The sequence below is a fragment of the Isoptericola sp. BMS4 genome, assembly GCF_011634835.1.
Taxonomy (GTDB): Bacteria; Actinomycetota; Actinomycetes; order Actinomycetales; family Cellulomonadaceae; genus Isoptericola.
Genome location: NZ_SIRP01000001.1, coordinates 3,834,289 through 3,947,821, shown reverse-complemented (window position 1 = coordinate 3,947,821; position 113,533 = coordinate 3,834,289). Strand labels below are relative to the sequence as shown.

101 protein-coding genes, 1 tRNA gene and 2 riboswitches (2 of these 104 running past the window's edge) are annotated in these 113,533 nt (G+C 74.3%); of the genes, 55 read left to right on the top strand and 47 right to left on the bottom strand.

Features of this window, described 5'->3' with window-relative positions; genetic code table 11:
* The 7 genes from EYB28_RS17800 to mshA all read left to right on the top strand — a co-directional run.
* Window positions 1-1,183: the 3' portion of an L-aspartate oxidase gene (locus tag EYB28_RS17800; protein ID WP_166850704.1), read on the top strand. 542 nt of this gene lie to the left of the window's left edge; only the last 1,183 of its 1,725 coding nucleotides appear in the window; the start codon falls outside the window, past its left edge; its stop codon occupies window positions 1,181-1,183.
* Window positions 1,180-2,163 (top strand): carboxylating nicotinate-nucleotide diphosphorylase, encoded by a 984-nt coding sequence (gene nadC / locus EYB28_RS17795; RefSeq protein WP_240930629.1) that lies wholly within the window; start codon window positions 1,180-1,182, stop codon window positions 2,161-2,163. The genes EYB28_RS17800 and nadC overlap by 4 nt, the downstream gene beginning before the upstream one ends.
* A gap of 67 nt (window positions 2,164-2,230) precedes the next feature.
* A complete protein-coding gene (gene lysS / locus EYB28_RS17790) occupies window positions 2,231-3,766 on the top strand; it encodes a lysine--tRNA ligase (protein ID WP_166850703.1) in 1,536 nt (511 codons plus the stop codon).
* Window positions 3,767-3,781: 15 nt separating this feature from the next.
* On the top strand, window positions 3,782-3,946 hold the full coding sequence (locus tag EYB28_RS17785; protein ID WP_166850702.1) for a hypothetical protein: 165 nt from the start codon (window positions 3,782-3,784) through the stop codon (window positions 3,944-3,946).
* 94 nt (window positions 3,947-4,040) lie between these two features.
* The gene (locus EYB28_RS17780; protein ID WP_166850700.1) at window positions 4,041-4,373 is read left to right on the top strand and encodes an Lsr2 family protein; all 333 of its coding nucleotides are present in this window, start codon (window positions 4,041-4,043) and stop codon (window positions 4,371-4,373) included.
* 276 nt (window positions 4,374-4,649) lie between these two features.
* A complete protein-coding gene (locus EYB28_RS17775) occupies window positions 4,650-5,732 on the top strand; it encodes a beta-propeller fold lactonase family protein (protein WP_166850698.1) in 1,083 nt (360 codons plus the stop codon).
* A complete protein-coding gene (gene mshA, locus EYB28_RS17770) occupies window positions 5,732-7,096 on the top strand; it encodes a D-inositol-3-phosphate glycosyltransferase (protein WP_166850696.1) in 1,365 nt (454 codons plus the stop codon). The genes EYB28_RS17775 and mshA overlap by 1 nt, the downstream gene beginning before the upstream one ends.
* A 102-nt stretch (window positions 7,097-7,198) precedes the next feature.
* Here mshA and EYB28_RS17765 read toward each other — a convergent pair whose 3' ends face one another.
* Window positions 7,199-8,185, bottom strand: coding sequence for a type IV toxin-antitoxin system AbiEi family antitoxin domain-containing protein (locus EYB28_RS17765; RefSeq protein ID WP_166850694.1), 987 nt, complete (start codon window positions 8,183-8,185; stop codon window positions 7,199-7,201).
* Between the two features lie 236 nt (window positions 8,186-8,421).
* On the opposite strand from EYB28_RS17765, the gene EYB28_RS17760 reads away from it, so the two are divergent.
* The 3 genes from EYB28_RS17760 (at window position 8,422) to EYB28_RS17750 (ending at window position 12,443) form a co-directional block, all read left to right on the top strand.
* On the top strand, window positions 8,422-8,862 hold the full coding sequence (locus tag EYB28_RS17760; RefSeq protein ID WP_166850691.1) for a nitroreductase family deazaflavin-dependent oxidoreductase: 441 nt from the start codon (window positions 8,422-8,424) through the stop codon (window positions 8,860-8,862).
* Between the two features lie 150 nt (window positions 8,863-9,012).
* Window positions 9,013-9,753 (top strand): phosphoglyceromutase, encoded by a 741-nt coding sequence (locus EYB28_RS17755; RefSeq protein ID WP_166850689.1) that lies wholly within the window; start codon window positions 9,013-9,015, stop codon window positions 9,751-9,753.
* A gap of 248 nt (window positions 9,754-10,001) precedes the next feature.
* A complete protein-coding gene (locus tag EYB28_RS17750; protein ID WP_166850686.1) occupies window positions 10,002-12,443 on the top strand; it encodes a polysaccharide lyase 8 family protein in 2,442 nt (813 codons plus the stop codon).
* A gap of 92 nt (window positions 12,444-12,535) precedes the next feature.
* On the opposite strand, the gene phoU is transcribed toward EYB28_RS17750, so the two are convergent.
* Entirely contained in the window at window positions 12,536-13,204 is a 669-nt protein-coding gene (phoU, locus tag EYB28_RS17745) for a phosphate signaling complex protein PhoU (protein ID WP_166850683.1), read from the bottom strand.
* 173 nt (window positions 13,205-13,377) lie between these two features.
* Here phoU and EYB28_RS17740 point away from each other — a divergent pair, with 173 nt between their 5' ends.
* The 6 genes from EYB28_RS17740 (at window position 13,378) to pstB (ending at window position 19,599) form a co-directional block, all read left to right on the top strand.
* Window positions 13,378-14,658, top strand: a complete 1,281-nt coding sequence (locus tag EYB28_RS17740; RefSeq protein WP_166850680.1) for a cell wall metabolism sensor histidine kinase WalK — start codon at window positions 13,378-13,380, stop codon at window positions 14,656-14,658.
* Window positions 14,655-15,371, top strand: a complete 717-nt coding sequence (locus tag EYB28_RS17735; RefSeq protein ID WP_166850677.1) for a response regulator transcription factor — start codon at window positions 14,655-14,657, stop codon at window positions 15,369-15,371. The genes EYB28_RS17740 and EYB28_RS17735 overlap by 4 nt, the downstream gene beginning before the upstream one ends.
* 202 nt (window positions 15,372-15,573) lie before the next feature.
* Complete coding sequence (locus EYB28_RS17730; RefSeq protein WP_240930628.1) at window positions 15,574-16,683, top strand: phosphate ABC transporter substrate-binding protein PstS; 1,110 nt, start codon at window positions 15,574-15,576, stop codon at window positions 16,681-16,683.
* A 120-nt stretch (window positions 16,684-16,803) separates the two neighbouring features.
* Window positions 16,804-17,796: a phosphate ABC transporter permease subunit PstC gene (gene pstC / locus EYB28_RS17725; protein ID WP_166850671.1), complete on the top strand. Its 993-nt coding sequence runs from the start codon at window positions 16,804-16,806 to the stop codon at window positions 17,794-17,796.
* Window positions 17,796-18,758 (top strand): phosphate ABC transporter permease PstA, encoded by a 963-nt coding sequence (gene pstA, locus EYB28_RS17720; protein ID WP_166850668.1) that lies wholly within the window; start codon window positions 17,796-17,798, stop codon window positions 18,756-18,758. Before pstC ends, pstA begins: the two co-directional genes overlap by 1 nt.
* 61 nt (window positions 18,759-18,819) lie before the next feature.
* Window positions 18,820-19,599 carry a phosphate ABC transporter ATP-binding protein PstB gene (gene pstB, locus EYB28_RS17715; RefSeq protein WP_166850665.1) on the top strand — a complete coding sequence of 260 codons (780 nt, stop codon included), beginning with the start codon at window positions 18,820-18,822 and terminating at the stop codon, window positions 19,597-19,599.
* A gap of 207 nt (window positions 19,600-19,806) precedes the next feature.
* Here pstB and EYB28_RS17710 read toward each other — a convergent pair whose 3' ends face one another.
* Window positions 19,807-20,301 carry a hypothetical protein gene (locus EYB28_RS17710; protein ID WP_166850662.1) on the bottom strand — a complete coding sequence of 165 codons (495 nt, stop codon included), beginning with the start codon at window positions 20,299-20,301 and terminating at the stop codon, window positions 19,807-19,809.
* Window positions 20,302-20,552: 251 nt separating this feature from the next.
* Between EYB28_RS17710 and EYB28_RS17705 the strand changes: the two genes are divergently transcribed.
* The 3 genes from EYB28_RS17705 to ispF all read left to right on the top strand — a co-directional run bounded on the left by EYB28_RS17705 (window position 20,553) and on the right by ispF (window position 22,394).
* Window positions 20,553-21,035: a CarD family transcriptional regulator gene (locus tag EYB28_RS17705; RefSeq protein ID WP_166850658.1), complete on the top strand. Its 483-nt coding sequence runs from the start codon at window positions 20,553-20,555 to the stop codon at window positions 21,033-21,035.
* 118 nt (window positions 21,036-21,153) lie between these two features.
* Window positions 21,154-21,897, top strand: coding sequence for a 2-C-methyl-D-erythritol 4-phosphate cytidylyltransferase (gene ispD, locus EYB28_RS17700; protein WP_166850655.1), 744 nt, complete (start codon window positions 21,154-21,156; stop codon window positions 21,895-21,897).
* An 8-nt stretch (window positions 21,898-21,905) separates the two neighbouring features.
* Window positions 21,906-22,394, top strand: coding sequence for a 2-C-methyl-D-erythritol 2,4-cyclodiphosphate synthase (gene ispF / locus EYB28_RS17695; protein ID WP_166852713.1), 489 nt, complete (start codon window positions 21,906-21,908; stop codon window positions 22,392-22,394).
* A 151-nt stretch (window positions 22,395-22,545) separates the two neighbouring features.
* Here ispF and EYB28_RS17690 read toward each other — a convergent pair whose 3' ends face one another.
* The gene (locus EYB28_RS17690) at window positions 22,546-23,970 is read right to left on the bottom strand and encodes a D-arabinono-1,4-lactone oxidase (protein ID WP_240930627.1); all 1,425 of its coding nucleotides are present in this window, start codon (window positions 23,968-23,970) and stop codon (window positions 22,546-22,548) included.
* A 90-nt stretch (window positions 23,971-24,060) separates the two neighbouring features.
* Between EYB28_RS17690 and EYB28_RS17685 the strand changes: the two genes are divergently transcribed.
* The 4 genes from EYB28_RS17685 (at window position 24,061) to rlmB (ending at window position 29,100) form a co-directional block, all read left to right on the top strand.
* Window positions 24,061-25,248, top strand: coding sequence for an alanine racemase (locus EYB28_RS17685; protein WP_166850652.1), 1,188 nt, complete (start codon window positions 24,061-24,063; stop codon window positions 25,246-25,248).
* Between the two features lie 61 nt (window positions 25,249-25,309).
* Window positions 25,310-26,611 carry a low temperature requirement protein A gene (locus EYB28_RS17680; RefSeq protein ID WP_240930626.1) on the top strand — a complete coding sequence of 434 codons (1,302 nt, stop codon included), beginning with the start codon at window positions 25,310-25,312 and terminating at the stop codon, window positions 26,609-26,611.
* Window positions 26,612-26,620: 9 nt separating this feature from the next.
* Window positions 26,621-28,051, top strand: coding sequence for a cysteine--tRNA ligase (gene cysS / locus EYB28_RS17675; RefSeq protein ID WP_166850649.1), 1,431 nt, complete (start codon window positions 26,621-26,623; stop codon window positions 28,049-28,051).
* 68 nt (window positions 28,052-28,119) lie between these two features.
* Window positions 28,120-29,100 (top strand): 23S rRNA (guanosine(2251)-2'-O)-methyltransferase RlmB, encoded by a 981-nt coding sequence (rlmB, locus tag EYB28_RS17670; protein ID WP_166850647.1) that lies wholly within the window; start codon window positions 28,120-28,122, stop codon window positions 29,098-29,100.
* A gap of 85 nt (window positions 29,101-29,185) precedes the next feature.
* Here the strand turns inward: rlmB and EYB28_RS17665 are convergent, their stop codons facing one another.
* From EYB28_RS17665 to EYB28_RS17650, 4 genes are all read right to left on the bottom strand, one after another.
* Entirely contained in the window at window positions 29,186-30,487 is a 1,302-nt protein-coding gene (locus EYB28_RS17665) for a DUF4032 domain-containing protein (RefSeq protein ID WP_166850645.1), read from the bottom strand.
* Between the two features lie 144 nt (window positions 30,488-30,631).
* Window positions 30,632-31,756, bottom strand: coding sequence for an ABC transporter ATP-binding protein (locus EYB28_RS17660; RefSeq protein WP_166850642.1), 1,125 nt, complete (start codon window positions 31,754-31,756; stop codon window positions 30,632-30,634).
* A 228-nt stretch (window positions 31,757-31,984) separates the two neighbouring features.
* The gene (gene otsB / locus EYB28_RS17655; protein ID WP_240930625.1) at window positions 31,985-32,887 is read right to left on the bottom strand and encodes a trehalose-phosphatase; all 903 of its coding nucleotides are present in this window, start codon (window positions 32,885-32,887) and stop codon (window positions 31,985-31,987) included.
* A 169-nt stretch (window positions 32,888-33,056) separates the two neighbouring features.
* Entirely contained in the window at window positions 33,057-34,520 is a 1,464-nt protein-coding gene (locus EYB28_RS17650) for a trehalose-6-phosphate synthase (protein WP_166850636.1), read from the bottom strand.
* Window positions 34,521-34,662: 142 nt separating this feature from the next.
* Between EYB28_RS17650 and EYB28_RS17645 the strand changes: the two genes are divergently transcribed.
* The 3 genes from EYB28_RS17645 to EYB28_RS17635 all read left to right on the top strand — a co-directional run bounded on the left by EYB28_RS17645 (window position 34,663) and on the right by EYB28_RS17635 (window position 38,449).
* A complete protein-coding gene (locus tag EYB28_RS17645; protein ID WP_166850633.1) occupies window positions 34,663-36,513 on the top strand; it encodes a serine/threonine-protein kinase in 1,851 nt (616 codons plus the stop codon).
* A 90-nt stretch (window positions 36,514-36,603) separates the two neighbouring features.
* A complete protein-coding gene (locus EYB28_RS17640) occupies window positions 36,604-37,431 on the top strand; it encodes a thioredoxin domain-containing protein (RefSeq protein WP_166850630.1) in 828 nt (275 codons plus the stop codon).
* A gap of 942 nt (window positions 37,432-38,373) precedes the next feature.
* Window positions 38,374-38,449 (top strand) — tRNA-Thr (locus EYB28_RS17635).
* A 14-nt stretch (window positions 38,450-38,463) separates the two neighbouring features.
* Here EYB28_RS17635 and EYB28_RS17630 read toward each other — a convergent pair.
* Window positions 38,464-39,342, bottom strand: a complete 879-nt coding sequence (locus EYB28_RS17630; protein WP_240930624.1) for an SGNH/GDSL hydrolase family protein — start codon at window positions 39,340-39,342, stop codon at window positions 38,464-38,466.
* A gap of 50 nt (window positions 39,343-39,392) precedes the next feature.
* A complete protein-coding gene (locus tag EYB28_RS17625; protein ID WP_255461554.1) occupies window positions 39,393-40,094 on the bottom strand; it encodes a uracil-DNA glycosylase in 702 nt (233 codons plus the stop codon).
* Between the two features lie 92 nt (window positions 40,095-40,186).
* Here EYB28_RS17625 and EYB28_RS17620 point away from each other — a divergent pair, with 92 nt between their 5' ends.
* The 5 genes from EYB28_RS17620 to EYB28_RS17600 all read left to right on the top strand — a co-directional run bounded on the left by EYB28_RS17620 (window position 40,187) and on the right by EYB28_RS17600 (window position 44,932).
* Complete coding sequence (locus tag EYB28_RS17620) at window positions 40,187-40,543, top strand: DUF3263 domain-containing protein (protein ID WP_166850624.1); 357 nt, start codon at window positions 40,187-40,189, stop codon at window positions 40,541-40,543.
* A 63-nt stretch (window positions 40,544-40,606) separates the two neighbouring features.
* A complete protein-coding gene (locus EYB28_RS17615; RefSeq protein ID WP_166850621.1) occupies window positions 40,607-41,302 on the top strand; it encodes a LytR C-terminal domain-containing protein in 696 nt (231 codons plus the stop codon).
* A gap of 146 nt (window positions 41,303-41,448) precedes the next feature.
* Complete coding sequence (locus EYB28_RS17610; protein WP_166850618.1) at window positions 41,449-41,652, top strand: cold-shock protein; 204 nt, start codon at window positions 41,449-41,451, stop codon at window positions 41,650-41,652.
* A gap of 370 nt (window positions 41,653-42,022) precedes the next feature.
* Window positions 42,023-43,651: a chaperonin GroEL gene (gene groL, locus EYB28_RS17605; protein ID WP_166850615.1), complete on the top strand. Its 1,629-nt coding sequence runs from the start codon at window positions 42,023-42,025 to the stop codon at window positions 43,649-43,651.
* A gap of 222 nt (window positions 43,652-43,873) precedes the next feature.
* A complete protein-coding gene (locus EYB28_RS17600) occupies window positions 43,874-44,932 on the top strand; it encodes a LacI family DNA-binding transcriptional regulator (RefSeq protein ID WP_166850612.1) in 1,059 nt (352 codons plus the stop codon).
* 62 nt (window positions 44,933-44,994) lie between these two features.
* Here EYB28_RS17600 and EYB28_RS17595 read toward each other — a convergent pair whose 3' ends face one another.
* The 5 genes from EYB28_RS17595 to EYB28_RS17575 form a co-directional block, all read right to left on the bottom strand.
* The gene (locus EYB28_RS17595) at window positions 44,995-46,299 is read right to left on the bottom strand and encodes a glycoside hydrolase family 32 protein (RefSeq protein ID WP_166850609.1); all 1,305 of its coding nucleotides are present in this window, start codon (window positions 46,297-46,299) and stop codon (window positions 44,995-44,997) included.
* Window positions 46,300-46,463: 164 nt separating this feature from the next.
* Window positions 46,464-46,754, bottom strand: coding sequence for a WXG100 family type VII secretion target (locus tag EYB28_RS17590; RefSeq protein ID WP_166850606.1), 291 nt, complete (start codon window positions 46,752-46,754; stop codon window positions 46,464-46,466).
* A gap of 143 nt (window positions 46,755-46,897) precedes the next feature.
* Window positions 46,898-47,635 (bottom strand): hypothetical protein, encoded by a 738-nt coding sequence (locus EYB28_RS17585; RefSeq protein WP_166850603.1) that lies wholly within the window; start codon window positions 47,633-47,635, stop codon window positions 46,898-46,900.
* A gap of 129 nt (window positions 47,636-47,764) precedes the next feature.
* A complete protein-coding gene (locus EYB28_RS17580; protein ID WP_166850600.1) occupies window positions 47,765-49,228 on the bottom strand; it encodes a HAMP domain-containing sensor histidine kinase in 1,464 nt (487 codons plus the stop codon).
* Window positions 49,225-49,962, bottom strand: coding sequence for a response regulator transcription factor (locus tag EYB28_RS17575; RefSeq protein WP_166850597.1), 738 nt, complete (start codon window positions 49,960-49,962; stop codon window positions 49,225-49,227). The genes EYB28_RS17580 and EYB28_RS17575 overlap by 4 nt, the downstream gene beginning before the upstream one ends.
* 164 nt (window positions 49,963-50,126) lie before the next feature.
* Between EYB28_RS17575 and EYB28_RS17570 the strand changes: the two genes are divergently transcribed.
* Window positions 50,127-51,545, top strand: coding sequence for a hypothetical protein (locus EYB28_RS17570; protein ID WP_166850594.1), 1,419 nt, complete (start codon window positions 50,127-50,129; stop codon window positions 51,543-51,545).
* Here EYB28_RS17570 and EYB28_RS17565 read toward each other — a convergent pair.
* The 9 genes from EYB28_RS17565 to EYB28_RS17520 form a co-directional block, all read right to left on the bottom strand.
* Complete coding sequence (locus EYB28_RS17565) at window positions 51,536-52,162, bottom strand: NYN domain-containing protein (protein WP_166850591.1); 627 nt, start codon at window positions 52,160-52,162, stop codon at window positions 51,536-51,538. The two genes, EYB28_RS17570 and EYB28_RS17565, sit on opposite strands and share 10 nt — an antisense overlap.
* A 69-nt stretch (window positions 52,163-52,231) precedes the next feature.
* The gene (locus EYB28_RS17560) at window positions 52,232-52,987 is read right to left on the bottom strand and encodes a PspA/IM30 family protein (protein ID WP_166850588.1); all 756 of its coding nucleotides are present in this window, start codon (window positions 52,985-52,987) and stop codon (window positions 52,232-52,234) included.
* Window positions 52,988-53,057: 70 nt separating this feature from the next.
* The gene (locus EYB28_RS20405; RefSeq protein ID WP_240930623.1) at window positions 53,058-56,516 is read right to left on the bottom strand and encodes an AI-2E family transporter; all 3,459 of its coding nucleotides are present in this window, start codon (window positions 56,514-56,516) and stop codon (window positions 53,058-53,060) included.
* 328 nt (window positions 56,517-56,844) lie between these two features.
* Window positions 56,845-57,459 (bottom strand): energy-coupling factor transporter transmembrane protein EcfT, encoded by a 615-nt coding sequence (locus tag EYB28_RS17545; protein ID WP_166850584.1) that lies wholly within the window; start codon window positions 57,457-57,459, stop codon window positions 56,845-56,847.
* Complete coding sequence (locus EYB28_RS17540; protein WP_166850581.1) at window positions 57,459-58,139, bottom strand: energy-coupling factor ABC transporter ATP-binding protein; 681 nt, start codon at window positions 58,137-58,139, stop codon at window positions 57,459-57,461. The genes EYB28_RS17545 and EYB28_RS17540 overlap by 1 nt, the downstream gene beginning before the upstream one ends.
* Window positions 58,136-59,254, bottom strand: a complete 1,119-nt coding sequence (locus EYB28_RS17535) for a beta-ketoacyl synthase N-terminal-like domain-containing protein (protein ID WP_240930622.1) — start codon at window positions 59,252-59,254, stop codon at window positions 58,136-58,138. The genes EYB28_RS17540 and EYB28_RS17535 overlap by 4 nt, the downstream gene beginning before the upstream one ends.
* Window positions 59,251-60,678: a class I adenylate-forming enzyme family protein gene (locus EYB28_RS17530; protein WP_240930621.1), complete on the bottom strand. Its 1,428-nt coding sequence runs from the start codon at window positions 60,676-60,678 to the stop codon at window positions 59,251-59,253. Before EYB28_RS17530 ends, EYB28_RS17535 begins: the two co-directional genes overlap by 4 nt.
* Before the next feature lie 2 nt (window positions 60,679-60,680).
* Entirely contained in the window at window positions 60,681-61,292 is a 612-nt protein-coding gene (locus EYB28_RS17525) for a biotin transporter BioY (protein WP_166850578.1), read from the bottom strand.
* 382 nt (window positions 61,293-61,674) lie between these two features.
* Window positions 61,675-63,276, bottom strand: a complete 1,602-nt coding sequence (locus EYB28_RS17520) for a carbohydrate-binding module family 20 domain-containing protein (protein WP_240930620.1) — start codon at window positions 63,274-63,276, stop codon at window positions 61,675-61,677.
* A 370-nt stretch (window positions 63,277-63,646) separates the two neighbouring features.
* On the opposite strand from EYB28_RS17520, the gene EYB28_RS17515 reads away from it, so the two are divergent.
* Window positions 63,647-64,573: a formylglycine-generating enzyme family protein gene (locus EYB28_RS17515; RefSeq protein ID WP_166850571.1), complete on the top strand. Its 927-nt coding sequence runs from the start codon at window positions 63,647-63,649 to the stop codon at window positions 64,571-64,573.
* Window positions 64,574-64,658: 85 nt separating this feature from the next.
* On the opposite strand, the gene EYB28_RS17510 is transcribed toward EYB28_RS17515, so the two are convergent.
* The 6 genes from EYB28_RS17510 to EYB28_RS17485 all read right to left on the bottom strand — a co-directional run bounded on the left by EYB28_RS17510 (window position 64,659) and on the right by EYB28_RS17485 (window position 73,021).
* Entirely contained in the window at window positions 64,659-66,185 is a 1,527-nt protein-coding gene (locus EYB28_RS17510; RefSeq protein WP_166850568.1) for a sulfatase, read from the bottom strand.
* A complete protein-coding gene (locus EYB28_RS17505) occupies window positions 66,182-67,279 on the bottom strand; it encodes a LacI family DNA-binding transcriptional regulator (RefSeq protein WP_166850565.1) in 1,098 nt (365 codons plus the stop codon). Before EYB28_RS17505 ends, EYB28_RS17510 begins: the two co-directional genes overlap by 4 nt.
* 84 nt (window positions 67,280-67,363) lie before the next feature.
* On the bottom strand, window positions 67,364-69,043 hold the full coding sequence (locus tag EYB28_RS17500; RefSeq protein WP_166850562.1) for a DNA repair helicase XPB: 1,680 nt from the start codon (window positions 69,041-69,043) through the stop codon (window positions 67,364-67,366).
* Window positions 69,044-69,139: 96 nt separating this feature from the next.
* The gene (locus EYB28_RS17495; protein ID WP_166850559.1) at window positions 69,140-71,557 is read right to left on the bottom strand and encodes a helicase-associated domain-containing protein; all 2,418 of its coding nucleotides are present in this window, start codon (window positions 71,555-71,557) and stop codon (window positions 69,140-69,142) included.
* Between the two features lie 10 nt (window positions 71,558-71,567).
* The gene (locus tag EYB28_RS17490) at window positions 71,568-72,086 is read right to left on the bottom strand and encodes an OsmC family protein (RefSeq protein WP_166850556.1); all 519 of its coding nucleotides are present in this window, start codon (window positions 72,084-72,086) and stop codon (window positions 71,568-71,570) included.
* Window positions 72,087-72,097: 11 nt separating this feature from the next.
* Window positions 72,098-73,021, bottom strand: coding sequence for an NAD-dependent epimerase/dehydratase family protein (locus tag EYB28_RS17485; protein WP_166850553.1), 924 nt, complete (start codon window positions 73,019-73,021; stop codon window positions 72,098-72,100).
* A 121-nt stretch (window positions 73,022-73,142) separates the two neighbouring features.
* Between EYB28_RS17485 and EYB28_RS17480 the strand changes: the two genes are divergently transcribed.
* From EYB28_RS17480 to EYB28_RS17465, 4 genes are all read left to right on the top strand, one after another.
* On the top strand, window positions 73,143-73,928 hold the full coding sequence (locus tag EYB28_RS17480) for a TetR/AcrR family transcriptional regulator (RefSeq protein ID WP_166850550.1): 786 nt from the start codon (window positions 73,143-73,145) through the stop codon (window positions 73,926-73,928).
* 68 nt (window positions 73,929-73,996) lie between these two features.
* The gene (locus EYB28_RS17475; RefSeq protein ID WP_166850548.1) at window positions 73,997-74,380 is read left to right on the top strand and encodes a cold-shock protein; all 384 of its coding nucleotides are present in this window, start codon (window positions 73,997-73,999) and stop codon (window positions 74,378-74,380) included.
* Between the two features lie 97 nt (window positions 74,381-74,477).
* Window positions 74,478-75,413, top strand: a complete 936-nt coding sequence (locus EYB28_RS17470; RefSeq protein WP_166850545.1) for a DUF3027 domain-containing protein — start codon at window positions 74,478-74,480, stop codon at window positions 75,411-75,413.
* Window positions 75,410-78,715 (top strand): sacsin N-terminal ATP-binding-like domain-containing protein, encoded by a 3,306-nt coding sequence (locus tag EYB28_RS17465; protein WP_166850542.1) that lies wholly within the window; start codon window positions 75,410-75,412, stop codon window positions 78,713-78,715. The genes EYB28_RS17470 and EYB28_RS17465 overlap by 4 nt, the downstream gene beginning before the upstream one ends.
* A 36-nt stretch (window positions 78,716-78,751) precedes the next feature.
* Here the strand turns inward: EYB28_RS17465 and EYB28_RS17460 are convergent, their stop codons facing one another.
* Both EYB28_RS17460 and EYB28_RS17455 read right to left on the bottom strand, forming a co-directional pair.
* Window positions 78,752-79,360, bottom strand: a complete 609-nt coding sequence (locus EYB28_RS17460) for a PepSY domain-containing protein (RefSeq protein ID WP_166850539.1) — start codon at window positions 79,358-79,360, stop codon at window positions 78,752-78,754.
* 72 nt (window positions 79,361-79,432) lie between these two features.
* Window positions 79,433-79,690, bottom strand: coding sequence for a DUF2530 domain-containing protein (locus tag EYB28_RS17455; protein ID WP_205710954.1), 258 nt, complete (start codon window positions 79,688-79,690; stop codon window positions 79,433-79,435).
* A 144-nt stretch (window positions 79,691-79,834) separates the two neighbouring features.
* Here EYB28_RS17455 and EYB28_RS17450 point away from each other — a divergent pair, with 144 nt between their 5' ends.
* The 4 genes from EYB28_RS17450 (at window position 79,835) to rfbB (ending at window position 85,333) form a co-directional block, all read left to right on the top strand.
* On the top strand, window positions 79,835-81,343 hold the full coding sequence (locus EYB28_RS17450) for a sugar transferase (protein ID WP_240930619.1): 1,509 nt from the start codon (window positions 79,835-79,837) through the stop codon (window positions 81,341-81,343).
* 100 nt (window positions 81,344-81,443) lie between these two features.
* Entirely contained in the window at window positions 81,444-82,907 is a 1,464-nt protein-coding gene (locus EYB28_RS17445) for an NCS2 family permease (RefSeq protein WP_166850536.1), read from the top strand.
* A gap of 74 nt (window positions 82,908-82,981) precedes the next feature.
* Entirely contained in the window at window positions 82,982-84,295 is a 1,314-nt protein-coding gene (locus EYB28_RS17440) for a UDP-glucose/GDP-mannose dehydrogenase family protein (RefSeq protein ID WP_166850533.1), read from the top strand.
* Window positions 84,296-84,337: 42 nt separating this feature from the next.
* Window positions 84,338-85,333, top strand: coding sequence for a dTDP-glucose 4,6-dehydratase (gene rfbB / locus EYB28_RS17435; protein WP_166850530.1), 996 nt, complete (start codon window positions 84,338-84,340; stop codon window positions 85,331-85,333).
* 10 nt (window positions 85,334-85,343) lie between these two features.
* Here the strand turns inward: rfbB and EYB28_RS17430 are convergent, their stop codons facing one another.
* Window positions 85,344-85,961: a dTDP-4-dehydrorhamnose 3,5-epimerase family protein gene (locus tag EYB28_RS17430; protein ID WP_166850527.1), complete on the bottom strand. Its 618-nt coding sequence runs from the start codon at window positions 85,959-85,961 to the stop codon at window positions 85,344-85,346.
* Window positions 85,962-86,005: 44 nt separating this feature from the next.
* Here EYB28_RS17430 and rfbD point away from each other — a divergent pair, with 44 nt between their 5' ends.
* Window positions 86,006-86,893: a dTDP-4-dehydrorhamnose reductase gene (rfbD, locus tag EYB28_RS17425; RefSeq protein ID WP_166850524.1), complete on the top strand. Its 888-nt coding sequence runs from the start codon at window positions 86,006-86,008 to the stop codon at window positions 86,891-86,893.
* 1 nt (window position 86,894) lies between these two features.
* Here the strand turns inward: rfbD and rfbA are convergent, their stop codons facing one another.
* Window positions 86,895-87,758, bottom strand: a complete 864-nt coding sequence (rfbA, locus tag EYB28_RS17420) for a glucose-1-phosphate thymidylyltransferase RfbA (RefSeq protein ID WP_166850521.1) — start codon at window positions 87,756-87,758, stop codon at window positions 86,895-86,897.
* A 200-nt stretch (window positions 87,759-87,958) separates the two neighbouring features.
* Here rfbA and EYB28_RS17415 point away from each other — a divergent pair, with 200 nt between their 5' ends.
* The gene (locus EYB28_RS17415; protein ID WP_166850518.1) at window positions 87,959-89,269 is read left to right on the top strand and encodes an MFS transporter; all 1,311 of its coding nucleotides are present in this window, start codon (window positions 87,959-87,961) and stop codon (window positions 89,267-89,269) included.
* On the opposite strand, the gene EYB28_RS17410 is transcribed toward EYB28_RS17415, so the two are convergent.
* A complete protein-coding gene (locus tag EYB28_RS17410) occupies window positions 89,245-90,069 on the bottom strand; it encodes an MHYT domain-containing protein (RefSeq protein WP_240930758.1) in 825 nt (274 codons plus the stop codon). The two genes, EYB28_RS17415 and EYB28_RS17410, sit on opposite strands and share 25 nt — an antisense overlap.
* A gap of 169 nt (window positions 90,070-90,238) precedes the next feature.
* On the bottom strand, window positions 90,239-91,405 hold the full coding sequence (gene serC, locus EYB28_RS17405) for a phosphoserine transaminase (protein WP_166850512.1): 1,167 nt from the start codon (window positions 91,403-91,405) through the stop codon (window positions 90,239-90,241).
* A gap of 196 nt (window positions 91,406-91,601) precedes the next feature.
* Between serC and EYB28_RS17400 the strand changes: the two genes are divergently transcribed.
* From EYB28_RS17400 to EYB28_RS17380, 5 genes are all read left to right on the top strand, one after another.
* Window positions 91,602-92,324, top strand: a complete 723-nt coding sequence (locus EYB28_RS17400) for a metal-dependent transcriptional regulator (protein WP_166850510.1) — start codon at window positions 91,602-91,604, stop codon at window positions 92,322-92,324.
* Window positions 92,325-92,466: 142 nt separating this feature from the next.
* Window positions 92,467-92,645: riboswitch (cyclic di-AMP (ydaO/yuaA leader) on the top strand.
* 3 nt (window positions 92,646-92,648) lie between these two features.
* Window positions 92,649-93,428: a C40 family peptidase gene (locus EYB28_RS17395; RefSeq protein WP_166850507.1), complete on the top strand. Its 780-nt coding sequence runs from the start codon at window positions 92,649-92,651 to the stop codon at window positions 93,426-93,428.
* Window positions 93,429-93,697: 269 nt separating this feature from the next.
* Window positions 93,698-93,896: riboswitch (cyclic di-AMP (ydaO/yuaA leader) on the top strand.
* Window positions 93,897-94,709, top strand: a complete 813-nt coding sequence (locus tag EYB28_RS17390; protein WP_240930618.1) for a C40 family peptidase — start codon at window positions 93,897-93,899, stop codon at window positions 94,707-94,709.
* 220 nt (window positions 94,710-94,929) lie between these two features.
* Window positions 94,930-95,889, top strand: a complete 960-nt coding sequence (locus EYB28_RS17385; protein ID WP_166850504.1) for a universal stress protein — start codon at window positions 94,930-94,932, stop codon at window positions 95,887-95,889.
* A gap of 148 nt (window positions 95,890-96,037) precedes the next feature.
* On the top strand, window positions 96,038-96,967 hold the full coding sequence (locus EYB28_RS17380) for an endonuclease domain-containing protein (protein WP_166850502.1): 930 nt from the start codon (window positions 96,038-96,040) through the stop codon (window positions 96,965-96,967).
* 58 nt (window positions 96,968-97,025) lie between these two features.
* Here the strand turns inward: EYB28_RS17380 and EYB28_RS17375 are convergent, their stop codons facing one another.
* The 4 genes from EYB28_RS17375 to EYB28_RS17360 are packed head-to-tail and all read right to left on the bottom strand — an operon-like array spanning window position 97,026 to window position 100,319.
* Window positions 97,026-97,856: an ABC transporter permease gene (locus tag EYB28_RS17375; protein ID WP_166850499.1), complete on the bottom strand. Its 831-nt coding sequence runs from the start codon at window positions 97,854-97,856 to the stop codon at window positions 97,026-97,028.
* Window positions 97,856-98,908, bottom strand: coding sequence for an ATP-binding cassette domain-containing protein (locus EYB28_RS17370; protein WP_166850496.1), 1,053 nt, complete (start codon window positions 98,906-98,908; stop codon window positions 97,856-97,858). The genes EYB28_RS17375 and EYB28_RS17370 overlap by 1 nt, the downstream gene beginning before the upstream one ends.
* A gap of 41 nt (window positions 98,909-98,949) precedes the next feature.
* Window positions 98,950-99,375 (bottom strand): GntR family transcriptional regulator, encoded by a 426-nt coding sequence (locus EYB28_RS17365; protein WP_166850493.1) that lies wholly within the window; start codon window positions 99,373-99,375, stop codon window positions 98,950-98,952.
* The gene (locus tag EYB28_RS17360; protein WP_166850490.1) at window positions 99,372-100,319 is read right to left on the bottom strand and encodes a hypothetical protein; all 948 of its coding nucleotides are present in this window, start codon (window positions 100,317-100,319) and stop codon (window positions 99,372-99,374) included. Before EYB28_RS17360 ends, EYB28_RS17365 begins: the two co-directional genes overlap by 4 nt.
* 80 nt (window positions 100,320-100,399) lie before the next feature.
* Between EYB28_RS17360 and EYB28_RS17355 the strand changes: the two genes are divergently transcribed.
* A complete protein-coding gene (locus EYB28_RS17355; protein WP_166850487.1) occupies window positions 100,400-101,812 on the top strand; it encodes a serine hydrolase in 1,413 nt (470 codons plus the stop codon).
* A gap of 12 nt (window positions 101,813-101,824) precedes the next feature.
* On the opposite strand, the gene EYB28_RS17350 is transcribed toward EYB28_RS17355, so the two are convergent.
* A complete protein-coding gene (locus EYB28_RS17350; protein WP_166850483.1) occupies window positions 101,825-102,544 on the bottom strand; it encodes a GntR family transcriptional regulator in 720 nt (239 codons plus the stop codon).
* Window positions 102,545-102,935: 391 nt separating this feature from the next.
* On the opposite strand from EYB28_RS17350, the gene EYB28_RS17345 reads away from it, so the two are divergent.
* The 4 genes from EYB28_RS17345 to ehuA are packed head-to-tail and all read left to right on the top strand — an operon-like array spanning window position 102,936 to window position 106,083.
* On the top strand, window positions 102,936-103,874 hold the full coding sequence (locus tag EYB28_RS17345) for a transporter substrate-binding domain-containing protein (protein WP_240930617.1): 939 nt from the start codon (window positions 102,936-102,938) through the stop codon (window positions 103,872-103,874).
* Between the two features lie 4 nt (window positions 103,875-103,878).
* The gene (locus EYB28_RS17340) at window positions 103,879-104,625 is read left to right on the top strand and encodes an amino acid ABC transporter permease (protein WP_166850480.1); all 747 of its coding nucleotides are present in this window, start codon (window positions 103,879-103,881) and stop codon (window positions 104,623-104,625) included.
* Window positions 104,622-105,269, top strand: a complete 648-nt coding sequence (ehuD, locus tag EYB28_RS17335; RefSeq protein WP_166850477.1) for an ectoine/hydroxyectoine ABC transporter permease subunit EhuD — start codon at window positions 104,622-104,624, stop codon at window positions 105,267-105,269. The genes EYB28_RS17340 and ehuD overlap by 4 nt, the downstream gene beginning before the upstream one ends.
* Window positions 105,270-105,294: 25 nt before the next feature.
* The gene (ehuA, locus tag EYB28_RS17330) at window positions 105,295-106,083 is read left to right on the top strand and encodes an ectoine/hydroxyectoine ABC transporter ATP-binding protein EhuA (protein WP_166850474.1); all 789 of its coding nucleotides are present in this window, start codon (window positions 105,295-105,297) and stop codon (window positions 106,081-106,083) included.
* Window positions 106,084-106,296: 213 nt separating this feature from the next.
* On the opposite strand, the gene EYB28_RS17325 is transcribed toward ehuA, so the two are convergent.
* The 5 genes from EYB28_RS17325 to EYB28_RS17305 form a co-directional block, all read right to left on the bottom strand.
* Window positions 106,297-107,514, bottom strand: a complete 1,218-nt coding sequence (locus tag EYB28_RS17325) for a hypothetical protein (protein WP_166850471.1) — start codon at window positions 107,512-107,514, stop codon at window positions 106,297-106,299.
* A 267-nt stretch (window positions 107,515-107,781) separates the two neighbouring features.
* A complete protein-coding gene (locus EYB28_RS17320; RefSeq protein WP_166850468.1) occupies window positions 107,782-109,074 on the bottom strand; it encodes an aminotransferase in 1,293 nt (430 codons plus the stop codon).
* Between the two features lie 22 nt (window positions 109,075-109,096).
* Complete coding sequence (locus EYB28_RS17315; RefSeq protein ID WP_166850464.1) at window positions 109,097-109,597, bottom strand: SRPBCC family protein; 501 nt, start codon at window positions 109,595-109,597, stop codon at window positions 109,097-109,099.
* On the bottom strand, window positions 109,594-110,472 hold the full coding sequence (locus EYB28_RS17310; RefSeq protein WP_240930616.1) for a hypothetical protein: 879 nt from the start codon (window positions 110,470-110,472) through the stop codon (window positions 109,594-109,596). The genes EYB28_RS17315 and EYB28_RS17310 overlap by 4 nt, the downstream gene beginning before the upstream one ends.
* Window positions 110,469-110,960 (bottom strand): OsmC family protein, encoded by a 492-nt coding sequence (locus EYB28_RS17305; protein WP_166850461.1) that lies wholly within the window; start codon window positions 110,958-110,960, stop codon window positions 110,469-110,471. Before EYB28_RS17305 ends, EYB28_RS17310 begins: the two co-directional genes overlap by 4 nt.
* 295 nt (window positions 110,961-111,255) lie before the next feature.
* Between EYB28_RS17305 and EYB28_RS17300 the strand changes: the two genes are divergently transcribed.
* Both EYB28_RS17300 and sigJ read left to right on the top strand, forming a co-directional pair.
* Window positions 111,256-112,002: an SDR family oxidoreductase gene (locus EYB28_RS17300; protein ID WP_166850458.1), complete on the top strand. Its 747-nt coding sequence runs from the start codon at window positions 111,256-111,258 to the stop codon at window positions 112,000-112,002.
* A gap of 39 nt (window positions 112,003-112,041) precedes the next feature.
* A complete protein-coding gene (gene sigJ, locus EYB28_RS17295; protein WP_166850456.1) occupies window positions 112,042-112,959 on the top strand; it encodes an RNA polymerase sigma factor SigJ in 918 nt (305 codons plus the stop codon).
* Here the strand turns inward: sigJ and EYB28_RS17290 are convergent.
* Window positions 112,941-113,533 carry the final stretch of an NAD(P)/FAD-dependent oxidoreductase gene (locus EYB28_RS17290; RefSeq protein ID WP_166850453.1) on the bottom strand. The gene runs 781 nt beyond the window's last position, so 593 of the gene's 1,374 nt are visible here — the last part of the coding sequence; its start codon lies beyond the right edge, outside the window; the stop codon is at window positions 112,941-112,943. The genes sigJ and EYB28_RS17290 overlap by 19 nt on opposite strands.

Here is a 113,533-nt window from a genome sequence, read left to right as displayed (position 1 = left end):
CGACGTCCTCACCGGTGCCCCCGACGAGGGGGGCGCGCGCCCCGTGGCCGGGGTCACCCTGCACGTGCGCGGCGCGGGCACCCGCGACGGCGTCGGCGCGGTGCTCGCCCCCGCCGTCGTGCTGGCCACGGGCGGCGTCGGGCAGGTGTTCCGCTCCTCGACCAACCCTCCCGGCGCGACGGGCGACGGGATCGCGGCCGCGCTCCGCGCCGGCGCCGCCGTCGGCGACCTCGAGTTCGTGCAGTTCCACCCCACCGTGCTGTGGCTGGGGTCGGCGGCCAAGGGGCAGCAGCCGCTCATCAGCGAGGCCGTGCGGGGCGAGGGCGCGCTGCTGCTCGACGTCGACGGGCACCGGTTCATGCCGGCCGAGCACGAGCTGGCGGAGCTGGCCCCGCGCGACGTCGTGGCGCACGCCATCGTGCGCCGCATGGACGCCACGTCCGCCGACCACGTGCTGCTGGACGCCCGGCACCTCGGGGCGGGATTCCTGCGCGAGCGGTTCCCGAGCATCACCGCGCGCCTGGCCGCGCACGGCATCGACTGGACGGAGGAGCCGGTGCCGGTGGCGCCGGCGCAGCACTACCACTCGGGCGGGGTGGTGACGGACGTGCGCGGGCGCACCTCGGTGCCGGGCCTGTACGCGGTCGGCGAGGTGGCGTGCACCGGGGTGCACGGCGCGAACCGCCTGGCGTCGAACTCGCTGCTGGAGGGTCTGGTCTTCGCGCACCGGGCGGCCCGCGACGTCGTCGACCGGTTCGCGGCCGGCGAGCTGGGCGCGGCCCCCGCGCCGGTGGACCGGCCCGGCCCGACGGCGCTCGTGGCGGCCGCGGCGCGCTCGCGCGTGCAGCGGGCCACGTCGGCGGGGGCGGGCCCGGTCCGGTCGGCGTCCTCGCTCGCGCGGGCCGCGGCCGAGCTGGCGGGCGTGCGCACCGACGCCCACCGCGCCAGCGAGGTCGTCGCGGGGCCGCAGATCGCCGAGTGGGAGACGACGAACGTGCACCAGGTCGCCACCGCGCTCGTGCACGCGGCGGCCGTGCGCACCGAGTCCCGCGGCGGGCACTTCCGCAGCGACCACCCGCGGCGCGACCCCGCCTGGGAGCGTCGCGTCACCCTCGCCCTCGACGAGTCGGGCGCGCTCGCCGCGCCGTCGGACGTGTCCGGCCGGGTACCGTTCCCGTCGTGAACCCGAGCGACCCGCACGACCTGCCCGTGTCCGACCGCGCGTCCGCCGTCGAGCCCGGCCTCGACCCGGGCTGGGCCGCCCGCACCGTCGAGCTGGCCCTCGACGAGGACCTCGGGCCCGCCCCCGGCCGCGACGTCACCACGCAGGCCACGGTCCCGGCGTCCGCCACCGGGACGGCGGACGTCGTGGCGCGCGAGGACGGCACCGTCGCGGGGCTCGTCGTGGTCCCGGAGGTGGTGCGCCAGGTCGCCGCGCGGCTCGGCCTGCCCGCGCCGTCGGTGACTTTCCACGCCCGGGACGGCGAGGCCGTCGCCGGTGGCCGGGTGCTCGCCCGCCTCGAGGGGCCCGTCCAGGTGCTGCTCGTGGCCGAGCGCACCCTGCTCAACCTCGCCTCGCGGGCGTCCGGCGTCGCGACGGCCGCGGCGGCGTGGAAGCGCGCGCTGGCCGGCACGGGCGCCCAGGTGCTCGACACCCGCAAGACGACGCCCGGGCTGCGCGCGCTGGAGAAGTACGCCGTGCGCGCCGGCGGCGGCACCAACAAGCGCATGGGCCTGTACGACGTGGCGATGGTCAAGGACAACCACGTCGTGGCGGCCGGGTCGGTGGCGGGTGCCGTGCGCGCCGTCCGCTCGACGTTCCCCGACGTCGCCGTGCAGGTCGAGGCGGACACGACCGCCCAGGCGCTGGAGGCGCTCGACGCGGGCGCCGACTTCCTGCTGCTGGACAACATGCCGACGCCGGTCCTGGCCGCCACGGTCGCGGCCGTGCGGGAGCGCGAGGGGCGTGACGGCGTCCCCGCGCACGTCGAGCTGGAGGCGACGGGCAACCTCACCCTCGACCGCGCGGCCGAGGTGGCGGCGACGGGCGTCGACTTCCTGTCCGTGGGGGCGCTCACGCACTCCGCGCCGATCCTGGACCTCGCGCTCGACCTGCGTCCCGCGCCCTCGCGCGGGCACCCGACCGGCGCGGAGCCGTCCTGACCTGTGGTGTCCCTGCCCTGGCTCGGGGCCGGGCGGGTGTGAGCCGGGTCGCCCGTAGAATCGTGGGGTGACTTCCCCGCAGACCGCGCCCGCCGGCGCGCCCCCCGCCGACACGCCCGCCGTCGACGACCTGCCGGAGCAGCTCCGCGTCCGTCGCGAGAAGCGGGAGCGCCTCCTGGCGTCCGGCGTCGACCCGTACCCGGTCGGTGTGCCGGTCACGCACTCGATCGCCGCGGTCCGGTCGGCCTACGGCCACCTCGAGGCGGGGCAGGAGACGGACGACGTCGTCGGCGTCGCCGGTCGCGTCGTCTTCCTGCGCAACACGGGCAAGCTCTGCTTCGTCACCCTGCAGGACGGCGAGGGGAACCGCCTGCAGGCGATGCTGAGCCAGAAGGTGGTCGGCGAGGAGTCGCTGGCCGCGTTCAAGACCGACGTCGACCTGGGCGACCACCTGTTCGCCCACGGCCGCGTCGGCGCGTCCCGCCGCGGCGAGCTGAGCATCTTCGCGGACTCCTGGCAGCTCGCCGCCAAGGCGCTGCGCCCGCTGCCCGTCCTCCACAAGGATCTCTCGGAGGAGGCGCGGGTCCGCCAGCGCTACGTCGACCTCATCGCGCGCCCGGCGGCCCGCGAGATGGTGCGCACCCGGGCCGGCGTCATGCGGTCCCTGCGCGAGAACTTCCACCGGCGTGAATTCCTCGAGGTCGAGACGCCGATGCTGCAGACGATCGCCTCGGGCGCGGCGGCCCGGCCATTCTCCACGCACATGAACGCCTATGACATCGAGCTGTTCATGCGAATCGCTCCCGAGCTCTTCCTCAAGCGCGCCGTCGTGGGCGGGGTGGAAAAGGTCTTCGAGATCAATCGCAACTTCCGCAACGAGGGCGCCGACTCCACGCACTCGCCGGAGTTCGCGATGCTGGAGGCGTACGAGGCCTACGGGGACTACGACACGATCGGGGCGCTCACCCAGGACCTCGTGCAGACCGCCGCGCGGGAGGTGCTCGGCACCACCGTGGTGACGCTGCCCGACGGCGAGGAGTACGACTTGGGCGGCGAATGGGCGCAGATCACGATGTACGGCTCGTTGTCGGAGGCGCTTGGTCAGGAGATCACGCCGGCCACGCCGACGGCGGAGCTGCTCGCGCTCGCGGAGAAGGCGGAGATCTCCGTCGACGTGGCGCGGACGAACCGCGGCAAGCTCGTCGAGGAGCTGTGGGAGCACCACGTCGGCGACACGCTGCACGCGCCCACGTTCGTGCGCGACTTCCCGATCGAGACCTCCCCGCTGGTCCGTGCCCACCGCGACGTCGAGGGCGTCGTGGAGAAGTGGGACCTGTACGTGCGCGGGTTCGAGCTCGCCACCGGCTACTCCGAGCTCGTGGACCCGGTGGTCCAGCGGGAACGGTTCGCCGAGCAGGCGCGTCTCGCCGCCGCGGGCGACGACGAGGCGATGCGCCTCGACGAGGACTTCCTGGAGGCGATGGAGTACGCGATGCCTCCGATGGGCGGCATGGGCATGGGGATCGACCGGCTGCTCATGGCCCTGACCGGGCTGGGAATTCGCGAGACGATCCTGTTCCCCCTCGTGAAGCCGACCACCTGACGAATCGAGATCCACATGAGCACGTTCTGGGCCATCATCGCGGGACTCGTCCCGTCGATCGGTGTCGGGCTGCTGTTCTGGCTCGCCATGCGCAAGATCATGCACGCCGACCGCAACGAGCGTGAGGCGCTCGACCGCTTGGACGAGTCCGCGCGCCCCGGCATGATCGACGCCAAGTGAGCTGATTTCCGGGTGTGAAGATTGACATCGCGGCAGTGACAAAGGCATTCTTTGCGGGAAAGTATTCTTCGAATCGCCGGAAAGGTGCCCACCCGTGGTGCAGAAGCAGCAGATCGTCCTGATCGACGATATCGACGGCAGCGACGCGGACGAGACCGTGACCTTTGCTCTCGACGGTGTCTCCTACGAGATCGACCTCACCTCGAAGCACGCGGCGGAGCTGCGCGACGCCCTCGCCACGTGGATCGGCCACGGCCGCAAGCAGGCCGGTCGCGCCGCCGGCGCGCGCACCCCGGCCCGCCGCACGCAGACCGACCGGGCGCAGCTCGCCAAGATCCGCGAGTGGGCCCGCGAGAACGGCCACAAGGTGAGCGACCGCGGCCGCATCCCGGCGGCGGTCCTGTCCGCCTACGAGGCCGCGCACTGACCGCGGCCCCGCACGGCCGCCGACCGGCGGCCCCGACGACGCCCCGCCCGGGACACCGGGCGGGGCGTCGTCGTCCGTGCGGGCGGTCGCGTGCGCGGTCATAGAGGTCGCGCGAACAGGCAGCGTCGAGGCGAGCGGTGTCCCGGTGCGTGCCTCGCGAGGCGGACGAGCGAAGGACGGGCGGAGCCCATTCGAGCGAGGACAACGCTGCGAGGTGCGTGCCGGGGCGACGCTCGGCCGGCGTTGCCTGTCCGCGCGACCTCATAGTCTGGGGGCATGACGGAATCGACCTCGCGCGCCCTGTGGATCGGCACCTACCCGGCACCGGGTGCCGCGGCCGGGAGCGGCGAGGGCATCTGGTCCGTGGACGTCGACCGCGCCGACGGCCGCGTGCGGGGCGGGCGGCTCGCCGCCGCGGCGGCCGCGCCGTCGTTCCTGGCGCTGCACCCCGGCGGCCGCACCCTGTACGCGGTGAGCGAGACGCCCGCGGGCTCCCTCCTCGCCTTCGACGTCGAGGGGGAGCCGGGGACGGACGCGAAGCTCGTGCCGGCGGGGGCCGTCCCGAGCGGCGGCGACGCCCCCTGCCACGTCCTGGCGGGCGGCGCGGAGGTGTGGGTGGCGAACTACGGCGACGGCGTCGCGGCCGCGGCGTCGGTGGACGCCGGCTCGGGCCGGCTCGCCGCCGGGGCGCCGCGTACCTTCGCCGGGTCCGGCAGCGGCCCGGTCGCGGCGCGGCAGGGCGGCCCGCACGCGCACTTCGTGGCCGACGTCGACGGGCAGGTGCTGGTCAGCGACCTGGGCGCGGACGTGCTGAGGCGCTACGCGGACGGCGGCGACGCCGGCGTCGCCGCGACCCTCCCGCCGGGCACGGGGCCGCGCCACCTGGTCCGCCTCCCCGACGGCTCGCTCGTCGTCGTCGGCGAGCTCGACGCCCGCGCCCACGTGCTGGTGCGCGACGGCGACGGCTGGTCGCCGGCGTCCGCCGTGCCGCTGCACCCCGGCGCCGAGGCGGGCACGCATTTCGCCGCGCACGTCACGCTGAGCGCCGACGGGACCCGGCTGCACGTGACGGTGCGCGGGTCGGACGTGCTGGCGGTGCACCGGGTGCGCCGACCGGACGGTGGGGCGCCGCCGGTGCTGGAGCACCTGGCCGACGTGCCGCTCGGCGACGGCGGGTGGCCCCGGCACCACGCCGTCGTGGCGTCGCCGGACGACGGGCAGGACGCCGAGCTGGTCGTCGTGGCGCTGCAGGGCACCCGCGAGCTCGCGACGGTCGCGCTCGACCCGGTGACCGGTACCGGCGAGGTCACCTCGCGGTACGCGATGCCGACGCCACCCGCCTGCGTGCTGGAGGCGTGATGGGCGGCCCGGGCGAGGAGCACGCCACGGCGCCGGGGCGGGGCCCCCGCGTCGCGATGCTGTCCGTGCACACGTCGCCGCTCGATCAGCCGGGCACGGGGGACGCCGGCGGGATGAACGTCTACGAGCTCGAGCTCGCCCGGGGCCTGGCGCGGCGGGGCGCCGAGGTCGAGATCTACACGCGGGCCACGTCGTCGTCCCAGCCCCGGGTGGTCGACGCCGAGCCGGGCATCCGCGTGGTGCACGTCCAGGCGGGGCCGTACGAGGGGCTGGACAAGAACGACCTGCCCGGCCAGCTGTGCGCCTTCACGGCCGGGGTGCTGCGGGCCGAGGCGCACCGCCCGCCGCGATGGTACGACGTCGTGCACAGCCACTACTGGCTGTCCGGGCAGGTGGGGTGGCTCGCCGCGGAGCGGTGGGACGTGCCGCTGGTGCACACGATGCACACGATGGCGAAGGTGAAGAATGCCGCGCTCGCGCCCGGCGACACGCCGGAGCCGCTGGGGCGGGTCGTGGGGGAGGAGCAGGTCGTCGCGGCCGCGGACGGGCTCGTCGCCTCCACCCGCGAGGAGGCCGACGACCTGGTCGCCGGGTACGGGGCGGACCCGGACCGCGTGCACGTCGTGGCGCCGGGGGTCGACCTCGCCGCCTTCGCCCCGCCCCCGGAGGGCACCGACGGCCGGCGGGCGGCGCGCGAGCGGCTCGGGCTGCCGACGGACCGTCCGGTGGTGCTGTTCGCGGGGCGGGTCCAGCTGCTCAAAGGCCCGGACGTGCTCGTGCGGGCGCTCGGCGTGCTGGCCGACCACGCGGCGGAGTCGGTGCCGGCGGGCGCCGGGCCGCGCGACGCGGCCGAGGCCTGGCGCGACGGCGGCGGCCCGCACGTCCCGGCCCTGGTGGTCGTGGGCGGCGCGAGCGGGCGCCCGACGGCGGTGCGCGAGCTGGAGGCCCTGGCCCACCAGGTCGGGGTGAGCGACCACCTGGTCGTCCGTCCGGCCGCCCCGCGCGAGACGCTCGTGGAGTACTTCCGGGCGGCCGACGTGGTCGCGGTGCCGAGCCACAGCGAGTCTTTCGGGCTGGTCGCGGCCGAGGCGCAGGCGGCCGGCGTCCCGGTGGTCGCGGCGGCGGTCGGCGGGCTGCGGACGGTGGTGCAGGACGACGTGTCGGGCGTCCTCGTGCCCGACCACAGCCCGTGGACGTGGGCGCGGGTGCTCGGTGACCTGCTGGGCGACGACGCGCGCCTCTCCCGCCTGGCGGGCGGGGCGCGCCGCGCCAGCGAGAGGTTCAGCTGGGACCGCGCGGCCGTGGCCACGCTGGACGTCTACGCCCAGGCGGCGAAGGTCCACCGCACCCGCCGTCCCGGCTGACCCCCCACCCCCACGGGTGCCGAACATGTGGTTGGTCCGGGATCGACTCCTCCAGTCCCGGACCAATCACATGTTCGACACCCCGGAACCGCATGGTCGGCCTCAACGGGCACGGTTCAGGAACGACCGGACCTCCTGGGCGAGGACGTCGAGAACCTCGTACCCGTACCGGAGGACGTCGACCCGACCCGTGCTGACGATCCGGTTCTGTCGCAGGCGGTCCGCACGCACCGCCTCCGGCGCCGAGTGGAACTCCGAGCCGTCCATCTCGACCACCAGATGGCGACCACGCGGCAGCCGCCAGGCCAGGTCACCCCTGGCTCGACGACCTCCCCGGTGGTCCGCGAGCGGCAGCTGGAGCGTGTCCGGCTCCACCCCGCCGTCGACACACTCGAGCCGCGCGAAGGACTCCAGCGGTGACTCGGCACGACCGTCGGCCAGCTCGAAGAGGTCGTGTCGTGACGCGATGCCACGACGCCCTCTGGCCAGGTCGTGAGTCGCCTCGACCTCGCGCCGGGAGAGCGTGCCCTGGTGCAGGACCGAGTCGAGGACCGCGAGCCCGTTCCTGCGGGGAAGCTCCGGGACGGCCTGGGCGAGCGCCCAGTCCAGTGCTGCTGTCCGCCGGCCGCCGACCGTGACGGTCCGCATCCCGTCGTCGAACTGCCGGAGCGAGACGCCCTCCATGTCGCGCCGGTTGCTCGCCCGCGGCAGCGCCGCCTCCGAGGGGATCGTCGCCGGGAGGCCCGCCACCCCGTGCAGCACCAGGGCGCACCGGCCGACGGCGACCGCGCCGGGCCCGTACGCGAGGAGCGCGGTCCACACCGCCCGCAGTCGGCGGCGGGAGGCGACCCAGGTCGGGGAACCGAGCGCGGTCGCCGTCGAGGGCGTGCCGGGGCCGGTCCACGCGTCGCCGTCCGGGAGACGGACGTCGTAGACGCCCCGGCACACCCTGGTCCAGCGACGGTGCCGGACCAGGGCGGTCAGGGAGTCGGCGTTGATGCCGTGCGTGCGAGCCTGCACGGTCGTGACGAGCCCTGCCTGGTGGCGGGCGAGTCGTGCGAGGGAGTCGGGGACGACGGTGCGGCGCATGCCGGGGACCCTGCCGAGTCCGTGGCGTGTGTCGTGGCGATCTTGCGGCCCGTGGGGACGACGCCGGTCGGGACGGTGGCTGTGGGCAGCGTCGAGCGCTCACGCCGCCACCGTCGACCATGTCTATTCTCGCGGCCGAACATGGTCTGGATCCGGGAACGAGTCCGTAAGTCCCGGACGAACCCCATGTTCGGCGGGACGGGAATGCTGGGCCCGGGCACACGATTGCACGAGGTATGCCGATCACCGGAGAGTATGTCCCCAGCCCGTCGCAGTGGGCGGCCGACCAGGTCGCGAAGTACGAGGAGTCCGGAGGGACGACGGGCACCACGCTCCGCGGGATGCCCGTCGTCGTCCTCACCACCGTCGGGGCGAGGACGGGCAAGGTCCGCAAGACGCCGCTGATGCGGGTGGAGCACGACGGCGCGTACGCCGTCGTCGCCTCCCTGGGCGGTGCGCCGAAGCACCCCGTCTGGTACTACAACGTCCTGGCGCACCCGCGGGTCGAGCTGCAGGACGGCCCCGAGAAGCACGAGTACGTCGCCCGGGAGGTCACGGGCGACGAGAAGGCGCTGTGGTGGGAGCGGTCGGTGGCCGCCTACCCGGACTACGCCGAGTACCAGAAGAAGACCGACCGCGAGATCCCCGTCTTCGTGCTGGAGCGCGCGGACGCCTGACCATGCGGTTCCTCGCCGTCGAACATGTGGTCGCACCGGGACTGACGGCTCGAATCCCGGACTAACCACATGTTCGGCAGGCGGGGTGGCGGGCGTCCGGGATCCGGCCCGCGGTGCAGGCGCCGTGGCGGAGGAGGCAGGATGGGGCCCATGACGTACACCCTCGTGCTGCTCCGCCACGGCGAGAGCGAGTGGAACGCGAAGAACCTCTTCACCGGTTGGGTCGACGTGGCCCTGTCGGAGAAGGGCACGGCCGAGGCGACGCGCGGCGGCGACCTGCTGTCCGAGGCCGGCGTCGCGCCCGACGTCGTGCACACCTCGCTGCTGCGCCGCGCGATCATGACGGCCAACCTCGCCCTCGACACCGCCGACCGGCACTGGATCCCGGTCAAGCGCAGCTGGCGCCTCAACGAGCGCCACTACGGCGACCTGCAGGGCAAGGACAAGAAGCAGGTGCGCGACCAGTACGGCGAAGAGCAGTTCATGCTCTGGCGCCGGTCCTACGACACGCCGCCGCCCGAGATCGAGCTGGGCTCGGAGTTCTCCCAGGACGCCGACCCGCGCTACGCCGACGCGCCCGTGGTGCGCACCGAGTGCCTCAAGGACGTGCTCGAGCGGGCGCTGCCGTACTGGGAGTCCGCGATCGTGCCCGACCTGCAGGCAGGCAAGACGGTGCTCGTGGCGGCGCACGGCAACTCGCTGCGCGCGCTGGTCAAGCACCTGGACGGCATCGACGACGAGACGATCGCCGGGCTGAACATCCCGACCGGCATCCCGCTGGTCTACGAGCTCGACGAGGACACGCTGAAGCCCACGAACCCGGGCGGCACGTACCTCGACCCGGAGGCCGCCAAGGAGGCCATCGCCGCGGTGGCCTCGCAGGGCAAGTGACGGGCGGCCGCTGATCCTCGTCGCCCGGCGCATCACGACGGCCCCGCACCGCACGGTGCGGGGCCGTCGTGCGTCCCGCTCCCGGGCCGGTCCGCGGGTGACGCGGACGTCCACCGCGGCCTCGCGTGTGAGCGTTGTTGATCGGAACCTTGCCAAACAAATCGTGAGGAGGCATTGTGGCGAGCGTCTGCCGTGCACGCCGTCGTGCCCGGCCAGGCGTTTCCGGTTCGACGACGAAGGGACGCCCCATGCGAGACCAGCACCCCCCGACCGCCGCCAGGCCCGGCCTCACCCGCCGGCACGTCCTCCTGGCCGGTGCGGCCGTCCCCGCGGCCGCCGGCCTGCTCGGCGCCTGGCGTGGCCTGCCCGCCGCGCACGCCGCGGACGGTTTCGCCGCCCTGCGGACGCGGTGGGCCGACTACCTCACCGGCGGGCCCGACCTGGACGTGGACCACCCGCAGATCGCCGCGCAGCTCGCCGACCTGTCGTCCCGCGCCCGCGAGGCGCTCGCCGGCGCGGTGCCCTCGCCGTCCGCGGGCGGCGATCTCTGGCCCGACCTGCCGATGAGCGGCCCGACGGAGGGCAACATCTCCCTCACGTACTCCCGGATCCTGCTCGTCGCGACCGCCTGGGCCACGCGCGGCACCGACCAGCACGGCGATCCCGCCACGGCGGAGCGCATCGTCGCCTGGTACCGGCACATGAGCGAGCACTGGTACAACCTCACGATCCGCAAGGCCGGCAACTGGTGGTTCTGGGAGATCGGCATCCCGCGCACCCTCGGCGACCTGTCGGTCCTCGTCGACGGCGAGCTCGAGCAGGCCGATCGCGACGCCGCCGTCGCCGCGATCCGGCGCTTCACCCCGAACCCGAACTTCCGCGGCACCGGGACCTTCGCCGAGACCGGCGGCAACCGCGCCGACAAGGCGCTCGCGTGCCTGCTGCGCGGTATCACTGCCCGCGACGAGGCCGACATGGTCCTCGCGCGCGACGCCCTGAGCGACGTCGTCGGCGGCGGCCGGCGCAGCCTCTTCCGGTACGTCACGTCCGGCAACGGCTTCTACGCCGACGGCTCGTACATCGACCACTCGTACCTGCCGTACGTCGGCACCTACGGCAACGTCGCGCTCGCCGGCATCGCGCGCTCGCTCATGCTGGTCGCCGGCAGCCCCTGGGACGTCACCGACCCGGACGTCTCCGTGATCCTCGACGCCCCCGAGCGCTCGTTCGCGCCGTTCGTCCGGCACGGCCGCATGATGGAGACGGTCCGCGGCCGGGCCGTGTCCCGCGAGCACGAACGCGACTTCACCGACGGGTTCGCCACCGCGAGCTCGCTGCTCCTGCTGGCCGCCGGCCTGGGCGACCCGTACCGCACCAGGTACCGGGAGCTGGCCAAGGGCTGGCTCACCCGATGCACGGAGGACTACACGGCCTCGGCCTCGATCACCGACCTGTCCCGCGCGCTCCCGCTGCTCGCCGACGACGGCGTCGCGGCGGCGCCCGAGCCCGTCGGCCACCAGCAGTTCGGCACGCAGGAGCGGATGGTCCACCGCGGCGAGGGCTGGGCGTACACCGTCGCGACGTCCTCGTCGCGGATCGGACGCTACGAGTGGGGCAACAACGAGAACAACCTGGGCTGGCACCAGGGCGACGGCGCCGCCTACCTGTCCGTGGACGGAGACCAGGGGCAGTTCGCCGACGACTACTGGCCCACCGTCGACCCGTACCGTCTGCCCGGCACGACGGCGTCGCTCGCCGTGCGCGGCTCCGGCGAGTCGGGCGCGGGCACCGGCATCCCGCGGGCGCGCAACTCCTGGGCGGGCGGTGTCGGCCTCGCCGGCCGGTGGGGCACCGCCGGGATGGACCTCACCAACAGCCTGGAGAACCTGCGGGCCCGCAAGTCGTGGTTCCTCGTCGACGACGCCGTGGTCGCGCTCGGCTCGGGCGTGGACGTCACCGAGTCCGACGCGGTCACCGTCGTGGAGAACCGCGGGTCCGCCGTCGGCTCCCCGCCGACGTTCCTGCTGGACGGGGCCGCCGTCACCGGGCCGGTCGAGAGCGCCGCGCCGTCGTGGGCCCACGTGGCGGGCGTGGGCGGCTACGTGTTCCTCGGGGATCAGGCGGTCAGCGCCAACTCGGCCCCCCGCTCCGGGACGTGGCGCGACGTGAACTCCGGCGCCGACACCGGCGGATCCGACGTCGAGCGCAGCCGGCACTACGCGACGCTGTGCGTCACCCACCCGACAGGGACGGAGGGCGGCCGGTACGGCTACGTGATCCTCCCGGGCGCGAGCGCCGAGCGCACCGCCGAGGTCGCCGCCGACCACCGCGAGGAGCTCGGCGTCGAGGTGCTGCGGCAGGACGCGACCGCGCACGTGGTACGAGTGGTGCGCCGGGGCCGGTGGTTCCTGTTCGCCCACCTGTTCGGGGCGACCGACGAGGGGCCGGTCCGTGCGACCGGTCCGTGCGCGGTGCTGGTCTCCGGGACGGCGCGTACCGCCGACCTCGCGGTGTCCTCGCCGTCGAAGTCGATCGAGCACGCCACGATCGAGATCGACCTCGACCGGCCGCTGCACCGCGTCACCGCCGCGCACGACCGGCTCGACGTCACCGGTGGTCGCACGGTCCGGGTCGACGCGACCTTCGCCCACGCGTCCGGTGCGTCGTTCGAGGCGTCCCTGGCCGGCTGACCGGCCTGACGCGGCCGGGTCGGCACTCCGTCCTCGGGTCGGCACGAAAGTGTGCCGACCCGAGGACGGTGTGCCGGTGCCGCGGTGGAGGCTCAGGCCTCCGTGGCGGGCTCGGGCTCCGGCTCGAAGTCGCCCGTGACGAGGAAGGTGACGCGGCGCGCGACGGACACCGCGTGGTCGCCGAACCGCTCGTAGTACCGGCCGAGCAGGGTGACGTCGATGGTCTCCTGCGGGCCGCCCGCCCACCCGGGAGCCAGCAGCGCCGCGAACGTGTCCTGGTGCAGGGCGTCGAGCAGGTCGTCGTCCTGCTCGATCTCGGCGGCGAGCGCGACGTCGCGCGTCTCCAGCAGCGACGTCGTGCGCTGGGCGACGTGCACCGCCGCGTCCTGCATCCTGGCGAACGTCTCCCGCGTCGACGCGGGCACCGCCTGGCCCGGGAACCGGCCGCGCGCGACCTCGGCCACGTGGCGCGCCAGGTCGCCCATCCGCTCGAGGGAGGCGCTGATGCGCAGCGCGCTGATCACGACGCGCAGGTCCGTCGCGACGGGGGCCTGCTGCGCGAGCAGGTGCACGCACCGCTCGTCCAGGGTGCTCTCGAGCCGGTCGATGGCATGGTCGGCCGCGATGACCTCCTGGGCGAGCAGGTGGTCTGCGTCCAGGAGCGCGGTGCCCGCACGGGTGACCGCGGACTCCACGAGCCGGCTCATCTCGATCAGGTCGTCACCGACCTGCCGCAGCTCGGCCTCGAAGATCTCACGCATGGATGTTCCTCTCGATCAGGAAGGGGCTCCCTCCGAGGCTGCCACGCCCCGGGGACGAGGCGAGGACCACAAGGTGAACGCGGGGCACCTCGAAGGTGAACAGTCGACGACGGGTCGCTGAGCAGTTCGGATTCCCGACCGCTCGGCCGACCGCGCCCGCCTAGGCTGAGACGGTGGACGATTTCATCCCGGGCGTCACGGCGGTCGTCGCCGGCGTCCTCGGCGTCGTGGTGGGCGTGGTCGCGACCCTCGCCTTCCGCATCTCGGAACGGGTGCAGCGACGCCAGCCCGAGGTGCCGCCCGCCGAGCTCGACGAGGGCCTGGTCCGCGTGCTCGCCGTGCTGCGCTCGGCCGCCGTCGTGCTCGACGCCGAGGACGAGGTCGTGCGGGCGTCGCCGCCCGCCTACGCCCTGGGGGTGGTGCGCGACGACGCGCTCGCCCATCCTGCCATCGTCGACCTCGTCCGGCAGGTGCGCCGCGACGGGGTGATCCGCGAGGAGGAGCTCGAGCTCCCGCGCGGGCCGATCGGCTCCGGCACGGTGCTGCTGCAGGTCCGCGTGGCCACCGTCGGCCCCGAGCTGCTGCTCGTGCTGGCGGAGGACCGCACGGAGGCACGCCGCGTCGAGGCGATCCGCAGGGACTTCGTCGTCAACGTCTCCCACGAGCTCAAGACGCCAGTCGGGGCGCTGGCCCTGCTCGCGGAGACGGTGCAGGACGCCGCGGACGACCCCGTGGCCGTGCGGCGGTTCACCGAGCGCATGCAGGCCGAGGCCACCCGGCTGTCCGCGCTCGTGCAGGAGATCATCGAGCTCTCCCGCCTGCAGGTCGCGGGCGCGCTGCAGGAGGTCTCCGCGATCGGGGTGCGCGAGGTCGTCGACGAGGCCGTCGACCGCGCCCGCACCACGGCGCAGGGCAAGAACATCACGATCACCGCGGGCGGGGACACCGACGCCGTCGTCTACGGCGACCACAACCTCCTCGTCACCGCCGTGCGCAACCTGCTCGACAACGCCGTGTCCTACTCCCCGGAGAACACCCGCGTGGGGGTGGGCGTGCGCGAGCGCGACGGTCTCGTCGAGATCGACGTGGTGGACCAGGGCATCGGCATCGCCGCCGACGAGCAGGACCGCGTCTTCGAGCGGTTCTACCGGGTGGACCCCGCCCGGTCGCGGGACACGGGCGGCACCGGCCTCGGCCTGAGCATCGTCAAGCACGTCGCGGCGGACCACGGCGGCGACGTGCAGATGTGGTCCCAGCCCGGCAAGGGGTCGACGTTCACCCTGCGCATCCCGGCGGCGGACCTGCCGCACGACGACCTGCCCGACCCGCCGCGCGCCCTCGGGGGCGCCGGCGGCAGGGCTCCCTCCGGCGCCGCCGGGCCCCCGTCCGAGGGCGGGCCCGCCGGCACGGCATCCGGCAGTACAGGCAGCTCTGACGAGGAGGTAGGCGCGTGACGCGCATCCTGGTGGTCGAGGACGAGGATTCGTACCGGGACCCGTTGACGTACCAGCTCACCCGCGAGGGGTACGAGGTGGTCGAGGCGTCGAACGGTGTCGACGCGCTCGCGGCGTTCGACGACGGCGGGGCGGACCTGGTGCTGCTCGACCTCATGCTCCCCGGCCTGAGCGGGACGGAGGTGTGCCGCGAGCTGCGGCAGCGCGGCGACGTGCCCGTCATCATGCTCACCGCGAAGGACTCCGAGATCGACAAGGTCGTGGGCCTGGAGCTGGGCGCTGACGACTACGTCACCAAGCCCTACTCGTTCCGCGAGCTGCTCGCGCGGATGCGGGCGGTCATGCGGCGCCGCGGCCCGGGGGCGGCCGACGCCCCGACGAACGGGCACGAGGAGGACGGCGAGTCGGTCCTGGAGGTGGGGCCGGTGCGCATGGACGTCGAGCGGCACACCGTCACCGTCGCCGACGAGACGGTCTCGCTCCCGCTGAAGGAGTTCGACCTGCTCGAGCTGCTGCTGCGCAACGCCGGGCGGGTGCTCACCCGCGGGCAGCTCATCGACCGGGTGTGGGGCGCCGACTACGTCGGGGACACGAAGACCCTCGACGTCCACGTCAAGCGGATCCGGTCCAAGATCGAGACGGACCCGGGGACGCCGCAGCTCCTGCTCACCGTGCGGGGGCTGGGCTACAAGCTGGCCGACGACGAGGCCTGACCCGGAGCACACGCGGAGCCCCGCCGACCGGTCGTGTCGGCGGGGCCTCGTGCGTCGTCCCGGGCCCGCCGGGGACGGCGTCCCGCACTGTTCACCTTCGGTTCACCTGCTCCTGGGCCCCGGGCCACCTTGGCTCCCTAGCGTGCCGAGCGAGGCCGGCGGCCGCCGGCGCAACCAACGCGTGAACAGGATGGAACGACACGTGAAGCTCAGCCGATTCCCCCGTGCTGGATCCGTCGTCGCGGTCGGCGCCCTCGCGCTCACCCTCGCCGCGTGCGGCTCCGACCCCGAGGCCGACACCGGCAGCGGCGGCTCCACCGACTCGGGCGAGACGTCGTCGCTGTCCGGCGAGCTCAGCGGTGGCGGCGCGTCGTCGCAGGAGGCTGCCATGGAGGCCTGGCGTGCCGGCTTCCAGACGGCGAACCCCGACGCCACCGTCAACTACGACCCCGTCGGCTCGGGCGGTGGCCGCACCGGCTTCGGCGACGGCTCGTACGCCTTCGCCGGCTCCGACGCCGCGCTCGAGGACGACGAGATGGCCGCCGCCGAGGCCCAGTGCGGCGAGGGCGGCGTCATCGAGTTCCCCGGGTACGTCAGCCCGGTGGCCGTGGCGTTCAACCTGCCCGGCATCGACACCCTGAACATGAAGCCCGACGTCATCGCCGGCATCTTCACCGGCGAGATCACCGCCTGGGACGACGAGGCGATCGCGGCGGACAACCCCGACGCCGACCTCCCGAGCACCGACATCACCGTCGTGCACCGCTCCGACGAGTCGGGCACCACGGAGAACTTCCAGGAGTACCTGGCCGCCGCGGCGCCCGACGCGTGGACGTACGACGTCTCCGGCGTCTGGCCGGTCAAGGGCTTCGAGTCCGCGCAGGGCACCTCGGGCGTCGTCTCCGCCGTCGAAGCGGGCGAGGGCTCCATCACCTACGCGGACGCGTCGCAGGTCGGGCAGCTCGGCACCGTCGCGGTCGGCGTCGGCGACGAGTTCGTCCCGTACAGCGCGGAGGCCGCCGCCGAGGTCGTGGCCCAGTCGCCGCGCACGGAGGGCACCGCCGACAGCGTGTACTCGATCGACCTGAAGCGTGACCTGCCGGGCACCTACCCGATCGTGCTGGTCTCCTACTCGCTGGCCTGCGGCACCTACGCCGACGAGAGCACCGCGGAGCTCGTCAAGGGCTTCATGACCTACCTCGTCAGCGAGGAGGGCCAGCAGGCCGCCGCGGACACGGCGGGCTCCGCCCCGCTGTCCGCCGACATCCGCGAGGCGGTTCTGCCGTCGATCGAGGCGATCTCGGCCGGCTGACCACCCGGACGAGCCCGGACACCGACGCCGGTGGCCGGCCGTGACGACGCCCTCCGGGGCGCGGACGGACCGGCCACCGGCTCCGGCGTCGGAAGACCCCCAGCGCATCGAGGAGTACGAGTGACCACCACCGTCAGCCCACCGTCGCCGTCGGCGGCGGGGCGACGCAAGACACGTCGTCGGACGACCGACCGAGGTTTCAACCGGGTGTTCCGGTGGATCGCCGTCGGGGCGGGCGTCCTGATCCTGGCCGTCCTGGCCGCCGTCGCCCTGTTCCTGCTGCAGCAGGCGTGGCCGGCGCTGACCGCGGGGTCCGACGAGCTGGCCGCGGCCGTGCCGCGGTTCCCGGAGGGCACGTCGTTCCTCGGGTTCGTCGGCCCGCTGGTGTTCGGCACGCTCCTCGCCGCCGCGCTGGCGCTGGGCCTGGCGACGCCCGTCGCGATGGGGATCGCGCTGTTCATCTCGCACTACGCCCCGCGCCGGCTCGCGCAGGTGCTCGGCTACCTCGTCGACCTGCTGGCCGCCGTCCCGTCGGTGATCTACGGCCTGTGGGGCATCTCGGTGCTGGGGCCGGCGGCCCTGCCGCTGTGGGAGTGGCTGAACCGCTACCTCGGCTGGTTCCCGCTCTTCGCGGGTGACGTCTCGTCGGCGTCGCGCGCGATGGCGACCGTGGCGGTGGTGCTCGCGGTGATGATCCTGCCGATCATCACCGCCGTCTCGCGCGAGGTGTTCCTGCAGACGCCGAAGCTGCACGAGGAGGCCGCCCTCGCCCTCGGCGCCACCCGCTGGGAGGTCGTGCGCACCGCGGTGCTGCCCTTCGGCCGCTCGGGCGTGATCTCGGCAGCGATGCTCGGCCTCGGGCGGGCGCTCGGCGAGACGATGGCCGTGCTGATGATCCTGTCGCCCGGGTTCCTGTACTCGTTCAAGATCCTCGCGGGCGCGCAGCAGCAGACGATCGCGGCGTACATCGCGGCGGACTTCCCCGAGGCGAGCGGCCTCGCGGTGAACATGCTGATCGCCACCGGCCTCGTGCTGTTCGTCATCACGCTGGCCGTCAACATGCTCGCGCGCGGCATCGTCGCGCGCCGCAAGGACTTCTCGGGGGCCAACTGATGAGCGCGACCGCACCCGCCACCGACACGGCCGAGTCCACCGCCCGCACCCGGGCGCTGCTGACCACCCCCGACACCCGCCGCCGGCGGACCGACCGCACCATGCAGGTGCTCATCTGGGCCGCCTTCGTCCTGGCGATGACCCCGCTCGTCTCCCTCGTCTGGACGGTGCTGAGCAACGGCGCCGCCCGGATGAGCATGGACTTCCTCACCCTGTCGATGCGCAACATCTTCGGCGGGGACCCGAGCGGCGGCATCTACCACGCCATCATGGGCACGCTCGTCATCACGGGTGTCGCCGCCCTGATCTCCGTGCCGGTCGGCATCCTCACGGCGATCTACCTCGTGGAGTACGGCAAGGGGGCGCTCGCCCGCGCCGTGACGTTCTTCATCGACGTGATGACGGGCATCCCGTCGATCGTCGCCGGCCTGTTCGCGATCTCGCTGTTCACGCTGATCCTCGGGCCGGCGGTCCGTATGGGCATCATCGGCGCGGTCGCGCTGTCGGTGCTCATGATCCCGGTCGTCGTGCGCTCCTGCGAGGAGATGCTCAAGCTCGTGCCGAACGATCTCCGCGAGGCCTCGTACGCCCTCGGCGTGCCGAAGTGGCTGACGATCGTCAAGGTCGTGCTGCGCACGTCCGTGGCGGGCCTGACGACCGGTGTCCTGCTCGCTGTCGCCCGCGTGATCGGCGAGACGGCGCCGCTCCTGGTCACCGTCGGCGTCACCGACTCGATCAACGTCAACCCGACGGACGGGCGCATGATGACGCTGCCGGTGTTCATCTACCGGCAGTACATGCAGGGCACGGCCACCTGCCCGGGCGGGGAGTCGGCCACGTGCGTGCCCGACATCGCGATGCAGAGCGCGTGGGGCGCGGCGCTCGTGCTCATCGTCATGGTGCTGGCGCTGAACCTCGTCGGCCGTCTCGTGAACCGCTGGTTCGCCCCCACGCTGCGCTGACCGCGCAGGACCCCGCCCCCGGACCCTGCGCAGAACCGCAGCTGACCCGAAGGAAGCAACGATGGCACAGCGCATCGACGTGAAGGACCTCAACATCTACTACGGCGACTTCCTCGCCGTGCAGGACGTCACGATGACGATCGAGCCGAAGTCGGTGACGGCGTTCATCGGCCCGTCCGGCTGCGGCAAGTCGACGTTCCTGCGGACCCTCAACCGCATGCACGAGGTGATCGACGGCGCCCACGTCGAGGGCACGGTCGCGCTCGAGGGCGTCGACCTGTACGGGGCCGACGTGGACCCGGTGGCCGTGCGCCGCACCGTGGGCATGGTGTTCCAGCGGCCGAACCCGTTCCCGACGATGTCGATCAAGGAGAACGTGCTCGCCGGCGTCCGCCTCAACAACCGCCGGATGAGCCGGTCGGACGCCGACGACCTCGTCGAGTCGTCGCTGCGTGGGGCGAACCTGTGGAACGAGGTGAAGGACCGGCTCGACCGGCCCGGGTCGGGCCTGTCGGGCGGCCAGCAGCAGCGGCTGTGCATCGCGCGGGCGATCGCGGTCAAGCCGCAGGTGCTGCTGATGGACGAGCCGTGCTCGGCCCTGGACCCGATCTCCACGATCGCGATCGAGGACCTCATCGGCGAGCTCAAGCAGAGCTACACGATCGTCATCGTCACCCACAACATGCAGCAGGCGGCCCGCGTCAGCGACCGCACCGCCTTCTTCAACATCGCGGGCACCGGCAAGCCGGGCCGCCTGATCGAGATGGACGACACCTCGACGATCTTCTCCTCGCCGGCCGAGAAGGCCACGGAGGACTACGTCTCCGGCCGCTTCGGCTGAGGGCGGAGGTGCAGCGCAGGGTGGGGGCCGAGGGACGAGGCACCCGCCCGCAGCGGAACCGCAGACCTCGGCCGCGACAGGACGGCTGAGGCCTGCGGTCCCGCTGCGGGCCGGGACGACGAGAGGGGCGGACCACGTCGGCGGTCCGCCCCTCTCGTGCGTTCGGGATCGTGCGTCCGGGTCGCGCCGGCGGCCCGGTGCCGCGGGTCAGGACACGAGGGCGTCCGGCACGTACGGGGCGTACTCCGGCAGGGTGCCGTCGAAGACGGGCAGCCCGAACTCCTCGTCCACGCCGGCGCCCGACAGCGTCGCGTCCAGCTCGCCGCCGGGGTAGGTGTCGATCGCGCCGAGCCGGGCGTCGACGGACTGCTCGGGCTGGTCCGGGGCGCTCAGGTAGACGGTCTCCCCGGCGGGCACGACGAGGGAGACCGTGTCGTTGCCCGCGGTGGCGAGCTCGAACGACACGTCCTCGCCCGAGTCGTTCGCGAGGGCGCCGAGGAGGGCGCCCGGGGCGCCGTCGCCCTCGGACACGACCATGAGGTTGATGCCGCGGACGGAGTCGGTCAGGTTGACGCGCGCGCCGTCCGACGGCGCGTACGGCAGCACGGTGGTCGTGGGGGAGCAGGCGGCCAGCAGGGCGGCCGCGGCCACCGCGCCGGTGGCGACGACGGCGGTACGTGCGGGACGGGCGGAGCGGGACACGTGCTCTCCTTCACGGGCGTGGCCGGCGCGGGCGTGCCTTCACGCCGCGTGCACGGGACAGTCGGGGTCGGAGCCCGCAGGGGGCCCCGGGCCATCTTAACGACGACGTGACGCAGGTTTCGATCCCACCCGCTGGCAGCTCTCTGACCTGCGAAGACGTACCGTTCTGCGGGGTCGGCGCGTCGGCGGAGGCCTCGGGGGTGACACCGCCGCGTGGTAGGATCGTCCACTGGGAAAGGGGACATCTACAGATGACGTTCACAGTAGGCGAGACGGTTGTCTACCCGCATCACGGCGCCGCGCTGATCGAAGAGGTCAAGACGCGCAAGATCCGTGGCGAAGAGAAGATGTACCTCAAGCTCAAGGTCGCCCAGGGCGACCTGACGATCGAGGTCCCGGCGGAGAACGTCGACCTCGTCGGCGTGCGCGACGTGGTCGACCAGGAAGGCCTCGACAAGGTCTTCGACGTGCTGCGTGCGCCGTACACCGAGGAGCCGACCAACTGGTCGCGCCGGTACAAGGCGAACCTCGAGAAGCTGGCCTCCGGCGACGTCATCAAGGTGGGCGAGGTCGTGCGCGACCTCTCGCGCCGCGACGCCGACCGCGGCCTCTCCGCGGGGGAGAAGCGCATGCTGGCCAAGGCGCGGCAGATCCTCGAGTCGGAGGTCGCGCTCGCGGAGGGCGTCGACGAGGAGCGCGCCGCCGCGATCATCGACGAGGTCCTCGCCTCCTGACCCGGCCCGAGACGGACCGTCCAGTGTCGCCGCGCACCATCACCGGTGCGCGGCGACACTCGTCTGACGGGACCTCGGTCGCCCCGCCCGCACCAGCACCCCGCGGAGAGCACCCTCGATGACGACGCTCGCGATCCTCACCGCCGCCGGCTCCGGCACGCGGCTCGGCCGCGACCTGCCCAAGGCCCTGGTCGACCTCGGCGGGCTCCCCCTGGTGCTGCACGCCGCACGCCGGCTCGCCGCCTCCGGCACGGTCGACGCCCTCGTCGTCACCTGCCCGCCCGGCCTCACGGACGCCGTGCAGGACGTCGTCGGCCGCGACGACCTCGTCGACCTGCCCGTGCGCGTCGTGGACGGCGGGACCACCCGGCAGGCGTCCGTGGCCGCCGGGCTGCGCCACGTGCCCGCCGACACCACCGTCGTCCTCGTGCACGACGCCGCCCGGCCCCTCGCCCCGCCCGCGCTGGTGCGCCGCGTCGCCGACGCGGTCCGCACCGGCCATCCCGCCGTCGTCCCGGGCCTGCCCATGGTCGACACGGTCAAGCGGGTCGCGCCCGACGCGGACGGCGACCCGTCGCCCGCCGACGGGCCTCGCGTCGAACGGGTCGTCGAGACACCGGACCGCGCCCTGCTCCGCGTGGTGCAGACCCCGCAGGGCTTCGACCGGGACGTGCTGGTCCGCGCCCACGCCGCCGGCGCCGGCCGCGCCGCCGCCGAGCACCTCGCCGCGTCCGACGACGCCGGCCTCGTCGAGGCCCTCGGCCTGCCCGTGCACGTCGTCGCCGGCGACGAGCACGCCATGAAGATCACCACCGAGCGCGACCTGGTCGTCGCCGGCCTCCTCGTCGAGGAGGAGTCGTGACCACCGGCATGCCCCGCACCGGCGTCGGCGTCGACGTGCACGCGTTCGCCGCCGACACCGACCGCGACCTCTGGCTCGGCGGGCTGCACTGGCCGGGCGAGCGCGGCCTCGCCGGGCACTCGGACGCCGACGTCGCAGCGCACGCCGCCGCCGACGCCCTCTTCTCCGCCGCCGGCATCGGCGACCTCGGCAGCCACTTCGGCACGAGCGAGCCGCGCTGGGCCGGCGCGAGCGGCACGGTGCTCCTCGCCGAGGCCGCCCGCCGGGTCCGCGACGCCGGCTTCGACGTCGGCAACGTCGCCGTCCAGGTGATCGGGAACCGCCCCAAGCTCGGTCCCCGGCGCGCCGAGGCCGAGGCCGTGCTGTCCGACGCCGCCGGGGCGCCCGTGTCCCTCAGCGCCACCACCACCGACGGGCTCGGCCTCACCGGCCGCGGCGAGGGCGTGGCGGCGATCGCGACGGCTCTCGTCGTGCCGCAACCGCAACCCAGGGGATAGCGGTCGGGAGGTCGTGTCGAGAGGCTGGCTGGGTCTGGCAGGAGGGCGCGAGGAACGAGCGGCCGAGCGGCGTGCCTCGCGACACGACCTCCCGACCGCTGTCCCGGCGCCACCCAGGCCCAGCCGGCCTCGCGACCGGGCGCCGTCCGCGTCAGTGCGCGACGCCGAGGACGGCGTCGGTGTAGTCGTTGCGGAAGATGCCGTCGGGGTCGGCGGCGGCGCGGACGCGGGCGACGTCGGCCAGCGGGTAGTGGGCGGCGAGGTCGTCGGCGGTGCGGGTGTGCAGCTTGCCCCAGTGGGGGCGGCCGCCGGCCGCCGTGAAGATCTGCTCGGCCGCGTCGAACCAGCGGTGGCGCGCCATGGCCGCGTACTGGTGGACCGCGACGTACGCGGTCTCGCGCCCGCGCGCGGTCGACAGCCAGACGTCGTCCGCGGCGGCGAAGCGCACCTCGACGGGGAAGGGGACGGGCTCGCCGGAGGCGGTGAGCCAGCCGTCGAGCTCGCCGAGGGCGTCGCGCAGCGCGGCGCGCGGCAGCGCGTACTCCATCTCGGCGAAGCGCACGCGTCGCGGATGGACGAACACCTCGTGCGACGGCGCGACGTACGAGCGCGCGCCCAGGGCCCGCGCGCTCACCGCGTTGAGCCGCGGCACGAGGCTGGGTGCGGCGACCGCCAGCCGGTTGACCATCCCGAACGCGCCGTTGGACAGCACCTCCTCGTCCACCAGGGTGCGGGCCCGCGCCGCCGCGCCCCGCACCGTGCCCAGCACGCCGGAGCGGCGAGCCCGGAGCGCGGCCACGTCGTCGGCCGACGCGCGGTCGTTGCGCAGCGTCAGGGCGCGGCGCGTGCCCGGGAACCAGTAGAACTCCGCGTGGTCGTGGTCGTCGGCGAACCCGTCCAGGTCTTCCAGGACCGCCTCGAGCGGCCACGGCTCCTCGCGGGCGTGCAGCCAGAAGGCGGGCACCACCTCGAGCGTCACCGCCGACAGCACCCCGACGGTGCCGAGCCCGAGCCGGGCCACCTCGAACAGCTCGCGCTCCGCGGCCCCGGCCGGGTCCGCCTCGCCGACGGTGCGCACGCTCCCGTCGGCGCCGACGACGCGGACGCCGCGCACCTGCGTCGCCAGCCCGCCCAGCCGCGCGCCGGTGCCGTGCGTGCCCGTGGAGATCGCGCCCGCCACCGACTGGCGGTCGATGTCGCCGAGGTTGCGCATCGCCAGCCCCAGGGACCACAGGAGGCGGTTGAGCACGTGCAGGCGCGTCCCGGCGCGCACGGTGACGTGCGAGGTGCCGTCCGGCTGCGGCACGACCGCCTCGATCCCGGCCAGGGCGTCCAGGTCCAGGTGCAGCCCGTCGGTCTGCGCGGCCGGGGTGAAGGAGTGGCCGGCGCCGATCGCGCGCACCCGCACGCCGTCGTCGGCGGCGCCCCCGACGACGGCGGCGAGCTCCGCCTCGTCGTGCGGGGCGGCGCGGCGGGCTGGCCGCCACGAGGCCGTGCGTCCCCAGGTGCGCACCGGCGGCGCGGCGGGCGCCGCGGCGGACGAGGGCGGTGTGCTGGCGACGGTGCTCTGGCTCACCGTGCACACTCTGCCACGCCCCCGGTGCCGTGCGGGAGAGGGGCGTCGGCGCTGGTGGGGGCCGCCCGGGCGAGGTGTAGCGTGCGACCCATGAGCCTCACCGCGCGGCTGGGACGTGCGACGGCGCACCTCCCGGCACCGGTCGCCGTCGTCGACCTGGACGCCTTCGACGCCAACGCCGCCGACCTGCGCCGCCGCGCGGGCGGGGCCCCCGTCCGCCTGGCGAGCAAGTCCGTCCGGGTGCGCGCCCTGCTCGACCGGGCGCTGGCGTCGGGGTTCACGGGCGTCATGGCGTACTCGGTGGCCGAGGCCCTGTGGCTGGTGGGCACCGGGGTGCGGGACGTGCTCGTCGGCTACCCGAGCGTCGACCGCCACGCCCTGGCGCGGCTCGCCCAGGACGTCACGGCACGGCGCGAGATCACCCTCATGGTCGACGACGTCGCCCAGCTCGTGCCGCTGCGGGACGCGCTCGCGGCCGGTGACGGCGAGGCACCGCCGGTGCGGGTCTGCCTCGACGTCGACGCGTCGCTGCGGGTCGGCCTCGGGCGGTGGCGGGCGCACCTCGGGACCCGTCGCTCGCCGCTGCGCACGCCCGGCGACGTCGCGACGCTCGCGGCCCGCGTCGGGGCCGTGCCCGGCGCCCGCCTGCGCGGCCTCATGCTCTACGAGGCCCAGGTGGCGGGCCTGCCCGACACCAGCCCGGCGGTCCGCGTCGTGAAGCGGTGGTCGGTCGCCGACGTCGACTCGCGCCGCGGCGCGCTCCTCGCCGCCGCGGCGGACGCCGCCGGGCACGGCCTCGACCTGGTCAACTCCGGCGGCACCGGGTCGCTCGAGACCTCTGCCGCGGGCCCGCACGTCACCGAGGTGACGGCGGGGTCCGGCCTGTTCACCCCCGGCCTGTTCGACGGCTACCGGTCGTTCCGGCCGCGGCCCGCCGCCTTCTTCGGGCTCGACGTCGTCCGCGTGCCGGCCACCGGGTGGGCGACGGCGTTCGGCGGCGGCTACGTGGCCTCGGGCCCCGCGGGCCGCTCCCGGCTGCCCCGCGTCGTGACGGACGGCTGGGCGCTCACCGGTCCCGAGGGCGCGGGCGAGGTGATGACGCCGCTGCGGCGCCGGTCGTCCGGCGCGCGGCCGCTGCGCGTCGGGGACCGGGTGTGGATGCGCCACGCGAAGGCCGGCGAGCTCATGGAACGGTTCGCCGAGGTGCACCTCGTGCGCGGCGACGAGGTGGTCGACATCGTGCCGACCTACCGCGGCGAGGGCCGGGTCTTCGGCTGAGGCACCCCCTCCCGGCGTGCCGCCGCGTGCCCGCGAGGTGTGCCGCCGCGATCATGAGCCCATGACCGACCCCCGCCAGGGCCACCCGTCCAGCCGTCCGGCGGCGCCGCTGCCCCGGGTGCGCCGCATGTCCGGCCGCGACCCGGGCGACTCGCACCGCCCCGCCACCCCGCTCGAGCTGCTGTTCGACCTCGCGTTCGTCGTGGCGTTCGGCGTCGCGGGCGAGCAGGCCGCGCACCTCGTCGCCGAGGGGCACGCCGCCTCCGGCGTCGTCGGGTTCTGCTTCGCGATGTTCGCCGTCTGCTGGGCGTGGATCAACTTCTCCTGGTTCGCGTCCGCGTTCGACACCGACGACTGGGTGTACCGCGTCACGACGATGGTCCAGATGACGGGCGTCATCGTGCTCTCCCTCGGGCTGCCGGAGATGTTCCACTCGATCGACGAGGGCGATCAGGTCCACAACGAGGTCATGGTCGCCGGGTACGTAGTCATGCGGCTCGCGATGCTCGTGCAGTGGCTGCGCGCGGCCCGGCAGTCGCCGCGGTGCCGCCGCGTCTGCCTCACCTACGCCCGCGCGCTGGTGATCGCCCAGGTGGGGTGGGTCGCGCTGGCGGTCGCGCCCGTGTCCGTGGGGACCTTCTTCGCGCTCGGCGCCCTGCTGGTCGTGGTGGAGACGGCCGGCCCCGTGGTGGCGGAGCGGCTGCCCTCGGGCGACGACGGACGGCGGGGGACACCGTGGCACCCGCACCACATCGCCGAGCGGTACGGCCTGCTCGCGATCATCACCCTCGGCGAGGGCGTCATCGGCACGGTGGCGTCGTTGACCGCCGTCGTGGAGGGCCAGGGGTGGAGCCTCGACGCGGCCGTCGTGGCGCTCGCCGGCACCGGGCTGACCTTCGGGCTGTGGTGGACCTACTTCATCACCCCGGCGGGAGACCTCCTCGCCCGCCACCCCGAGCGGTCGTTCGGCTGGGGGTACGGGCACATCGCCCTCTACGCCTCCCTGGCCGCCGTGGGTGCCGGCCTGCACGTCGTGGCGTACGGGCTCGAGGGGCACACCGAGCTCGGCCCCGGAGCGGTGATGCTCTCCGTCGCCGTGCCCGTGGCCGCGTTCCTGCTGGTCGACTACCTGCTGTTCTGGTCGCTCGCCCGGCGCGTCCACCGGTTGCACCTGGCCCTCCTGGGCGGGGGAGTGGCGACCGTCGTCCTCGCCGTCGCGCTGGTGGAGGCCGGGGCGCCGACGTCGCTCGGCCTGGTGGTCCTCATGCTCGCGCCCGCGGTGAGCGTCGTGGGGTACGAGGCGCGCGGCCACCGGCACGTCGCCGCCCTGGTGGGTGGGCCCGGGCCGGAGGGTGGCCGGTAGGCTGGACCGGTGAGCCTGCGCCTGTACGACACCGCGACGCGCGACGTGCGCGACTTCGTCCCCCGGACCCCCGGCGAGGTCGGCATCTACCTGTGCGGCGCGACCGTCCAGGCGTCACCCCACGTCGGGCACCTGCGGCCCGCCGTCGCGTTCGACGTGCTGCGCCGCTGGCTCGAGCGCAGCGACCTGCGGGTGACGCTGGTGCGCAACGTCACGGACATCGAGGACAAGATCCTCGCCAAGGCCGCCGCGGCCGGCGTCGAGTGGTGGGCGCACGCCGCCACGTACGAGCGGGAGTTCGCCCGGGCCTACGACGCGCTGGGGGTGCTGCCGCCCACCTACGAGCCGCGGGCCACGGGCCACGTGCCGGACATGACGGCGCTCATGGAGCGCCTCGTCGAGCGAGGCCACGCCTACACCACCGGCCCCGGGGACGTGTGGTTCGACGTCCGCTCCTGGCCGGCGTACGGCGAGCTGACGCGTCAGCGGCTGGAGGACCTCAACCCGGAGCCGTCCGACGACGACGGCCAGTCCGCCGGCGCCAAGCGGGACCCGCACGACTTCGCGCTGTGGAAGGCGCCCAAGCCGGGCGAGCCGGCGACGGCGGCCTGGGACACGCCGTTCGGGCGGGGCCGGCCCGGGTGGCACCTCGAGTGCTCCGCGATGGCCCAGCGCTACCTCGGCGACACGTTCGACATCCACGGCGGCGGCCTCGACCTGCGGTTCCCGCACCACGAGAACGAGCAGGCGCAGTCCCGCGCCGCCGGGTTCGGGTTCGCGCAGCGGTGGATGCACTCCGCCTGGGTCACCCAGTCGGGCGTGAAGATGAGCAAGTCGCTCGGCAACGGGCTGCTCGTCTCGGAGCTGCTCGCCCAGGTCCCCGCCCCGGTCGTGCGCTACGCGCTCGCGGCGGTGCAGTACCGGTCGATGCTCGAGTGGTCGCCCGACACCCTGGACGAGGCACGCAGCACGTGGGAGCGGCTTTCCGGGTTCGTCGAGCGCGCCACGGAGCGGGTGGGCGCGGTCGCCGCCGAGGAGGTGCGCAAGGCGGAGCTCCCGCCGGCGTTCGTCGCCGCGATGGACGACGACCTCAACGTGCCCGCGGCGCTCGCCGTGGTCCACGAGCACCTGCGCGCCGGCAACTCGGCGCTGGCGGAACGGGACGACACCACCGCGAGGACCGAGCTGGTCGCGCTCCGTGCGATGCTGGACGTGCTCGGGCTCGACCCGGCCGACCCGCAGTGGGCCGCGGGGGCGGGCGACTCGCGGGCGCGCGCGGCGCTCGACGCCCTCGTGTCCGCCGAGCTCGAGGCGCGGGCCGCGGCCCGCGCGGCGAAGGACTGGGCCACCGGCGACGCGATCCGCGACCGGCTGGCCGCGGCCGGCGTCGTCGTGCAGGACTCCGCCGACGGCGCCCGCTGGACGCTCGAGAACGACTGAGCCGCGCTCTCGGGCGGAACCGCAGCCTCGGGCGACATTGACACGACTGATCGAAGGGGGACCACCCCATGGCAGGTAACTCCAGGCGCCAGGGCGCCATGCGCAAGCCCGGCAGCAAGAAGGGCGCGCAGGTCGGCACCGGCGGCCACGGCCGCAAGGCGCTGGCCGGCAAGGGGCCGACCCCGAAGGCCGAGGACCGCACCTACCACCCGGCGCACAAGCGCAAGGTGGCCGCGGAGAAGCGCAAGGAGACCCAGGCGGGCAAGGGCGCGGCGAAGGGCGTGGTGCGCGGCACGCGGCGTCCCACCGGTGGCGCCGAGGTCGTGGCGGGGCGCAACGCGGTGCTGGAGGCGCTGCGCACCGACATGCCGGTGACGGCGGTGCACCTCGCGGCCCGCATCGACCACGACGACCGGACCCGCGAGATCCTGGAGCTGGCGTCGGTCAAGGGCGCGACCCTGCACGAGTCGACCCGCACCGAGCTGGACCACCTCACCGAGGGGTCGGTCCACCAGGGCGTCGCGGCGCAGGTGCCCCCCTACGACTACGCCGACGTCGACGACCTGCTCGACGCCGCGGCGCAGGCTGGTGTGGCGCCCCTGTTCGTGGCGCTCGACGGCGTGACCGACCCGCGCAACCTCGGCGCCGTGCTGCGCTCCGCGGGCGCGTTCGGCGCGCACGGGGTGATCGTGCCGGAGCGTCGCTCCGCGAGCGTGACGGCCTCGGCGTGGAAGGTCTCGGCCGGTGCCGCAGCGCGCGTTCCCGTGGCCAAGGTGAAGAACCTGTCGCGCACCCTGGCCGAGCTGAAGAAGTCGGGTGTGTTCGTCGTCGGGCTCGACGCCGGCGGGGACAGCGAGGTGCGGGACCTGGGGTTCGCCACCGACCCGCTGACGCTCGTCGTCGGGTCCGAGGGCAAGGGGCTGTCCCGCCTGGTGCGGGAGACCTGCGACGCCGTCGCGTCGATCCCGATCTCGTCGGACGTCGAGTCGCTGAACGCCGGCGTCGCCGCCGGCATCACCCTGTACGAGGTCGCCCAGGCCCGCCGCTGACCCGGCCGCTCGCTGTGGGTACACACTTGGCGTGGATTCCCCGGGGAATCCACGCCAACTGTGTACCCACAGCGCCGGGGCGGGGTCAGGTCGAGAGGTGGAAGTGGTCGTCCTCGGGGGCGGCGTCGGGGCCCGAGCCGAGGTCGTCGTCGAGCTCCGGGTCCTCCTCGCCGGGGGCGAGGCCGAGGATCGCCTTCTCGTCGGGCCGGTGCCGCAGCACGTTCTCGACGTACGACGTCGTCGTCTCGTCCATCGGCACGTCGCGGCCGGCCCGCTCCGAGATGAACCACCGGTGGTCCAGGATCTCGTGGAACAGCTGGGCCGGCTCGAGCTTGCGGCGCAGCTCGCGCGGGACCGCGCGGATGGTCGGGTGGTAGACGTTCTGCAGCCAGTCGTGCGCGACGAGCTGCGGGTCGTCCTCCTGCCGGTCCGTCGCGGCCTGGTAGGAGTCGAGGTCGTTGAGCAGCCGCCGGGCCTGGTTGTCCTGCACGTCGAGGCCGGTGAGGCGGAACAGGCGGCGCGAGTGGTGGCCGGCGTCGACCACCTGCGGCTGGATGCGCACCGTGGTGCCGTCGATGTCCGTGGTGATCGACAGCTCACCGACGTCGAACCCCAGGTTGTTGAGCCGCTCGATGCGGGCCGCGACGCGCCAGCGCTCGTCCGAGGCGAACGACTCGACGCCGGTCAGCGCCTCCCACAGCTCGGTGTATCGGGACACCAGGGCGTCCCCGATCGCGAGCTCGTCGACGTCGTCGTCCAGCAGCTCGCCGGCGGCGAGGTCCATGAGCTCGCCGATGATGTTCGTGCGGGCCAGGTCGACGTCGTACGTGCGCTGGCCGCTACTGAGCTCGCGGTGCAGGTCACCGGTCTCGGCGTCCACGAGGTAGGCGGCGAACTGGTGGGCGTCCCGCCGGAACAGGGTGTTGGACAGGGAGACGTCGCCCCAGTAGAAGCCCGCGAGGTGCAGGCGCACGAGGAGCACGGCGAGCGCGTCGATGAGCCGGGCGGCGGTGTCGGGCCGCAGCGCCTGGCTGAACACGGCCCGGTACGGCAGCGAGAACGCCAGGTGCTCGGTGACGAGCGCGGCCTCCAGCGGTTCGCCGTCGTCGTCGACCCGCCCGGTGACGACGCCGAGGGGCATGACGCTCGGGATCTCCAGCTTGTGCAGCTGGCGCAGCAGCCCGTACTCGCGGAACGCGACCTGCTCGCTGATCTCCTTGATGGCGAGCACGCGCCCGTGCAGGCGCACGAAGCGCACCACGTGGCGCGAGATGCCGCGCGGCAGGGCGGCGAGGACGTCCGCGGGCCAGTCCGCCAGCGGGACGCGCCAGGGCAGGTCCAGCAGCGCGGAGTCGGGGGTGGCCGACGTGATCTGCAGCTGTTCCACGTGGCCTCCGTCCGTCGTGCGCGGCGGGCGTCGCCCGTCGCGGTCCCCGCCGTCGTCGGGACGGCGGATCGCAGGTCAGCGTAGACGACGGGCGGGCCCGGCTGCTCGCCGGACCCGCCCGTCGTTCGCGCGACAGCCTGCTGGTCAGACCAGGCGGTTGCCGGTGGACGGGGAGAACAGGTGCTCCTGGTCCGGCTGGATCGCCACGTGGATGGTGTCGCCCTTCATGGGGACGTCGCGCGGGTCGATGCGCACGATCACGTGGTTCTCGCCGGCGCCGGACTGCACGTGGGCCTCCGACGCCGCCGGGCCCACGAGGGTGCCGTAGACGAACGCGTCGGAGCCGAGCTCCTCGACGAGGTCCACCGCGACGGGCATGGCGCCCACCTCGTTCTCCGAGACGCGGTTCAGGGCCTCCGGGCGGAAGCCGACGACGATCTTGCCCTCGTCGGCGTCGGTGAGCTGGTCGAGCGCCTCGCGCTTGAGCGGCAGGCGGGCGGCGCCCACGTGGGCCTCGCCGCCCTCCACGTTGAACGTGGCGATGTTCATCGCCGGCGAGCCGATGAAGCCCGCGACGAAGACGTTCGCCGGGGTGTCGTACATCTCGCGCGGGGTGCCGACCTGCTGGAGCAGGCCGCCCTTGAGCACGGCGATGCGGTCACCCATGGTGAGCGCCTCGGTCTGGTCGTGCGTCACGTAGACGGTCGTGACGCCGAGGCGGCGCTGCAGCGACGCGATCTGCGTACGGGTCTGCACGCGGAGCTTGGCGTCGAGGTTCGACAGCGGCTCGTCCATGAGGAACACGCGCGGCTGGCGGACGATCGCACGGCCCATGGCGACACGCTGACGCTGACCGCCGGAGAGGGCCTTCGGCTTGCGGTCGAGGTACTCGGTGAGGTCGAGGATCTTCGCGGCCTCCTCGACGCGCTGGCGGATCTCGGCCTTCGGGGTGCCGGCGATCTTCAGCGCGAAGCCCATGTTGTCCGCCACCGACATGTGGGGGTACAGGGCGTAGTTCTGGAAGACCATCGCGATGTCGCGGTCCTTCGGCTGGACGTCCGTGACGTCGCGGTCGCCGATGAAGATGTGCCCGCCGTTGACGTCCTCGAGACCGGCGAGCATGCGCAGCGAGGTGGACTTGCCGCAGCCCGACGGGCCGACGAGGACGAGGAACTCGCCGTCCTCGACGTGCAGGTTGAGCTGGTCGACGGCGGGGCGCTCGGTGCCCGGGTAGATGCGCGTCGCGTGGTCGAAAGTGACCGTGGCCATGTTGGTTCCCTCCACCGGCAGGTACGTGCCGGACGATCCGTTGTAGACGGGTGCCGTTGCTTCCACGACTGGCGTGTCGGCGGTGACACATTCTGTTGTCGTGCGCGTCCGGTGCGCCTCACGTCGCCGTGAGCCTCGCCGGAGCGTGCGGGTCGATCGTACATGCCTGTGACGTGGGTCATGTCATCGCGCTGGTCAGGGCACGGTCAGAGCGCGGTCAGGCCGGCGTCACGGCGCCGACCCGGGCGTCGGCGGGCCGGGCGGGACCTGCCGTTCCAGGGCGTCGGCGAGCCGCTCGAGCGCCTCGGCCAGGGCGTCGGCGTCCTCGACCCGGTGCGCGGCGACCGTGGGGCCGGGCCCCACCTTGATCCCCAGGTCGTCGGGGCCGAGCACGCCGAACGCCGCCTCGTCGGTGGTGTCGTCCCCGGCGTAGAGCACGAGCGCGGGCACGTCGGAGCGGTCCGTCAGCGCGTCGCGCAGCGCCTCGACGGCGAGGCCCTTGGACGTGGGCACGACGGCGACCTCCACGACGTCCTTGCCGTGCATGGCGTGCAGCCCCAGACGGTGCGCCAGGTCGTCGACGTCCGCGGCCGCGGCGCGCGCGTCGTCGGCGCCGGCCAGCCGGGTGTGCAGGACGGCGGCGCTCGGCTTGTCCTGCACCCACGTCCCCCGGCGTCCGTCGACGGCGTCCTGCATGCCCTCGCGCAGCCGCTCGAGCGTCTGCGCCTGCTCCGGGGTGAGGTGCAGCGGGACCGCGTCCACGCCGTCCGCCGTCATCCGGCCGGTCTCGGCACCATGGCTGCCGACCAGGTAGGTCCCCGGCGGCACGCCGGCGCGGCCGGCGAGGTCGGTGAGGTTCCGTCCCGACACGAGGGCGAGGCGCAGCACGTCGCCGCCCGCCCGGGAGGTCAGGGCGGCCAGGCGGTCCACGGCGGCGCGCGCCGCCGGGGTCATGACCGCGGCGAGCGGGTCGTCGACGAGGGGTGCGAGGGTGCCGTCGTAGTCGAGCGCGACGAGCCGCGCGCACCGCGGTGCGCGCGGTGCGGCGGGGCCGGCGAAGGCGCGCAGCGCGTCGGACGTCGTCGGCGGTGCCGCGGTGGGACCGCGGCGGGTTGTGGGTCGGTCGTTCACTGGCTCCTCGTTCACAGGTCGTCGTTCGGGGCGCCGGGCACCGTCGCGCCGGCGCGCGGCGGGCCACCCGGCTCAGCGCCCGGCCGGCGCCGCTCGGGCACGCGGCCGGGGACGGCGCGGCCCCGGACATGGTGGCCGCCGGAGGCCGGTCCCGTCGAGGGCCGCCCGGTCACACGTGGCTCGTCCGCGGCGGCATCGCCGTCAGGACGCCGAGGAAGCTCTGCGACCACTTCGCGACGTCGTCCGCCACGACCTTGCGCCGCAGCCGCCGCATGCGCCGGCGCTGCTCCTTGGGGTCCATGTGGGCGGCCGCCACGATGATGTCCTTCATCCCGTCGATGTCGTGCGGGTTGCACAGCAGCGGCCCCGGGGCGAGCTCGTCGGCGGCGCCGGTGAACTCGGAGAGCACGAGCACCCCCCGCTCGTCCGACCGGGCGGCGACGTACTCCTTGGCCACGAGGTTCATGCCGTCGCGCAGCGAGGTGACCAGCATGACGTCGGCCGCGAGGTACAGGGCCGCCATCTCCGCGGGCGGGTACGAGTGGTGCAGGTAGTGGATGGCCGAGTGGCCGAGCTCCCCGAACTCGCCGTTGATCCGCCCGACGAGCACCTCGACGTGCTCGCGCAGCTCCTGGTACGCCTCCACGTTCTCGCGGCTGGGGCTGGCGACCTGCACGAGCGTGCAGTGGCCGACGTCGAGCCGGCCGTCCTGCAGCAGCTCGCCGTACGCCTTGATGCGGTGCCGGATCCCCTTGGTGTAGTCGAGCCGGTCGACGCCGAGCATCATCACCTCGGGGTCGCCGAGGTCCGCACGGATCTCCTTCGCGCGGGCCTGCACCTCCGGGGACCGGGCGAGCCGGTCGAAGTGCGCCGAGTCGATGGAGATCGGGAACGCCGCCGCGCGCACGTGCCGGCCCGGGCGGCCGTCCTCGTCGTTGACCGTGATGATCGGGCCGCGCGTCGTGTGCTTCGTCAGCCGGCGCACCGACCGCACGAAGTTGGACGCGTCGCCGCCGCGCTGGAACCCGATGAGGTCGGCCCCGAGCAGGCCCTCGACGATCTGGTGCCGCCACGGCAGCTGCTGGAACAGCTCCACCGCGGGGAACGGGATGTGCTCGAAGAAGCCGATGCGCAGGTCGGGCCGCAGGTCGCGCAGCATCCGCGGCACCAGCTGGAGCTGGTAGTCGTGCACCCACACGACCGCGCCCTCGGCCGCCTGTGCCGCGGCGGCCTCGGCGAACCGCTGGTTGACCCGGCGGTAGGCGTCCCACCACTGCCGGTGGTACGCGGGCGGGGAGATCACGTCGTGGTAGAGCGGCCACAGCGTGTCGTTGGCGAACCCCTCGTAGTAGCCCTCGATCTCGGCGCGGCTGAGCGTGACCGGCACGAGGAGCATCTCGTCCGCCTCGAACGGCTCGTGCTCGAGGTCGGGTGCACCGGACCACCCGACCCACGCGCCGTCGGCCTCGCGCATCACGGGCTCGAGGGCGGTGACGAGGCCACCGGGCGACCGCTGCCACGACACCCCTCCCGAGGCGTCGACCGTGACATCGACGGGCAACCTGTTCGCGACCACGACGAGGTCGTAGCCGGGCGAACTGTCAGATTTCTTTGACGATCCTTGACCAGACAACGGAGCCCTCTCCACGAGTCTTTGAACAACGTCTTCCCTGGACAGGGTAGCGAGGTCGCTCTTGGCGCCACTGTAGCGACGCGTGTCGGCACCCGCGCTCGCACGGCGCGCCGCACCGTGCTACGGCCGCTACGGTGAGCCCATGGGAGAGGTCGACACGGTGCGGGTCCCGGGCTCGGGGCAGGACGCCGGCCTTCCGGCAGGCGCCGAGGTCGGTGGGTACACCGTGGTGCGCGCCCTGGGTCGCGGCGCCATGGGAGCGGTCTACGAGGCCGTCGACGGCGGCGGGCACGCCGTCGCGCTCAAGGTGCTGCACGCGCACGTGGACGCGGACCCGGCGGGCCGGGAACGGCTGCGGCGCGAGGCCGCCGCCCTGCAGCGGCTGCGCCACCCGGCGGTCGCCCAGGTCCTCGACGCCGAGCTCGACGGCCCCTATGCCTTCGTCGTCACCGAGCTCGTCGACGGCGTGACGCTCGAGGACGAGGTCGACGCGCGCGGCCCGCTCGACGCCGCCGACCTGTTCTCCCTGGCCGACCAGCTCGCCGACGCGCTCGAGGCCGTGCACGCCGCCGGCGTCGTGCACCGCGACCTCAAGCCCTCCAACGTCATGGTCACGGCGGCCGGCCCCGTCCTCATCGACTTCGGCATCGCCCAGGGCCCGGGGGACGCCCGCACCACCTCGACCGGGTTCGTCATGGGGACCCCCGGCTACATCGCGCCCGACCTGCTCGACGGTGGCGACCCCGCCGAGCACACCGACTGGTGGAGCTGGGCCGCGCTGCTCGCGTTCGCGGCCACCGGCCGCTCACCGTTCGGCGTGCGGCCCACCGAGCTCGTCCTGCGCCGTTCCCGCGAGGGGAGGGCGGACCTCGTCGGCCTCCCGTCGCGCACCGCGCGGGCGCTCGCGGGCGCGCTGCAGGCGGACCCGGGCGTGCGCTGGGGGCCCACGGACGTGGTCCGGGCGATGCGCCGCGACCTCGACGACGCGCTCGCCGCGTCGGCCGAGGGCCCGCCGGCGGACGCGGACGCGACCCAGCGGATCGTCCAGGGCGACGAGACGCAGCGGGTGGGGCTGCCGACGCAGGCGGTCGGCGGCGCGGCCGCGGCCGGCGCGGCGGCCGTCCCGCCCCCGCCCCCGCCGCCCCCGGCGAGCTACGCGCCGGCCACCGGCGCGACCCCCGCCGTCGACCCCGGCGACCCCGGCGACCCGACCCAGACCATGACCGCGCTCGAGCGGGACCGCCTCGCGGCGCAGGACGGGGGCACCCGCGCGCTCCCCGTCGGCGACGTGCGCTACAAGGGGTACGAGGAGCTCGTCCAGGAGCTGCCCGCCGAGCCCCGGGCCCCCGAGCCGTACGTGCGGCCGGAGCACCCGCGGCGCCCCGGCTCCGCGTTCGCCCTCGCCCTGCCCCTCGTCGCGCTCGCGGCGACGCGGCCGCTCATCGCGTTCGGTGTGCTCCTGGTGATCGTCGTCGTGTGCCGCATGGTCGCCACGTCGGGCGACGCGCTGCACCGCCGGCGTGAGCGCCGCGGGGTGCGCGGGTCGGACGGCGTCGTCGCCACCCTGCTCTTCCCGTGGCACGCGCTCGTGGGGGCGCTCGGCGTCATCCCGGCCGCCCTGGTGGGCGCGTGCGCCGCCGGGCTGGCCGTGCTCGCGAGCTGGTGGCTGTTCGGCGCGGGGCACCTCATCGTCGTGCCGCGCACGGACATCGAGGCCAGGTCCGTCGGCGGGATGAACGAGGACATCGTCTTCAACGCGCTCCTCGCCCTGGCGATGGTCATCGCCCTGGCCGCCACCTGGTTCGGCCCGGCCGGACGCACGGCGCGCGAGGGCGGCCGGGCGCTCCTCGCCCGCGTGGCGCCCGGCAGGTGGGGCGCCCTGGCGTTCGTGGTGGTGTGCCTGGTCGTCACCGGGGCGCTGGCTGCGCCGCTCCTGGACGCCGCCCCGACGATCACCTGGTGGCCGCTCGAGGGGCCACCCGAGGTGCTGTAGCGCGGGTACGCTGGGGACCGCCCTGCTCCTGCTCGACGCGGCCCGCGGGCCGCCGTCACGCACCTGCCCGAAGGGATCCCCGAGGACACGATGTCGACGAAGAACCCGAACATGACCAAGGCGCAGCGCCGTGAGGCCGCGCGCGCCGAGGCCCTCGCCCTGCGCGAGAAGGAGCAGCAGCGCGACAAGCGCAACCGGATCATCACGCTGAGCGTCCTCGCGGCCGCGCTGGTGGCGCTCGCCGTCGTCGTCTGGTTCATCCTGCGCGAGGGCGAGAAGAAGACCGTCGACGAGGTCCCGCTGTCCGAGGTCTCGATGCCGGCGACCGCGCAGGACGACGGCGGCATCCCCGTCGGCGCCGACCGGGTGGCGGGCTCCACGAACGAGGGCGCCCCCGTGGTCGACGTCTACCTCGACTACATGTGCCCCGTCTGCGGACAGTTCGAGCAGATCAACGCCGCCGACATCGACACGATGATCGACGACGGCGACGCCACGGTCGTCTACCACCCGGTGACGATCCTGGACCGCCTGTCCCAGGGCACGGAGTACTCCACGCGCTCGGCCGCGGCGTCGGCGTACGTCGCGGACCAGGCGCCGGAGGCCTTCGCCGAGTACAACGCCTTGCTCTTCGCGAACCAGCCGGCGGAGAACTCCGAGGGCCTGACGGACGAGCAGCTCGCGTCGTACGCGGAGGAGGCCGGCGCGGACTCGAGCATCGCCGACGCCATCGCTGACGGCACTGCCCGAACGACGTTCGGCCAGTATGTGTACTCCGCAACGAAGGAAATATCCGACTCGGTTGATCGGTTCGGGACGCCCTACGTGTTGGTCGACGGAGAAGTGATCGGCATCCAGACGTGGAGTGAACCCGGGGCGCTCGCAGATACCGTAGCAGCAGCATCTTCAGAGGGTTAGGTTAGAGAAGACTCTTGAATGCCGTGGGTCGCAGATCAGGGCACGGAACGCTTCGGTAAGCTCCCAAAGTGGGAGGCCGAAGGGTCCCGTGCCCTGATTCGCTTCAGCAGCTAGCCGATGACCTCGTAGGAAACAGGTCCAATGATTGCTCCCCATCCGCAACTGAACGGAAAGAGTTGGCTGCCGCCAGGCGCCGTCCACTTCTTGGAGAATATGGCGTCAGTTCCAGGAGTGCACTTGACTGTGTAGCGCACCGTGCCGCTTCCGGAGCACGAGTGGACCACGTAATCCTGCCCGTTGAAGTTGTCAAGTGCCGCGGGGCCGCACGATAGAGATGCCGCATTTGCTGGTTGGGCTACAGCCAGGGTCCCCAATGCGAAGAGTCCGGCCAGTGCGATTCTGATCGTCTTCATATCTTCTCCAGTCACACAAACACGTAGGTGCTCAGGCCGATGATCGGATTTGCTTGCCCGCATGAGACTCGAAAACGCGTGGACTCGCCAGCAGGTCCAAAGTAGTGCGTGTACTGTACGTCTGGTCCTACGCAGCTGATCTTGTATGTGACAGTAGTGCCGCCATCGCACGAGTGGGTGATGTACCCGTTGTATAGCCCGTCGCGCTGGAAATCTGCTTGGCCACAGACGTTCTTGGCCTCGGCAGAAGGGGCCGTTGCGGTCGGTGCGATGGCGATAAACCCGAGGGACAGTATGAATACGGCGGTGAGTATTGCGATCCGCTGTCGTGCGTGCACCATTTACTACTCCTTCACGAGGTGGTTGCCCCCTGTGAATCGTTACACTACAAGCCACCTCGTGATGTGCAACACGTAGCGCACTGGACGCCGTCACCGGCGGATCCGAGGGCTGAGCCCGCCCTCCCGCACCGGAGCGCGGCCCGGCCGCCCGGCACCGCAGGTGACCGGGTAGGCTGGGCCGCGCTTCCGCCGCCTTAGCTCAGCTGGTAGAGCACTCGCCTTGTAAGCGAACGGTCGCCGGTTCGAATCCGGCAGGCGGCTCCATCCCGACCGACGGCTCAGTCCGTGCGGTCCGACGGCGGCCAGGCGATCGGCGTCGGCCATTTGGGGGAGAGCCCGTCCCCGCTGGAGACGTGCCTGATCCGGCGCTGGACCCACGGCACCACGTGCGTGCGGGCCCACTTGGTGTTCGCCTTCGCGCGCTCGACGAGCGCCAGCGGCGGCGTCGGGTCGAGGGGGGTGCCGTACGTGTCGTCCTCGGGCGCGAGGCCCAGGCCGACCAGGGCGGCGTCGGCCACGCGGCGGTGTCCCTCCGGCGTCAGGTGGATCCGGTCGTCCGACCACATGCGCAGGTCGAACAGCGGATCCAGGCCCCACAGGTCGAGCACGTGGGCCCCGTGGCGCCGGGCGATCGTCCAGATGTTCGCGTTGTACTGGCCGACGCGGCCGCGCGTCCAGCTCAGCGCCCCGTCGGCCTTGAATCCCGTGCCCATCAGCACGTCGGTGCCCGCGGCTCGGATCGTCGCCACGGCCCCTTCGAGCTCGGCGGAGAGCACGTCGATGTCGGCCTGCGGCCGCAGGATGTCGTTGCCGCCGCCGACGAGGGAGATCAGGTCGGGCTTCGCCGCCAGGGCGACGTCGACCTGCTCGTCGAGGATGTGGTGCAGCAGGCGGCCGCGGATGGCGAGGTTCGCGTATTGCAGCGGCGCCGCGCCGGCGGCGGTGCGTCGGGCGGACAGGGCGTCGGCGAGGCGGTCGGCCCACCCGCGCTGCGTCGCGGTGGACTCGGTGCCGGCGGGCGCGGGGGTCCCGTCGTCGAGCGGGTAAGGGTCCCAGAGGCCCTCGGTGAAGGAGTCGCCGATGGCGACGTACCGCGTCCAGCGCGGGGCCGTGGGAGTGGTGCCGTCGGGGTGCTCTGCGGGTGCCTGCGTGGTCACCTCGTCATTGTGCCCCCGCCGCGGCGGGGGTTGCTCGGGGCGACGAGAGGTCAGGGCAGGTGCCAGTCGACCGGGGCCGCGCCCTGTTGCTCGAGCAGCGCGTTCACCCGGGAGAACGGGCGCGAGCCGAAGAAGCCGCGGTACGCGGACAGCGGACTGGGGTGGGGGCTCTCCACGCAGGGCACGTCGCCGAGCCACGGCTTGAGCGACGACGCGTCGCGGCCCCATAGGATCGCGACCAGCGGGCCGCCGCGCGCCACCAGCGCCTTGATGGCGGCCTCGGTGACCTGCTCCCAGCCCTTGCCCCGGTGCGAGGCGGGCGCGCCGGGGCGGACCGTGAGGACCCGGTTGAGCAGCATGACGCCCTGGTCGGCCCACGGGGACAGGTCCCCGGTGGTCGGCGGCGGGGCGCCGACGTCCTCGGCGAGCTCGGTGAAGATGTTGACGAGCGACTTCGGCAGCGGCCGCACCTGCGGCTGCACGGAGAAGGACATACCCATGGGGTGGCCCGGGGTGGGGTACGGGTCCTGGCCGACGACGAGCACCCGGACGTCCGCGAGCGGCCGGCGGAAGGCGGCGAAGACGTTCTGCCCGTCGGGCAGGTAGGTGCGGCCGGCGGCGACCTCCGCGCGCAGGAAGTCGCCCATCGCGTGGATCTGCGGCTCGACGTGGGACAGCGCGGCCGCCCAGTCGGGCGCCATCACCGTCTCGAGGGGTGGGCGGGTGCTCGGGCCGGCCGTCGTCGTGTCCACGTCCGCGACGCTAGCGCACCGACCCGCCGGACTTGCGGCACGCCCGGCGGCGTCGTCGGTCCTGGGCGGTGGGTCGCGCATACTGGGACGTCATGAGCGAGATGCTGGTCCAGGAGGTCCAGCCGGACCCCGAGTCGGCGTCCGGCACGACGACGGACGCGCCTGCCGCGGGCGACGGGGCGGGCGAGCTCTCGGACAGGGACCGCGAGATCCTCGCCTTCGAGCGCCAGTGGTGGAAGTACGCGGGCGCCAAGGAGCAGGCGGTCCGTGAGCTGTTCGACATGTCCGCGACGCGTTACTACCAGGTGCTCAACGCGCTGCTCGACTCCCCGGCGGCGCTCGAGCACGACCCGATGCTGGTCAAGCGGCTGCGACGGATGCGGTCGAGCCGTCAGCGCGCCCGGTCGGCGCGGCGCCTGTCCGACGACAGGGCGTCCGGACAGGGCTGATTTCCGGCCCCGGTTGGAGAGGGCCTGGACTTCGCGGCAGGCAGAGCGGCTACCCTGTCCGCCGTGAGCAAGAGCCATTACTCCTACCCGCCAGACGAGTTCGACGTCCGCGGGCCCGAGGGCACGCCGGTCGGCGTGCATCGCGAGCCGCGCAGCGGGTGGAGCTCGGTGTGGCCGTTCCTCCTGGTGATCGTGATCTGCGGTGGTGTCGCCGTCGGAGCGGTGACCTTCCTGTCGCGGGACGGAGAGCCTTCCACGCCCCCCGCCGCGGAGCAGAGCGGCGGCGCGGCGGCCGGCGACGAGGGCTCCGGCTCGGGTGACGAGGCCACCGACGGGGCGACCGACGAGGGCGCGTCCGACGAGACCTCCGAGGAGCCCGCGGACGAACCGTCCGAGGAGTCGAGCGAGGAGCCGTCCGACGACGCGAGCGAGGAGCCGTCCCAGGACGTCGCCGCGCTCGTGGACGCCGCCGACACCAGCGCGTACGTGCGCGTGCTGAACGACGGCGGGCCCAGCGGCGAGGCCGGCCGCGGCGCCGAGGCTCTCGAGGCGCAGGGCTTCACGACGGTGCAGGCCGACAACTACCCGGACGACTCGGGCCAGACGGCGAACGTCGTCTGGTACGTGGCGGGCCGCGAGGACACGGCGGCGGCGGTGGCGGCGATCCTGGGCGTCCCGGCCGAGGAGACCTCCGAGCAGGCGCTCGGGGACGGCGACGTGATCGTCGTCGTCAACGAAGAGCTTGCCGTCGCCGAGTGATTCCCGGCCGTCCCGAGGAATGAGCAACGGAACGGTCATATCCGACACTCCGGACACAAGTCCTTCCCTCGGTGCGACGCGCGCCACTAGGCTCGCGGCACCGTAGGGCGCCGGCCCTGCGGGCGAAGATGCACAAGGAGAGGTACATGGCCCAGGGCACCGTCAAGTGGTTCAACGCGGAGAAGGGGTACGGGTTCATCACCCCGGTCGCGGGCGGCCAGGACCTGTTCGTCCACTACAGCGCCATCCAGTCCGACGGGTACCGCACCCTCGACGAGGGTCAGCAGGTCGAGTTCGAGGTCGGGCAGGGGCAGAAGGGGCCGCAGGCGGAGCAGGTCCGTCCCCTCTGAGGGTCCGGTGGGAGGCCGGTGCCGGTGACGCGCGGACGCGTCGCGGCACCGGCCTTCGTCGTCCCCGGACCGGCCCGCCCTCGTGTCGTGGGGCCCTCATCGCCCGCCCCCGCCCCGGGCCGCCCGGGGCGCGGTCACGCCGTGGGCGAACGTCTTGCACTCTCATGCCGAGAGTGCCAATAATGGCTTAGCACTCTCGACCGTCGAGTGACAGTCGCCCTCGGGCGGCGGGCGCGACGGTCGGGCGTGGAAGTACTCGGGTCGACAGGTGAGGCCCCCCGCGCGTGCGTGACCTGAACGCCGCTCGGGCGGGTCGTCCGTCGCGGGCACCGGCCGGCCACTGACAGCCACCAGCGGAGGATCAGTCCCCATGGCCAAGATCATCGCGTTCGACGAGGAAGCTCGTCGGAGCATGGAGCGCGGGCTCAACCAGCTCGCCGACACCGTCAAGGTCACGCTCGGCCCCAAGGGCCGCAACGTCGTCCTGGACAAGAAGTGGGGCGCCCCCACGATCACCAACGACGGTGTCTCCATCGCCAAGGAGATCGAGCTCGACGACCCGTACGAGAAGATCGGCGCGGAGCTCGTCAAGGAGGTCGCCAAGAAGACGGACGACGTCGCGGGTGACGGCACCACCACCGCGACCGTGCTCGCCCAGGCGCTCGTGCGCGAGGGCCTGCGCGTCGTCGCCGCCGGCGCCAACCCGATCGCCGTCAAGCGCGGCATCGAGAAGGCCGTCGAGTCGGTCACCGAGCAGCTGCTCAACGCCGCCAAGGAGGTCGAGACCAAGGAGCAGATCGCCGCCACGGCCGGCATCTCCGCGGGCGACCCCGCGATCGGCGAGCTCATCGCCGAGGCGCTGGACAAGGTCGGCAAGGAGGGCGTCGTCACGGTCGAGGAGTCCAACTCCTTCGGCCTGGAGCTCGAGCTCACCGAGGGCATGCGCTTCGACAAGGGCTTCCTCGCCCGCTACTTCGTCACCGACGAGGAGCGCCAGGAGGCCGTGCTCGAGGACCCGTACGTCCTGATCGTCGAGTCCAAGATCTCGAACGTCAAGGACCTGCTGCCGCTGCTCGACCAGGTCATGAAGGCCGGTCGCCCGCTGCTCATCATCGCCGAGGACGTCGAGGGCGAGGCCCTGGCCACCCTGGCGCTGAACAAGATCCGCGGCACCTTCAAGTCCGTCGCCGTCAAGGCCCCGGGCTTCGGCGACCGCCGCAAGGCCATGCTGCAGGACATCGCGATCCTCACCGGTGGCCAGGTCATCACCGAGACCGTCGGCCTCAAGCTGGAGAACGCCACGCTCGAGGAGCTGGGCACCGCCCGCAAGGTCGTCGTCACCAAGGACGAGACCACGATCGTCGAGGGTGCCGGCGACGCCGACCTCATCGAGGGTCGCGTCAAGCAGATCCGCGGCGAGATCGACAACTCGGACTCGGACTACGACCGCGAGAAGCTGCAGGAGCGCCTCGCCAAGCTGGCCGGCGGCGTGGCCGTCATCAAGGCCGGCGCGGCCACCGAGGTGGAGCTCAAGGAGCGCAAGCACCGCATCGAGGACGCCGTGCGCAACGCCAAGGCTGCCGTCGAGGAGGGCATCGTCGCCGGTGGTGGCGTCGCGCTGCTGCAGGCCGGTGCCGCCGCGTTCCCGAAGCTCGAGCTCGACGGTGACGAGGCGACCGGTGCGCAGATCGTCGCCTCGGCGATCTCGTCCCCGCTCAAGCAGATCGCGATCAACGCCGGCCTCGAGGGCGGCGTCGTGGCGGAGAAGGTCAAGAACCTCCCCGCCGGCGAGGGCCTGAACGCCGCGACCGGTGAGTACGAGGACCTGCTCGCCGCCGGCGTCAACGACCCGGTCAAGGTCACGCGCTCCGCGCTGCAGAACGCCGCCTCCATCGCGGCGCTCTTCCTCACCACCGAGGCGGTCGTCGCCGACAAGCCGGAGCCCCCGGCGGCCCCGGCCGGCGACCCGACCGGCGGCATGGGCGACATGGGCTTCTGATCCACGGATCAGGACCCGCGCGCCAGCGCTGACGACGGCCCGTCGCTCCCTCGGGGAGCGGCGGGCCGCCGTCGTCACCCCCCCGTGCTGTGGGTACGAAGATGGCGTGGTCTCGGCCCCGAGACCACGCCATCTTCGTACCCACAGCGCTCCGGGCGGGTGGCGGTGGATAGGCTGCGGCCAGGGTGACACGTGTGATGTGAGGACGGGTGAAGGAGGGCGATGCAGCGGCAGGTGACGTCGGCCGACGTGGCGCGGCACGCGGGGGTCTCCCGCAGCGCCGTGTCCCTGGTGCTCAACGGCCGAGCAGGCGGCAACATCTCGGAGGAGAACCAGCGGCGGGTCCGCGCCGCGGCCGCCGAGCTGGGCTACCGGCCGAACGCGTCCGCGGTGAGCCTGCGCCGGCAGCGCACCGCGACCGTCGGGCTGGTCGCCGACGAGATCGCGACCTCGCCGTTCGGGGGGCGGCTCGTCCAGGGCGCCCGCGACGCGGCCCTCGAGCGCGGCTACCTGCTCTTCCTCATGGACACGGGCTCGGACCTCGAGCGCGAGGACGAGGCGGTGCGGCTGCTCCGGGCGCGGCAGGTGGACGCCTTCGTGTACGCGGCGATGTCGATGCGACCCACGACGGTCCCCGGCGCCATGGCCGAGCTGCCGACCGTGCTGGCCAACTGCTTCGACGAGCGCGGTGCCGGCATCGTGCCCGACGAGGTCGGCGGCCAGCACGCGGCGACCCGCGCGGTCCTCGACGCCGGGCACCGGGACGTGACGTACCTCGCCGGGTCGGAGCCGCCCGGGCGCCCGCCGGTGCCGGCCGTGGCGCGGCGCGTCGAGGGCTTCGAGCGCGCCCTGGCCGAGGTGCTCGGCGACGGGGCGGGGTCGACCCGTGTCGCGGGGGAGTCGCGCGTCCAGCGCGTCGGGTGGGACATCGACACCGGCTACCACGTGGCGTCCCGCCTGCTGGAGCGCCCCGACCGTCCGACGGCGATCCTGTGCGCGAACGACCGCCTCGCCCTGGGGGTGGCGCTCGCCGCGACGCGGCTCGGGCTGCGCGTCCCGCAGGACCTCACCCTGGTGGGCTACGACGACGAGGAGCGGATCGCGTCGCGCGCGGTGCCGCCGCTGACGACGGTCGCGCTGCCGCACGCCCGCATCGGCGCCGTCGCGGCGGAGATGGTGCTCGACGCCGTCGCCACCGGGGACGAGACGCCTCTGCGCGAACGGGTGCTCGTGCCCTGCGACCTCGTGGAACGGGAGTCGGTCGCGCCGCCGCCCTGCTGACCGCCGCACGCCCGTGAGCGCCGACGCGCCCGTCACCCCCGCGGGGGTGACGGGCGCAGTGCTCAGCGAGCGTCCGGGAGCCCGAGCCGCCAGGCGGCCACGGGCACGTCCGCCTCGACGAGCCAGCGTTCTCCCCGTGCGGGGTAGGCGCGCAGCGTGTGCGGCACGGGCCCGGCGAACACCTCGACGACGCTGCCGTCGACGAGTGTCCGCCCGCCGGCCGCCACGTCGCCGGACCACACCGGCCGCACGCCGTCCGGCCCCGACAGCGACACCGAGACCCGGCCGGCCGTGGCGGCCTCGACCTCGAACGCGGGCGTGTCGACGTCCAGCCCGCCGGCCACGGTGCCGTCGTGCAGCACGTCGCGGCGCAGGCCGGTCAGCTCTCGCGCGGGACGGCTCGCGAGGCGGCCGCCGTCGAGCGACACCTCCCGGGGGAAGGTCAGCGCGCCGGCCCACCCGGCGGCATCCACCTCGTCCTGGCCGCGGCCCTCCCACGTCCAGCCGAGCAGCAGCCCGCGGCCGGGCTCGGCGAGCACCTGCGGGGCGTAGAAGTCGGGGCCCGTGTCGACGGGACCGCCCGACGCCGGCACGAACCGCGGGCCACCGCCGTCGGCGACGGCGGACAGGTCGAGGTCGCCGACGAGCGCGGCGACCCCGCACAGCTGCTGTGGCCCGTCCCGGTGCCACTGCGAGACCACCAGCGTCCAGGCGTCGCCCGTCTCCACCAGCTGCGGGCACTCCCAGACGTCGGCCTCGGCGACCCGTGCGGCGGTCGAGCCGGGGCGCCCCTCGACCAGCACACCGCGGTACTCCCACGCGTGCAGGTCGTCGGCGAGGTAGACGAGCACGAGCGGGGTGCCGTCCGTCAGGCCGGCGCCCTGGACCGCCCAGCGGTGCCCGCCGGCGCGGAACAGGAAGGGGTCGCGCACCTGGTCGATGCCGTCCACGGGCGGCATCTCCTCGACGGGCGCGGGCTCCGCCGTCCAGGAGGCCAGGTGCGGGTCGGCCGGATCGTCGGCGGGCGCGAGCACGACCGCCGAGCCGGTCGGGGTCTCGCGGATCGCCGTGTAGACCAGTGTCGGCACCCCGTCGTCCACCGTCGCGACGCCGCTCCAGCAGCCGACGGCGTCCGGGCCCTCCGGCCGGGGCCGCAGCGCGACCGGTTCCGGCTCCCAGCGCAGCAGGTCGGTGGAGCTGACGTGCCCCCAGCAGATCGCCTCGTGGCGCGGGCGGTCCGGGTTGTGCTGGAAGAACACGTGGTAGCGGTCGCCCACGCGCAGCAGGCCGTTGGGGTCGTTCACCCAGCCGCGCTCGGGGCGCACGTGCAGGCAGGGGAACGGGTCGAGCGACTGGCCCACGGTCATCTTCACTCCTCACACGTGTCAGGGACTCACACGTGTGAGGACTATGCGCCTCGTCGGCCGGCGATGTCAAGAAGTGCGCCCGCTCGGCCCGGCGGGGACGACGAGGGGTCGTGACGCGAGCCTCGCGACACGACCCCTCGCCGTCCCCGCCTCGCTCCGGACGCTCAGCGGGTGCTGAACAGGCGCGTGGCCTGCGCCTCCGCGTCCGCGTAGGTGCTCGACGCCGCCGAGAGCGCCGCCGTCACCGAGTCGAGCGCCGCCTCCACCTGGGTCTGCGTCGCCTGCCACTGGCCCATCACGCCCGCGAACGACGTCGCGGCGCTGCCGTGCCAGCTCGTCTGCAGGTCCTGCAGGTGCCGCATCATCGCGCCCACCTCGGTGCGGATCACGCCCACCGACCCGCTGACCGCCGCGCTCGCCTGTGCCACCCGCTCGCTGTCGACCTCGTACCGCACGTGCCCTCCTTCGTCGTCGTCTCCCGTGGCCGGGATGCCGACGACGACGCTAGGCGGCGCAGGACGACCGAGGGCGGGCGGCCGCCGGGCCTGTGGACAACCCTGTGGACGGCGGCGGGGCGGGCCCCGCGTCGCGGCCCGGCTCAGTCCTCCGGGCGACGCTCCGGGCCGGAAGGCGTCTGGTCGGCGAGCTTCCGGCGTTCCTTGAGCAGCCGGTGCAGCTCGGCGTCGACGTTCTGCCGTGCCGGCTCCTCCCACGCCGACCCGAGCGGGCTCCAGTACAGCGACGGGCGCTGGAGCAGCTTGGTCAGCACCCGGATCCGGGCGTCGAGGTAGTCGGGCAGGGGGATGTGCGCGTACTCGGCACGGACGTCCGCGGTGTACTCGCGGTAGCGCTGCGGCTCGGAGGCCAGCATGCCCAGGTCGGCGTCGTTGAGCACCGCGGAGTCGACGTCGCCGGCGATCGGCTTGTGCCGGGCCACCGAGTCCACCAGCCGTGCCACCCGCTCCGCCCTGGCCGCCGGGATCCCGAGCCCGTTCAGCTGGGTCCGGGCGAGCTCCGCGCTGACGGTGGTCTGCTCCCCGCCCTGCGTGGCGTACGCGACCTTGCGGTCGGCGTCGAACACCGCGCCGTGGTACCAGGCCGCCAGGCGCACCACGTCGGGCTCGTGGGTCTCCTCCGCGAGCTCGTCCACCCGGTGCAGCACGTCGGCGAGGTGCCGCAGGTTGTGGAACCGGCGGTCCGGCGCGGTCCAGCGCGCCACGAGGTCCTCCCCGACGGCCCGCAGCGCCGCGTCGTCGGCGGTCGCCCCGGCACCGTGCGCGGCCCGGAGGAAGGCAGAGAGGAACCACGCGGGTGCGTCGGCGTCGATCACGCCCATGGCAATCAGGCCTTCGGTCGTCGGACTGGGTCGGCCGCTGCATTCTGCCCTACCTCAAGCCAGATTACGACCGTCCGCCGACATCTCCTCCGGACGGCCCGCGACGGCGACGACCAGGGATGACGCCCGTCAGTCGGCAGGCAGCCTCACCTGGACGGTAAGCCCCCCGCCCGGGGTCTCGCGGACCGAGACGTGGCCCGTGTGGGCGCCCACGATGGCGGCCACGATCGCCATCCCGAGCCCGGACCCGCCGGACGAGCGGTTGCGAGACGAGTCGGCCCGGTAGAAGCGCTCGAAGACCCGCTCGGCCTGCTCAGGGGTGATCCCCGCGCCGTGGTCGCGGACCTCGACGACGGCCTGCCCGTCGGCCGCGCCCACGGCGAGCTCGGCCGGGGACCCCGCCGGAGTGTGCCGCGCCACGTTCCCGACCAGGTTCGTCAGGACCTGGCGCAGCCGGTCCTGGTCGCCCGTCACGGTGAGGGACGACGGCACGTCGGTGCCGTCCAGCCCGGTGACCGCGACGGCGCGCTCCGGGTCGAGCGCGTGCAGGTCCTGGGCGGCGTCGTGGGTCATCGCCACCAGGTCCACGGGGTCGCGGCGCAGGGGGCGGCCCTCGTCGAGGCGCGCGAGCACGAGCAGGTCGCCCACCAGGGTGCTCATCCGGCGGGCGGAGTCCTCGATGCGGCCCATCGTGTCGTCGACCTTGTCGCTCGTGTCGAGCGCGCCCATCCGGTACAGCTCGCCGTACCCCTTGACCGTCGCGAGCGGCGTGCGCAGCTCGTGGCTCGCGTCGGAGACGAACCGGCGCATCCGCTGCTCGGACTCCTCCTGCGCGGCGAACGCCCGCTCGATGTGCGCGAGCATCGTGTTGAGGGACGCGGAGAGCGACCCCACCTCGGTCGACGGCGGACGCTCGGGGACGCGCTGGGAGAGGTCACCGCCCGCGATGGCGGCCGCCGTCGTCTCGATGCGCCGCAGCGGCCGCAGCGAGCGGTGCACCAGCAGCAGCGCCGTCCCGCCGCCGAGCAGCACGATGCCCAGGCCGGAGACCAGCAGCGACCGGGTGAGGAACGAGACGGTCTGCTCCACGTCGCTCAGCGGCAGCGCGACGTACACCTCGCCCTCCACCTGGCCGTCGACCGAGTAGATGGACGGCACGACGCGCCACGAGCTCGGCGTCTCGCCGCCGGTCGCGTCGACGGTGAAGGGTTCGCCCTGGCGGTCGGCGACCTCGCTCAGCGTCTCGGCAGGAATGGCCGGGGTTCCGAAGCGCGCGATCGTCTGGGGCCATCCGATCGTGTCGCCGACGCCCTCGGTGTCGCGGATCGTCACGGCGTAGTCCGTGGGCACCCGCGGCGACGGGGAGTCCGGCTGCTGGAGCGTGACCTTCGCGACCTCCGTCGCGGACCGCTTCAGCTGCTGGTCCACCTGTTCTACCAGGTAGTCCGACACCACCGTGCGGGTCACGATCGTCGCCAGGATCAGGCCCGCCGTCAGGAGCAGCACCGTGATCGTCACCAGGCGCGTGCGCAGCGGGACCCGCTCCAGCAGGCCCCAGCGGCGCGGTGCGGCGGGCGGCGAGGGCGTCGTCATCGCGGCGTCTGCGGTGCCCGCAGCAGGTAGCCCACGCCACGCTTCGTGTGGATCATGGCGGGCAGCGTCACGTCGTCCCCGTCCGGCCCCGTGACGACGAGGTTGTCGAGCTTGCGCCGCAGGTAGGAGATGTACGACTCGACGATGTTCGCGTCCCCGCCCCAGTCGTACTGCCACACGTGGTCGAGGATCTGCGACTTCGACAGCACGCGGCCGGCGTTGAGCATGAGGTACCGCAGCAGCTTGAACTCGGTGGGGGACAGGTCGATCTCGACCCCGGCGCGCCGCACCTCGTGCGAGTCCTCGTCGAGCTCCAGGTCGCCGACGTGCAGCACGGCTTCGTCCTCGGGCTCCCCGGCGTGCGTGCGACGCAGCACGGCCCGGATGCGTGCGACCACCTCCTCGAGGCTGAACGGCTTGGTGACGTAGTCGTCGCCGCCGACCGTGAGCCCCTGGATCTTGTCCTGCGTGTCGTCCCGCGCGGTGAGGAAGAGCACGGGCGTGTGCCGGCCGGTGGACCGCATGCGCCGCGTGACGGTGAAGCCGTCCATGTCCGGCAGCATGACGTCGAGCACCACCAGGTCCGGCTCGGTGTCGCGCACCAGCTGCAGGGCACCGTTGCCGTCGGCCGCCGCGTGCACCTCGAACCCCGCGAACCGCAGGGAGGTGGACAGCAGCTCACGGATGTTGGGCTCGTCGTCGACCACGACGAGACGTGCCTCTGGTGTGCTCATGTCGTCCAGTGTGGGACGCAGGCCTGAGAGGCGCCTGGGAGAAGCCTCGGACGTTCCCTGGACGTCCGCCCCCGCTCGCCGGGCGCGACGCCCCCCGCCTCCCTACACTCGGCAGCGTCCGCGGATCCGCGGTGCTCGTCGGGTACGCAGGGAGGACGTCGCGCGTGGCACAGGCACAGGGCACGCAGGGAGAGGCGCCGCGGGGCGCGGGGAGCGCCGCCCGGCCCCGGCGGCACCTGGTGCGCCGCTGGGTCGCGGGGGTGCTCGTGGTGGTCACCACCCTCCTGTTCGTCGGGTCCTCGGTGGCCCTGTGGGCGCACCGCACCGTCCTCGACACCGACCGGTTCATGGCCACCGTCGAGCCCGTGCTGGACGACCCCGCCTTCTACGACGCGCTGAGCGAGACGGTCAGCGAGCAGACCCTCGTCGTCCTCGACCTCGACACGCGGGTCTCCACCCGGCTCGAACAGCTCGACGAGGTCGTCGCCGGTGCGGTGGCCGGGCGGCTGGCCGACGTCGACCGCCCGCTGCTCGAGGGCCTCCTGGACCGCGTCGACCGGCCGTCGCTCGCGGCGCTGACACCGGTCGTCGTCGACCGCCTCGAGGGGCGGGTCGAGACGATCGTGGACCGCCTCGTGCACTCGGACGCGTTCGTCGAGCGGCTTCCCCTGCTCGTCGAGCGGGCGCACGCGGGCGCGATGGGCCTCGCCCGGGGCGACGTCGCCGACTACCCGAACGTCTACCTCACCGACGACGCGCTCATGCTCGACACGCTCCCGATCGTCGGGGACGCGCTGCGCGAGGTGGTGGGCGAGTTCGGTGACCTGCTGCCGGACGTGACCCTGCCCGACGTGATCTCCGAGCGCGCCGACGACGCGCGCGCCCAGCTCTCCGAGGCTCTGGGCGAGCAGATCCCGGCGGATGCCGGCCAGGTGCGCCTCATGGACCGGGAGGTGTTCGACACCGTCCAGCAGTCCGTGCGCGTCGCCGACCGGGCCGTGGTCGCTCTCGTCCTGGTGACGGTGCTGCTCGCCGCCGCGACCCTGGCCGTCGCGCCGAGCACCCGCCGCGGCGCCGTGCAGCTCGGCCTCGGGGTCCTGGCGGGCCTGCTGCTCACGACGGCGCTGATCGGGCAGCTGCGCGGCCTCGTGGTCGACGTGGCGCGCCAGCCCGACGGCCGCCACGTCGCCGGCGTGCTGTTCGACACCGTCTCCGGCGGCCTGCACGACATCTTCTGGCTGGTCGGCATCGTCGCGGCCGGGGGCGTGGTCGCCGCGCTCCTCGTCGGGAGCCCCCGCTGGCTCGACACCGCCGCCCGGCGGTACCCCTGGGTGCGCACCGCCACCGGGCGCGACGGACGGCTGCCGCGCTGGGTCGCGGCCCGCGCCGACCTGCTGCGCGTCGTCGTCGCCGTGCTCGCGGCGCTCGTCGTGGTCGTCACGGGCTTCGCGTGGGTCGCGCTGGTCCTCGTGGTGCTCGGCGCCGGGCTCGCGCTGTGGGGGATCTCGGCCGCGTCCCGCCTGGCACGGGTGCCCGGCGGGTCCGGGGCGGACGAGCCGCCCGCCCCGGCCGCTCAGAGGTAGCGCAGCGGGTCGAACTCGTCGAGGGGGATGATCCGCACGCGCGGCAGCGGCGTCGTGAAGGCGTCGGCGTCGCCCTCGAGGTCGAACATCTCCAGCCCCTGCTCGGCGAGCTGGCTGAACTGCGCGTTGACGAACTCGCGGAACGCCAGCAGCCCGACCCGGCGGTCGTGGCCGAGCAGCTCGGTGATCTGCGGCAGGAAGTCGCCGTCGTGGCTGGCGAGCAGCACGTCACCGTCGCGCTCGGCGAGCGCCTCCAGCGTGCGCTGGATACCGACGTCGACGACCTTCTCCGTGCCCGACGACGACAGCGGGATGGGCCGGTAGCCCATGGCGAGAAGCGCCTGGATGAACGGCATCGGCATCTGGCCGCTGCTGGCGTTGAGGAAGAACAGCGGGACGACGTCCTGGTCCCACAGCTTCTGCGCGAAGGCGGAGATCCGGTCCCAGCGGGGCCGCTCCTCCGGGTTGGGACGCCGGTTCAGCACGTTCATGCCGAGCGTCGCGTCGATGTTCTCCCCGTCGACCAGCAGGTACGTCCGCCGTGCGGAGGCGTGCGGGGACGACGGCGGGGGAACAGCGGACGCCGACGGCGTCGGGCCGGCGAAGGAGGGGGTCATGGGCTCAGGGTATCCGCCCGAGGGGGCGCGCTCCCCGCTGGCCGGGGCGAGCGCGCCGCCTCGCGGCGGTCAGGCCTCGTCGGAGGACGGGGCGATCTGGGGGGCGGGGGCGTTGCCGGACTTCAGCGCGGCGAGCCGGGCCTCGAGCTCGAGCTCCTCGCCCGCCGACTCGAGCTCGGCGAACTGCGACTCGAGCGACGACGCGGCGATCTCGGCCTGGCCCATCGCGAGCGCCTCCTCGCGGCGCACCGTCTCCTCGAAGCGGGACAGCTCGCTCGTGGGGTCCAGGACGTTGATCGAGGCGATGGCGCCCTGCACCGTCTGCTGCGCCTCGGCGGCCTTCTGCCGGGCGACGAGCTGGTCACGCTTCGACTTGAGCTGGACCAGCTTGTCCTTCATCGCGGCCAGGCCCGTCTTGAGCTGCTCGACGGTCGCGCGCTGCGACTCGATCATCGGCTGCGCCTGCTTGGCCTCGGACTCGTGGTCCATCTGCTTGCGCAGCGCGATCTTGGTGAGCTGGTCGAACCGGTCGGCCTCGCTCGAGTTGCCCGCCGCGCGGTACTCGTCGGCCTTGCGCGACGCCGCGAGCGCCTTGGCGCCCCACTCGCGCACCGACTCGACGTCCTCGTGGTAGTCCTGCTCCGCGAGCCGCAGGTTGCCGATCGTCTGCGCGATCGCCTGCTCGGCCTCCGCGATGTTGTTGGTGTAGTCGCGCACGAGCTGGTCCAGCATCTTCTGCGGGTCCTCGGCCCGGTCCAGCAGGGCGTTGATGTTCGCCTTCGCGAGCTGGCTGATCCGTCCGAGGATGCTCTGCTTCTGGGTCATGGTTCGTGCTTCCTTCCACCTGGTCACAGTCGTCGTGGGGACGTCGTCCCGGCCGGCGGGGCCGCCGTGGTCAGAACCGCCCACCCCGGGAACGTCCGCCGCGCCCCGTCCGGTTCCCGCGCCCGCCGGACCGCCGGGAGCCCCGCCCGGCGCGGTGGCCGCCGCGGGCGCCCCCGGAGCCGCCGAGGCCGAACCCGCCGAGACCGGCGGGCATGCCGCGCGACCGCCGCCGGCGCGAGCCGCGCCCGGAGGACCGCAGGACGGTGTCGAGCAGGATCCCGCCGAGCACCATCCCGGTCGTGCCGCTGCCGGAGCCGCCCTGCCGCATCTCCCAGGTCGCGGTGTCCTGCCGCGCGAGGTCCGCGGCGGCGCGGGCGCGGCCCTCGGCGCGCCGTGCGGCGTCGAGCGCGGCCGCGGGGTCCTGCGGCCGCAGGCGGCGGGCCTCGTCGGCGAGGCGGACGGCCTCCGCCAGCCGGGTGCGCGCCTGCGGGCCGACGGCGCCGCGCCGGGTCGACACGTAGTCCTGGGTGGCGGCGACCTGGGCGTCCACGCGGCCGAGCACGTCGCGCAGCAGCGCGTTCGCGCGGGCGTCGGCCTCGGCGCGCTGCCGTGCGGGGGCCAGGGCGGCGTCCAGCGACGCCTCCGCGGCGGTGAGCCGGTGCACGGCGGCCAGGGGGTCGCCGCCGCGCTGCGCGTCGCGCGCCTGGTCGACGGCAGCGCGTGCCTCGGCCACCGCGGCCTCGACGGCGCCCACCGCCGCGGGGCCGGCGTCCTCGGGAAGGCTGAGGCGGCCGGCGTCGGAGATGTCCTGGCTGATCGAGGCGATGCCCTTGACGAGGTCGGAGCCCGCGGACGCGAGGTCGCCGCCGGCCCGCTCGACGGCGTCGAGCAGCACGGTCGCCTGCTCCAGCGCGTAGCGCGCGGTGCGCAGGTGCCCCACCGCGCTGGTGCGCGTGCGCTCGTCCAGGGCGCCGCGGCCCGCGGTGACGGCGTCGCGCGCCTGGGAGACGAGGGCGCCCGCCTGGTCGGGGTTGCCGCGCACGGACCCGAGCGCGGACGCCGGGTAGGTGGCGGCGAGGGTCGCGAGGCGCTCGCGGGCCACCTCGACGCGGTCGGCGACCTCGTCGGCACGCTCCAGCGTCGCGGTCAGCAGCTCGGGGGCCCGGTCGTGCAGGTCCCGCAGGTCGTCGAGCGCCGCGACCTGCGCCTCCAGGGTCTCGGTCGCGCGCTCGCAGCGGGTGAGGATCTCGCGCAGCAGGGTCCGGCGGCGGGCGTCGTCGGCACCGTGCCGCGCGGGCGTCCCGCCCGTGTCGTCGAGCTCCTGCTGGCTGTGGAACGCTGCGGTCGCGTCCTCGCGTGCCGCGCGCAGCGCCGCGGCGAGGTCGCGCGTGGCGTCGTCGCCGAACTCCGCCCGGGCGAACGCGAGCTCCTGCTCGCCCGTGCGGACGGCGTCGTCGACGGCGACGAGTGCGGTGCCGGCGCGCCGGGCGAGCTCGTCGAGGTCGAGCGCGTCCAGCGGGTCCTCGACCGGCTCGGCGCCGGCGTGCGCCACCCCGTGCCGGCCGACCGTCGCCGGCCCGCCGCCCCCGGACGTCGTCGCGCGTCGCCGTCGCGCCCGCAGCCAGAGCCAGCCGGCACCCACGAGGACCGCGACGACCAGGACGACGAGGAGGCCGCCGGGGCCGCCGCTCGTCCCGCCGTCCCCGAGCGCCGCGTCGACCGCCGCGACGACCGCGCCGCCCCAGTCGCCGTCGCGCAGCTCGTCCTCCGCGGCGGACTCCACGGCGTCGAGCCGGGCGTCGCTCAGCCCGACGCCGGAGTCGACCGACAGCCCGTACAGGCCGTCCTCGACGGCGACGGCGAGGAGGAGGTCGTCCGCGCCGAGCGCGGCCCGGTTGGCCGTGGCGTTCGCCCAGTCGCGGCCGGAGGACCCGTCGAACGTGTCGACGAAGACGACGAAGAGCTGGTACGGCGTCTCGTCGGCGAGCCGGTCGAGGGACTCCTGGACCTCCGCCCGGTCGTCGCCGAGGACGCCCGCGACGTCCGTGATCTCGCCGTCCAGCTCCGTCAGCGGCGCGGCGGCGCGGGCGGCCGTCGTCGCCGCGATCGTGACCACCAGCGCGAGCACCAGCAGCAGGGCGGCGCCGACGGCTCTCGGCGTGCGGAGAGGTGCGGCCTGTCCGGCGGGATTCACGAGGTGATGGTGCCGCGTGGTGGCTGCCGACGCAATCGCGCCCACGCGCCGAGATGCGCCCGGCGCGTGCTCACTCGACGCCGTCCTGGTGGCGCCGGTCCACGGTGCGGGCGGCCTCGCGCGCGGCACGACGGTTGGCGGCGGGCCGGTCCCGGCGTGCCGCGCGGGCCGCGCGCCGCCCCCGGACCCGCTCTCCGGCGCCTCCGGGTCGTGCAGCAGGTGGGACTCGACCAGCTCGTGCCGCTGCAGGTAGGTGTTGCCCACCGCCTGGATCGTGGCCGCGATCGGCAGCGCCAGGAAGGCGCCGAGCGCCCCGAACACCGCCCCGAACGCGAGGACGGCCACGAAGCTCACCGCCGGGTTCATCTCCAGGGCCCGGGCGGACACCTTGGGGGAGAAGTACAGGTTCTCGAGCTGTTGGTACGCGATGACGAACGCGAGCACGCCCACGGCCTGCGGCAGGCCCTGCGACGTGAGGGCGACCGCGACGGGCAGCGCCCCGCCGATGTAGGTGCCGATCGTCGGGACGAACTGGGACACGACGCCCGTGAACAGCGCCAGCGGCAGCGCGTACGGCGTCTGCAGGATCATGAGGAAGACGGCGGTGAACGCCGCGGACAGCGCGGCGAGCACCACGCGCGAGCTGATGAAGTCCGACACCTTCACCTGCGTGATCTCCCACAGGCGCAGCACCTCGGTCTGCTTGGACGGGCTGAGCCAGCGGCACACGGCCGCCCGGAACCGCGGCCCCGCCGCCATGAGGTAGTAGGTGACCAGGCCGATCGTCAGGGCGGCGAAGACCAGCCCGACCACCGTGGTGCCGATCGCGACCGTGCCCGAGGCGACGTCCGTGCCGTACCGGGACACGAGCTGGGACACCAGCTCGTCCGACGGCGGCAGGTCGACGTCGAGGCTGCCCTGGACGGTCTCCCGGAGCCGGGCGTACATCTCCGGCAGGGCGCGGAGGAGCTGGATCAGCTGCTGGACGAACAGGTTGCCGAACATCGCCAGGACGACCACGCCGACGATCACGGAGCCGAACAGCGCCACCGCCGCCGCGGCCCCGCGCCGCCAGCCGTGCCGCACCAGCCACACGACGACCGGCTCCAGGGCGAGCGCGACGAAGAACGAGATCAGCAGGTAGACGAACAGCGTCGTGAGCTGGCCCAGCGCCTCCCACGTCCACGCGGCGACGAAGACCGCGACGGCGCCCATGACCAGCACGCGCGGCACCCAGCGGGGCGGGCGTCGCGAGTCGTGCAGGACGGGGCGCCCCTCGGCCTCGTCCGCGGTGGTGCCGCGCGGGTCGGCGGGCGGGGCGACGTCGTCGGCCATGCTCGCACCGTATTGCCTCGGCGCGGCGTTGTCGCCGCGACTTCCGACGTCGCCGCCCGGTACCTCAGTCGATCCTGTTGGCGCCTGAGCCTGCGGTTCCGTTCCGGGCGGGTGCCTCGTGCTGGTGGTCAGCCTGTCCCTGCGTTCTGTTTCGGGCGGGTGCCTCGTGCTGGTGGTCAGCCTGTCCCTGCGTTCTGTTTCGGGCGGATGCCTCGTTCCTCGGCCTCCACCCTGCACGTCACTACGGGCAGGCTTCACCCTCGGCCCCCACCCTTCACCGCACCTCCGCCTCAGTCGATCCTGTCGACGCCTGGGTCTGCGGTTCCGTTCAGTCGTCGAGGCCGCGGGCGCGCAGGGCCTCGCCCAGCGCGTCGGCCTGCCGCAGCGCCCCGACGACCAGCGGCACGGCGAACGCCCGCAGGTCGCGCTCGCGGCCGCGGGCGCGCTGCGCCTCGCGCACGCGCGTGGCCAGGGCGCCGAGCACCGGCACCGTCCGGACGGCCAGCGCCAGCACGAGTGCGGCCCGTTCCGGGTCGGCGCCGACCCGCCGCGACGGCCCGAGCGCCCGTTCGAGCGCGCCCAGGACGGCCGTCGTGGCCGTGGTGAGCGTGACGAGCCCGGCCAGCGCGACCAGCACGACGAGCCGGGTGGTCAGCACCCCGGCGGCGAGCGGCCCGACCAGCCACCACTGCACGGCGGCGACGGCGGCGACGGCGGGGACGAACCAGCGCAGCGGCCGCACCTGCGACCACAGGGCGCGCGGGCCGAGGCCGGCCAGGGCGTACAGGGCGGCGACGCCCGCGACGGCGGCGGCGATCCCGGCGGGGGAGCGCACCGCGAGCAGCGCGACGGAGCACGCGCACAGCCCGAGCAGCTTCGGCCCGGCGCCGATCCGGTGCAGCACGGCGGCGCCCGTCGTCGCGGGCGGCGCGAGGGCGGCCATCAGCAGCCCATCAGCCGGCGGTAGGCGGGCACCGCGACCTCGGGCACGTCGTCGACGGCGACGCGGCCGTCGTCGACGACGAGCACCCGGTCGAAGCCGGCGACGAGGTCCAGGGCGTGGGTGACGAGCACGACGTGCTGCTCCAGGGCGGCGAACCGCTCGGTGACGGCCCGGGCGTGACGCAGGTCGAGCAGGGTTGTCGGCTCGTCCGCGACGACCAGCCGCGGGTCCGCGGCGAGCACGCTGCTCAGCGCGAGGAGCTGCTTCTGGCCGCCGGAGAGCAGGTGGGCCGGGTGGTCGGCGTGGTCGGCGAGGCCCTGCCGCTCCAGCTCGGCGACGACCCGGGCGGCGACCTGCCGCTTCGACAGCCCGGAGCGGCGCAGCGAGTAGGCGACGTCCTCGGCGACGGTGGGCATGACGATCTGGGCGTCGGGGTCGGCGAACACGAACCCGACGCGGCGGCGCACGTCCCGGCCCCGGCGCCGGGTGTCGAGGCCGTCGACGAGCACGCGGCCCGACGTCGGCAGCACCAGCCCGTTGAGTAGCCGCGCGAGCGTGGACTTGCCGGAGCCGTTGGCCCCGATCACCGCGACGCGCCGCTCGGTGATCTCCAGCGTGACGCCGCGCAGCACGTCGCGGCCGCCGAGCCGCACGTGCACGTCGTCCAGAGCGACCCTCACCGGACCACCTCCACCAGCAGGGCGACGCCGACCCCGCCCGCGGCGGCGGCCGTCGCGAGGCCGAGCGCCCCCGCGGGGGCCCCACCGGCCACGAGCCGGGCGTACAGCCGCACGACGGCGACGGCCCCGCTCGCGCCGAACGGGTGCCCGTACCCGAGGGCGCCGCCGTCGGGGCACCAACGGTCGTCGTCCAAAGGATCCACGCCCAGGTCGTGGGCGACGGCGAGCGCCTGCACGGCGAACGCCTCCACGAGCTCGATCGCGGCGACGTCGTCGAGCCGGGCGCCGGCCCGCTCGCAGGCGGCACGCGCGGCGGCGACGGGGGCGAGCGCGGGGCGGGCCGGGTCGGTCCCGCGTGCGGTGGCGGCGAGGACCCGCAGCCCGGGGGCGCCGTCGGGGCGCAGGACGACGGCGGCCGCCCCGTCCGCGGCGGGGGCGGCGGACGCGGCGGTGACGGACCCGCCGGTGCCGAAGGCGGCGGGGAGGCGGTCGAGCACCACGGGCGGCAGGTCGCGGGCGTGCTCGTCGCGGTCGAGGGCGCCGACGGCGACGGTCTCGCCGGCCAGCCGCCCGGCGGCGTGCGCGGCCCGCACCCGGGCGTGGCTGCGGGCGGCGTACCCGTGCTGGCGGCGGCGGGTGATCCCGCGCTCGCGGGCGAGCGCGTCGGCGGCGGCGCCGAGCCCGGGGTCGGCCCACGGCGGCGGGGCGAAGGACGCCCGGTCGTAGGCCAGCGGCCCGTGCGCGCGGGCGGGGGCGCGGGAGGCGGACTCGACGCCGCCCGCCACGACGGTGTCCGCCTGGCCCGCGTCGACGAGGGACGCGCCGACGGCGACGGCGGCCAGCCCGGAGGCGCACTGCCGGTCGACGGTCAGCCCGGGCACGCTCGGGCCGAACCCGGCGGCGAGGGCGGCGCGCCGCGCCACGTTGCCGCCGTGGCCGGCGGCGTTGCCGAGGACGACGTCGTCGACGGCCGGGCCGCGTGTGCCGCGGGCACCGTGGGCGTCGCGGGCGGCGGCGGACAGCACGGCGGCGGCGAGCCGGGTCTCGTCGTGGCGCGCGTGCCCGCGCCCGGGCACGCCGACCCAGGTGCGGCGGGCCGCGACGACCACGCTCACGACAGGACCCCGAGGCGGCCGACCTCGGCGGCGGGGTCGGTGCCGGCGACGGCGGCGCCGAGGGCAGCGCGGTGGACCTTGCCGTTGGAGGTCCGGGGCAGGGTGTCGAGCCGGTACCAGCGGCGGGGCCGCTGCGCGGGGGCGAGGGTGGCGCGCGCGACGCGTTCGAGGTGCGCGCGCAGCCCGGGCCGGTCGTCCGCCTCGACGACCGCCACGACCACGGCGCCGAGCCGCCGGTGGGGCGCCCCCGCGACGACGACGTCGCGCACGCCGGGCACGGGCCGCAGGGCCGCCTCGACGTCCTCGGGCACGACGGTGGCGCCGGCGGTGAGGACGGCGCCGTCGCCGCGGCCGCGCAGCACGAGCGGCGCGGCGGTCCCCGTCCCCGTGCCGGAGCCGTCGGCGCCGGCCGGGTCGGGGACGTCGGCCAGGTCCCCGACGGTGCACCAGTCGCCGTCGCGGCGCAGCGGCCCGCGGGCTCCGGCGAGGTAGCCGAGCGACGTCCACGGCGAGCGCACCCACACCTCGCCCAGGCTGGTGCCGGGCTGCGGGCGCACCTGGACGTCCACCTCGGGGAAGGGGCGCAGCCCGTCCCCGGTGTCGACGGCGACGAAGCTCAGCTCGACCGCGCCGTAGTAGGCGACGACGTCGACTCCGAGGGCCGCGGCCCGCACCCGCTGGTCGGCGTCCGTGCCCGCGCCGCCGACGACGACGGTCCGCAGCACGGACGGCACCCCGGCCTCGAGGGCGTCGAGCACGTCGTCGAGGCGGGACGGCACCAGGTGCGCGACGTCGCCGCCGGCGAGGGCCTCCGTGGTCGCGGTGCGGCCGGGGGTGAGGTGGGCGCACGCCCCGGCGGCGAGCGCGTGCACGGCGGCGAAGCAGTGCAGCGAGCTCGCGAGCGGGCCGGTGACGAGCACGGTGTCCCCGGCCCGGGTGCCGGTCAGCGCGGTGACGTGGTCGAAGGACCGCGTCCACGACCCGCGGGTCCGCAGCACCGCGCGGGGCCGCCCCGTGCTGCCGGACGAGAAGCCCGCCCAGGCGGGGGCGTCGTCGTCGGGGGTGGGGCCCGGCGGCGACGCGGCACCGTGGCCGCGCGGGAGCGGCAGGGGCAGGACGGTGGCGGGGGAGAGGGCGCGCAGCACCTCGGCGCGCTGGTGCACCGGCCAGGCGGGGTCGCCGACGAGCCCGACGGCGCCGGCGAGGTCGACGGCGAGCAGCGCGACGAGGGTGTCGAGCGGGTCGTCGAGCGTCAGCGCGACGAGGTCGCCCGGCCGGGTGCCCGTGGCGACCAGGTGGTCGGCACCGGCGCGCACGTCGGCGGCGAGCTCCGCGTAGGTGCGGGTCCGCTCGGCGTGGCTCAGCGCGGGCCGGTCCCGGTCGGGACCGGCCCCGCGGACGAGGACGTGGTGGGCGACCGGCACGCTCAGCCCTCCCGGCGGTACCGCAGCGCGGCCGGGTAGGCGCGGGCCACGGCGACCGTGATGCCGGCGCAGGCGAGCGCCTTGGCGACGTCGCCCGGCAGGAACACCGTGGACAGCAGCGCCGTCTCCGCGAGCGGGACCCCCGTGACCAGCGCCTGCACGGGCACGCCGACCGCGTAGACCACCACGACGCCGCCGGCGAGCGCGGCGCCGAGCACCCCGAGGAACGACACCCGTCGCAGCCGCCCGACCAGCAGGCCCACCACGGCCGCGCCCGCGACCCAGCCGACCAGGTACCCCGCGGACGGGCCGACGAACACGCCGAGCCCCCCGCGGCCGCCGGCCAGGAGCGGCAGCCCGGCGGCGACCAGGGCCAGCAGGGTCAGCACCGCCAGCGCCCCGCGCCGGGCGCCGAGCACCGCCCCGGCGAGCATCACCCCGAAGGTCTGCAGCGTGACGGGCACCGCCCCGCCGAGCAGGCTGACCGACCCGGGCATGCCGAGGACGGCGATCAGGGCCGCGAACGTGGCGACGCGGGCGGCGTCGGTCGCCGTGAGGCCGGGGCGGGCGCCGGCGTGGTCGTCCTCGGCGGTGGTCGCGGTCGCGTCGGTCATCCTGCTCCTCGTGCTCGTCCCGGGATCGTCCGGGCCCGGTGCTCGGTCGCCACCACTCTGGCCGCCGCGGCCGGGCCGGGGCGCCGGTCCCCGCGCCCAGTCGCGCGCGGCCGTCGTGCACGAATCCCACAAGCCGTTGCGGGAACCGCCAAACCCGCCGCGTCCCTGACTGTGCTTCCGGCCAAGGATGCCCCGTCCGCGGGACACCCCGGTCGGTTCGACGCCATGCACCGGGGCGGTCCGGCGAACGACCGAACCGGCGACGTGCGACCGAACCGGCGACGTGCGACCGAACCGACCCGGGCACGCGCCACGCTCCGACTCAGCCGGGGTGAGGCACGACGGGGCGCGGCGACGAGCCCGGGCCGCCACGAGCGCCGCGCTACGACCGCCAGGTGTCGTCGAGCGTCAGCGATCCGTCGGCGCCGACCGTGGCGGTCCGGTTGGCGCCGGACTCCCACACGACCTCGCTGCCGTCGACCTTGACGTACTTGTACTCGAACGTCGTACCGGCCGGCAGGTCGACGGTCCCGTGCCACACGGGGTAGGTGTCGGGCGACAGCACCACGCCCGAGGCGGGGTCCCAGGAGCCGAGCCCGGGCTGGTTCCCGACGATCCGCACGTCCTGGCCCCAGGCGGTCGTGGCGTTCACCGCGACGTCGACGTCACCGTCGGCCGGCGGGGGTGTGGTGCCGGAGGTCGCGCCGACGTGCAGCGCGAGCGCCCCGTACGCGGGGACCGTCGCGGTGAACGTCCCGTCGGCGGCGACGGCGACCGTCCGGGAGCAGTCGTCGGCCGCCACGACGTCGCAGTACGTGCCGGCGGGCAGGTCGGTGGCGTAGGTGCGGGTCACGGCCGACCCGGTGTTGTTGAGGGTGACGTACCCGGACGAGCCGCGGCCGTACGCGACGTGGTTGCCGCCGTCGTCCCACCAGCGGGTGACCGCCGCGTCACCGACGGTGTTGCGGAACCCGACCATGCCCCGGATCTCGGTCCACCGCTGGGTGCACGTCCACGAGGTGGCCGAGCAGTCGGCGTCGGGCACCTGGTTCGACGTGGCCCCCGGCGCGCCGGCGTCGTAGTCGGAGAAGCGGTAGCCGGAGTAGACGGTGGGCGATCCGTACGGCCAGGAGAGCAGGAACACGTTGGCGAGCGTGTACTTGGCCCCCCACGTCTCGTTCATCGTCTCGCCGTTGCGCTCGGTGTCGTGGTTGTCGACGAAGACGCCCGCCCGGTCGCTCGGCAGCAGACCGTCGGCGATGTCGCGCAGGTCCTTGATCTGCCCGTCGAACCGGGCCTTGAGGCGGCGGGCGTAGTCGAACTCGTACGAGTCGCCGCTGCCGAGGTACTCGGACGGCTGGATCGGCTCGCCGGCCGCCCCGATGACCTCGTGCACCCAGTAGACGTCGGAATGGGTCATCGCGGCCTTGATCGCCTCGAGGTCCTCGGCCGGGACATGCTTCGCGGCGTCGATGCGGAAGCCGGCGACGCCGAGCGACACGAGGTCGTCGAGGTAGTCCGCGATGGTGTCCCGCACGTAGGTGCTCGACGTGCGCAGATCCTGCAGGCCGACCAGACGGCAGTGCTGCACCTCCCAACGGTCGGTGTAGTCGCTGATGTCGGTGCGGCAGTCGTTGAAGTCCCAGGACGAGTAGGTACCGGGGAAGGAGTCCTCGGCGTACTCGCTGCCGGCGACGCCGTAGCCCGACGAGTCCGCCCCCGCCATGTGGTTGACGACGGCGTCCGCGATGACGCCGACGCCGGCCGTGTCGCACGCCTGGACCATGGCGGCGAACTCGGCGCGGGTGCCGAGCTTGGACTCGACCTGGTAGCTCACCGGCTGGTAGGAGGTCCACCACTGCGTGCCGGGGACGTGCTCGGCCGGCGGTGAGACCTGGACGTAGCCGAAACCGGCCGGCCCGATGGTCGAGGTGCACTCGGCGGCGACGGAGTCCCAGGTCCACTGGAAGAGGTTGAGGATCACGGAGCCGCGTCCGTTCGGTGAGTCGACGACCGGCGACGCCGGCGGTGGCGTCGAGGCGTGGACGGGTGGTGCCCCCGGGAGGATCGCGAGGGCCGCGGCGAGGGCGGCTCCGACCACGGCGAGGAACGCGTGGCGGGGGCGGGCTTGTGGAAGGACGCGCATCGTTGCTGCTCCTGTCGCTCGGGCTTCTCCGGACGTCGTTGCACGGAGTTGCTGGATGTTGCAGTAAGAACTTACACACGATGACGAGTCGCGGCCAGAGGTGCGGTGCCGGCCGTCCGAGCGTCGCCGTCCGCCCGCCCTCGGGCGGCGGGAGGCGGGCCTGGTGACGCGGGTCGGGTCGTCTCGCCCTCGTCGTACGATCGAGGGCGTGACGGACGACGACGCCAACCTTCCCGCCTGCTGCGCCCCCTCGCCCGCCCCGCTGCGGCTGTCGACGCCGTCGGCGCAGGAGCGGCCCGACCGTGACGGCGACGCGGCGCGGAGCGTCGTCGGGGGCCTGGTGGCGCTCCCCGGCGGCACGTTCGACATGGGCAGCGAGGACGCGGACGTCAACCCGGGCGACGGGGAGGGCCCGATCCGGCCGGTTCCGGTCGACCCGTTCCGCGTGGCGCCGACGGCGGTGACCAACGCCGAGTTCGCCCGGTTCGTCGAGGCGACGGGGTACCGCACGCAGGCCGAGGAGTTCGGGTGGAGCTTCGTGTTCCACCTGTTCGTGGCGGAAGGCGTCCAGGTGCGCGGCTCGGCGGCGGGCACGCCGTGGTGGCTCGCCGTCGACGGCGCCGACTGGAACCACCCCGAGGGCCCGGGCTCGTCCGTGGACGACCGTGCCGACCACCCGGTGGTGCACGTCTCGCGCGAGGACGCCCTGGCGTACTGCTCGTGGTCGGGCACCCGGCTGCCTACCGAGGTCGAGTGGGAGTACGCGGCCCGCGGCGGGCTGCACCGGCAGCGGTACGCGTGGGGCGACGAGCTCACCCCCGGCGGTGAGCACATGTGCAACATCTGGCAGGGCACGTTCCCGCGCGTCAACACGGCCGAGGACGGGTACGTCGGCACGGCGCCCGTCGGGTCGTTCCCGGCGAACGGGTACGGGCTGTACGACGTCGCGGGGAACGTGTGGGAGTGGACCGCCACGGCCTGGGCGCCCGAGGCGTACGACGTGTGGGTGGTGCGCGGCGGCTCGTACCTGTGCCACGAGTCGTACTGCAACCGCTACCGGGTCGCGGCGCGCACCCGCAACACCGGCGACTCGTCGTCCGGGAACACCGGGTTCCGGGTGGTGGCCGACTCCTGACCGGCGACCGTCCCGGTGCTGCGGGATATCCCGCCGGAAGCACGCACGAGCGGGACGGTCGCCGTCGGCCGCCGCCCGTCCCCGGTCAGCTGGTCGCCCGGACCTGGGCCACGTAGTGCTCGACCTGCGCGAGGACCTCCTCGTCGTGGGGTCCCCAGACGGGTCGGGGGGTGTCCGGACCGGTGTAGGGGTGGTCGGCGTAGTGCCGCTGGCACTCGGCGAGCCTGGCCTCGAGCTCGGCGCGGACGCCGGCGTAGGCGGGGTCGTCGGCGACGTTGGTGACCTCGGTGGGGTCGGCCCGCAGGTCGAACAGCTCCCACTCGGTCTCGAAGACGCGGTCCGAGGCGCCGGGGACGCCCAGGCCGGCGCCGTAGTAGCAGATGAGCTTGTGGTCGCGGGTGCGGATGCCGTAGTGCGCAGGGGCGTGGTGGATGGGGTCGTCGTGCTCCCAGTACCGGTAGTAGACGGCGTCGGGCCAGTCGGGGACGTCCTCGCCGCGCAGCAGGGGCAGGAAGCTGCGGCCCTGCGACGTGGGCAGGGCGCCGGGGTCGATGCCGCAGGCGTCGAGGAACGTGGCGGCGAAGTCGACGTTGGTGATGGTCGCGTCGCAGCGGCTGCCCGCGGTGACGTTCCCGGGCCATCGCATCAGCATGGGCATCTGCAGGGACTGGTCGTACATGAGGCGCTTGTCGAACCAGCCGTGGTCGCCGAGGAAGAAGCCCTGGTCGGACGTGTAGACGACGAGGGTGTTCTCGGCGAGGCCGCGCTCGTCGAGGTGGTCCAGCAGGCGGCCGACGTTGTCGTCGATCGACTGGATGCACTGCAGGTAGTCGCGCATGTAGATCTGGTACTTCCACCGCATCCGCGCCTCGCGGTTCTCCTCGCCGCGCAGGTGGTCGGGGACGTCGGTCTTGAGGTCCTCGGCGCCCATGTCGTCGGCGATGGTCATGTGCACGCCGCGCACGGCCTTGGACCGGGTGGTGTGGTCGTCGAAGAACGTCTCCGGCTCGGGGATGGTCCCGTCGGCGTACAGGTGGGCGTGCTTGGAGTCCGGGACCCAGGGGCGGTGCGGGGCCTTGTGGTGCACGAGCAGGCAGAACGGGTCGTCGCCGTGCTGATCGAGCCAGTCGAGGGCCTGGTCGGTGACGATGTCGGTGGCGTACCCGGGGACGGTCTCGCGGCCGTCGGGCCCGTACATCTCGGGATCCACGTAGTCGCCCTGCCCGGGGAAGATCTTCCAGTCGTCGAAGCCGCGGGGCCGGGCCTGCTCGGACTCGCCGAGGTGCCACTTGCCGAACAGGGCGGTGCGGTAGCCGGCGTCGTGCAGCACGTCGACGAACGTGGGCAGGCGGTGGTCGATCTCGGTCCAGATCGACGCCACGCCGTTGACGTGGCTGTACGTGCCGGTGAGGATCGACGCCCGCGACGGCGAGCAGATGGAGTTCGTGCAGTACACGGCGTCCATGCGCGCGCCCTCGCGGGCGAGGCGGTCCAGGTGCGGGGTGCGGTTGACCCGGCTGCCGTACGCCGAGATGGCGTGCGCGGCGTGGTCGTCGGACATCACGAACACGATGTTCGTCGGACGGTCCGTGGAGCCGGCAGGGACGGTCATGGGCGCTCTCCTTCGTCGCTTCGCGTGCTGCGGGCCGCGGGCGCTGCGGCCTCGGTCGTCGGCGCGGTCCCGCTCAGCGTCGGCGCCAGCAGGACGTGCTCGTGGCCGGCGTCCGGATCGAGCGCGGCCACGACCAGGCGCGCGCACTCGCGGCCCGCCTCCTGCAGCGGCAGCCGTGAGCAGCACAGACCGGGCCACGCGTTCTCGTCCAGCGGTCCCGCGGCCAGCGCCGCGACCTCGATGCCGGCGTCGTGGCGCCGGGCGACGCGGTACGCGTGCTCGGAGTCCGGGCCCCAGCTGCACAGCACGGCCGTGCGCGAGGCGTCGGCCCGGCCGCGGAGGACCTGGCCGAGCGCGGCGTCGAGCCGCTCGGCCAGCACGGCGCCCGGATCGCGGTCCTGCCGCTCCGGCGGGGTGTCGGTGAGTCCGGTCGGGACCACGTGGAGGGTGACGTCGGGGTGCGCGGTCAGGGCGGCCACGACCGCGGCCTCGCGCAGTCGTTCGGAGCGGGCTGCGACGTCGGGCCGCGTGTAGAGCAGGGTGCGCGTCCCCTGCGCGACCAGGTGCTCGACCATCTGTCGTGCCCCCGCGGGGTAGTCGAAGTCGACGGTCGAGTACGGCACGGAGGTGCCGCCGCTCCCGCAGTCGAGCGCGACGAACGGGATGTCGTGGCGGCGCACGGCGTCGGCCATGTCGGCGGGCACGGACTCGTCGTCGTGCCCGACGAACACCAGCCCGTCGAGCAGGCCGCTCCGGCAGTCGTCGAGGTAGGTCTGGCCGGTCGGGTCGGCCACGACCGACAGGCGGAAGCCCCGTGCGGCCAGGCCGGCGCTGGCGCCCTCGACGATCGCCGCGTAACGCGGGATCGTCAGCGGCATGGTGAGGACGACGCCGATCGCGCGGCTCGACCGTGCCTGCAGCGCCCGCGCCATGCCGTTCGGCAGGTAGCCGAGCTCGTCGGCGATGCGGCGCACGCGGGCGCGCGTCTCCTCGGCCAGCTGGACGGTGCTGGCGTCGTTGAGGGCGTACGAGACCGTGGAGATCGAGACGCCGGCCCGCGCCGCCACGTCCTTGAGGGTCACCCGGGTGGTCACGACGGCGACGCTAGAGAACTCAAACGTTTGAGGCAAGGCTTCAAACGTTTGAGTCTGACGGGGTCCGCCGCGGGCGCGGACGGGTCAGGCGACCGTGTCGAGGTCCTCCGCGTCGACGATGCGGTAGGCGTACCCCTGCTCGGCCAGGAAGCGCTGGCGGTGGGCGGCGAAGTCCTGGTCCACGGTGTCGCGGGCGACGACGGCGTAGAAGTGCGCCGTCCGGCCGTCCGCCTTGGGCCGCATGACGCGCCCCAGCCGCTGTGCCTCCTCCTGGCGCGACCCGAACGACCCGGACACCTGGATCGCCACGGACGCCTCCGGCAGGTCGATGGAGAAGTTCGCGACCTTCGACACGACGAGCCGGCTGATCTCGCCCGAGCGGAACGCCTCGAACAGGCGCTGCCGCTCGCGGACGGTCGTCGCTCCGGTGATGAGCGGCGCGTCCAGGTGCTCGCTCAGCTCCTCCAGCTGGTCGAGGTACTGCCCGATGACGAGCACCTGGTCGTCCGGGTGGTCGGCGACGATCCGCTCGACGACGCGGTTCTTGCCCGGTGCGCACGCGGCGAGGCGGTACTTGTCCTCCGGTTCCGCCGTCGCGTAGAGCATCCGCTCGTGCTCCGGCAGCGTGAGGCGGACCTCGACGCAGTCCGCGGGGGCGATGTAGCCCTGCGCCTCGATGTCCTTCCACGGCGCGTCGTACCGCTTGGGGCCGATGAGGGAGAACACCTCGTCCTCGCGGCCGTCCTCGCGCACGAGGGTCGCGGTGAGGCCGAGGCGGCGGCGGGCCTGCAGGTCCGCCGTCATGCGGAAGATCGGCGCGGGCAGCAGGTGCACCTCGTCGTAGACGACGAGGCCCCAGTCGCGCGCGTCCAGCAGCTCCAGGTGCGTGTAGACGCCCTTCCGCTTGGTCGTGAGCACCTGGTAGGTGGCGATCGTGACGGGCTTGATCTCCTTGCGGGAGCCCGAGTACTCGCCGATCTCCTCCTCGGTGAGGGTGGTGCGCCGCACCAGCTCGTCCCGCCACTGGCGTGCCGAGACCGTGTTGGTCACGAGGATGAGCGTGGTCGTTCCGCTCTTGGCCATCGCGCCCGCGCCGACGATCGTCTTGCCGGCGCCGCACGGCAGTACGACGACGCCGGAGCCGCCGTGCCAGAAGCCGTCCACGGCCTGTGCCTGGTACGGCCGCATCTCCCAGGTGTGCGGCTCCTCGGTCTCCGTGCGCGGGATGGTGGGGGAGGTCAGGTCGATCGGGTGCTTCTCCCCGTCGACGTACCCGGCCAGGTCCTCCGCCGGCCAGCCGAGCTTCACGAGCACCTGCTTGAGGTGGCCGCGCTCGGACGGGTGCACGGCCACGGTCTCGTCGTCGACCCGCTCGCCGACCAGGCCCGCGGTCCGCTTGGACTTGAGCACCTCCGCGAGCACCGCCCGGTCCGCGGCCTGCAGCACCAGCCCGTGCGACGGGTGACTCGCGAGCGTGAGCCGCCCGTACCGCCCCATCGTCTCGGCGACGTCGATGAGCAGCGCCTGCGGCACCGGGTAGCGGGAGTACTCGATGAGCGTGTCGACGACCTGCTCCGCGTCGTGCCCCGCGGCGCGCGCGTTCCACAGCCCGAGGTTCGTCAGCCGGTAGGTGTGCACGTGCTCCGGCGCCCGCTCCAGCTCGGCGAACGGCGCGATGGCGCGGCGCGCGTCGTCGGCGCGCGGGTGGTCCACCTCCAGCAGGATGGACTTGTCGCTCTGCACGATGAGCGGGCCGTCGGGCATGCGGTTCCTCTCGCGAGTGGTCGGGTTCCAGCATGCCAACACCGCGCGCCGGCCGTGTGTTCCGGGCCCGGCCGAGCGGTCGGCCTGCCCCCGACCTCAGTCCGCCGGCTCGACGCCGGCGATGCGGTGCACCGCGATCGTCAGCTCCGCCTCGCGGTCGGGGTCCAGGGCGCGCAGGCGGCCGCCGTCGAGACGCAGGGGCTTGAGCCGGCGCCGCTCCAGTGACCCGCTGCGCCCCACCATCTCGACCCACACCCGGCGGCCGTCGCGGAGCGCGTCGCCGAGCACCGCCACCGCGTCCCCGGGACGGGCGGCGGGCGGGTGCGCGGCCGGCGGGCGCGCCGGGGCCCCCGGCGCCGTGGGTCGCGCCCCGTCGCGCGCCCGCGCCGCGAGCCGGTCGACGGCGGTCGGGTCACCGTTCTCGGCCGCCCGCAGACTCGCCACGAGCGCCAGCCGGGACTCGTCCGACGGCGTCTCGACGGTGGCCGCCCCCCGGCGGGCCGCGTCGCGCTCCAGGCGCGGCGGGCGCCGCCACCGGGTGCCGAGCACACGCCCGTCGGGCCCCTCCAGGGCGGACAGCAGGCCTCGCTCGCGCAGGGCGTCGTGCAGCTCGGCCGCCGGCACCGACGCGGCCAGCACCGTCGGGGCCAGGCGGACCAGCCCGAGGTGCGCCAGCCGCGGGTCCTCGGCCAGCCCCGCGAGCGTCGTCGGGTCCGCGGCCCGCACGTACGACCCGGCCGAGCCCACCCGCACCGCCTCGTGGCGGCGCGCCGTGTCGCGCACCAGGTACTCCAGCGGCTGCGGCACCGGCACCCGGGACCGCCCCGACAGCTCACCCAGCAGCTCGTCCGCCGTCCAGCCGTGATCGAGCGCGCGGGTGACCGACGACGTCGTGAACCGGACCGTCGTCGCCGCCCCGCGGGACTCGACGTCCGCCGCCCGGTCCAGGAGCCGGGCCAGCGACTGCGACGGGCGCCCGGGCACGATGCCCGTGAGGTCGCCCTGCAGCAGCACCTCGTCCACCTCGTCCGGGAGCGCCGCGCGCATCGCGGCGGCCAGCGCCTCGTCGCCCGCGCCCTCGGTCAGCGCGGCGCGCAGCGCCCTCCCGGGGCCGGACATCGCGCCCGCACCCGTGACGCCCAGCAGCGCCGCCTCGGTCAGCAGCCCGGACACCGCCTGCTCCGGCGGCACCGTGCGCGGGCTGCGCCACCGCAGCACCGTCATCACCGCGTCCGCCCCGAGCGCCGTGCCCGGCTGGGCGTCGAGCACGCCGAGGATGTCGCCGCGCAGCCGCGGCACCCAGCCGCGGTGCAGGTCGGGCGACAGCGCCGCGCGCACCGTGCCCTTCTCGTCGCGGGAGCCGACCAGCCACGGCGTGCGGCGCGACGGGGCCCAGGCGGCCGCGAGCATCGCCCAGCGGGCGGCGTCGTCCAGCTCGTCCCAGGCGTCGGCCACGGTCGTGGGCCGGTACGACGGCGGGGCGTCACCGTCGTCCGCGACGACGCCGGCCGCCGCGGCCAGCTCGACGACGAACGCCGCCGTCGCCTCGTCGCAGCCCAGCGCCTGCGCGGTGCGGCGCAGGTCCCGCACGCCGAGCCCGCCGCTGCGCAGCACGGACGGCGACGTCTCCTCCCACGCGGCGACCAGCAGGTCGACGTACCGGACCAGGTCGAGCGCGGCGCTCGCGGACTCGGCGTCCGCGATCTCGGGCCGGACGCCCCGACCCTCCGGCCGCGGCGGCGCGAGCTCGGGGGTGCGGTGGGTGCGACCGTCCCGCAGGACCAGGGCGACGTCGCGGGGCAGCACGACGTGCCGCGCGTCGGTGCGCACGAGCAGGCCGGCGGAGACGAGTCCGTCCACGGCGGCGCGGGCCGGGGTGCCCGGCGCCGGGACGACGCCGACGGGCGGCCCCCAGGCGAGCGCGTCGAGCACCTCGCGGCCACCCGGCGGGAGCTCGCCGAGCGATCGTGCGTCTCCGTCCGTCAGCCTCCCGGGCGCCTTTCCTGACGAACCGAGACGCTCGTCGGCGGGCCGGGCGGGGCCCAGGCCCGCGGGGTGCGGGCCCAGCGCCTCGTCGAGCCCGGGCGCGGGTCGCAGGTCGGGGTCGCCGGGCGCGCCGGCGTCCCAGGCGAGCCCCGCGGCGAGCACCTCGGCCAGGGTCCGCGCGACGACGGCGCCTCCGCTCTCGTCGTCCGCGCCGATCGCGGTGGCGACCGCGTCGGGCGTCACCGGGGCGTCACCGTCGGCCAGGACCAGCACGGACTCGAGCACCTGCAGCGTGCGGGCGTCGGCGTGGGCGACGGCGCGCTCCGTGCTGGTGCGGCTCGACGCGCGGGCGGCGAGCGAGCGCAGCGTGGACGGCGACGGTGCGGTGAGGTCGGGCCGGGCCCGCAGCAGGGCCAGCAGCCCCGCGTCGTCGAGCGACCGGACCGCCTCGGTGAACGTGCGCGGGCCGGCCGGGGCGCCGGCGGTGCCGGCGGCCTCTGCCGTGCGCTCGGGCGACGTGCTGGCCATCTGCTCGATGCTACGCGCCGTCGCCCGGGGCGCGGAGCACCCGGAACGTCGGGGGCTGCGCGAGGGACCGCCCGACCACGCAGTACCGCTCCGTGGAGCGGGCGAGGCGGTCGAGGGCGGCGTCGTCGGCGTCGGTGTCGAGGGTCGCCGTGACGGTCACGCCCGTGACGCCCACCGGGACGGACCTGTCGACGCCCAGCGTGCCGCGGGCGTCGAACTCGCCCCGCGCCGACAGCGTGGCCGAGCGGACGGTCAGGCCCATCGCGGTGGCGACGCTGCGCAGGGTGACGCCGGCGCAGGCCAGGAGCGCCTCGAGCAGCATGTCGCCGGAGCAGGCGTCGGAGCCGTCGCCGCCGGTGGCGGGGTGCAGCCCGGCGCGCACCGGCCCGGCGAACCCCTCGACGGTCGCCGTCACCCCCGGGTCGCGGAGGTCGCCGCGCGCCGAGACGACGGTGCGCGCCGCCGCCGGGTCGGCGCGGTAGCGCTCCTTGAGCGGGGCCTGGCGGGTGCGCAGCTCGGTGGCGTCCATCGTCCGATCATCTACCCGTCCGCCGTGCGGCGGCAGACCTCCTCCCACGGTGTGGGCGTGATGCCGAAGCGCTCCTGCGCGGCGGTGGAGTCGAGCACGTACGGGCGGTCCCACTGGTAGGAGAGCTGGCGCAGCTCGCGCATCAGCGGGGAGAACAGCCCGACGGCGGCGAGCGCGGGCCCCTGCAGGGAGCGGACGCGCACCGCCGGCCGGCCGGCGGCGGCGAGCACGTCGGTCAGGGCCTGTGCCTGCGTGCGCGGGGCGTTGCTCGGCACGTGCCAGGCCCGGCCGTGGGCGCCCGGGTCCTCGGCGGCGGCGACCAGCGTGCGGGCGACGTCGCCGACGTCGGTGAAGGTGTGCGGCTGGTCGGTGCGGCCGAGCATGGTGACGCTCCGGCCGCGCAGGGCCGCCGGGGCGACGCGGGACACGTGCCCGTTGGCGCCGACGCCGGGACCCATGTAGTCCGAGCCGCGCACCTCGACCACGCCCCGCAGGCGCCCGGCCTCGAACGCGGCGCGGGCGTCGGCCCACATCCGGGTGCGCAGCCGGCCCTTGTGGTCGGTGGCGGCGTCCGGCAGGTCCTCGGTCATGGGCCCGTCGACGGGGCCGTAGGGGTAGAGGTTGCCGGTGATCGCGTAGACGGTGCCGGTGCGCTCCGCCGCCGTGAGCAGCGCGGTGGCCAACGGCGGCCACACCCGGTCCCACTGCGTGTAGTCGCCCGGGTTGGCGCAGTTGTACAGCACGTCGGCGCCCTCGGCGGTGCGGGTGAGGGCGTCGGCGTCCGAGGCGTCGAGGGCGACGTGGCGGACGCCCTCGAGCCCGGTGCTCCGTCCCGAGCGGGTGGCGACGGTGACGTCGGATCCGCGGGCGGCCAGCAGCGCGGCGACGTGGTGGCCGACGGGGCCGGCGCCGACGACGAGGTGACGATCAGTCATGACTGGTGCTCCAATCCGAGAGCGGTGCTCTCAAGGATGTCGAGCATGGCACGGCGGTGCGCACGAAGCAAGATCGGTGCTCTCGTTGGTGTGAACCGCTCTCGGAAGGCATGCTGGCCGCATGACCGACCGACCGGCCCCCGCGCCTCGCACGGCCCGCGCCCTGGCCCGCGAGACCCTGACCCGCGACATCGTCGGCGCGGCCCGCGCCCGCCTCGCGCAGGACGGCCCCGCGGCCCTGTCGCTCCGGGCCGTCGCCCGCGACGTCGGCATGGTCTCCTCGGCCGTCTACCGCTACTTCCCGAGCCGCGACGCCCTGCTCACCGCGCTCCTCGTCGAGTGCTACGACGAGCTCGGCGCCGCCGTCGAGGACGCCGAGGCGGCGCAGCGCGAGCACGGCCTCGCCGCCCGCTGGCTCGCCGCCTGCCGCGCCGTGCGCACCTGGTCCGTGGCCCACCCCGGCGAGTTCTCCCTGCTCTACGGCACCCCCGTGCCCGGGTACGCCGCGCCGCGCGACACGGTGGTCCCCGCGACCCGGGTGGTGCGCGTGCTCGTGCGCGTCGCCGCCGACGCCCACGACGCCGGCGCGCGACCCGTCGCCCCCGCGGCCTGGCCCGGCGTCGACGCGCCCGTCGAGACGGTCGTGGCCCGGGCGCGCGAGTACGTCGCGGCCGAGGGCCTCTTCCCCGGACGGGCGCCGGGGGAGACCACGCTGCGCGTCCTCATGGCCTGGTCCACCCTGTTCGGCGCCGTCTCGTTCGAGCTGTTCGGCCACCTCGTCGGGTCGGTGGACGACGGCGCGGCGTGGTTCGACGCCGTGGCCGTGCGGCTCGGCGCCGACCTCGGGATGGCGCCCGCCGGCGCGGGCGACGGCGGGGATGCGGCGCCCGGCCGTCGCGGCCGGTAATCTGTGTCCTTCCGGCCGGGCGCACGCCCGCGCCCGTCCCGAGCAACGACGAGCACGAAGAGGTTCAGGTGCCCACCGGCAAGGTCAAGTGGTACGACGCGGAGCGCGGTTTCGGATTCATCGCCGGCGACGACGGCGGTGAGATCTTCCTGCACGCGTCCGCGCTGCCGGCCGACGCGCCGAGCCCCAAGCCCGGCACGCGCGTCGACTTCGGCGTCGCGGACGGGCGTCGTGGGCCGTCCGCGCTGTCGGTGACGCTGCTCGACCCGGCGCCGTCGGTCGCGAAGGCCAAGCGCAAAGCGCCGTCGGAGATGGCCGGCATCGTCGAGGACCTCATCACCGTGCTCGACCGCACGGGCGACCAGCTCAAGCGTGGCAAGTACCCTGAGGGGGCGACGGCCAAGCGCGTGGCGACGCTCCTGCGCGCCGTTGCCGACGACCTCGACGGCTGACGAACCGGCCGGGCGTGGTCCGGCCAGAGCCGACCGGCACGGACCGGCCGCAACAGTGGAAGAACCCGACACCCGTGAGATGGGGACCAGGACGCACATGGTGACTGCTGCCGCTTCGGCGCCCGCGCGAACACCGCGGATCAGCTCGCGCGCCCGCAAGGACGCGGTGCTGCTGGGGGCTGTCGACCTCGCCCGGGACGCGGCGCAGGAGCTCGCGGCGTCGCCGTCGGACGTCGGGGAGCACCTGGGCGCGGTCGCCGAGGGCGAGCGACTCATGTCGCACCGCTTCGCGGCGACGATGAAGGGCTACCGTGGCTGGCACTGGACCGTCACGCTCGCCCGCGTGCCCCGCGGCCGCACGGCGACCGTGTGCGAGGTCGAGCTGCTGCCGGGCGACGACGCGCTGCTCGCGCCCGCGTGGCTGCCGTGGTCGGAGCGTCTGCGCCCCGGCGACGTCGGGCCGGGCGACACGCTGCCGTTCCGCGCCGACGACCCGCGCCTGGAGCCGGGCTGGACGCCGACCGGGGACGAGGAGCTCGACTCCGTCGCGATCGACGAGCTGGCGCTGGCGCGCGAGCGCGTCCTGTCCCCGCAGGGCCGGGACGAGGCGGCCGAGCGCTGGTACCGCGGGTCCCGCGGGCCGACGTCGCGCGGGGCGGTGGCCTCCAAGGCGGAGTGCGGCACCTGCGGGTTCCTCGTGCCGCTGGCCGGCCCCCTCGGCCAGCTGTTCGCGGTGTGCGCGAACGAGTGGTCGCCCGACGACGGCAAGGTGGTGTCGCTCGACCACGGGTGCGGCGCGCACTCCGAGACGGACGTCGAGCAGCCGGCGAGCGAGTGGCCCGCCGACGCTCCGCTGATCGACGAGGTCGGCATCGAGCCGGTGAGCGTCGAGCCCGCCGAGACCGGGCAGGGCGGCACCGGGCAGGGCGGCAGCGAGCAGGACAGCACCGGCACGGGCAGCGCCGCGCCGGGGGACGCCGAGTCGGGCCACGACGACGAGGAGCGCGCCGAGCCCGCCGACGACGCGCGGTGACGGGCGCCTCCCAGCCCGTCGAGCCTCCGCGCGAGGCCCCGACGGGAACGTCCGCCGACCCGTTCGACACCCGCGCCCTGCGGGACGCCGTCGTGCACGCCTGGTCGGCCTCCGGCACGCGCCTGCGCGAGGACGCGAACAGCGAGGAGGACCACGCCCGCGGCTACTACCGCGACCGGGTGGTCGTCGAGCTGGCGCAGAACGCCGCCGACGCGGCCGCCCGCGCGCACGTCCCGGGCCGCCTCGACCTGCGGCTCGAGCGCGTCGCCGCGGCCGATGGCCGCGGCACCGGCGACACCGGCCCCGCGGGCGGCCGCTGGCGCCTGGTGGCCGCCAACTCCGGGGCGCCGCTGGACGCCGCCGGGGTCGCGTCGCTCGCGTCGCTGCGCGCCTCGGCGAAGGCCCCCGGCCAGGCCTCGCCGGCCGGGCAGGCGGGCCGCTTCGGCGTCGGCTTCGCCGCGACCCGCTCCGTCGCCGACGACGTCGCGGTGCGCTCCACGACCGGTGGCGTCCGCTTCTCCCTCGCGCGCACGCGCGACCTGCTCGCCGAGGTGACCGCCGCGGTGCCCGCGCACGCCGACGGCGACGGCGGTGCGGGGGCGGCCCGGCTGCGCGACGTCGTCGCCGAGCGCGGCGACGACCTGCCCGTGCTGCGCCTGCCGTTCCCCGCGCCGGCGCTCGAGCCCGACGGGCCCGACGCCGTCGCGACGGTCGTCGAGCTCGAGCTGCGCGACGACGCGGTCGAGGCGGTGCGCGCGCAGCTCGCCGGGATCGACGACGCGCTGCTGCTGGCGCTGCCCGCGCTCGCCGAGGTGACGGTCACCGTCCAGGACGACGACGGGGACGCGCCCGCCGAGCCGCGGACCCGCGTGCTGCGCGACGTCGAGGACCGCTGGCTGGTGCGTCGCCGCTCCGGGACGGTCGACGAGGACGCCGTCGCCGACCTGCCCCGGGAGCAGCGCCGCACCGACTGGACCGTCGCCTGGGCGCTGCCGCGCGCGGGCGCGCGCCCCACGGACGGCGCCCCGCCGGTGCTGCACGCGCCCACCCCCACCGACGTGCCGCTGAGCCTGCCCGGCCTGCTCGTCGCGACGTTCCCGGTGGACCCCGGCCGGCGCCGCGTGCTGCCCGGCACGCTGACGGACCTGCTCGCCGCCGAGGCCGGGCAGGCGTTCGCCGACGCCCTGGCCGCGCTCGCCGGTGACCACGGCGCCGGCGTCCTCGACCTCGTGCCCACCGACCTGCCGGCGGGGGAGCTCGACGCCGCCGTCCGCGACGCAGCGCTCGACGCGCTGCGCGCCACGCCGCTGCTGCCCGCCCCGGGGACCGGGGACGACGCCACCGGGCCGGCCGTCGCCGAGGGCCCTCGGCCGCACGGCCTCGTCGCCCCGGCGGACGCGGCGGTGCTGGCCGGTGACGCCGGGGACGACGCCACCCTGGTCGCGGCGCTCGCGACCACCGTGCCCGGCCTCGTCTGCGTGCCCGCCGAGCGCCAGGGCGTGGCCCGCAGCCTGGGCGTCACGGTGCTGCCGCTCGCCGACGTCGTCACCGACCTGCCCGGCGGCCTGCCGCCCACCCGGTGGTGGGCCCTGTGCGACGCCCTCGAGCCGCACGCCTCGGACCCCGGCGTGCTGGAGGCGCTCGCGGGCGCCCGCGTGCCGCTCGTGGACGGGCGCACCGCGTCGGGGGTGCGGGGCACGGTCGTGCTCCCCGAGGACGACGACGACCCCGCGCTCGCGGCGATCACCCGCACGCTCGGCGTGCGCGTCGTGCACCCCGACGCCGCCCACCCGCTGCTCGTGCGCGCCGGCGCCACGCCGACCAGCGCGCGCGACCTGCTCGACGACGACGGCGTGCGCGCCCTCGCCCTCGCGGCCGCCGAGGCTCTCCTCGACGGGGCGGACGAGCTGCCGCCCGTCGACGGGTGGCCCGAGCCGACGACCTTCGTCGGCCGCGTGGAGGCGCGCCCCCGCGAGATCGTCGAGACGGCGCTCGCGCTCGCCCGGCTCGCACTGCCGGCCGGCCCCGAGGGGTTCCCCTTCTGGCTCGGCGAGCTGCCGCTGCCGACCGTCGACGGCGTCCTCGCCCCCGCGCGGGAGACGGCGGTCCCCGGGTCGTGGGCGGCCGGGGCGATGGACGGCCTGGTCCCGGTGACCCGCACCGCGGCGGCGCGGCACGGCGTCGAGCTGCTGCGGGCCGTCGGCGCGCACGCGGAGCTCGCCGTGTACCGGGTCCCGGGCGTCTTCACGCCCGACCACGACCTGGCGGACGACGCCGAGCCGGACCACGGGCCCGACGACCCGGCCGGCTGGCTCGCCGGGTGGACCGACTACCTGCGCTTCCTGGCCGACCGGCTCGGGCCGGGCGTCGACGTCGGCGAGGTGGAGGCCGTCGCCGACCTCGACGCCGTCGGCGACGCCGACGAGGACGTCCCCGGTGCGGACGACGACGCCCGGTGGCGCGAGGTGCTGACCCGGACGGCCGCCGACCCCGACGCCCGCCGCGCGCTGGTGACGCCCGTCGCCGGGGCGCCGTCGTACACGGCGTGGTGGCTGCGCCGGCGTCTCGGCGCCCCCTTCGCCCGCCGCGACGACGTGCCGCTCCTGCCGGCCGTGCCGCCCGCCGCGGCCGACCTGGACGACGAGGTGCTGCGGGCCCTCGGCGCAGTCGGGCGCCTCGAAGAGCTGTCGGCCGCGGACTGGCCGGCCGCCCTCGACCGCCTGCCTGACGTCGGCACGCCGGTGCCGCTGCCCGTCGCGCTCGTCGTGTGGCGGGGGATCGCGGGCCTCGCCGTGCGGCTCGGGCCCGCCGCGCGTGCCGAGGCGCTCGACCCGCTGCCGGACCGGCTGCCCGCGCTCGACGCGAGCGACGTCGTCGTGCGGCGCGCCGACGACGTCGAGGTGGCCGGCACGGCGCGCTGGGCCGTGCTCGGGCCCGTGCTGCCCGTCCCCGCGCCCGAGGTCGCGGCCGTGGCCGACCTGCTCGACCTGGCGGTCGTGGGGGAGGACGGCCTGCCGGCCCCCGACGGGCACGGCACCGAGACGCCGCTGGACGCCCGCGTCGCGGGCCTCGACCCTCGGCTGCCCGCCACCTGGTTCCGTCACGAGCGGCTCTCCGTCGCGGGCAGCCCGGTGCCGTGGTGGGTCGACGCCGACGGGCGCGCCCACGCGCGGGACCGGGCCGGCCTCGCAGCCGCGCTCGCGGACCTGCTCGGCCGTCCCGACCGCGCAGCCCTGCTGGCGACGGTGCTCGCCGACCCGGAGCGCGTCACGTCGCTGTGGGTCACGACGGCCTGGGGCTGAGCCCGGCGGGACGGACCGCCCCGCCGGGGCGCCCGGTCAGTTCCCGGAGCGCTCGGTGATCCCCACGACCGCGCCGGAGGTCCGCGCCACGTCCACGTCCACGACGCCGCTCCCGTCGTCGATCGCGACCGTCCACAGGTAGCCGGTGGTCTCGTCGTCGAGCTCGGCCTCGTCGAGGTCCCCCGGGACCTCGGCGATCGCGACGTCGATCGCCTCGGCGAGCGAGACCGGCGCGTCCTCCACCGCCTTCCGGAGCTCCGGGGCGAGGTCCTCCTCGGTATCGGTGCCCCGGACGGTGCTCCCGGTCGCGTCGAGGCTGACCTCGACGGCGCCGTCGCCGGTCGCGACGTCGACGTCCCAGGTGCTGTAGTCGCCGGACCTGCTGATCGCGAAGGCGACGCCGTCGACCTCCTCGAGCGCGGTCTCGACGGCGTGCAGCCCCGGCACCGTGACGACGCCGTTCGCTCCCGTCGCGTCGTCCTGCCCGTCGCCGTCCGGCTCGCCGTCCTCGGGCGCCGTCCCGGCGTCCGTCGCCTCCGGGGCGTCCGCCCGGTCGGCGGGGTCGTCCCCTCCGCAGGCGGCGAGGGCGAGGGTGACGGCCAGGGCGGTCGTGGGCAGGGCGAAGCGACGGCGAGAGGAGCGCATGGCCCTATGGTGACGTGCCGGACCGCCCGCGTCCTGCGAGAACACGGTGCGTCCGGTCACACCTGCGGGCGGTCACTCCTCCCCGCGGTACGCCGCGCGGTGCGAACGCTCCCACAGGAGCCCCAGCCCGCCCAGCAGGATGCCGACGGCGCAGGTCACAGCCGTCTGGGACGCGTCCCGGCCGAGCGTGAGGAGCACCACGGAGACGACGAGCGCCACCGCCCACAGCACGATCCCGGCGAGCAGCACGCGCCGCAGGTCCACCCGCAGCGGAGGCGGCGCCGGGCGCCGGCGCTCGGGACGCGTCAGCACGGTCATGATCGAGGGCACGCCGCCAGTCTACGAGCGCCGCGGCACGCCGCCCCGTGCGCCGGGTGAAGACCGGGGTGAATCCCTCCCGGTCCCGTCATCCGCGGCCTCCCAGGCCTCACAGTGTGGTGAGGCGCACGCCACGGACAGGGGAGGAGGGCCGCCGTGATCACCGTCCCCGACGCCGGGCAGGCCCTGCGGTCGCGCCTCGCCACCGTGCGCGCCGCGCACCTGCGCGAGGTGCGCGACACCTTCCGCACCGTGCCGTGGCAGGCCGCCTACCGGCGCCGGCTCGTGGCCACGGACGTGCTCGTCGTCGCGTCCGCGGCGACGTTCGCGGCCCTGGTGCGGGGGTTCGAAGGCGGCGAGACCATCACCGGTCGGGTGCTCGGCGACCAGGCGCTCCTCGTCGTCGTGCTGGTCGTCGCGTGGACGTGCAGCCTCGCCCTCGCCCGCGCCTACGACGTGCGGGTCTTCGCCTCCGGGCCCGCGGAGTACCAGCGGGTGCTGGACGCGACGTGGCGGCTCGTGACGCCCCTCGCGCTCCTGGCCCTGCTGACGACCTGGCCCGGGGCTCGCACGTTCCTGCTCACCGCCGTGCCGGCCGGCGTCGTCGCGCTGCTCGTGGGCCGCTGGGCGAGCCGGGCCTGGCTGCACCGCCGGCGGCAGGACGGCGGCTGCGTCACCGTCGTCCTCGCCGTCGGGCTGCGCGAGCAGGTCGAGCGGCTCGTGCACGAGCTCAACGACCGGCCGTCCGGGTACCGGGTCGTCGGCGTGTGCGTGCCGACGGCGGACGACGTGCGGCCGGGCGAGGAGATCCACGGCGCCCCCGTCCTCGGCGACCTGCGCTCCGCCGGCACGATGGCGGCCGTCGTCGGCGCCGACTGCGTCGCCGTGTGCGGGTCGGGCGCCGTGACGGCCGACGTCGTGCGCCGGCTCGGGTGGGAGCTCGAGCCCGCCGGCGTCGACCTCATGCTCACCGCGGAGCTCGCCGACGTCGCCGGGCCGCGCATCACCGTCACCCCCGAGCACTCCGTGTCGCTGCTGCACGTCGACGCCCCCCGGTTCACCGGGCCCCGGTACGCGCTCAAATCCGTGGCGGACTGGCTCGGTGCCGCCGTCATCACCCTGCTCGTGGCGCCCGTCCTGGTGCTCGTGGCGCTCGCCGTCGCCTGCACCAGCCGGGGGCCCGTCCTGTTCCGGCAGGACCGCGTCGGCCGCGACGGCCGCACCTTCCGCCTGCTGAAGTTCCGCACGATGCGCCCGGGAGCGGACCGCGAGGGGACCGTCCTGGGCGGGCCGAGCGACGGCGCCGGCGTCCTGTTCAAGCTGCAGCGCGACCCGCGGGTCACCGCCCTCGGCCGGGTGCTGCGCCGGTACTCGGTCGACGAGCTGCCCCAGCTGCTCAACGTGCTCGCCGGGCAGATGTCGCTCGTCGGGCCACGGCCGTCCCTGCCGCGCGAGGTGTCCGCCTACGAGGCACGGATGCGGCGCCGCCTGCGCGTGAAGCCGGGGATCACGGGGTTGTGGCAGGTGGGCGGGCGCTCCACCCTGCCCTGGGAGGAGACCGTCCGCCTCGACGTCTACTACGCGGAGAACTGGACCCTGTCCGGGGACCTGCTCATCCTGCTGCGCACCGCCAAGGCCGTCGTCACCGGGCGCGGGGCGTACTGAGCCCGGGCAGGCGGCGCCGGCGCCCGGCGTGGCGAGCGTCTCGTCGTCGCGACGCTCCGGACCGCACGACACCTCCACGCCGTCTGCGATGATTCTGCCCATGGCGAACCAGACCAGCGCGCCGCCGTCGAGCGAGCCGAGCGCGATCGACCGCTTCTTCCGGATCACCGAGCGCGGCTCCACGATCGGCGCCGAGGTCCGCGGTGGCCTGGTCACCTTCTTCGCGATGAGCTACATCATCGTGCTTAACCCGCTCATCATCGGCACCGTCCAGGACGGGACGGGCCAGGTGCTCGGTGGCGGCGCGGAGGCGACGCCCGAGACGCTCGGCATGGTCGCCGCCGCGACGGCGTTCGTCGCCGGCCTCGTCACCGTGTCGATGGGCGTGTTCGCGAACTACCCGCTGGGCCTGGCCGCCGGGCTCGGGCTCAACGCCGTCGTGGCGTACTCGATCGCCGGCCTGCCCGACGTCACCTGGGCCGACGCGATGGGCCTCATCGTGATCGAGGGCCTCGTCATCCTGGTGCTCGTCCTCACCGGGTTCCGCGAGGCGGTCTTCAAGGCCGTGCCCATGGAGCTCAAGACGGCGATCAGCGTCGGCATCGGCATGTTCATCGCCCTCGTCGGCTTCGTCAACGCCGGCTTCGTGGTCCCGGGCGAGGGCACCATCGTCGCGCTCGGCAACCTCGGCACCTGGCCGATCCTCGTGTTCGTCGTCGGCCTGGTGCTGACCATCGTGCTGTTCGTGCGCAAGGTGCGCGGCGCGATGCTGGTCGCGATCCTCACCGCGACGGCGCTCGCCGTCGTCCTGGAGAACACCCTGCACATCGGCGTCAGGTCCGAGGACAACCCGAACGGCTTCAACCTCAACGCGCCCGCCTTCGACGGCGTCGTCACGGTGCCGGACCTCGGCCTGCTCGGCCAGTTCTCGCTGCTCGGCTCCTTCGAGAACATCGCGGCGGTCACCGTGGTGCTGCTGATCTTCTCGCTGATGATCGCCGACTTCTTCGACACCATGGGCACGATGGTCGCCGTCGGGGCCGAGGGCAAGCTCCTCGACGCCGAGGGCAACCCGCCGCGCTCGCGCGCCATCCTCGCCGTCGACTCCCTGGCGGCCGTCGCCGGCGGCGTCGGCAGCACGTCGTCGAACACCGCGTACGTGGAGTCGACGACCGGCGTCGGGTCCGGCGCCCGCACCGGGTTCGCGTCCGTCGTCACCGGCGTCGCGTTCCTGCTGGCGACCTTCCTGTCGCCCGTCGTCGCACTCGTCCCCTACGAGGCGGCCGCACCCGCGCTGGTGTTCGTCGGCTACCTGATGATGGCGCAGGTCGCCGGCATCTCGTGGCGCAACGTCGAGATCGCGATCCCCGCGTTCCTCACGATCGTCGTCATGCCCTTCACCTACTCCATCGCCGACGGCATCGGCGCCGGGTTCATCGCGTTCGTGATCATCAAGCTCGCGCTGGGCAAGGTGCGCCAGATCCACCCGCTCATGTGGATCGCGTCCCTGGCCTTCCTCCTGTACTTCACGCTCGGCCCGATCCAGGAGGCCCTGGGGCTCTGAGCACCGCTCCGGGGGCGCCAGAGCACGCGATTGCACTAGCGTCGCACTCAGGTTCCCGTCGGAGGGCAGGCAGCGTGAAGATCTCGGTGGTCGGGCTCGGGTACCTCGGAGCAGTGCACGCCGCGTGCATGGCCAGGCTCGGGCACGACGTCGTGGGAGTCGACGTCGACCCCGCGAAGGTGGAAGCCCTGGCAGCGGGCAGGTCGCCCTTCTTCGAGCCCGGCCTCGACGAGCTGCTCGCCGAGGTGGCGGCGACCGGCAGGCTCACGGTGTCGACCCGGATCGAGGACGTCGCCGGCGCGGAGGTGCACTTCCTCTGTGTCGGTACCCCGCAGCGCGCCGACGGGTTCGCGGCAGACCTGGCGTTCGTCGACGCGGCCGTGGACTCCCTCGTCCCGCACGTCGGCACGGGTGCGGTCGTGGTCGGCAAGTCCACGGTGCCCGTCGGCACCGCGTCCCGTCTCGCGGACCGGGTCGCGGCGGCGCGGCCGGGCGCCGTCCTCGCCTGGAACCCCGAGTTCCTCCGCGAGGGGTTGGCGGTCAAGGACACGCTCCACCCCGACCGGCTGGTCTACGGTGTGCCCGACGGCGCCGCGGGCGAGAGTGCGGTCTCCGTCCTCGACGAGGTGTACGCGTCGCCGCTCGCCGAGGGCGTCCCGCGGATCGTCACGGACTATCCGACGGCGGAGCTGGTCAAGGTCGCCGCCAACTCGTTCCTCGCCACGAAGATCTCGTTCATCAACGCCATGGCCGAGCTGTGCGAGGTCGCCGGCGGCGACGTCACCCGGCTGGCGGACGCCATCGGCCACGACGTGCGCATCGGCCGCCGGTTCCTCAACGCCGGTCTCGGGTTCGGGGGCGGGTGCCTGCCCAAGGACATCCGCGCCTTCATGGCCCGCGCGGACGAGCTGGGCGCGGGGGAGGCGGTCGCGTTCCTCGGCGAGGTCGACGCGATCAACACCCGCCGCCGCGCGCGCATGGTCGAGCTCGCGGTCGAGGTGCTCGGCGGGTCCGTCGACGGCGCCGAGATCACCGTGCTGGGCGCGGCGTTCAAGCCCGACAGCGACGACGTCCGCGACTCGCCGGCGCTCGCGGTTGCCGCGCGCCTGAGCGAGATGGGCGCCGTCGTCACCGTGCACGACCCGCAGGCGATCGACAACGCGCGGGTCAAGGCGCCGGACCTCCGTTACGAGCACGACCTGGAGGCCGCCCTGGCCGGCGCCGACGCCGTCCTGGTGCTGACCGAGTGGCGGCAGTACAAGGAGCTCGACGCGGAGCGGGCGGGGTCGCTCGTCGCGCAGCGCACCGTGCTCGACGGCCGGAACGCCCTGGACCGTTCGGTCTGGCAGGCGGCGGGCTGGCAGTATCGTGCTCTCGGCCGTCGTTGAGCAGGCCGTCGCCCGACCGTCGACCGACAGGATCTCCCCGCCATGCGTGTCCTCGTCACCGGTGGAGCCGGTTTCATCGGCGCCAACTTCGTCCAGCAGACCGTCCGTGAGCGCCCGGACGTCGACGTCACGGTGCTGGACGCGCTGACGTACGCGGGGGACCGGAGCTCGCTGGCACCGGTGGCGGACCGGATCACCTTCGTCGAGGGGTCGGTCGCCGACGCGGACCTGGTGGACGGGCTCGTGGCCGAGGCGGACGCCGTCGTGCACTTCGCCGCCGAGTCGCACAACGACAACTCGTTGCACGACCCGTCGCCGTTCGTGCGGACCAACCTGGTCGGCACGTACACGCTGCTGGAGGCCGTGCGCCGCCACGGCGTGCGGTTCCACCACATCAGCACCGACGAGGTCTACGGCGACCTGCCGCTCGACACCCCGGAGAGGTTCACCGCGGACACCCCGTACAACCCGTCGAGCCCGTACTCGTCCACGAAGGCGGGCTCCGACCTGCTGGTGCGCGCGTGGGTGCGGTCGTTCGGGGTCGAGGCCACGATCTCGAACTGCTCCAACAACTACGGCCCGTACCAGCACGTCGAGAAGTTCATCCCGCGCCAGATCACCAACCTGATCGACGGCGTCCGGCCCCGCTTGTACGGGGCCGGGCTGAACGTGCGCGACTGGATCCACGTCGAGGACCACAACGCCGCCGTCTGGACGATCCTCGAGCGCGGCCGCGTCGGCGAGACGTACCTCATCGGTGCCGACGGGGAGACGAACAACCTGCAGGTGGTGCGCACGCTGCTGGAGATCTTCGGCCGCGACGCGGACGACTTCGACCACGTGAACGACCGGCCGGGGCACGACCTGCGGTACGCGATCGACGCGAGCAGGCTGCGCGACGAGCTCGGCTGGTCGCCCCGCTACACCGACTTCCGCAGCGGCCTGGAGGCCACGGTCGGCTGGTACCGGAGCAACGAGGCCTGGTGGCGTCCGGTCAAGGCCGCCGTGGAGGCGAGGTACGCCGAGTCCGGCCAGTAGGTCGGCGGGCTCAGGCGCGCAGCGACGCCAGGTACTCCTCGACACCGTCGAGGGTCGGCAGGAGCCCCTGCTGCCGCGCCTCCGCGAGCGACGGGGCGGCGGTGTCCTTCTCGGACAGCAGGGCCGTCAGGGCGGACCCGTCGCGCGCGGTCGTCGGCCACTCGATGCCGACGGTCGGGTCGAGCGGGTGGATGCCGTGCTCGCGCTCGGGGGCGTAGCCGGTCGAGCAGAGGTACTGCACGGTCGAGCCGTCCTCGAGCGAGCAGAACGCGTGCCCCAGGCCCTCCCCGAGGTAGATGGCGCGCCGGTCGACGTCGTCGAGCAGCACCGAGTCCCACCCCCCGAACGTGGGGGAGCCGACCCGGACGTCCACGACGACGTCCAGGACGGCACCCTTCGGGCAGGTGACGTACTTGGCCTGCCCGGGCGGCACGTCCGCGAAGTGGATGCCGCGGAGCACACCGGCGGCCGACACGGAGCAGTTGGCCTGCCGCAGGTCCAGCGGGTGGCCGACGGCGTCCGCGAACGGCTCGGCCTTGAACCACTCGAGGAACACGCCCCGCGGGTCGCCGAGCTGCTTCGGGGTGATCTCGAACGCGCCGGGGACGGTCAGCTCGCGGATCTGCACGGGTGCTCCTTCGGGGTCGAGGTGGAGACCCGTAGGATCCTACGGTGACCGCGACGACGACCACAGCGCCCGTGTCCTCCACCGGTCCTCGTCGCTGGCTCGTCACCGGCGCCGCCGGGATGCTGGGCACCGACATGGTGGCACGGTTGCGCGCGGCTGGGGCCGACGTCGTCGGGCTACGCCGGGCGGACCTCGACGTCACCGACCCGAGTGCTGCCCGCGCGGCCGTCCGCGGGTTCGACGTGGTCGTCAACGCGGCCGCGTGGACCGCCGTCGACGACGCGGAGACGCACGAGCCCGAGGCGTTCGCCGCCAACGCGACCGGTGCGGCGAACCTCGCCCGGGCCACGCACGCCGCGGGGGCGCGGCTGGTGCAGGTCTCCACCGACTACGTGTTCGACGGCGACGCCGACGTCCCGTACGCCGAGGACGCCGCCGTCGCGCCGAGGTCCGCCTACGGACGCACCAAGGCGGCCGGGGAGTGGGCCGTGCGGGCCGAGGCGCCCGACCACCTGATCGTGCGCACCGCGTGGCTGTACGGCGCGCACGGCGGGTGCTTCCCGAAGACGATGGCGAGGCTCGGTGCCGAGAAGGACCGCCTCGCGGTCGTCGACGACCAGGTCGGGCAGCCCACCTGGACCGCCGACCTGGCCGACCTGATCGTGCGGCTGGTCGAGGCGGGCGCGCTGTCCGGCACCTACCACGGCACGTCGTCGGGACGGACGTCCTGGTACGGGTTCACGCGCCGGATCCTCGCGTCCGCGGGCCTCGACATCCCGCTGGAGCCGGTCACCAGCGACGCGTTCGTGCGGCCTGCCCCGCGGCCCGCGTACTCGGTGCTGGGCCACGACGCGCTGCGCGCCGCCGGCGTCGCCCCCATCGGGCACTGGGCGGAGCGCTGGGAGAGAGCGGCCCGGCAGGTGCTCACCTGAGCTACTCGCCGAGCAGCCCCAGCAGGTAGGAGCCGTAGCCGGACTTGATGAGCTTCTCGGCCCGTGCACGCAGCTCGTCGTCCGACAGGAACCCGCGCCGCCAGGCGACCTCCTCGGGTGCGCCGATCTTCAGTCCCTGCCGGCGCTCGATGGTGCGGACGTAGTCGGACGCCTCCAGCAGGGAGTCGAACGTCCCGGTGTCCAGCCAGGCGGTCCCGCGGGGCAGCACCTCCACCTGCAGGGTGCCGCGGCCCAGGTACTCCCGGTTGACGTCGGTGATCTCGTACTCGCCGCGCGCCGACGGCTCGAGGTGCTTCGCGATCTCCACCACGTCGTTGTCGTAGAAGTAGAGCCCCGGCACGGCGTAGCTCGACCTCGGTCGGGCCGGCTTCTCCTCGAGGGACAGGGCCCGCCCCTGCGCGTCGAACTCCACGACGCCGTACGCCGTCGGGTCGGCGACCCGGTACGCGAAGACGGCGCCGCCGTCGAGGTGCTCGAAGCGGCCGAGCTGGGAGCCGAGCCCGGGGCCGTAGAAGATGTTGTCGCCCAGCACCAGGGCGGCGGGCTCCGAGCCGAGGAAGTCCTCACCGAGCACGAACGCCTGCGCCAGCCCGTTCGGCTCCGCCTGGACCGTGTACTCGATCGACACCCCGAACTGCGAGCCGTCGCCCAGCAGCCGCCGGAACTGCTCGGCGTCGTGCGGGGTCGTGATGACGAGGATGTCCCGGATGCCCGCCAGGATCAGCGTCGACAGCGGGTAGTAGATCATCGGCTTGTCGTAGACCGGCACGAGCTGCTTGCTCACGCCCAGCGTGATCGGGTGCAGCCGGGTGCCCGAGCCGCCGGCCAGGACGATCCCCCTCATGCTCGTCGATGATGCCACGCGCCGGTCGTCGCGGCAGCGGGCGCCGGTGCAGTTCACCCCGCGGAGCAGGGCGGCCCGGAACCGCGGCCCGCAGTCGGAATAGAACGATTCGATAGACTGTTGACCTGAGCGACCAGCTGTGCCGAGGAGAGGAGACCCGTGGCCCCCGCGAGCGACGAACCCATCCGGAGCATCGCCCGATGAGCGCCACCTTCTCCTCGCTGAAGTACCCGAACTACCGCCTCTGGTTCGCCGCCGCCCTCGTCGCCAACGTCGGCACGTGGATGCAGCGCGTGGCGCAGGACTGGATCGTCCTGACCGACCTGTCCGACGAGTCCGGTGTCGCGGTCGGCATCACCACCGCGCTGCAGTTCGTCCCGTTCCTGCTGCTGTCGCCGTGGGCGGGCGTGCTCGCCGACCGGCTGCCGCGCCGCCAGCTCCTCATGATCACGCAAGGCGCCCAGGGTGTGCTCGCGCTCGGGCTCGGCGCCCTCGTGCTGTCCGGGCGGGCCGAGCTGTGGCACGTCTACGGATTCGCGCTGCTCCTCGGAGTGGTCTCCGCGCTGGACAACCCCGCGCGGCAGACCTTCGTCGCCGACATGGTCCCGGCGCACCGGCTGCCGAACGCCATCGGGCTCAACAGCGCGTCGTTCAACGCCGCCCGCCTCGTCGGCCCGGGTGTGGCCGGCCTGCTCATCGCGGCCGTCGGCGCCGGCTGGGTCTTCGTCATCAACGGCGTCTCCTTCGCCGCGACGATCGCCGCCCTCGCGGCGATGCGCACCGGTGCGCTCCGCGCCCAGGCCGTCGCGCCGCGGGCCAAGGGGCAGATCCGCGAGGGGATCCGCTACGTGCGCGGGCGGTCAGACATCGTCGTGATCATGGTCGTGATGTTCGTGGTCTCCACGTTCGGCCTGAACTTCCAGCTCACGTCGGCCCTCATGGCGAAGGTCGAGTTCGGTCGTGGCGCGGGGGAGTACGGCATCCTCGGCTCGGTGCTCGCGATCGGGTCGCTCACCGGCGCGCTGCTGGCCGCCCGGCGGGAGCGCCCGCGCGTCCGGCTCGTCATCGGCTCGGCGTTCGCGTTCGCGGTCTCGACGGCGGTGCTGGGCCTCATGCCCGGCTACCCGGCGTTCGTCGTCGCCTGCATCCCCGTCGGGCTGGCGTCCCTCACGATGATGACGGCGGCGAACAGCGCGCTGCAGGTCTCGACCGACCCGGTGATGCGGGGCCGGGTGATGGCCCTCTACGTGATGATCTTCCAGGGCGCGACGCCCGTCGGCGCCCCGATCGTGGGGTGGATCGGCGAGGCGTTCGGCCCTCGCTGGTCGATCCTCGTGGGCTCGATCGCGACGTTCCTCGTCGCGGCGGGCGCGACCGTGTGGGCGGTCCGGCGCTGGCACCTGCGGGTGCGGTACCGCGTGCTGCGGCGCCCGCACCTGGAGGTCGTCTACCTCGACGGGACGGCCGGCGCCGGCCGCGCCGCGGCTCAGAAGCCGCGGCTCGCGGCCTGACGCTCCCGGTCCTCCTCCTGGCGCGCGCGCTGGCGCTCCAGGTGGCGGCGACGGCGCTCGTCGAAGGCCTGCCGCTCGCGCATCTCGCTCTCGGTCGGCCACATCGCCACGACGAACACAAGGGCCACGGTGAGGGCGACGATCCCGAGGATCAGCGGCCCGAGCAGGTCGACCGCGCTCGTGCCCTCGGACGGCTTGCCGAGGGGGCCGCTGATCGTCAGCGCGGCCATGCCTGTGTAGTGCATCCCGCTCACCGCGGCGCCCATGATCAGCGCGGCGCCCGTCGTGGCCAGCCAGCCCTTGACGTTGACGGAGAGCCACAGCGCCGCCGTGGCCGCCACGAGGGCGATGACGATCGACACCGCGACGATCCATGGTGTGTAGTTCATGTGCCCGGTCATCCGCATGGCCGCCATGCCCATGTAGTGCATGATCGCCACGCCCACGCCGGCCACGAGGCCACCGCCGAGCAGGGGGACCGGGCGGTCGCCGCCGAAGCCGACGAGGAACAGGGCGATCGCGACCACGACGACCGCCAGCACGGCGCTGAGGATCGTCTCCGGGACGTCGTAGTTGATGGGCATGCCCGTCACGGTGAAGCCGAGCATGGCCACGAAGTGCATGACCCACACGCCCGTGCAGCCGATGGACAACGCCCCGACGAGCAGCCAGACCGCGCGCGTCCTGGTGTCCGTGGCGGCACGGGCACGCGAGGTCGCGGACAGTCCGGTGGCTGCACCGACGCACGAGGCCACGTAGGCCAGGACCGGGGTGATGATCCCGTAGGTGAAGTGGTGCATCTCCGGCACGCGCGAACCTCCGCCGTCTTGATCGCCCGAACTGGACGAGCACGGACGCTATCAGAGCACGTCCGAAGGATGAAACGGGTCACACTCGGCGTGGCGAGTCACGGTATGGCCTGCGACGACGCCGTGTCGCGGGCGGCCGCCGGGAGCCGCCGCGGGGGAGTCAGGACAGCTGCGCGACGACGTGGTCCACGCACGCGACCAGGGCCCGCACGTCGTCCGGCTCGACGGCGGGGAACACCCCCACGCGCAGCTGGTTGCGGTTCAGCTTGCGGTACGGGAACACGTCGAGGATCCCGTGCGCGCGCAGCACCGCGACGACCGCCGAGGCGTCGATCGCGTCGTCGAGGTCGACGGTCACCACGACGGTCGAGCGCTCGGCGGCGTCCGTGACGAACGGGGAGGCCCAGTCGCGCGTCGTCGCCCAGTCGTACAGGACGCCCGCGGACTCCGCGCACCGCGCCGTCGACCAGGCCAGCCCGCCCCGCTCGAGCAGCCACTCGACCTGGTCGGCGAGCATCACCAGTGTCGCCACGGCCGGTGTGTTGAGCGTCTGGTCGGCGCGCGAGTTGGCCAGGGCCGTCGTCAGCGAGAGGAACTCGGGGACCCACCGGCCGTCGGGCCCGGCGCCGGCCTCGACGGTGGCGGCCCGCTCCACCGCCGCGGGGGAGCACAGCGCCAGCCACAGGCCGCCGTCGGCCGCGAACGCCTTCTGCGGCCCGAAGTAGTAGACGTCGGTGTCGGCGACGTCGACCGGCAGCCCCCCGGCGCCCGAGGTGGCGTCGACGAGCAGCAGGGCGCCGTCGGCCCGCGCGCCGGGAACCTGCGCGACCGGGGCCACCGCCCCGGTCGACGTCTCGTTGTGCGGGGTGGCGTAGACGTCGACGCCGCCCGAGGCGCCCAGGGCGCCGTCGAGGCGCGCGACCGTGCCGGGCGCGGCCTCGACGACCTGCGGGTCCTCGAGGAAGGGCGCGCGGGCGGTCGCCGCCGCGAACTTGCCGCCGAACTCCCCGAAGACGGCGTGCTGGGCGCGCCGGCGCACCAGGGAGGCGGTCGCGACCTCCCAGAACGCCGTCGACCCGCCGTTGCCGAGGGCGACCTCGTAGCCGGCCGGGAGGGCGAAGAGTTCCGCGACGCCGCGGCGCACGCGCCGCACGACGTTCTTGACCGGGGGCTGGCGGTGCGAGGTGCCGAGCACGGGCGCCGCGGGGTCGCCGGCCGCCGCCAGCGCCGCGACCTGCGCGGGACGGACCTTGGACGGGCCGGAGCCGAACCGCCCGTCGGTGGGCAGCATCGACGAGGGGATGGTCGCGGTCGGCGCGTCGGGCATGGCGTCTCTCCGGGTGCTCGGGGTGCTCGGGGTGCTCGGGTGCGGGGAAATGCTGTGCGGCGTTGTCGGACCGATGATGCAGGATGACGGGTCGCATCTCGCCGCCGGCGTCCGGCGGCGAGAGGGCGGGCAGGGCGCGGCCCGGCGGTCGCCCGTGCGAATAGACTAGGGCCGGGCCGAAAGACGGGAGTGGGACGTGACCGACCTGATCGACACCACCGAGATGTATCTCAAGACGATCTACGAGCTCGGTGAAGAGGGGATCCCGGCGCTGCGGGCCCGTATCGCCGAGCGTCTGGGCCATTCCGGCCCGACGGTGTCGCAGACGGTGGCGCGGATGGAGCGGGACGGCCTGGTCGTCGTCACCGGGGACCGGCACCTGGAGCTCACGGAGGCGGGGCAGGCGAAGGCGACCCGCGTCATGCGCAAGCACCGGCTCGCGGAGCGCCTCCTGACGGACGTCATCAAGCTGGACTGGGAGCACGTGCACACCGAGGCGTGCCGCTGGGAGCACGTGATGAGCGACCTGGTCGAGAAGCGGCTCGTCACCCTCCTCGACCACCCCCACATGGACCCGTACGGCAACCCGATCCCGGGGCTCTCGGAGCTCGGGGAGCAGTACCAGGACGTGCCCTTCCTCGAGGGCGTGCGGTCGCTGCCCACGGTCCTGGGCCCGCTGGGCCGGGCGTCGCAGGACGGCGGCGCCGACGGCGTGGCGCTGGTGCTGCAGCGCATCGCGGAGCCGCTGCAGGTGGACATCGACCTGCTGACGCGGCTGGCCGAGGCCGGCGTCGTCCCCGGGGCCCGGCTGCGCGCGCGCGTCGAGGGCGGGGACTTCGTCGTGGAGGTCGACGGCCGGGAGGCGGCGCTCGAGCTCCCCGAGGACGTCGCGAAGCACCTGTTCGTCGCGGCGGGCTGACCGGCCCGGGGCGCCGGCCGCGGCGGTCGGGCCGCAGGCCACACGCCGATCGTGATCGGAGCGTGACATCGCTGTGTCGTTCCGGTACGGTCGGTCTCGCTCGCCGGAGAACCCTCCGGCGGGTGCTCGACCGGGCGCCGAACCCTGCCACCGGCCGAGCTCCCACGGATCATCCGCACGGCAGGGGCGGGGGACCCAACTTCGGGCGTCGACGACGGCGCCCTCGGGGTGAAGTCGCAGGAACGGCACGCCGTCCCGGTGGCCGGGTGTTTCTCCCACCCGAACCCGACAGCTGACCTCGCAGGCGACAGGAGAGGTTGACACGTGACCGCACGTACGACTCGCGGCCGGCACCGCGCCGCCCGACGTCCGATCGCTCTCGCCACGAACGGCACCGCGGGCCGCCGCGCCGCCGTCGTCGCGACCGCCGGTGGTCTGCTCGTCTCGAGCTTCGCGACCGCCGGCGCCGCGCAGGCCGCCCCCGTCGACAACGATGCGGCCAAGAAGCTCAGCACCGTCGACCTCGGCGCCCTCACCGACCAGGCTCGCCAGTCGCTCGAGGCGGCCCCGGTCGTCGCCGTCGACGCCAAGGCCAAGGTCGACGTCGAGGCCGTCACCGCGAAGATCGCCGCCAAGGCGGAGATCACGCCGGCGCCCGAGCCGGAGCCCGTCGTCGTCGAGACGGTGACGGAGACGGTCGAGGAGACCGCCAGCACGACGACGGACACCGCCTCGCGGTCCACGGAGCGCGAGGAGATCTCGGCGCCCGCTTCCGCCAACGGGTCGGAGATCGTCTCGATCGCCATGCGCTACGTCGGCGTCCCCTACGTCACCGGCGGCACCTCGCCGTCGGGCTTCGACTGCTCGGGCCTGACCTCGTACGTCTACGCCCAGGTCGGCATCGACCTGCCGCGCAGCTCCTCGGCCCAGCGCTACGCCGGCACCGTCGTGTCGGACCCGCAGCCGGGCGACCTGATCTGGACCCCTGGGCACGTGGCGATCTACGCCGGCGACGGGATGCAGATCGACGCCCCGAAGCCGGGCGACGTCGTCCAGTACCGCGCCATCTGGCAGTCGAACCCCACGTTCATCCGGGTTTCCTGAGCCAGACCCGAACGTTCCACGAGGCCCCACCGTGCAGTCCGCGCGGTGGGGCCTCGTCGTGTCCGGCGCCGGTGTCCTGGACGGGTCCGACCGTGCTGGCGGAGCGGTGCGTGACGGGGCGGTGGGACCTCACCGAGACACGCGTGTCGCCCGAGACGGTGACGTTTCCCCAGGTCAGGGCCGTTGTCCACAACGCCTGTGATCGAAACGTGACATCGCCTCGCGGGTCCGCTACGGTTTCAACCACTCGACGGGTCGACCGCCGAGTCTCGACCGGAACGCCGAGCCCTGCCGCCGGTCGAGCAACCAGACCCGAAGGCAGGGGCGGGGGACCCACTTCCGGGCACCGGTGACGGAGTCCTTGGGGTGAAGCCGGACGGGTTGGCGCACGGCGCCGGCGCGGACGGCCGGGTGTTTCTCCCACCCGAACCCGACAGCTCACCTCGTAGGCGACAGGAGAGGGAACACGTGAACGCACGGATCATGGGCGGCCGGCACCGAGCCGCACGCCGCCCCCTGACGCCGCTCACCGAGATCGCCAAGAACGTCGGGACTTCGCCGGCCGGCCGTCGCGCCGCCGTCGTCGCCACCGCCGGTGGTCTGCTGGTCTCGACCTTCGGCGGTGCCACCGCCGCGCAGGCCGCCCCGGTGGACCACGACGCGGCGAAGAAGCTCAGCACCGTCGACCTCAGCTCGCTCACCGACCAGGCGAAGAGCGCGCTCCAGGCGGCCCCGACCGTCGCCGTCGACGCCGACGCCAAGGTCGACGTCGAGGCCGTCACCGCCAAGATCGCCGCCAAGGGCAAGATCACGCCGGCCCCCGAGCCGGAGCCCGAGCCGGAGCCGGAGCCCGTCGTCGAGGAGACGACCACCGAGACCACCGAGACCACCGAGGCCGCGTCGCGGACCGAGGAGCGCACGGAGGCGCCCGTCGCGTCGTCGCTCGGCGCCCAGGCCGTGTCCATCGCGATGCGGTACGTGGGCACCCCGTACGTCGTGGGCGGCGCGAGCCCGTCCGGCATGGACTGCTCGGGCCTCACCTCGTACGTCTACTCGCAGCTGGGCATCGACCTGCCGCGCACCTCCTCGGACCAGCGCTACGCCGGCACCGTCGTCTCGGCGTCCGAGGCGCAGCCGGGCGACCTCGTGTGGACCCCGGGCCACATCGCCATCTACGCCGGCGACGGCAAGGTCGTCGAGGCCTCACGCCCGCTCGGCTGGGAGGTCGGCTACCGCGACATGTGGCAGTCCAACCCGACCTACATCCGCGTCACCGGCTGACGCGTCGCCCTCTCGGGCACGGAACTCACGGACGGCGTCCGCTCGATCGCGAGCGGGCGCCGTCCGCGTCTCCGGGACGTCGTGGCGGGGCGCCTCCCGACGCGCCCCGGCGACCAGGCCTGTTTTGCTATGACTTGCGCGGCTCTTTCGTTAGGCTTGAACCGTCCGGTCGTCTCGACGGAGAGACGGCGCAACGGGCTCGTCCGACAGGAGGCGCGACATGACTCGTCCCGAGGTCGTCCTGGTGGGCGTCGACGGCTCCGCTGCGAGCCTCCACGCCCTCGACTGGGCCGCCGGCTACGCCCGGCGGACAGGGTGGGGACTCCACGTCGTCTGCAGCTACTCGCTGCCGTCCTTCACCGCCGCCTCGCTCGACGGCGGCTACGCGGCGCTCGACGACACCGCGATCCAGGAGGGCGCGAAGGCCGTCCTGGCGGAGGCGCAGGAACGCGTCGAACGCACGGGGGTGGAGGTGACCGCCACCGTCGCCACCGGCGACGCGGCCGGGGTCCTCGTGGAGCAGTCCCGGGAGCACGGTCTCGCCGTGGTGGGCACCCGCGGCAAGGGCGGCTTCACGGAGCGCCTGCTCGGTACCGTCTCGTCGGCGCTGCCGGCGCACTCCCACTGTCCGACGGTCGTGGTCCCCTACCGGGGCGCCGAGGAGGGTGACGCCGACGTGGCAGAGCACCGGGACGGCGACGGCGCGCACGAGGTGCGACGCATCGTCGTCGGCGTCGACGGGTCCCCGTCCGCCGAGGTGGCCCTGCGGCATGCCGTCGCGCAGGCCAAGGTGTGGGACGCGGAGCTCGTCGCGGTCGCCGGCGTGCCCCTCGGCGGCGGCGCGGGGGTGCTGGCCTGGCTCCCGTCTCAGATCGACCACGAGCAGGTCCTCGCCGACATGAAGGCCGGCCTCGACGCGACCGTGGACCGGTTCGAGGCGGAAAACCCGGGCATGCGGATCAGGCGCCACGTGCTGGACGGCACCGGCGCCGAGCTGCTCACCGAGTTCTCCACCGGCGCGGACCTCGTCGTCGTCGGCTCGCGCGGACGCGGCGGCTTCCGGGGCCTCCTGCTCGGTTCCACCAGCCAGGCGGTGCTGCACCACTCCCAGTGCCCCGTGCTCGTCGTGACGCGCAAGTGCGACGAGGAGATGCGGGAGGACGCCGAGCCCGCCGCCTGACCGCCACCGCCACCTGCCGACATGCTGTGGGCGTGAGTTTGGCGCTATTCCCGACGGAATAGCGCCAAACTCACGCCCACAACACTTCCCGGCGTGGGGTCTGTGGATGACGAGAGCGCGCAGACGCCGGCCTTGCGAGGGTCGTTCCATGCCCCGCCCCACGCCGATCGCCGACGCCCGGCTTCCGTCCGGCCCGTTCCCCGTCGCCGCGGCGAGAGTGTCGGGCATCGACAGCGGCCACCTGCGCACCGCTGCGTTCGAGGCGCCGTTCACCGGTGTCCGAGTCCCGGCGGGATGGACCGACGACCTCCGGGCACGGTGCGGCGCGCTCGCGACAGTGCTGGACGAGGGTGTGGCCTTCGGTCACGGGACCGCGCTGCGGCTGCTCGGGGTCGAGGTTCCCTGGACGCTCGAGCATGACGACCGGATCCATGTCGTGACGACACGCCCGCAGGACCGGCCGCAGCGGGAGCGCGAAGCCGTCGTGGCACACCGATCGCGGCAGGTGCGGCTCGACACGATCGAGGTCGGTGGGCTCCTCGTGACCGCGCCGGCCCAGACGTTCGTGCACGTCGCCGTCGGGCTCCGCCGACCGGACGACGTCGTCGTGCTCGGGGACGCGCTGATGCGGCGCGAGCACTGCCTCGTCAGCCGTGCCGAGCTGCAGGACGTCGCGGACCGCACCCACAAGGTCAAGGGGATCGCGCAGGTGCGTGAGCAGGTCGAGAGGATGCGGCCGGGGACCGACTCGTCGACCGAGACGCGCACGCGCTTGGCCCTGATTGCCGCGAACCTGCCATGTCCCGAGGTCAACGGGGTCGTCCTGGCGCCCGACGGGAGCTACGTGAAGCGTGTCGACATGCTCTACCGCCGGCACCACGTCGCGATCGAGTACGACGGCGACCAGCACCGTACCGACAAGGAGCAGTGGCGTGACGACGTGCGCCGCCGCCGCACGCTGGAGGCACTGGGGTGGCACGTCATCGTCGTCGTGGCCGACGACCTCCGGGACCCGCGCGGGCTGGTGGCCCGGGTGCGTGCCGTGCTCCGGCCCGCTGCCCGAACGCTGTGGGCGTGAGTTTGGCGCTATTCCGTCAGGAATAGCGCCAAACTCACGCCCACAACACGTCGGCGGGTCAGTGGCGGGTGCGGTAGAGACGCATGGTGATCGGGCCGAACACGGCGGTCAGGGCCACGGAGGCGACGAGCACCCAGACGATCTCGCTGCCCACGGGCTGTCCACCCATGAGGGCGCGGACGGCGGTGACCAGGTGGGACACCGGGTTCACGTCGACGAACCGCTGCAGGGCCGTCGGCATCGTGGACGGGTCCACGAAGATGTTCGACGCGAACGTGAGCGGCATCAGGACCATCATCGACACGCCCATGACGGAGTTCGGGGTGCGCAGCAGCAGACCCAGGATCGTGAAGATCCAGCTCAGCGAGAACGCGAACACCAGCAGGAGCAGCACGCCGAGCACGACCCCGACGAACCCGCCGTCGGGGCGGAACCCGATGAGCAGGCCCAGCCCGATGCACACGATCGACGCGATCGTGTACCGCACGGTGTCGCCCAGCAGCGCGCCGACGATGGGCGCCGGGCGCCAGATGGGGAGCGACCGGAACCTGTCGAACACCCCCTTGGTGATGTCGGTGTTGAGGGTGTAGCCGGTGTACACCGTCACGAAGACGATCGTCTGCACGAGGATGCCGGGCAGCAGGAACTGGATGTAGGCCGACGTCGACCCCGCCAGCGCCCCGCCGAACAGGTACGTGAACATCAGCGTGAAGATCACGGGGGAGACCAGCACGTCGAAGAGCTGCTCCGGGACGTGCTTGATCTTCAGCAGCGCGCGCCACGCGAACGTCAACGTCATCGAGACCGGCGACGGCCGGGACGGACGCTCCGGAAGCGCGACGGCGTCACGCAGCGCCGAGGTCGTGATGGTCGGGCTCTCCGTGCTCATCAGGACACCTCCTCGGCGGGGGCGGGCTCCGCGGCCTCCGCGTCCTCGGCCGGCAGCGGCTTGCCGGTGATGGTCAGGAACACCTCGTCCAGGCTCGGTTGGCCGAGGCTGAACTCGGGCACGGCGATGCCCGCCTCGCCGAACGCCGGCAGCAGCCGCGCCACGGCGTCCGTCCCGTCGTCCGGGACCCGCGCGGACAGGGCGTACGGGTCGGACGCCAGCGTCGGCTCGGTGCCCAGGACCTTCTCCACGAGGCCGGCGGCCTCGGCCCGTCGGCCGGTGTCCGCGAGCCGGATCGTCACAGCACCCTCGCCGACGGAGCGCTTGAGCTCCGACGGGGTGCCCTGGGCGATGACCTTGCCGTGGTCGATCACCGCGATCCGGTCGGCGAGCTGGTCGGCCTCCTCGAGGTACTGCGTGGTCAGCAGCACCGTGGCGCCGTCGGCCACGAGCACCCGCACGATGTCCCACACCTGGTTGCGGCTGCGCGGGTCGAGGCCCGTCGTCGGCTCGTCCAGGAACAGCACGCGGGGAGCCAGGACCAGGGACGCGGCGAGGTCGATGCGGCGGCGCATGCCGCCGGAGTACGTCTTCACCTGCCGGCCGCCGGCGTCCGAGAGGCTGAACGCGTCGAGCAGGCTCTCGACGCGCTGCCGTGCCCGCTGCCCGGTGAACCCGTAGAGGCGGGCGAGCATGAGCAGGTTCTCGGTGCCGGTGAGGTCCTCGTCGACGGACGCGTACTGGCCGGTGAGCCCGACGGCGGCCCGGACGGCGTCGGCGTCGGTCACGACGTCGTGGCCGAGCACCCGGGCCGTGCCCGCGTCGGGCCGCAGCAGGGTGGCGAGCATCCGGACCACGGTCGTCTTGCCGGCGCCGTTCGGCCCGAGCAGGCCGAAGACCGTGCCGGTCGGGATCCGCAGGTCGACGCCGTCGACCGCCTTGGTCACCTGTTTGCGGGTGGAGAAGTGCTTGACGAGCCCGGTCGCCTCGACGGCGAGGCCGGGCGTGTCGGGCGGGTCGTGGGCCGGGACATGGTCGACGTGCTCGGTCATGGGTACCCCTGGGGAACGGTGGTACGGGTCACGTTACGACGCTAGGACGGGCCTCCGACACCGAATTCATCGCTCCGCTCGCGCAGTGCCCGGCGGACCACGTCCAGCAGCAGGTCGTCGGACATGCCGGCCTCTCGTGCGCGGGCGACGAGCGCCCGGACGTCGTCGACCACGCGTGCCTGTGCGGCGTGCGGCGCCGGCCGGTCGGGCGTGGCGGGGGCGCCCGGGGCGCCGGCGACCACCGTCCCGGACCGGCGGCGCGAGACCACCACCCCCGCGGCCTCGAGCTCCCGGTAGGCGCGCTGCACCGTCCCGACGGCGATGCCGAGGTCGCGCGCGAGTGCGCGCGAGGCGGGGAGCCGGTCACCCGGCGCGAGGTCGCCGAGCGCCACGAGACCGGCCACCTGGCTGCGGAGCTGCTCGTACACCGGGGTGGCCGAGGTGAGGTCGACCGTGATGTCGCTCATCGGGCGGTCGCGGGGACCCGGCCCGCGGCGGCGGTCACCGTGCCCGCCAGCGATGTCGCGGCGGCGGCGACGGCCAGGAGCCCGAGGAGGAGGGCCAGCGCCACGAGCGCGGGGGTCCGGGCGACCTCGTCGGGCGCCGTCGTCGTGGTGGCCGCGCCGGCGAGGGCGGTGGCCGTCACGAGGAGCACCAGCGCCGTCGCGCCGCCGACGCACAGCTGGACGCCGGCTACCACGCGGTCCGCCGACGTCTGGCGGACGGCTTCGTCGTCGCCGCGCGGGAGACCGCTGAGGGGCGCCCGGCGGGCCACGGCGCGCAGCGTCGCGACGGTGACGAGCAGCGTCACCGCGAGGCCGGCGAGGATCGGGACGCCATACGGCCAGCCGGGGTACGGGCCGCTGGCCCCGGTGGTGACGGCGCCGTCGGCGGCGACCCGCACCGGGTGGGGGACGGCGGTGCCGTCCGGCGTGGCGGTCAGGCCGGTGGCGACGAGGGCCAGGGCGAGCAGGGCGGATGTCGCGAGCAGCCGTGCCAGGCGACGCCCGCCGAGGTCGCGCACGGTGCGCCGCGCCAGGGGCGCGGTGCGCACGACGCCGGAGGGCCGGGGCCACGTGCGCTCGCCGGCCGCCCGCACCGCGCCGCAGGCGACGGCGGCCGCGAACGGGGCCAGCGACCAGGCCACGCCCGGGGGCGTGCCGGCCGGGAGCCAGGGCGCGGTCCAGGTGAGGGGCAGCCGCAGCACGGCGACCGCGGTCAGGACGGCCGCGGCGGCGCTCGCGACCGCGATGGACGTCTCGTGCCGGCGGGCGAGGGCGAGGGCGGGCGGTGCGCCGCCGGCGCCGGGGCGGCTGCCGCGCCGGCCCGCGAGCCACAGCACGAGTGCGGCGGCGACGGCGGGCACGGCGAGTGCCGCGGCGGCGAGCACGACGACGAAGGGGACTGCCACAGGACCTCCAATGAATCAATGAGTTGGTTCATTCAATCAGGGGCCGTGTCGCACGACAACCGTGGCTACGGTGTGTGCCCATGACGCCACCCACCGCCCCCGTCCCCGTGCAGGACGCCGTCCTCGACCCCGACCAGCTCGCGGCGTGGGTGGCCACCCAGGCAGGCCTCGCTCGGGTGCCGGGCGTGCAGTACGCCGTGCTCGTCGACGGCGAGCCGGTGCTCGACGGCGCCTGGGGCGTCGCCGACGTCACGAGCGGTGAGCCCCTGCGTGCCGACCACGTCTTCCGCGTGGCGTCGCACTCCAAGACGTTCACCGCGGTGGCCGTCGCGCGGCTGGTCGAGGAGGGGGTGCTCCGGTTCGACGACCCGTTCGAGCAGCACCTGCCCGAGCTGGCGGGAGCGCCGGTCGGCCGCGTCACCCTGCGCGAGGCGCTCGGCCACACGGGTGGGGTGCTGCGCGACGGCCGCGACGCGGACCACTGGCAGCTCGGCGCGCCGTTCCCGGACCGCGCTGCCCTCCTGCCCTCGGTCCGCGCCGACGGTGAGGTCTTCGGCCGCGGCGAGCGCTTCAAGTACTCGAACCTCGGCTACGGGCTGCTCGGCCTCGTCGTCGAGGTCGTCACGGGACGGTCGTACGCCGAGCACGTGCGCGCGGCCGTGGTCGAGCCGCTCGGGCTGCGCGACACGGCGCCCGAGCTGGACGACGCCGTCGCCGGCCGGTCCGTCGTCGGGCACTCGGCGCGCGGCGTGGACGACGACGGCCGCCTGCCCGTGGCCGCCGTGACGACGGGGGCGCTCGCCGCCGCGACCGGGTTCTGCTCGACGGCACGCGACCTCGTGCGCTGGTTCGCGGCGCTCGTCGGTGACGAGAGCCTGCTGCGGCCGGAGACCCGCCGGCTGCTGCGGCGCACGGAGTCGGTCGTCGAGCGCCCGCGCGCACGGCGACGGGCCTACGGGCTCGGCCTGGAGGTGCGCCGGATCGAGGGCCACGACGTCGTGGGGCACTCGGGCGGGTTCCCGGGGCAGCTCACGCGCACGTGGGCCGGCGTCGACGGGCGGGTCGTGGTGAGTGTCCTGACGAACGCCGTCGACGGGCCGGCCGACGCGCTGGCCACCGGCCTGTTCTCGCTGGTCGCCACCGCGGTCGACGACGCGGATCCGGCGGCGGGCGCGCCGGAGGACCCGGACCGGTGGACTGGGCGGTTCGCGAACCTGTGGGGCCAGACCGACCTGGTGCGGCTCGGGCGCCGCCTGTGGATGATCGACCCGCGTCAGGCGGACCCGCTGGCGGGGGCCGAGGAGCTCGTCGTCGACGGCGACGTGCTCCGCCCGCTCCCGCACGGCGGGTTCGGTCCGGTCGGGGAACCCGTCGAGGTGGTCCGCGACCCCGGCGGCGACCGCGTCGCCGCGATCGTCGTCGGCGGGATGACGTCCTGGCCGCTCGCGGAGTACGAGGCGCAGCGGCGGGCGCACCTCGGCCGGACGGTCTGAGGCCCGGCGGGGTCAGCGGCCGGGGATGGTGGGGGAGATCGGCTCGAGACGTGCCCCGGGGCCCGGGCGCGGCTCGTCGAACGTCTCGACCTCCACGGCCTCGGGGCGCAGCAGCCGGACCAGCGCCTCGTCGAGGATCTCGCGGACCGCCGCGACGAGGCCGTCGGCGTCGCGGGCCTCGAGGCGCTCCACGAGCGGCAGGTGGGAGTGCGCGCCGTCGGTGCGCACCGCATACTCCTCGCTCGCGGTGAACGTGGCCACCCGGACCTCCACGATGAGGGTGGTCATCCACCGCAGCAGCCACGGGCTGCCGCTCGCCGCGACCAGCGTCCAGTGCACGTTGAGGTCGGCGTCGCCCACGCGGCGCGCGTCCTCGCTGCGCTCGGCGGCGACCAGGGCGTCGTGGGCGGAGCGCACCTGCGCGACCTGGGCGGCGTTGGCGCGCTCGACGGCGAGACGCGCGGCGGACGTCTCGACGACGGTGCGTGCCTCGTACAGCGCGCGGGCGCGGTCCGGGCCGATGCTGACCACGCTCAGCCCCCGCCCGGGCGTCGACAGCAGCAGGCCCTCCTGCACGAGGCGCTGTGCCGCCTCCCGGAACGGGCCCCGGCTGACGCCGAGCTGGCCGGACATCTCGACCTCGCGGATCGGAGAGCCGACCGGCAGGGCGCCCGAGTAGATGGCGTTGCGCAGCTCGACGGCGATGAGGTCGACCGTCGAGGGCCTGGTCACCGGTGACAGGGACGGCGCACTGCCGACCCGCGCCCGCGACGACGGGTGCATCCGCTCTCCTCTCCGCGACCCGGTCCGGCGTCCCCGGCGGGTCCACATCATCTCGCGATCCGGTCACCGGCGAGATCGTGACCAGACTGTGACGGGCTCATGACGTCTCGGATCGGACGTCCCCCGAACGGCTCCCCGGACGGCGTGCGGCCCTCTGACCTGGGACGTCGCCGTCCAGTCCTGGTCGTATCTCACCCGGACCACCCGATTGTAGACAATCAGACACGCTGACACGTTGATTGTCGCAACGTCCGCATGAGCGCTACCGTGACGGATCGACCACGTACCCGAAAGGCCCGGGCGGCGGACCCCGACGTCGGGCTACCGAAGGGAGACCATCGTGTCGTCCACCAGGACCACGAACCGCCGGCGCGCGCTCGTCGCCACCGGCTCCGTCCTCGCCATGGCCGCGCTCGCGAGCTGCTCCAGCACCGACTCGGGCGGCGACGGCGGCGACGGAGAGGGCGGAGGCTCGACCCTCAGCCAGATCCAGGACGCGGGCACCGTGAACGTCGCCTTCAACGGCGAGGAGCCGTACAGCTACGAGGACGGTGGCGAGCTCACCGGCGCGACGATCGCGCTCGACAAGGAGATCTTCGGCGCGCTCGGCGTCGACGACGTCGAGGGCACCCAGACCGAGTGGAACTCGCTCATCCCCGGCCTCAACGCCGACCGTTACGACGCGGTCTCCGCGGGGATGTCGATCCTGCCCGACCGGTGCGAGCAGGCGGCGTTCGCCGAGCCGACCATCATGTACACCACGGCGTTCCTCGTGCCCGAGGGCAACCCGGACGGCCTCACCGACTGGCAGTCGGTGGAGGGCTCCGACCTCACCCTCGCGGTCACGAGCGGGGCGATCGAGGACGGCTACGCGCAGGACACGGGCGTCGACACGATCACGGTCGGCGACTCGACCGACGGTCTGAACGCCGTCGTCACGGGCCGTGCTGACGCCTTCGCGCTCACGGGCATCTCGATCCGCGCCCTCGCGGAGAGCACCGACGAGCCGGTCGAGGCGACCGAGGCGTTCGTCGCCACCATCAACGGTGTGGCGCAGATCGGCGCGGGTGCCGAGGTGTTCCGCAAGGGCGACACCGAGCTGCTCGACGCCTACAACGAGGAGCTCGCCAAGATCAACGGCGACCAGGACAAGTGGCTCGAGATCATGGAGCCCTTCGGCTTCACCGAGGCCGAGTACCCGCCCGAGGGTCTGACCGCCGACATGCTCTGCGAGGGCGACCTCGAGGCCATCCAGAGCGAGCTGGGGCTGGACTCCTGACCAGATGTCAGATGATCTCCAGACACTGATCGACAGTCTTCCCGACCTCGGCGGCGCCGTCCTCGTCACCCTCGAGATGACGGTGGGCGGCGCCGCCCTGGCGATGATTGTCGCGCTCGTGCTCGGGTTCGGCGCGCGCACCCGGTCCCTCTGGGTGCGCGGGCCGTCCCGGGTCGTGATCGAGTTCTTCCGGGGCACGTCCCTGGTCGTCCAGATCTTCTGGCTCTTCTACGTGCTGCCGCAGTTCGGCTTCAAGATGGAGGCCCTGGCGGTGGCCATCGTCGCCCTGGGGCTCAACTACGGCGCCTACGGCGCCGAGGTCGTCCGCGGCTCCATCGCGTCGGTGCCGACCAGCCAGTGGGAGGCCGCGACGGCGCTCAACCTGGGCTGGGCCCACAAGGTGCGTCGCGTGGTGTTCCCCCAGGCGTGGGCCCTGATGCTGCCCCAGCTGGCCAACCTGCTGATCCAGCTCCTCAAGGGGTCGGCCCTGGCGTTCTACATCACGCTCCACGACGTGTACTGGTGGACCGACGAGCTGCAGCGAGACACGCGAGACACGTTCTTCAGCTTCGGCATCGGCCTCATCATCTACTTCGTCATCGCCTACATCCTCACCTGGGGCATGAACTGGCTCGAGGAGCGCGCCAAGCGCCGCCTCGGCCGGGGCACCCGTCCGCGCCTGCGTGACGTCCTGGGCCTGAAGCCGGGCGTCCCGTCGGAGGTCGCGCGCGTGAAGGGAGGCGTGGCATGAACGACGAGAGCATCTGGGACTGGGACACCGCCTGGGCGGTCCTGCCGGATCTCCTCCAAGGGTTGGTCGTCACCGTCGAGGCGACGGTGATCGGCATGATCATCGCCTCGATCCTCGGGCTCCTGATCGCCCTGGCCATGCGGACGCCGACCCGGTGGGTGCGCGGGCCGCTGCGGTTCGTCGTGGACTTCGTCCGCATGACGCCTCTGCTGGTGCAGCTGGTGTTCGCGTGGCTGCTGCTGGTGGACATCCCGCCGCTCGCCATCGGGTTCGGCGTGCTCGGCGTCCACTACGCGACCTACATGTCGGAGGTGTACCGCGCGGGCATCGAGGCCGTACCGCCGGGGCAGTGGGAGGCCGCGACCGCGCTCAACCTCCCGCGGGGCCGCACCTGGCGGGCCATCATCCTGCCGCAGGCCATCAAGAACACTCTGCCGGGCCTGGGGAACTACGCGGTCTCCATGTTCAAGGAGACGCCGTTCCTGTTCGCGATCACGGTCGTGGAGATGTACTCGGCCGCGCAGAGGTTCGGCGCCAACACCTTCTCCTACATCGAGCCGCTGACGATGGTCGGCCTGCTCTTCCTGCTGGTGAGCTATCCGACCTCGCTGCTGGTGCGCAGGATGGAGATCCGCCTTGCCTGACCCGAACACCCCCGCTGGGAGCGACATGACCAGTACCACCGCGGGCGACGTGCCCGCCATCGAGTTCAAGGACGTCGTCAAGCGCTTCGGCGACAACGTGGTCCTGGACGAGCTCAACTTCAAGGTCGCCAAGGGCGACCGCGTCACCCTGATCGGCCCGTCCGGGTCGGGCAAGACGACGATCCTGCGCCTGCTCATGACCCTGGAGGAGCTCAGCGGCGGGCTCATCCTCATCGACGGCGACCCGTACACACACGAGTACCGGGGCGACAAGTGGGTCGAGATCCCGGAGAAGCGCCGCCGTGTGGTGCGCAACCGGGTGGGGATGGTGTTCCAGCAGTTCAACCTGTTCCCGAACATGACGGTGCTGCAGAACATCATCGAGGCGCCCGTCCACGTGCTCGGCAAGTCGAAGGCCGAGGCGACCGCCCGGGCCGAGGAGCTGCTCGAGCAGGTCGGCATGACCGAGAAGCGGGACTTCGCCACGAACCAGCTCTCGGGTGGTCAGCAGCAGCGCGTCGCGATCGCGCGAGCTCTGGCGATGGACCCCGAGATCCTGCTGCTGGACGAGGTCACGTCGGCTCTCGACCCCGAGATCGTCGCGGACGTGCTCGAAGTCCTGCGCAACATCGCCGAGACCACGGACATCACGATGCTGCTGGTGACGCACGAGATGGCGTTCGCGCGCGACGTGTCGAACCGCGTCCTGATGTTCGACCACGGTCAGATCGTCGAGGAGGCCGACCCCGAGACGATGTTCACCAACCCGTCCCACGAGCGGACCAAGGAGTTCCTCAAGGCCGTCCTCGGCTGAGGAGCAGCGCAGGGCGCGGCCGGAGGATCGAGGGACGCGCGCCCGCCCCGTCGCGGAGCCGCAGGTTCAGCCGGAGAACGGCGTGCCTGAGGACTTCCTCGTGGTCCTGGCGGGACGACCGACGGCGGCCATCTCCACGGAGGTGGCCGCCGTCGTCGTGCGTGAGCCCGTGATACTCCTCCGGGGTCCGGTGCCGCGGCCGCGCCGGAGCGCTCAGCCGGTCGTGGATCCGGTGGTCTCCGGGGCGGGGGTGGACCCGCCCGACGACTCGGTGTCGCCTGACGTGTCGCCCGAGGTCCCGCCCGACGTTCCTCCGCCGCTCCCGGGTTGGACGTCGCCCGTGGACGCGTCGTCCTCCGTGCCGGTCCCGGTGCTCGCGTCGGTGTCGTCGTCCGTGCCCGTCCCGGTGTCGGTGCCGTCGGTCGCGGTGCCGTCGGTGCCGGTGCCGTCGGTGCCGCCCGTGGCCGGGTCGGTGGGCTCCGTCGTCGGGTCGGTGGTGGGCTCCTGCGTCGTGGTGCCGGTGGGGTCGGACGTCGTGGTGTCCTCCGTCTCCGCGCCTGCGGCTCCGCCCGTGGTGGGATCCTCCGTCTGCCCGCCGGCGCCGCCCGACGTCGTGCCCTGCTCGCCGGCGTCCTGCGCGGGCACGTCCTGGGTGGACCCGACCTGCTCCTGGTCGGACGTGCCGGACCCGGTCGGCGTGCTGTGACGCAGCTGGCTGATGCTGGTGCCGGTGCCCTCCTGGCCGCGGACCGCGTCGGAGATCGGCTTGCCGAGGGCGAGCTCGACGACGAGCACGACCCCCATGACCACGAGGAACACCGCGAGCGCGGACACGGTGAGCACGCGGCCCCTGCCGTGCTTCTCGATCAGCCGCAGCCACGCGTTGCGCGGGAGCGGTGCCTCCTGCTCGCTCCTGGTCTCGTCTGACGGACGTACGGCCGGACCACCGGCGCCCTGGGGCGGAGCCGAGACCAGGGGCTCGGTCGCGGGCCCGGACGGCGAGGCCGTCGCGGTACCGGGCCCGACGGGGTCGAGCACCGCCGTCCCGAGCACCGCGGTGTCGCGGCGCCGGCCGGACTGCGGCGCCAGGCGAGCGGTCGCGGTCTTGGCCTGGATGGTGCCGACGACGGGCTTGAGCTGTGCGTGCGTCTTCTCGATCGACCGCGTGTAGAGGAAGTTCGCGACGACGGTGAGGACGCTCGCCAGCCCCGCGCCGATGATCGTGCCGGCCACGCCGAAGACGGACAGCAGCACCGTGGTGCTCACGGCGGCGAGGCCGCTCGCGACGACCTGTGTCAGGGAGAGGCGCGCGGGTTCCTTGCGGCTCTCCTTCTCGGCGTCCGCCGCGGGGGAGACTCGCGTCTCGCCGGGGTCGGAAGGGCGCTGCTCGGCGGCGTCACGAGGGATGGGTCGGTGGTGCAGAGTCGTCACGGCGGCGTCCTCGGTTCGGGGGAACGTGCGCCCGCAGATCCCGCCGGCGCACGTCGCCGCGCTCCGCGGGTCCGGCCTTGGGCCGCGGGCGTCCGAGCAGCCTAGACGCGCCGTGTGCGCACCTCAGCGGGCCTCGGTGAGCCCTCCCGTGAGGAACCGGGGAGATCTTGTGCGCGGCGCCGCAGGGCTGCTGTGGGTACGAAGATGGCGTGGGATCCGCCCGCATCCCACGTCATCTTCGTACCCACAACACGTGGGCGGGAGCGCTCAGGAGGCGGCGGCCTCCGCCGCGGCGAGCAGGATGCACGTGGCGACGCCGTCCATCGCCACGCGGACCTCCTCCAGCGGCGGCATGGACGGCGCGAGACGGATGTTCCGGTCCTGCGGGTCCTCGCCGTAGGGGTAGGTGGCGCCCGCAGGCGTCAGCGCGATGCCGGCCTCCTTCGCGAGCTCCACGACCCGCGACGCGGTGCCCGGGACGACGTCGACGGACACGAAGTAGCCGCCGTCCGGGCGCGTCCAGGTGGCGACCCCGGCGTCGCCGAGGCGCGTGTCGAGGATGTCGACGACGGCGGAGAACTTCGGCGCCAGGATCGCGCGGTGCTTGGCCATGTGCGCGCGCACGCCGTCGGCGTCGCGGAAGAACAGGGCGTGCCGCAGCTGGTTGACCTTGTCCGGGCCGATCGACCGGATCTTGAGGTGCTTCGTGAACCAGGCGACGTTCGCCGGCGACGACGCGAAGAACGACACGCCCGCCCCGGCGAACGAGATCTTCGACGTCGAGGCGTACATCACTACCCGGTCGGGGTTGCCGGCGGCCTCGGCCAGCTCGATCGCGTTCGCGCTCTTGGTCTCGTGCTCGGTGAGGTGGTGCACGGCGTACGCGTTGTCCCAGAAGATGCGGAAGTCCGGCGCGGCCGTCGGCATCGACACGAGGCGGCGCGCCACGGCCTCGGACACCACGGCGCCGTCCGGGTTCGCGTACGTGGGTACGACCCACAGGCCCTTGATCGTCGGGTCGTCGGCCACGAGCGCGGCGACAGCCTCGGCGTCGGGGCCGTCCGGCGTCATCGGCACGGTGACCATGCGGATGCCGAGCTCCTCGCAGACGGCGAAGTGCCGGTCGTACCCCGGCACCGGGCAGACGAACGTGACCTGCTCCTCGGCGGACCACGGCCGCTCCGACCCGGGGACGCCGAACAGCAGCGCCTGCACGATGGTGTCGTACATGAGGGTCAGCGAGGCGTTGCCCTGGGCCAAGAGCTGGTCGACGGGGACGTCGAGCAGCTCGGCGAAGATGCGGCGCAGCTGCGGCAGCCCCGCCAGGCCCCCGTAGTTGCGGGTGTCGGTGCCGTCGGCGTCGAGGTGGTGGCCCTGCCCGGGGAGCGCGAGCAGCGGCTCGGCGAGGTCGAGCTGCTCGGCGGACGGCTTGCCGCGCGTGAGGTCGAGCGACAGGCCGCGAGCCTGGAGGTCGGCGTACGCGCGGCGCAGCTCGTCCAGGCGGGACGTGACGTCGCTGTCGGTGGCAGGGGCGGAGGCGGGCTCGGGCACGGTGCTCACCCCCGCGACTCTACCGGCCCCGTCACCGCCCGTCTGCGGCGCCCGCCGTGCGGACGAGCGCCCGCACGAGACGGTCGAGCGACACGTGGAGCATCGCCCGCAGCGCGACGCGGACCAGCGGGTCGGCGGCACGCACCCGCGCCAGGTGGGCCTCCTCCCACCACACGACGCGGCAGCGGGCCGTGTCCACCGGGACTACATCGAACCCGGCCTCGCCCAGCAGCACCGGACCCAGCTTGCGCATCCGGGTGCGCCCCACGCGCGCCGTCGCCGTCGACGGTCGCTCGAGCGCCTCGACCCGCATACGGTCGACGATCCCGCGCGCGCCGCGACGCGCTCCGGGGCCGCTGACCATGGTCACGACGTCGCCGACCCGCGGGCCGTCGCGCGCACCGTCGTCGAGCCTCGTCAGGGGGACGAAGCGGGGGTGCGTCCGCGGGTCGGCGACCCAGGCGTACGCGACCGAGGCCTCGACCGGCACGAGCCGGGACACCTCCACCCGGACCGGGCGCGCCGCGCTCACCGCCGGCTCCGCGAGGTGCGGAGCCGGGGCCGCCACCGCCCGGTGCCGGCGGCCTCCGCCCGCAGGGGGAGGACGTCGGTCGCGGTCGCGGCGTCGTGGGCGGAGACCTCCACGACGCGCGGGAAGTGCTCGGGGGGCGGGCCGAACGCCCGGCGCGACTGCGCCACGACGCCGTGCCCGAGCGCTCGTCCGCCGGCGACGCCGACGACGAGGCCCACACCGAACGGCAGCAGCCGCCCCAGCGCCAAGGAACCCTGCTTGGCCACCTGGCGGCGCAGGAACTGCCGGGCCAGGGTCCTGTTGACCCGCTTCAGCGTGGTCTGCGGCATGGACGTCAGCAGCACCTTGCCCCACGCGGTCGTGGACCCGCCGATCGCGTGCTCGACGTCGCGGGCCCCGCGCTCGCCGAGGACGGTCGCGAGGAGGAGTGTGCGGCGCCGGGCCACGTCGTCGATGGGGATCGCGTGCACGTCCGCCACCGCCAGGGCGAACGCCGAGGAGGCCGCGAAGTAGGTCAGCACGTCGCCGGTGGTCAGCGCCGTCGCGGCGGCCGTCCCGACCGCGGGCGTCGCGGCCGCCGCGCCGACGGCCCCGCCCGCCGTGGTGAGGACGGCCAGGTACTCGCGCTCCAGGATGCGCACCACCTGCGCCGGGTCGGCCTCGGGGTTGCGGGCCCGGACGCGGTCCACGTGCCGGCGGATCTGCGCGGACGGGATCGTGACCGCCCGGTCGAGGAGGGCGTCCAGCAGCGGCGTCGGCCGGTAGCGGGTCCAGTCCTCGCGGCGCGTCGCCTCGTCGTGGGTGGGTGCGTCGCCCGGCGCTCGCGGCACCACGACGGCGTCCGACGCCGACCCGAGGTCGTCCCGGCCGGTCACGACGGGTCGTCCTCCGGGGCGAGGAACTCGGCGGGCGGGACCGCCGCGCCGGCCTTGAGGGTGCGGCCGACCGTGCAGGCCCGGTCGATGGACCGCTGGGCGAGCAGGAGGGTCTTCTCGCGCGTCTTCTCGTCGAGCCCGGACAGGTCGATCTCGAACTTCTCCGTGAGCACCGGGTAGCGGTCGTCGTCCATGTCCTTGGGGTCCTCGACCCGGACGATCACCTTGTAGTCGTCGCCGAGCACCCGCGCGAACTTGGTGTCGCTGCTCATGCCGGCGCACGCCGCCAGCGCGATCTTCAGCAGCTCGCCCGGGGTGAAGACGGCGCCCGCCTCGGCGGGACCGATCTCCACGCTCGCGCCGCGCGCGCTGTGGCCGCGGTACGTGCGGGTGCCGGTCCGCTCGACCCACAGCGGGTCCGTGGGCGACGGCGTCACGGGGGCCGCGGTGTCGGCGGGCACGGTCTCGGAGGTGGTCTGGTCCGTCATGAGGTGATCCTCCCACTGCTCGCCCGGCGTGTCCGGGCGGTCCCGGCGTCAACGTCGGGACATGCCGCCCTCCTCGAGGAAAGAACCGAGTGATCCTCCCACCGTTCTCTGCGGCAGTTCGGGATCAGATCGGCAGCCGCGACTGCCGACCCGATCCCGAACTGCCGCAGTGACACCCGGACGATCGTCGCGTGCGCCACGTCACACACCGTCACCTGTCACGCGACGGCGGTGCGCACGGTCAAGAGGGTGTCGTGCGGTCGTCGGGACCGCGCACCGCAGAGAGGACAGGCTCATGAAGATCGTGGTCGTCGGTGGGACGGGGCTCATCGGCACGCAGGTGATCGGGCTTCTCACGGAGGCGGGGCACGAGGCCGTCGCGGCCGCGCCCAGCACCGGAGTGGACACGCTGACCGCGAACGGGGTGGACGAGGCGCTCGCGGGAGCGGACGTCGTCGTGGACGTGTCGAACTCGCCGTCGTTCGCGGACGACGACGTGCTGCGCTTCTTCACGACGTCGACGCGCACGCTGCTCGAGGCGGAGAGGCGCGCCGGGGTGGGCCACCACGTCGTGCTGTCGATCGTCGGGACGGACCGCAACCCGGGCTCGGGGTACCTGCGCGCGAAGGTCGCCCAGGAGGAGCTGGTGCGCTCCGGCGGCGTCGGCTGGACCGTCGTGCGGGCCACCCAGTTCTTCGAGTTCGCGCCGCGGATCGCCGACGGGGCCGCGGTCGACGGCGTGGTGCGCATCCCGCCGGTCGCGTTCCAGCCGATCGCCTCGGCGGACGTGGCGCGGTGCGTGGCCGACGCCGCCACGGGGGAGCCGCGCGGGGACGTGGTGGAGATCGCGGGCCCGGAGCGGGTCCGGTTCGACGAGTTCATCCGCACGGCGACCGCCGACGCCGGGCGCGACGTCGTGGCCGACCCGGCCGCACCCTACTTCGGCGCCGTCCTCGCCGAGGACTCGATCGTCCCGCAGGGCGACTCGCGGCTCGGCGGGGTCACCTACGCGGACTTCGCGGCGGCACGTGCGACGGACTGAACGCCGACGCCCCGGACGGACTCGTCGTACCGTGACCGCATGACGGCAGGCGGGCGCGTGCCCCGGAACCCCGGCGCCCTCGACGACCCCGAGGGTGCCGGGGCGCTCGACGCGTTCCTCGCGGTCCGGCCCCAGCTGTTCGGCATCGCCTACCGCATGCTCGGCGACGTGGCGGAGGCGGAGGACGTCGTGCAGGAGGCCTGGATCCGGTGGCAGGGCACGGACCGCGCCGCCGTCCGGAACCCGGCGGCCTTCCTCACCACCGTGACGACGCGGCTCGCGATCAACGCCGCGACGTCGGCCCGCGCGCGGCGCGAGACGTACGTGGGCCCGTGGCTCCCGGAGCCCGTCGACACCTCCGGGGACCCGGCGCTCGGCGCCGAGCGCGCCGAGGCCCTCGAGCTGGCGACCCTGCTGCTCATGGAGCGGCTGAGCCCGGTCGAGCGCGCCGTGTACGTGCTCCGGGAGGCGTTCGGCTACCCGTACCGCCGGATCGCCGACATCCTCGACGTCACCGAGGCGGGCGCGCGCCAGCTCGCCCGGCGGGCCCGGGAACGCCTCGGCACCCGTGAGGCCGTGCCCGTCGACCCCGGCGAGCGCCGGCGTCTCCTCGACGAGCTCGTCGCGGCCGCGCACGAGGGCGACCTGCCCCGCTTCGAGCGCTACCTGGCCGACGACGTCGTCGCCCGTCCCGACGGCGGTGGACGCGTGCACGCGTCGCGCGTCGAGCTCGTCGGCCTGGCGCGTGTCTCCCTCTTCCTCGACAACGTGTGGCGCAAGTACTGGGACGCCGGCGAGGTCCGGGCCGTCGAGGCCAACGGGCTGCCGGCGATCGTCGTGGACGTCGAGGGCGCACCGTTCGCGCTGGTGTCCCTCGACGTCGTGGACGGCCGGGTCGAGCACGTGTACATCCAGGTCAACCCGGACAAGCTGAGGGGCTACGCCGCCGCGGCGTGATCGGCAGCCTCCTCGGGTGCCGTGGGCTCCGCGGGCGTCGTCGCCGCGGTGAACGCGGCCCGAGGCGTCTGGACCGAGGCGAGGGAGACGACGTCGCGCCCGAAGACCCCGGCGGTGAGCCACACGGCGAGCACGCGAGCCTTGCGCTCCCAGGTCGGGATGGCGAGCACGTGGTACCCGCGGTGCATGAGCCACGCGAGGAGGCCGCGCACGACCAGCCGCCGGTACTGGAAGATCCCGGAGCCCAGCCCCAGCGTCGCGACCACACCGAGGCTGCCGTGCACGTAGGGCCTGGTGGGTCGGCCACGGAGCGCGGCCGCGAGGTTGCGCGCCAGACGACGCCCCTGCCGGACGGCGTGCTGCGCGTTGGGGACGGCGAGCGCCCCCGCACGCGGGACGGCGAGGTCGGGCACGGCCGCGCCGTCCCCGGCGGCCCACGCGCCCTCCACGGGGGCGTCGTCGGTGCCGACGCGCAGGTCGGGCCGCACGACGACGTACCCGCGGGCGTCGACCGGCAGGTCGGTGTGCGTCGCGACGAAGGGGTTCGCGGCGTTCCCCGCGGTCCAGACGAGCA

What these genes read in the sequence shown, in the direction of transcription:
- EYB28_RS17785 (WP_166850702.1), top strand. Translation starts at nt 3,782, where the DNA reads ATGAGCACGTTCTGGGCCATCATCGCGGGACTCGTCCCGTCGATCGGT.
- EYB28_RS17775 (WP_166850698.1), top strand. Translation starts at nt 4,650, where the DNA reads ATGACGGAATCGACCTCGCGCGCCCTGTGGATCGGCACCTACCCGGCA.
- mshA (WP_166850696.1), top strand. Translation starts at nt 5,732, where the DNA reads ATGGGCGGCCCGGGCGAGGAGCACGCCACGGCGCCGGGGCGGGGCCCC.
- EYB28_RS17765 (WP_166850694.1), bottom strand. Translation starts at nt 8,185, where the DNA reads ATGCGCCGCACCGTCGTCCCCGACTCCCTCGCACGACTCGCCCGCCAC.
- EYB28_RS17760 (WP_166850691.1), top strand. Translation starts at nt 8,422, where the DNA reads ATGCCGATCACCGGAGAGTATGTCCCCAGCCCGTCGCAGTGGGCGGCC.
- EYB28_RS17755 (WP_166850689.1), top strand. Translation starts at nt 9,013, where the DNA reads ATGACGTACACCCTCGTGCTGCTCCGCCACGGCGAGAGCGAGTGGAAC.
- EYB28_RS17750 (WP_166850686.1), top strand. Translation starts at nt 10,002, where the DNA reads ATGCGAGACCAGCACCCCCCGACCGCCGCCAGGCCCGGCCTCACCCGC.
- phoU (WP_166850683.1), bottom strand. Translation starts at nt 13,204, where the DNA reads ATGCGTGAGATCTTCGAGGCCGAGCTGCGGCAGGTCGGTGACGACCTG.
- pstA (WP_166850668.1), top strand. Translation starts at nt 17,796, where the DNA reads ATGAGCGCGACCGCACCCGCCACCGACACGGCCGAGTCCACCGCCCGC.
- pstB (WP_166850665.1), top strand. Translation starts at nt 18,820, where the DNA reads ATGGCACAGCGCATCGACGTGAAGGACCTCAACATCTACTACGGCGAC.
- EYB28_RS17705 (WP_166850658.1), top strand. Translation starts at nt 20,553, where the DNA reads ATGACGTTCACAGTAGGCGAGACGGTTGTCTACCCGCATCACGGCGCC.
- ispD (WP_166850655.1), top strand. Translation starts at nt 21,154, where the DNA reads ATGACGACGCTCGCGATCCTCACCGCCGCCGGCTCCGGCACGCGGCTC.
- ispF (WP_166852713.1), top strand. Translation starts at nt 21,906, where the DNA reads ATGCCCCGCACCGGCGTCGGCGTCGACGTGCACGCGTTCGCCGCCGAC.
- EYB28_RS17685 (WP_166850652.1), top strand. Translation starts at nt 24,061, where the DNA reads ATGAGCCTCACCGCGCGGCTGGGACGTGCGACGGCGCACCTCCCGGCA.
- EYB28_RS17680 (WP_240930626.1), top strand. Translation starts at nt 25,310, where the DNA reads ATGACCGACCCCCGCCAGGGCCACCCGTCCAGCCGTCCGGCGGCGCCG.
- rlmB (WP_166850647.1), top strand. Translation starts at nt 28,120, where the DNA reads ATGGCAGGTAACTCCAGGCGCCAGGGCGCCATGCGCAAGCCCGGCAGC.
- EYB28_RS17660 (WP_166850642.1), bottom strand. Translation starts at nt 31,756, where the DNA reads ATGGCCACGGTCACTTTCGACCACGCGACGCGCATCTACCCGGGCACC.
- EYB28_RS17645 (WP_166850633.1), top strand. Translation starts at nt 34,663, where the DNA reads ATGGGAGAGGTCGACACGGTGCGGGTCCCGGGCTCGGGGCAGGACGCC.
- EYB28_RS17640 (WP_166850630.1), top strand. Translation starts at nt 36,604, where the DNA reads ATGTCGACGAAGAACCCGAACATGACCAAGGCGCAGCGCCGTGAGGCC.
- EYB28_RS17620 (WP_166850624.1), top strand. Translation starts at nt 40,187, where the DNA reads ATGAGCGAGATGCTGGTCCAGGAGGTCCAGCCGGACCCCGAGTCGGCG.
- EYB28_RS17610 (WP_166850618.1), top strand. Translation starts at nt 41,449, where the DNA reads ATGGCCCAGGGCACCGTCAAGTGGTTCAACGCGGAGAAGGGGTACGGG.
- groL (WP_166850615.1), top strand. Translation starts at nt 42,023, where the DNA reads ATGGCCAAGATCATCGCGTTCGACGAGGAAGCTCGTCGGAGCATGGAG.
- EYB28_RS17600 (WP_166850612.1), top strand. Translation starts at nt 43,874, where the DNA reads ATGCAGCGGCAGGTGACGTCGGCCGACGTGGCGCGGCACGCGGGGGTC.
- EYB28_RS17595 (WP_166850609.1), bottom strand. Translation starts at nt 46,299, where the DNA reads ATGACCGTGGGCCAGTCGCTCGACCCGTTCCCCTGCCTGCACGTGCGC.
- EYB28_RS17585 (WP_166850603.1), bottom strand. Translation starts at nt 47,635, where the DNA reads ATGGGCGTGATCGACGCCGACGCACCCGCGTGGTTCCTCTCTGCCTTC.
- EYB28_RS17580 (WP_166850600.1), bottom strand. Translation starts at nt 49,228, where the DNA reads ATGACGACGCCCTCGCCGCCCGCCGCACCGCGCCGCTGGGGCCTGCTG.
- EYB28_RS17575 (WP_166850597.1), bottom strand. Translation starts at nt 49,962, where the DNA reads ATGAGCACACCAGAGGCACGTCTCGTCGTGGTCGACGACGAGCCCAAC.
- EYB28_RS17565 (WP_166850591.1), bottom strand. Translation starts at nt 52,162, where the DNA reads ATGACCCCCTCCTTCGCCGGCCCGACGCCGTCGGCGTCCGCTGTTCCC.
- EYB28_RS17560 (WP_166850588.1), bottom strand. Translation starts at nt 52,987, where the DNA reads ATGACCCAGAAGCAGAGCATCCTCGGACGGATCAGCCAGCTCGCGAAG.
- EYB28_RS20405 (WP_240930623.1), bottom strand. Translation starts at nt 56,516, where the DNA reads ATGGCCGACGACGTCGCCCCGCCCGCCGACCCGCGCGGCACCACCGCG.
- EYB28_RS17545 (WP_166850584.1), bottom strand. Translation starts at nt 57,459, where the DNA reads ATGGCCGCCCTCGCGCCGCCCGCGACGACGGGCGCCGCCGTGCTGCAC.
- EYB28_RS17525 (WP_166850578.1), bottom strand. Translation starts at nt 61,292, where the DNA reads ATGACCGACGCGACCGCGACCACCGCCGAGGACGACCACGCCGGCGCC.
- EYB28_RS17510 (WP_166850568.1), bottom strand. Translation starts at nt 66,185, where the DNA reads ATGACCGTCCCTGCCGGCTCCACGGACCGTCCGACGAACATCGTGTTC.
- EYB28_RS17500 (WP_166850562.1), bottom strand. Translation starts at nt 69,043, where the DNA reads ATGCCCGACGGCCCGCTCATCGTGCAGAGCGACAAGTCCATCCTGCTG.
- EYB28_RS17495 (WP_166850559.1), bottom strand. Translation starts at nt 71,557, where the DNA reads ATGGCCAGCACGTCGCCCGAGCGCACGGCAGAGGCCGCCGGCACCGCC.
- EYB28_RS17490 (WP_166850556.1), bottom strand. Translation starts at nt 72,086, where the DNA reads ATGGACGCCACCGAGCTGCGCACCCGCCAGGCCCCGCTCAAGGAGCGC.
- EYB28_RS17485 (WP_166850553.1), bottom strand. Translation starts at nt 73,021, where the DNA reads ATGACTGATCGTCACCTCGTCGTCGGCGCCGGCCCCGTCGGCCACCAC.
- EYB28_RS17480 (WP_166850550.1), top strand. Translation starts at nt 73,143, where the DNA reads ATGACCGACCGACCGGCCCCCGCGCCTCGCACGGCCCGCGCCCTGGCC.
- EYB28_RS17470 (WP_166850545.1), top strand. Translation starts at nt 74,478, where the DNA reads ATGGTGACTGCTGCCGCTTCGGCGCCCGCGCGAACACCGCGGATCAGC.
- EYB28_RS17460 (WP_166850539.1), bottom strand. Translation starts at nt 79,360, where the DNA reads ATGCGCTCCTCTCGCCGTCGCTTCGCCCTGCCCACGACCGCCCTGGCC.
- EYB28_RS17445 (WP_166850536.1), top strand. Translation starts at nt 81,444, where the DNA reads ATGGCGAACCAGACCAGCGCGCCGCCGTCGAGCGAGCCGAGCGCGATC.
- rfbB (WP_166850530.1), top strand. Translation starts at nt 84,338, where the DNA reads ATGCGTGTCCTCGTCACCGGTGGAGCCGGTTTCATCGGCGCCAACTTC.
- rfbA (WP_166850521.1), bottom strand. Translation starts at nt 87,758, where the DNA reads ATGAGGGGGATCGTCCTGGCCGGCGGCTCGGGCACCCGGCTGCACCCG.
- EYB28_RS17415 (WP_166850518.1), top strand. Translation starts at nt 87,959, where the DNA reads ATGAGCGCCACCTTCTCCTCGCTGAAGTACCCGAACTACCGCCTCTGG.
- EYB28_RS17410 (WP_240930758.1), bottom strand. Translation starts at nt 90,069, where the DNA reads ATGCACCACTTCACCTACGGGATCATCACCCCGGTCCTGGCCTACGTG.
- serC (WP_166850512.1), bottom strand. Translation starts at nt 91,405, where the DNA reads ATGCCCGACGCGCCGACCGCGACCATCCCCTCGTCGATGCTGCCCACC.
- EYB28_RS17385 (WP_166850504.1), top strand. Translation starts at nt 94,930, where the DNA reads ATGACTCGTCCCGAGGTCGTCCTGGTGGGCGTCGACGGCTCCGCTGCG.
- EYB28_RS17380 (WP_166850502.1), top strand. Translation starts at nt 96,038, where the DNA reads ATGCCCCGCCCCACGCCGATCGCCGACGCCCGGCTTCCGTCCGGCCCG.
- EYB28_RS17375 (WP_166850499.1), bottom strand. Translation starts at nt 97,856, where the DNA reads ATGAGCACGGAGAGCCCGACCATCACGACCTCGGCGCTGCGTGACGCC.
- EYB28_RS17370 (WP_166850496.1), bottom strand. Translation starts at nt 98,908, where the DNA reads ATGACCGAGCACGTCGACCATGTCCCGGCCCACGACCCGCCCGACACG.
- EYB28_RS17365 (WP_166850493.1), bottom strand. Translation starts at nt 99,375, where the DNA reads ATGAGCGACATCACGGTCGACCTCACCTCGGCCACCCCGGTGTACGAG.
- EYB28_RS17355 (WP_166850487.1), top strand. Translation starts at nt 100,400, where the DNA reads ATGACGCCACCCACCGCCCCCGTCCCCGTGCAGGACGCCGTCCTCGAC.
- EYB28_RS17340 (WP_166850480.1), top strand. Translation starts at nt 103,879, where the DNA reads ATGTCAGATGATCTCCAGACACTGATCGACAGTCTTCCCGACCTCGGC.
- ehuD (WP_166850477.1), top strand. Translation starts at nt 104,622, where the DNA reads ATGAACGACGAGAGCATCTGGGACTGGGACACCGCCTGGGCGGTCCTG.
- ehuA (WP_166850474.1), top strand. Translation starts at nt 105,295, where the DNA reads ATGACCAGTACCACCGCGGGCGACGTGCCCGCCATCGAGTTCAAGGAC.
- EYB28_RS17305 (WP_166850461.1), bottom strand. Translation starts at nt 110,960, where the DNA reads ATGACGGACCAGACCACCTCCGAGACCGTGCCCGCCGACACCGCGGCC.
- EYB28_RS17300 (WP_166850458.1), top strand. Translation starts at nt 111,256, where the DNA reads ATGAAGATCGTGGTCGTCGGTGGGACGGGGCTCATCGGCACGCAGGTG.
- sigJ (WP_166850456.1), top strand. Translation starts at nt 112,042, where the DNA reads ATGACGGCAGGCGGGCGCGTGCCCCGGAACCCCGGCGCCCTCGACGAC.